This is a genomic window from Streptomyces fradiae ATCC 10745 = DSM 40063, assembly GCF_008704425.1.
Lineage (GTDB): Bacteria > Actinomycetota > Actinomycetes > Streptomycetales > Streptomycetaceae > Streptomyces > Streptomyces fradiae.
The window spans coordinates 5,834,228-5,949,570 of the sequence record NZ_CP023696.1; the positions used below are offsets into that span (position 1 = coordinate 5,834,228).

Below are 115,343 nucleotides of genomic sequence, written 5' to 3' on the forward strand. Positions count from 1 at the left end.
CCGTGCACGGGCCCCCAGCACGACAACCCGATCGGCGGCGCCTCCGCCCCCGGCGCCGAGGCGAAGCTGCCGCCCGGCGTCACCGTGCCCGCGTACGCGGAGGGCGCCCGCTGCAACACCCGCGGCCTCACCGACCTCGGCGCGTACGCGGTACGCGGCATGATGCGCCGCGGCATGATGCTGGAGATCGACCACATGAGCGTCAAGGCGGCCGGCCGCGCCCTCGACATCCTGGAGTCCGAGGCGTATCCGGGCGTGCTGTCCTCGCACAGCTGGATGGACGCCGAGTGGACCGAGCGCGTCTACCGCCTGGGCGGCTTCATCGCCCAGTACATGCACGGCTCCGCGCAGTTCACCGCCGAGGCCCGGCGCACGGACGCGCTGCGCGCCCGGTACGGCGTCGGGTACGGGTACGGCACCGACATGAACGGCGTCGGCGGCTGGCCCGCGCCGCGCGGCGCCGACGCCCCGGATCCGGTGCGGTACCCGTTCCGCACGGCCGACGGCGGCTCCCTCGTCGACCGGCAGACCACCGGTGAGCGCACCTGGGACGTCAACACGGACGGCGCCGCCCACCACGGGCTCGTCCCCGACTGGCTGGAGGACGTCCGGGTCACCGGCGGCCAGGACGTCGTCGACGACCTGCTCCTCGGCGCCGAGTCGTACCTGCGCACCTGGGCCGCCTCCCAGCGCCACGAACCGGCCGCGAACCTGGCGGCCGGCGCCCCGGCGGCGGCCAGCTCCAGCGAGTGGTGGGACCCGTTCGCCGGCCACGGCCCCGGCAAGGCCGTCGACGGCGACACCCGCACCCGCTGGGCCAGCGAGTGGAGCGACGACCAGTGGCTCCGCGTCGACCTGGGCGCCCCGCGCACCGTGGAGCGGGTCACCCTCGACTGGGAGGACGCGTACGCGAAGGCGTACCGGGTGGAGGTGTCCGCCGACGGGCGCACCTGGCGCACCACCTGGTCCACGGCGTCCGGCGACGGCGGCCTGGACACGGCCCGCTTCGCCGCGACGCAGGCGCGGTACGTCCGCGTCCACGGGGTGGAGCGCGCCACCCGCTGGGGGTACTCGCTGCGCGAGGTCGGCGTCCACGGCGGGGGCGGCTGAGCGGCGGGACGCGGCCGGAGCCGGGCCGGGCGGTCCGCGCCGGGCCCCCGTTCCGGGCGGCCCGCCCGGGGCGGTCCGCCCCGGCCGCCCCCGCGGCGCCGGCTCTCCGCGTCGGCCGCCCCGCGGCGGGCGGCCCGCCCGGCGTCAGCCGGACCGGCCGCCCGCCGGGACTCAGGCGCGGCTCGGCTCCTCCTCCCGGACCGGCCGCCGCGCCGGGCGCCCGGTCCCGTTGCGGGGACGCCGCCCGCCGCGCTCCTGGAGGACCACCGCCAGCGGCGCCGCCGTCAGCATCGACGAGTACGTGCCGACGACGATGCCGATCAGCAGGGCCAGGGCGAAGTCCGTCAGCGAACCCCCGCCCAGCACCGCCAGCGCGGCCAGGATGAACACCGCGCCCATGCCCGTGTTCAGGGTGCGCGGCACGGTCTGGAGCAGCGCCGTGTTGGTCAGCCGCGCGATCGACTTCCCGCGCGCCCCCGTGGCCCCGGTCAGTTCCCGCACCCGGTCGAAGACGACCACGGAGTCGTTCACCGAGTAGCCGATCACCGTCAGCAGCGCCGCCAGGAACACCCCGTCGACGGGCTTGCCCAGCCACGCGAACACGCCGACCAGGATCGCCGCGTCGTGGACCATCGCCACGACGGCCGCCGCGCCGAGCTGCCACCGGAACCGCACCGCCAGGTAGAGAAGCTGGGCGCCCACCGCCACCGCGAGCGCGATGAGGGCGCCCTTGCGCAGCTCGGCGCCGAGGCTCGGCCCGATCAGCTCGTCACGGACCTTCTCCGCCCCGCCGCCGACGAGCTCGGAGACCGTCTCGCCGATCCGCGCCGCCTCGTCGTTCGACATCCGGTCCGTGCGGACGGTCAGACCGCCCTCCCCGGACGTCTGCACCACGGCGCGCGGGAACCCGGCGTCGGCCAGCGCGTCGCGCGCCCGGTCCGCGTCCACCGGCGACGACGTGGAGTACTCCACGAGCCGCCCGCCGGTGAACTCCACCCCGAGGTCCAGCCCCCTGACGAAGATCCCGGAGACGGCCAGCAGCACGGCCACCGCCGAGACGGTGAGCCAGCGGCGGCTGCGCCCCATCAGGTCGGGGTCGCGGCGCAGCAGCCGGGCCCGCACGGCGCCGGTGCTCCCGATGCCCGACCAGAGCGGGCGCCGCCGCACCGCCTTGCGCGCCACCGCGAAGTCCGCCAGCGCGCGGGTGACGACCAGGGCGCTCACCATCGACGCGAGGACGCCGATGCCCAGCGTCACGCCGAAGCCCCGCACCGGGCCCGAGGCCAGCAGGAAGAGCAGCACCGCCGCGATGAGGGTGGTGATGTTGGAGTCGGCGATGGCGCTCAGGGCGTGCCGGAATCCTGCGGTCAGCGCCGACCGCAGGCTCTTGCGGGCCGTGCCGCGCTGCGCGTACTCCTCCCGCGCCCGTTCGAAGACCAGCACGTTCGCGTCGACGGCCATGCCGATGGCCAGCACGAACCCGGCCAGACCCGGCAGGGTCAGCGTCGCGCCGAGCGCCGCCAGCGCCGCGTACGAGATGACGCCGTAGGAGGCCAGCGCCAGCACGGCCAGGCCGCCCAGGAGCCGGTACACGGCGATGATGAACAGGCCCGTCAGGGCGGTGCCGATGACGGCGGCCAGGGCGCTGCTGCGGATCGCCTCCGCGCCGAGCGTCGGGCCGACCGTCCGCTGCTCGACCGTCTCCACCGGGACGGGGAGCGCGCCGCCGTTGATCAGCAGGGCCAGCTCGCGCGCCTCGTCGGCGGAGAAGCCGCCGGTGATGCGCGTCGAGCCGCCGACGATGCCGGTGTCGCAGCCGATCGACTCGTCCACCTGCGGCGACGAGATGACCTTGTCGTCCAGGACGATCGCGACGCGCCGGGCCGGGTCGCCGGGCGCGGAGCACGCCGCCTTGCCCGTGAGCCGCGCCCACCCGTCGGCGCCCTTGTCCTTGAACTCGACGTCCACGTACCAGCCCAGGGCGTTCTGCGTGTCGATCACGGCCTGTGCCTCGGAGACGTCGGCACCGGTCATCTTCGAGGGCCCGAGGCGCAGCCGGGTGCCGTCCTCGTCGGCGAGGACCGTCTCACCGGACGGGGACGGGGTCGGGCTGGGCTTGGGGCCCTGCTCCGGCGTGGCGGGCGGAGCGTCCTGCGCCATGCCCAGCACGGGGTGGAAGGTGAGCTGGGCGGTGCGGCCCAGCACGTCGGCCGCCGCGCGCGGGTCCTGGACCCCGGGCAGCTCGACGATGATCCGGCGGTCGCCGGAGCGGGTGAGGACGGGCTCGGTCACGCCGAGCGCGTCGATACGGCGGCGCAGCACCTCCACGGTGCGGTCGGTGGCCTTCGCGTCGGCGGTGGCGGTGGGCGAGTCGCGGGTCTCCAGCACGATCTGCGTGCCACCGCGCAGGTCGAGGCCCAGGCGGGCGGGGACGGTCACGGCGATGTACACGGACAGGGCGACGATGGCGAGTGCGAGCAGGGCTCGCACCCGCATGGCGCGGGTCAAGGGGCCTCCAGCAGGCGGACGCCGCGGCCGCGTGGGGCGGCGCGCGGGCGGATGACGGGACGGTCAGGGGGCTGGAGGCGGGGGAGGGGCGCGCCCGGTGCGGCGCGTGGGCCGGTGGACGTGCGCCGCGTCGCGGCTCGGCGCGGGCGCGGCCGGCCGGACGGCGGGCGGGTCGGGTGCGGGGGGCGGCGGGGGCAGGGCCGCGCCGGTGGGCGGCGGGACGAGACGGGTGCGCGAGACGTCGGCGTACGGGCGCGGGGCGGACGAGCAGGCCGTCGCACACGCGTCGGCGGCCTCCCCGGCGGGGGCGCCCCCGCGCGGGGCGTCCCGGTCGCCGGAGGCACCCCCGCGCGGGGCGTCCCCCTCGGCGGCACCGCCCCCGTGGTCCGGCCCGTCCGGGTGCCCCGCCCGGCCCGCGCCCCCGGGCCCGGTCCCGGTCGGGGACGCGACGGGCACGGGAGCGGCGTGGGCGGCGGGGGCGAGGACCCCGAGCACGGCCAGGAGGACGGCGGCCACCGCCGCGGCGACCGCCCCGGCGGTACCGGAGGCGGAGGCGAGCGCGCGGGCCGCCCCCGAGGCGGCCCGCGCCGTGCGGAGGCCGGCGGCGGGCGTACGCCGGGGACCGGCACCGGCACCGGAGCGACCGGCACCGGGGCCGGCGGCGGGCGGCACGGGCCGCCCGCCGCGCCGCGTACGCGCGGCCCGCGGACCGCCCGCCGTGCCGCGCACGGCGTGCCGCGTGCCGTCGTCGTGCGGCATGCCCTCCCCCTCCCTCTCCCGTCGTACCGTCATGTCCCGTCCCCGCCCGTGCCGCGGCCCGCCCCGCCCGTCAGGGCTCGATCAGCCCCGCCCGGATCGCGTACCGGGTGAGCTGGAGGCGGTCGCGCAGCCCCAGTTTCTGCAGCACGTTCGCCCGGTGCCGCTGCACCGTCTTCACGCTGATCACCAGCATGTCAGCGATGTCCTTGGAAGAGTGCCCCTCGGCGACGAGTTTCAGGATCTCCTCCTCGCGGGCGGTGAGCACCCGGTCGGGAGGCTCCTCGCCGTGCCGGGCCCGATCCAGGTAGTCGCGGACCAGGGCCGTCACGGCGCCCGGGTACAGGAACGGCTCGCCCCGCATCGCCGCCCGGCAGGCGGCCACCAGGTCCCGGTCGGCGACCGACTTGAGCACGTACCCGCAGGCCCCGGCCTTGAGGGACTGGAAGAAGTACTGCTCGTTGTCGTACATGCTCAGCATCAGGATCCGCGTCGACGGGTGGCGGGCGGACAGCTCCCGCGCCGCCTGGAGCCCGGTCATCCGGGGCATCGCCACGTCCAGGACGGCCAGGTCGACGGGGTGCTCGCGGGCCAGGGCGACGGCCTCGGCGCCGTCCCCGGCCTCGGCGACGACCTCCAGGTCGGGCTCGCCGTCCAGGATGAGCCGGACGCCCCGCCGGACCAGCGCGTGGTCGTCGGCGAGCAGGATGCGGACGGGGTGGTTCTGGGGCTGGTTCACTGGGCCTTCCCGGCGATCGGTACGGACAGGGTGACGAGGGCGCCGCCCAGGCGGCCGCGTGTGACCTCGAGCGTCGCACCGGCCAGCAGCGCGCGCTCCCGCATGCCCCGGATGCCGGCCCCCTCCGGCGCGACGCCCACGCCCCGGCCGTCGTCCTCCACGGACAGCACCACACCGTCCGGCGTCCGGCGCAGTCCCAGATCGACGCGGGCGGCGTCGGCGTGCCGGGCGGCGTTGGTGAGCCCCTCCTGCGCGACCCGGTACAGCACCAGCTCGGTCTGCCGGTCCAGCGGCGGCAGGTCCCCGTCCAGACGGCGCCGGACGGTCAGCCCCGTGTGGGTCGCGAAGTCGTCGGCGAGCGACATCAGCGCGCTGGCCAGGCCGAGGTCCTCCAGCACGCCGGGGCGCAGCCGGCGGGCGAGCCGCCGCACCTCGTCCAGGCTCGACCGGGTGATCTCCTGCGCCTGCTGGAGCTCCGCCCGCAGCGGCTCCGGCGCCCGGTCCGCGGCCCGCTTCAGCCCGAGCAGCACCGCCGTCATGCTCTGGCCCACCTCGTCGTGCAGTTCCTGCGCCACCCGGCGCCGCTCCGACTCCTGCGCGTCCAGGGCGCGGGCGCTGCTCGTCGCCCGCTCCGCCTCCAGCCGGTCCAGCATGTCGTTGAACGTGCGGATCAGCTCCGCCACCCCGCCGTGTCCCGGCACGGGCAGCCGCTGGCCGGGCCGCAGCAGGTCCACGGTCGCCATCTCGCGGGTCAGGCGCTCCAGCGGGGCGAGGCCCACCCGCAGCAGCGCGGCGTTGGCGACGAGCATCACACCGAGCCCGGCGACGAGGATCACCGCCTCCGTCAGCAGCACCGGTACCGACACGGTCACCGGGGCCCACAGCAGCAGCGCCGTGGCCGCACCCAGCACCACGGCGTTGAGCCCGAAAATCCGCCAGAACAAGGACACGGCGCACAGAACCTTCCGATCAACCCCACAGCTGCCACCACTATCCTCGGCGACCCGGACCCGTCACCGCCCACCGGGCGGCCCCGCTCCCGTCCCGGCCGCCCCGCCCGTCCCGCCGGGCCGCCGCGGGCATTCCGCCCAGCCTGCCCCTCCCGCGCCCCGCCGTCGATGGGGCCCGGCACCCAACCGCCCCCACGGAGGTGCCACGGACCCGCGCCTTCCTGCATCACGCGCCCCACCGGAAATGGGTGCGGCGACCCATGGCCCGGAGCGGGCCGAACGGCGATGGTGGGGGATCAGCCGCCCGGCGGCCCGGAGAGCCGGGCGACGCCGTGCGGCCCCTGTGTTCCCGACCCCCTTCCCACAGGAGGAGTACGCCATGACGCTCGGCAGCGCCGCTTCCGGGGCAGCCCCCGGCCGGCTGACGGACCACGAGGCCCGCCAGCGCCTCGAACACGAACGCGAGTCGCGGCTCACCCAGCTCAAGGCCATCGAGGCGGCCGGGGTCGGGCAGCAGGCGTCCGACGACCTCCTCGCGAGCCAGCGCGCCTCCACCCGGGGCGTGCTGAAGGAGATCGACGCGGCGTTCGAACGCCTCGCCGCCGGCACGTACGGCAGCTGCCAGGGCTGCGGCGGCGCCATCCCGGCCGAGCGCCTGGAGATCCTGCCGTACACCCGGCACTGCGTCGGCTGCCGCAGCAGCGCCACCTGACCACCGGGGCCGGCCGGCACGCCCGGCGGCTTGCCCCACCGGGCCCGTGGGCCCGCCCGGCCGGCGTGCCGGCCCCGGCCCGGCGCGCGCCGGGTCCTTCGTGTTCCGCCCGCACCGTGCACCCTGTGGAGTGGTGACCCGTGAGCAACCGGACCGCCCGCGCCGACGCGGGCCTGACCGCCCAGGACCTCGCCGCCCTCCGGCGCAGCCTCCAGGAGCAGCGCCGCTTCCGCCTGGAGCAGCTGGCCCGGATGACCGGCCGCGCCCCCGCGCCGGAGGCCGCCGTCCCGGACGTCGCCCCCGCCCCCGTACCGGAGGCCCCCGCCCCCGTACCGGAGGCCGCCGTCGACGGCGTCGCCCCCGTCCCCGTGCCGGAGGCCGCCGTCCACGGGGCCCCCGTTCCCGCCGCCGATCCGGGACCGGGGACCGCCGGTCCGGCGCTCACCCGCGAGGCCCCCGGGCCCGTCCCCGCGGGGCGGGCCGCGCACCCCGCCCCGGAGACGGCCGGGCCCGGGGGAGGGGCGCCCTGGGACGGGGCCGCCGCGCGGCGGGAGGTGCAGGCGGAGCTGACCGCTTCCGCGCGCATGGTGCTCCACGACGTGGAGGCCGCCCTGGAGCGCATGGACCGGGGCGGCTACGGCACCTGTGAGCTGTGCCGCCACCCCATCGAGCTGCGGCGGCTGACCATCGTGCCCCAGGCCCGCTACTGCGGCCGCTGCCACCGGGTCCGGGAGGCGCTCCGGTGAGCGGCTGCCGCCCGGCCGCGCGGTCCGGCCCCGCCCCGCGCCCCCGCCCCGCCGCGGCGGGCGCGCGCCGTCCCGGTCCGGGGCTCGCCGTGGAGCTGGGCAGCGCCCGCACCCGCGTGTGGGCGCCCGGCCGGGGCGCCGTCCTGGACGTGCCGACGGTCGCCTTCCCGGCCGGCGGCGGCGTGTCGTACCCGGTGCGGCGCGGCGCCGTCGTCGACCCGGAGGGCGCCGCCCGGATGCTGCACCGGCTGCTCGGCCACCGCATCCCGCCCGGCGCCCGGCCGCTCATCGTGCTCGCCGTACCGGTGCTGGGCGGCGTGGAGCACCGGGCCGCCGCGCTCACCGCCCTGCGGGTGCTGCGGCCCCGCCGCGTCCTGACCGTCCCGGCCGCGCGGGCCGCGGCGCTGGGGGCGGCCGCCGACCTCTCCGGGCCGCTCCTCGTCGTCGACGTGGGCGCCCACCTCACGGAGGTCGCCCTCCTCACCGGCGGCGCCGTCGTCAACGCGTACCGCGCCCTTCTCGGCACCGCGGACCTCGACGCCGGCACCACCCCGGACGACCTGGCCGACGCCGCCGCGGACATGGTCACGGACATGTTCCGCGCCGACCGCACACCGCGGAGCGCCGAGGCGCTGCGCCGCGGCATCCTCCTCACCGGCGGCGGGGCCCTGCGCCCCGAGACCGCCGCCGGCCTCGGGGCGCGGCTGCGCGCACCGGTGCGGGCGGCGCCCGCCCCGCACACCGCGGCCGTGCGCGGCGCCGCCACCACCCTCGTACCGGACGCCCGGAACACACCGGACACCCCGGACGCCCTGCACGCACCGGACGCACCGGACGCCCCGGACGCCCTGAACGCCCCGCACGTCCTGAACGCCTCGGACATCCCGGACGTCCCGGAGCCCTGAGGGCCACCGGGGCGCGCATCCGGCCGGGCCGGCGGGGCGGTTCCCGCGAACCGGCCGCTTCCGGCGCACACGTGGCGGTGCGGCTTCTTCCGTCCGACCGGGTGTTCGGCCATCATGAGCCCCCGTCAGCCGCGACGGAGAGGACGGTTCATGGCCAGGCTCCGGATGGGACAGGGTGGACAGGGCGCGGCACGGGGCGCCGGACAGGGCGTGCTGCGCAAGAAGCCGATCGAGGCGATCGAGGAGCCGGAGGGCGGCCCCGGCGAGCGGCTCGCCCGCACGCTCGGCCTGTGGCAGCTCACCGCGATCGGCGTCGGCGGCATCATCGGCGCGGGGATCTTCACCCTCGCGGGCACGGTCGCCAACGGTACGGCCGGGCCCGCCGTGCTGGTGTCGTTCCTCATCGCGGGGGTCGCCAGCGCCGCCGCCGCCTTCTCGTACGCCGAGTTCGCCGGGCTCATCCCGAAGGCCGGGTCGGCCTACACCTACGGGTACGCGGTCCTGGGCGAGTTGGTGGGCTGGTTCATCGGCTGGGACCTGCTGCTGGAGTACACGGCGATCGTCGCGGTCGTCGCCATCGGCATCTCCGGCTACTTCAACTTCCTCCTGACCGAGACCGGCCTGTCCCTGCCCGCGTGGATGCTGGGCGCCCCCGGCACGGGCGAGGGCCACCGCGTGGACCTCTTCGCGGCGCTGCTCTGCCTCTTCATCGCGTACCTGCTCACCCTCGGGATCCGCAACGCCGCCCGCTTCGAGACCGCGGTCGTGGTGTTCAAGGTCCTCGTGGTGCTGCTGGTGATCGTGGTCGGCTTCTTCCACGTCAAGAGCGAGAACTACACCCCGTTCTTCCCGTACGGCCTCGGCGGCGCCTTCACCGGCGCGGCGACGGTCTTCTTCGCCGTCTTCGGGTACGACGCGATGAGCACCGCCGCCGAGGAGTCCAAGGACGCGCAGCGGCACATGCCCAAGGCGATCGTCTACTCGCTCGCCATCGCCATGGTGCTGTACGTGCTGGCCTGCCTGGCGCTGACGGGCATGCAGAAGTACACCGAGATCGACCCGGAGAGCGGCTTCTCGACGGCCTTCAAGTCGGTGGGGCTCGGCGTGGTCGCGGACATCGTGGCCGTCGGCGCGATCGTCGGGATCCTCACGGTCATGTTCACGTTCATGCTGGGAGTCACCCGTGTGTGGTTCAGCATGAGCCGCGACGGGCTGCTGCCGCGCTGGTTCGCCAAGACCCACCCGACCCGGCACGTCCCGACCCGGGTCACGTGGATCGCCGGCGGCGTGTCGGCGGTCATCGCGGGGTTCATGCCGATCGGGGAGGCGGCGGAGCTGACCAACATCGGCATCCTGCTCGCCTTCGCGGTCGTCTGCTCGGCCGTCATCGTGCTGCGCTACCGCCGCCCCGACCTGCCGCGCTCCTTCCGCGCCCCGTTCATGCCGTTCACCCCGGCGATCGGCGTCGCGGCCTCGCTCTGGCTCATCACCTACCTGCGGGTGGAGACGTGGCTGCGGTTCGCGGTGTGGTTCCTGATCGGCCTCGTCGTCTACTTCGGCTACTCGTACCGCAGGTCGGCCCTCGCCTCGCACGACCGGCCCCCGGCCGGAAGCTGACCGGGCCCGCCCCGCCGCGGCGTGCCGCGCCGGGGCGGGCCCGGTGAGGCCCCTGCGGCCGCGGCTCGTCGGCGTCGAACCGGATGCCGGCGCCCAGGAAGCGGACCCGGCCGGGCGCGGCCGCGGGGCCGGAGATCAGCGCGTGCGGCGGTGGCGGCCCGCGGTGCCGCGGGAGCGGACCCGTACGGTGATGTACGCGGCGAGCGCGACGGCGGCGGCCACCACCACGGCCTTGGAGACGAACCCGACGTACGTCTGCACGGTGTCCCACTGGTCGCCCAGCCAGTAGCCGGCCAGCACCAGGACGGAGTTCCACGCCAGGCTGCCGACCGAGGTCAGCGCGACGAAGACGGTCGGCGACATGCGCTCCACCCCCGCGGGGACGGAGATGAGGCTGCGGAACACCGGCACCATGCGGCCGAGGAGCACCGCCTTGGTGCCGTGGCGCAGGAACCACGCCTCCGTCCGCTCCAGGTCGGACGCCTTCACCAGCGGCAGCCTCCCCCACAGGGCGTGCATCCGCTCCCGCCCGAAGACGCGGCCGAGCCAGTAGAGGGCCACCGCGCCGACGACGGAGCCCAGCGTCGTCCAGGACAGTGCCGAGGCCAGCGAGAGCGCCCCCTGCCCGGCGGCGACCCCGGTGAGGGGCAGGATCACCTCGCTCGGCAGCGGCGGGAAGAGGTTCTCCAGCGCGATGGCCAGCCCGGCGCCCGGGCCGCCGAAATCCTCCACGAGACCCACCGCCCACCCGGTGACCCCGTCCGCCGGGGTCTGCGGTGCCGGTGAGGACGCGATGTACATGTGTTCTCCCGCTGCGCGGTGCCGCCACGTGGCCGGCCCGGCGCCTCCACGGTGGGAAGGCACTGGTCGACGACGGCCTGGTCACGACCGCCCGGCCGGACGCCATCCCCGGTACCCGGCCCGTGCGGAATCGTAACCCGGAGGCCCCGCGGGCCGGAGCCGTGCCCACGTCCGCGGGGGACGGCCGGGCGCCCGGTCAGTCCGCGGGCGCGCCCCAGGCGGCCGTGAGCCCGTCCAGCCACGCGGGCGGCAGCTCGGCGGCGTCCCACTCCTCGCGCAGCGCCTCCGGTGCGGCGGCGAGCCGTTCCAGCACGGCGACGCTGGTGGGGGAGTGGACGAGGGAGTACCGGCCGTGGATCGCGATGCTGCTGCCCGGCCCGTACTCGGCGTACAGCCGCTCCAGCCGTACGTGCTGGGCCGTCGCGAACTCGGTCAGCCGCCCCGCGTACGCCGCCCGCCGCATGGCGCCCATGGTGCCGAGGACGGCGGTGAGGACCTGGTCCGTCACCTCCGGGTCGAGGTCGGAGGCCGGGGTGAAGGAGAGGTAGAGCGGCACGGCCGCGGCCTTGGCCCGCGCCACCTCCATCCTCCTGACGGGCGGTCGGGCGTCCGGGGCCGTCGCGGCCCGGCCGGCGACGGCCTGCCGCAGGGCCCGCTCGGCGAGGTCGCCCACGGCCTCGGCGACGGTCCGGGCGCCGTCGAGCCACCCGGCCCCGTAGGCCTCGCCCTTCCGCTCCGGAGCCTCTCCCACGAGCTGCTCGACCTCCTGGTGCGCGAGGGCGACGGCGCCCGCCTCGACGAGTTCGAGCAGTTCCTCCGTCTCGTCGGACGAGATGCCCGCCGCTTCGAGCAGGTGGTGGAGCGTCCTCTTCGCGTTGAGGACGCTGACCGCGTCCAGTTCGTGCCGTCCTTCTCCGGCGGCCTTCATGGGCCCTCCTCGTCGCGTGGAGCGTGTGCTGCGGCGCGCTGCGTCGGGGCTCCCCTCGGGGCGCCCCCTCCCATGGTCCCGGATGCCGCGGCCCTCCCCGCGCGAACACACCTCGTGCGAGCCGCCGTCGGCCCGGCGGGACCGGCCGGCGAGGCACGCGCATGACGGCGCCCTTCCCGGGATACACGTTCCCCGACCAGCCGGGGAGCACCCGGCCGGGCGCCGTGGCTCCGCCCGGACGGGACGCCGTCCGGCCGCGGGACGCGGGGCACGGGACCCGCGGACCCGGGCGTGCGGACCCTGGCGTGCGGACCCGGGCGTGCGGGCAGGGACCCGCGGGCCGGGACGTGCGGGCCGGGACCCGCGGACCCTGGTGTGCGGACCTCCGGCGCCGCGACCCGCGACGCACGGACCGGGACGGATGGGGTCGCGGTACGGCCGAACGGCCCTGGCGTCCGGACCGCGGGACCGCGATCTTTGACGCATCATCGCGACAGCGGCGACCGAGCCGCACGTCGAGGCAACGGGAGGCGACATGACGGGCACCATCACCGCGGGCGTGGACGGGACGGCCCCCGCACTCGCGGCAGTGGACTGGGCGGCGGACGAGGCGGAGCGCCGGGGAGCGCGTCTGAGGCTCGTGCACGCCTGGACCTGGCGCCCCGTGGACGTGACGCACGGCGTGGACCGCCGGGTCGAGGAGGACTGGGTACGGCGGACGCTGGCCGAGGCGGAGGCACGCGTCCGGGCGTCGCACCCCGGTCTGGACGTCACCGCGGAGGTGCTGGACGGCGACCCGGTGCCCTCGCTCGTCGCCGAGACCGGGCGCTCCGGCACGCTGGTACTGGGCTCGCGCGGGCACGGCACGCTCACCGGCTACCTGCTCGGCTCCGTCTCGCTGCACGTGCTCCGCCAGGCGGAGGGGCCCGTCGTCATGGTGCGGGCGGGCGACCGGCCCGAGGCGCTGCCGGCCCCCGCCGAGGTGGTGGCCGGTGTCCAGGAGCCCGGAGCGGGCAGCGACGCCGTGCTGGACTTCGCCTTCTCCGCCGCCGCCGCGCGCGGGGTGCCCCTGCGCGCCGTCCACGTCTGGAACCTCCCCGCCTCCGTGGGCTGGAGTCCCGCCTCCCTCTACGCGGCCGACCAGTCGAGTGCGCTGGAGGAGGTCAGCAAGGGCGTCCTGACCGACATCCTGAAGCCGTGGCGCGACGCCTATCCGCAGGTGGAGGTCGTCGAGCACTGCGAGTTCGGCTCCGCCTCCGAGATCCTGCTGTCCCTCGGCGGCAGTGCGCACCTCCTGGCCGTCGGACGCCGCGGCCGGGGCGAGGGCGTGCGGCGCCTCGGCTCGGTCACCCACGCCGTCCTGCACCACGCCACCGCCCCCGTGGCCGTGGTCCCCCACGACTGAACCCGCACGACCCGCGCGCCCTCCGTCGCGGCCATCGGCCGACGTTCGCGACCGGGGGCGCGCCGTCGTTCCCGGCGGCTCTCGGAACGGCGGCGGGTGGGGCTCAGGAGCGGACGGCGGTCGCGCAGCCTCCGTCCGCGGCGCTCGTCCCGTCGCCCGTGTCGAGGGGCTCGCCGCGGTCGTACGGGTCGATGCGGTCGGCCGGGTCGGCGGGCCCGTCGCCGGCCGTGCCGAAGGGCGGCACGAAGTAGCCGGTGGGGCCGGAGCAGCCGCCGTTGGTCACGTGCAGCGCGTACGAGACGAGGGAGGCCGTGCCCGGCTCCGTGACGACCTTGGCCGGATCGTCCCAGCTCAGCACCACCTGGCGCCGCACGATCGTGCGGACCACCTCGGCGTCCGCTCCCGCGTCGGCCGCCGCCGGGGTGACCGGGTAGACGAAGGTGACGTCCGCGGTCACCTCGACCGCCCCGCGCTTCCCCTCCCGGTAGGTGAGCTGTCCCCGGGTCCTGACCACGTCGCCGGCCAGCCGGGCCTGGTCCGGCCGGAAGCGGCTGAACAGCAGCAGCGGGTCGGTCTTCGGCGTGGGCGCCGCCGGCGAGAGGGCGGCGCGGAGGTACTCCCGCACGTCCTTCTGGTGCGGGTTCAGCAGGGCGACGGCCTTCTCGGGCCGCTCGCCGCGCAGCACGCGGGGGTCGAGTCCGGCGGCCGCCATGAAGTCCCGGCTGCGCAGCAGCGCCTGCCCGACCTGGCCGGCGTCCATCCAGCCGGTCGCCCTCGCCTCCGGGACCGTGATCCCGGCCGTTCCGCCGGCCCAGCCGGCGGCGGGCGAGCCCCGGAAGGGGTCGGCCACGGTGGGGCGCAGGTCCGGGCCGGTGCGGGGCGCGTCCCGCGGGGCCTCCTCGGCGGCCGGCCGCGTCCCGCCCTGCCAGGCCGCCCCCGCCCAGTCGAGGAGCTGCCGCGGGAAGAGCGCCGCCGCCAGGAGGGCGGCGGCCACCGCCAGCCCGGCGACGTACCGGCCCGTGCCGCGGCGGGCGCGGGCCGGCGGGCGGGGGCGCCGGCCTTGCGGCGGGCGGTGCCGCTCCCGCGCCGCCGCCTCGCGGGCGTTCGCCGACGGCTCCTCGGGGGCCCCGGCCGCACCCGCCACCGACTCCTGGAGGAAGCGCTCCCACTCCTCGTCGGACACGGACGGCGACCCGTCCCCGTCCCGTTCCCCTGCCCCGCTCACACCGCTCCCCTTCCCCCGCGACGGCCCGTACCCGGCACCGTGGCTCCCTGGTGAGGGTGATCGTATGACAGGACGTCAGGGAGTCGGCGCGGCGGCGAGGGGGGCGCGGGCCCGCGGTCCGCGGGGCGCTCACCGGCGCGGTGACGCGGGCGAGGTGCGGGTGGCGGGCGGGGCGGCGCGGCGGCGGTAGACCAGGTACGGCCGGACCAGGTAGCCGACGGGCGCGCTCCACACGTGCACGAGCCGGGTGAACGGCCACGCCGCGAAGAGCAGGAAGGCCGTCAGGGCGTGCAGCCGGAACAGCAGCGGGGCCCCGGCGATGGCCTCGGGGTGGGGCCGCAGGAGGAACAGGCCGCGGAACCAGACGGAGACGGTCGACCGGTAGTCGTACCCGGCGCCGAGGACGTTGTGGGCGAGGGTCGCGGCGATGCCCAGCAGGACGGTCGCCGACAGCAGCGGGAAGAGCAGCTTGTCGCTGCGGTCGGTCCCCAGGCGGACGCGGCGGGTCAGCAGCCGCCGGGCGCACAGCATGCCGAGCCCGGTGACCATCGCGACCCCCGCCACCGAGCCCGCCCACACCGCGGCGGTGTGGTACGCGTGCTCGCCGATGCCGACGGCCGCTGTCCACGAGTCCGGGACGGCGAGCCCCACGACGTGCCCCGCTATCACCAGGAAGGCGCCGAGGTGGAACAGCGGGCTGCCCCAGCGCAGCCAGCGGTGTTCGAGGAGCTGGGTCGTGCGGGAGGTCCAGCCGAACTGGTCCTGCCGGTACCGCCAGACGTGCCCGACCGCGAACACGGCCAGGCAGACGTACGGGACGGCGACCCACAGCAGCAGGTCGGCGCCGCTCGTCGCGGCGAGCGGGGAGGAGGCGGCGCTCATCGGGAGCCTTCCGGGCGCGAGGGGGCGGGGCGGGGAGGGGACAGCGGCGGCGCGGGCGCGGTCGGGGGCGTGGACGGGAGCGGGGGCGGGGCGAGGGTGGGGCGCGCCCGCTCGGGCGGGACGAGGGCCCCCGGCGGCGCGAAGGCGCCCGGCGGGACGAAGGCCCCCGGTGGCGCGCAGGCGCCGGGCGGAGCCCAGGCGTCCGGCGCTGCGGAACCGCCCGCGCCCGCCCCGCCGTACGGGTCGAGCCCGACGTCCTCGCCGGGCGGCCCCTGCGCCGCCAGCTCCGCGACGGCCCGCAGGTCCGCCTCCGTGGGCGGCGGCAGGAGCGTCAGCAGGGCGGCCGTCACATGCCGGTAGGGCGATCCGTCGTCGGTCAGGGCCCGGTGGATCAGCTCCAGTCCGCGCCGGTGCCGGCGCAGCGGCGCCTCGCCCGCCCGGGGCCCGCCGAGCGCGGCGAACTCCAGCACGACCGGCAGGTGGTCGGGGAGTTCGCCGCCGGTGGTGTCCCAGCCCGCCGCCCGGTAGCTGCGCGCCAGGGCGAGCAGGGCCATGCCCCGGCGGCGGGTGTCGCCGTGCAGGTAGTAGGTGAGGTACAGGCTGCTCCTGCGGCGCAGGTCGAACGTCTCGACGTAGTGCCGCTCCAGCGCCTGGGCCTCCCGACCGGTGAACCAGGCGGTGAAGTCGGCCAGGTGCGCGGCGGCGGGGGAGGGCGGCAGCCCGGCGACCGCGGCGCCGAGGGCCGGCCGGGCGGCGGCGAGCTCGGCGTCCGGGTACTGGAGCAGCAGCGAGCACAACCGCAGCAGGAGCGCCCGGTCCCGCAGCTCCTCCACGGTGAGCCGGGCGGGGCGGCGCACGGCGGCCCGCACGCGGGAGCGGACGAGGGCGGGAACGGTCGCGGGCAGCGGGCTCACGGACGGCCTCCGGCGGGGGTCTCGGGCGCACGGCGGCGCACGGTGGGCATGCCGAGCGCGACCCCGCGGGGCCCGGCGGGGGAGGGGGGCGACCCGACCGGGCAGCGGTTCTCCACCGCGTCCAGGGCGGCGGCGTCCTCCTTGTGCGCGGCGGGGACGACGTACCGGTCGGCGTACTTGGCGACGGCGAGGAGCCGGTGCAGGTCCCGCGCCTCGCCGGCGGTGAGGCCCACGGCCCGCAGCGCCGTCTCGTCGCCGTCCCCGCCCAGGGAGCGCTCGCGCATGTACGAGCGCAGCGCGGTCAGCTTCATCAGCACCCCGCCGACCACGTCGGTGTCGCCCGCGGCGAACAGCTCCGCCAGGTACTCCAGCGGGATGCGCAGCCGGGTGACGGCGGCGAAGACGTGGTCGGGGTCGTCCTGGTCGCCGCCCGCCGCGCCGACGGCGTCGAGGACGGGGGAGAGCGGCGGCACGTACCAGACCATGGGCAGCGTCCGGTACTCCGGGTGCAGCGGCAGCGCCACCCCGTACCGCACCGCCAGGTCGTAGACCGGGGAGCGGCGGGCCGCCTCCAGCCAGTCCTCCGGGACGCCCGACTCCCGCGCCGCCGCCCGCACCCCGGGGTCCTCCGGGTCGAGGAAGACGCCGCGCTGGGCGTCGAGGAGGTCCCGCTCGTCCGGGGTGGCGGCGGCCTCGCCGACCCGGTCGGCGTCGTAGAGGAGCAGCCCCAGGTAGCGCAGCCGCCCGACGCAGGTCTCGGAGCACACGGTGGGCTGCCCGGCCTCGACGCGCGGGAAGCAGAAGGTGCACTTCTCCGCCTTGCCGGTGGCGTGGTTGACGTACACCTTCTTGTACGGGCAGGCCGTCACGCACATCCGCCAGCCGCGGCACCGGTCCTGGTCGACCAGGACGATGCCGTCCTCGACCCGCTTGTACATCGCGCCGGACGGGCAGGCGGAGACGCAGGCCGGGTTGAGGCAGTGCTCGCACAGGCGGGGCAGGTGGAAGAGGAAGGTCTGCTCGAACTCGAACCTCACCTTCTCGGCCCACTCGCCGGAGAGGTTCGGGTCGGCGCCGGCGTGCTCGGGCGCGCCTCCCAGACCGTCCTCCCAGTTCGCGCCCCAGGTGATGGCGGTGGGCTCCCCGGTGAGGACCGAGCGGGGGCGGGCGACGGGCATGTCCTGTCCCGCCGGGGCGCTGAGCAGGTTGTCGTAGTCGTAGGTGACCGGCTCGTAGTAGTCCTCGAGGGACGGCAGGTCGGGGTTGGAGAAGAGCGACAGCAGCCGTGCGAACCGGCCGCCGGAGCGCAGGACGAGCCGTCCGCGCCGGTCGAGCGCCCAGCCGCCCTTCCACCGCTCCTGGTCCTCGTAGCGGCGGGGGTAGCCGACGCCGGGCTTCGTCTCGACGTTGTTGAACCAGGCGTACTCGACGCCGCCGCGGTTGGTCCACGTCTGCTTGCAGGTGACCGAGCAGGTGTGGCAGCCGATGCACTTGTCCAGGTTCATCACCATCGCGACCTGTGCCATGACGCGCATCTCAGTACTCCACCTTCTGCGCGCGGCGGCGGATGACGGTGACCTCGTCGCGCTGGTTGCCGGTCGGGCCGTAGTAGTTGAAGGCGTAGGTGAACTGGGCGTAGCCGCCCGCCAGGTGGGTGGGCTTGAGCAGCAGCCGGGTCAGGGAGTTGTGGATGCCGCCGCGCCTGCCGCCGACCTCCGTCCTCGGCACGTTCACGGTGCGGTCCTGCGCGTGGTGCATGTACACGGTGCCCTCGGGCATGCGGTGGCTGACCACGGCGCGGGCGGCGACGACGCCGTTGCGGTTGTACGCCTCGACCCAGTCGTTGTCCCGCGCGCCGATCCTCCCGGCGTCCTGGGGGGACATCCAGATGGTGGGTCCGCCGCGGGACAGGTCGAGCATGTACGCGTTGTCCTGGTAGTTGGAGTGGATGGACCACTTCGAGTGCGGGGTGAGGTAGCGGACGGTGACCTCCGCCCGGCCCTCGTCGCCCAGGTGTTCGTCGCCGTGGTGCCGGAGCGCGTTCAGCGGGGGGCGGTAGACGGGGAGCTGCTCGCCCAGCTCGGCGATCCAGTCGTGCTGGACGAAGAAGTGCTGGCGGCCGGTGAGGGTGTGCCAGGGCTTCTTGTGCTCGGTGTTGATGACGAACGGGGAGTAGCGGCGCCCGCCCGTCTCGGAGCCCGACCACTCGTAGGAGGTGATCACGGAGCGGGGCTGGGTGCGGGTGTCGGCGAACGTGATCCGCTCCGCCTCGCGTTCGGCGGCGAGACCGACCAGGCCCTCGCGGCCGGTGCGCCGCTCCAGCTCCCGGAACCCCTCCGCGGCCAGGCGCCCGTTGGTGGTGCCGGACAGCGCGAGGATCGCCTCGCACATGTCGCTCGCGGTGGCGAGGGAGGGTCGCCCGGCGGCCACGCCGTCCCGGACGGTGCCGTTGCGGCGCCGCAGGTCGTCGATCTCCCGGTCCGGGTGGACGGTGACGCCCTTGGTGGTGGTGCCCAGGGTGTCCAGCAGCGGGCCGACGGCGCGCATCTTCTGCGCGGTCGCCGCGTAGTCCCGCTCGACCACGACCAGCTTCGGCATGGTCCGGCCCGGGACCGGTTCGCAGTCGCCGGCCCTCCAGTCCCGTACGACCCCGCCCGGCTGGGCCAGCTCGTCGGGGGTGTCGTGCAGCAGCGGCACGGCGATCACGTCGGTGCGGGCGCCCAGGTGCCCGGCGGCCAGCTCGCTGAACCGGTCCGCGATCGTCAGGAAGGCGTCGTAGTCGGTGCGGGCCTGCCAGGGCGGGGCGATGGCGGGCGTGAAGGCGTGCACGAAGGGGTGCATGTCCGTGCTGGACAGGTCGTCCTTCTCGTACCAGGTCGCCGCCGGGAGGACCACGTCGGCGAGCAGACCGGTGGACGTCATCCGGAAGTCCATGGTGACGAGCAGGTCCAGCTTCCCCTCCGGCGCCTCCTCCCGCCACACCACGTCCCGCGGGCGGCGGCCGGGCGGGGTCTCCTCGGAGCGGACGGAGGCGTCCGTGCCCAGCAGGTGCCGCAGGAAGTACTCGTTGCCCTTGCCGGAGGAGCCGAGCAGGTTGGCCCGCCACACCGTCAGGACGCGCGGGAAGTTGGCCGGGTCGTCCGGGTCCTCCGCGGCGAACCGCAGCCGCCCCGACTTCAGCTCGTCGACGATGTGCTCGGCGACCGGCCTGCCCCGCTCCCGCGCCTCGTCCGCGAGGTCGAGCGGGTTGCGGTTGAAGCCGGGGTGGCCCGGTGTCCAGCCGAGGCGGACCGCCTGGGCCAGGCAGTCGGCGAACCCCTTGCCCTCGAACCGGCCGCTGCCGAGGGGGGAGGCCAGCTCGTCGGGTCCGAACGCCTCGTACCGCCACTGGCCGGAGTTGAGGTACCAGTACGAGGTGCCCGCCATGTGCCGGGTGGGCCGCTGCCAGTCGAACGCGAACGACAGGTGCTGCTGCCCCGTGACCGGGCGGACCTTCTCCTGGCCCACGTAGTGCGCCCAGCCGCCGCCGTTGACGCCCTGGCAGCCCGTCATGGTGGTCAGGGCGAGGAAGGCGCGGTAGATGGTGTCCGAGTGGAACCAGTGGTTGGTGCCCGCGCCGAGCGCGATCATCGAACGGCCGCGGGTGCGCTCGGCGTTGCGGGCGAACTCCCGGGCGATGCGGGCCGCCTGCACGGCCGGGACGGCGGTGACCGCCTCCTGCCAGGCGGGGGTGTACGGCTGCGAGGGGTCGTCGTACGACGCCGGCCAGGTGCCCGGCAGGCCGGGGCGGTGGACGCCGTACTGGGCGAGCATCAGGTCGAAGACGGTGGTCACGAGCCGCCCGCCGACGCGCCGCACGGGCACCCCGCGCACCAGGACCGAACCGCCCTCCGTGGCGCCCTCGTCGAAGCGGGGCAGCGCGACCTCGGCCGTCGTCTGCACGGCCTGCCCGCCCTGCCCGCCCTCGCCGCCCTGGCCTTCCCTCCCGCCTTCGTGGAGCAGGCTCAGCACGGGCACGGTGTCACCGAGGTCCAGGTTCCAGCGGCCCTTCCCGGCCTCGCCCCACCGGAAGCCGAGGGAGCCGTTCGGCACCACCGGCTCCCCGGTCGCCGCGTCGATCAGCACGGTCTTGGACTCGGCGTGCTCCGTGTCGTGCCCGAGGTCGGCGGCGGTGAGGAACCCGTCCGGCACCAGCCGGCCCGAGGTGTGCTCGCGCAGCGCCACCAGGAACGGGGCGTCGGTGAAGGTGCGCAGGTAGTCCCGGAAGTACGGGACCTCCCGGTCGACCAGGAACTCGCGCAGGATCACATGGCCCATGGCCATCGCCAGCGCCCCGTCCGTGCCGGGGTGCGGGGCCAGCCACTCGTCGGCGTGCTTGACGTTGTCCGCGTAGTCCGGGCTGACCGCGACGACCTTGGTGCCGTTGTAGCGGGCCTCGGTCAGGAAGTGCGCGTCCGGTGTGCGGGTGACGGGGATGTTGGAACCCCACATGATCAGGTACCCGGCGTTCCACCAGTCGGCGGCCTCCGGCACGTCCGTCTGGTCGCCGAAGACCTGCGGGGAGGCGATCGGCAGGTCCGCGTACCAGTCGTAGAACGACAGCAGGGTGCCGCCGATCAGCGACATGAAGCGGGCGCCCGCCGCGAAGGACGCCATCGACATCGCCGGGATCGGGGAGAAGCCGGCCACCCGGTCCGGACCGTACGCCTTGACGGTGTGCACATGGGCGGCGGCGACCAGCTCGCTCACCTCGTCCCAGTCGGCGCGCACCAGGCCGCCCCTGCCCCGCGCCCGCTTGTACGCGCGGGACTTCACCGGGTCACCGGTGATCTCCGCCCAGGCCGCCACCGGGTCGCCCAGCCGGCTCCGGGCCTCCCGCCACAGCTCCAGCAGCTCGCCCCGCACGTACGGGTGGCGCACCCGGCCCGGCGAGTAGGTGTACCAGGAGAACGACGCCCCGCGCGGGCAGCCGCGCGGCTCGTACTCGGGGCAGTCCGGGCCGATCGACGGGTAGTCCGTGGCCTGGTGCTCCCAGGTGATGATCCCGTCCTTGACGTACACCATCCAGGAGCAGGAACCCGTGCAGTTGACCCCGTGGGTGGAGCGCACCACCTTGTCGTGCGCCCAGCGGTCCCGGTAGAACCCCTCCCACCGCGCGTCGCCCTCGGTGAACACGGCCCGCCCGTCGGCGGACACCTCACGGCGGGTGAGCAGTCTGCGGGCGGCCAGCGGCCAGCCCTCGCCGGCGCCGGGCGCCTGACGCCGTGCCTTCCGATCGTTCTCCATGGCCCTGGACGCTAGGCCGCCCACCGCGCCGACCACGTGGGGCCGCGGGTCCCCGCCCGGCGGCCCACCGGCCCCCCGCGGCGGGGCGGGGAAGGGACCCATGGCCCCGGTGCCGGGTCCGGTCGGCCGTGCGGGCGGGCTCGCCGTGCGGCGCATGCTGTCGGTGCCCGGACCGCGGACGCCCGTCCGTACGACCGCACCCGGCGCCCGGCAGGCGGCCCGTCTCCCCCGTCCCCCGGCCGCCGCCGGCACGGCGCGTACGGCGCGCGGCGCCCGGTCCGGTACCGCGTCCGGCCGCCGGCCGCTCCGCACGGCCGGACGCGGGCCTTCCCGGCGGGCCCCGGGCCCCTCGGACCGGGCCCCTCGGACCGGGTCCCTCGGACCGGGCCCCGCGAACCGGGCCGTCGGCGCGGGTGGTCCCGGCCCGGCGTCGGCCCGTTCCCCTGACCGGCCCCGACGCGGCGCGGCCCGACGTGTCCGGGAGGCCGTGCCGCCCCTCAAGCAGAGAAGGAGAACGACATGGACGGATCGCACCGCCGGGCCGCCGCACTGCTCGGCGCGGTGGGGGCGGCCCTGGCCGTCGCCGGACCGGTCATGGTGTGGCGCGGACGCGGCGGGAGGAAGGAGATCCGCGCCGAGCTGGCCGCCCAGCGGATCGCCTTCCCCGAGCACGGGCTGCCCGAGGGCCTCGCCGCGCACGCCGGGCGCGAGGTGGCCACCGGTCCCGACGCCCGCGCCTACGCCGAGTACATCAAGAGCAACCTGGCCCGCGCCACGGGCGGCCGGACGTACGCCGAGATCAGCGCGGAACTGCACGCCGCGGGCGGCCGGGACGAGAAGCTCGCCGAGGCGCGCCGGACCGCGTTCACGGGCGAGTCCCTGCGCGCCTCGCTGATGTCCGCCTACCAGGCGTGGCACCTCACGACCCTGGTGATCGGCCTCGGCGCGGCGCTGACGGGCCTCGGCGCCGCCCTGCTGGCCACCGCGGACGCCCTGGCCCCCGGCCGGCCCGGGCGGCCCTGACCGCCGGGGTGACCGGGGCGGGGGCCGCGCTTCCGCCGTCCGGCGGGTCCGGCCGGCCCCTCGCCGGGCCGTACGGCCCGGCGGCGGCGGGGCGCGGACCGGGCGAGACTGGGAAACGGGGGATGGCCGGACGAGCGAACGGCGGGAGGACCGAACGCCTGGACGGTGGGACGCCCGCACAGCTGGACGGCTGGGCGGCTGGACGACGGTGTACGAGGAGGCATGGTGAGTGGTCTGGTGGTCGTGGGCGTGGACGGTTCGGACTCCGGTCTCGCCGCGGCGGAGGAGGCGGCGCGGGAGGCGCGGGCGCGCGGGGCGGCGCTGAAGGTGGTGCACGCGTTCGTATGGCCGGCGATGCACGTACCGCTGGGGCCCTCGCCGCTGGGGCCACCGGGCGGCGGCCTGCGGAACATGGCCCTGCGCGCGGTGGCCGAGGCGGTCGAGCGGGCGCGGACGGCGGCGCCGGGGATCGAGGTCACCCACGCCGTGGTGAGCGGCGAACCGCTGACCGTGCTGGAGGCGCAGTCACGCGACGCGGAGCTGGTGGTGGTCGGCTCCCGCGGCATGGGCGGATTCGTCGGGCTGATGGTGGGGTCGACCGCGGTGCACCTGGCGGCGCACGGCCGGTGCCCGGTGCTGGTGGTGCGCGGGGAGCGGCGGGCCGACGGGCCCGTCGTGGTGGGCGTCGACGGCTCGCCCGCGGGGGAGGACGCGGTGGACTTCGCCTTCGCCGAGGCCGACCTGCGGGGCGCGCCGCTCGTGGCGCTGCACGCCTGGACCACGTGGAACGCGCCGCTGCCGGCGCCGCAGGGGGCGGCGGTCCCCTACGCGAACCCGCGCGGCGCCCTCGCCGCCGAGGAGGAGCGGCTGCTGTCCGAGGCGCTCGCCGGACGCCGGGAGCGCCACCCCGAGGTGGCGGTGGAGCACCGGCTGGTGCACGGCGCGACGCGGGAGGCGCTGATCGAGGCGAGCCGGTCGGCCCGGCTCCTGGTGGTCGGGGCGCGCGGGCGCGGCGGCTTCACCGGGCTGCTGCTGGGGTCGGTCAGCCAGGCCCTGCTGCACCACGCGGAATGCCCGGTCGCGGTGGTACGGGGAGCCGCCGGGCGCCGCTGAAGGCGGCGCGGGGCCTGCCTCGAGGGCCGCGCCGGTCAGCCCTGGACGATGCGCCGGACCCCGGCGATGCCCTCGCGGGTGCCGATGACCACCAGGACGTCCCCGGCCCGCAGGACCTGCTCCGGGCCGGGCGAGGCGAGCACGTCCTCACCGCGCACCAGGGCCACGATCGAGGCCCCGGTGCGGGTCCGGGCACGGGTGTCGCCGAGGGCCCGGCCCGCGTACGGGCTGCCGGGCAGCACCTCGATCTGCTCCGCGCCCAGACCGGGCACCTCGCGGGTCAGGTCGGCGAACCGCTCCGCGATGCGCGGCGCGCCGAGGATCTCCGCCAGGGTGTCGGCCTCCGCGCCGGTGAGCCGCAGCAGCGGGCGGGCCTCGTCGGGGTCGTCGCGGGGGTACACCACCAGCTCGAAGTCGCCCGAGCGCTGCGCGATGACGCCGATCCGGTCGCCGTCGTGGTTGACGAAGTCGTACCGCAGCCCGACCCCGGGCAGCAGCACCTCGTTGACGTCCATGGGATCTCCCCGCCGGTCGTGGGTCCGATGGCCGGTGCGGCCCGTTCGCGCGCCCGCCGTGCACTGATAGTCGGCAGGCGCGGCCGGGTACCCGTGCAGCGACGCGCCGTCCGTCCCCGGCCGGGCCCGTACGGCCGACGGCCGGGACCGGCGGGCGGGCCGGACGGCGCGGGCAGGGCCGGGCGGCCCGGCGGACGGCCCGATGGCCCCCTGTCCGGGGCGCCGGGGCCGCACCGAGGGTGGAGTGGCGCGGCCCCGTGCGGCGGCGGCAGGACGAGAAGGGAGAGGCCAGTTGAGTGAACCGGTGATCGAAGGGGTGGACGGTTCCGCGTACGGACCCGTGGGCCTCCCCGCCGCGGGCGTCCGCGCCTCCGCGTCCGCGGGACTCCGCGCGGCGGCGGCCCGTGCCGCGCGTCCGCGCACGGCTCCGCCGGCGGGGGAGTGACCATGCCGCGTCCGACCCCCACCGCTTCCGGCCCCGGCGCCGCCCCCGGCCGTACGTCCCGGGAACCGGTGGCGCACGCCTACCGGCGCGGCGCCGCCGAGGTGGCGGACCTGCTGGGCGTGGACCCGGCGGCCGGCCTGTCCGCGGCGGAGGCCCGGCGGCGGGCGGCCGACTGGGGCGCCAACGAGCTGGCCGAACCGGCCCGCCGGCCGCAGTGGCTGCGCCTGCTGGACCAGTTCCGGAGCTGGCTGATCGGCATCCTGCTCGGTGCTGCCGTCCTGGCGGGGATCATCGGCGACCTCAGGGACGCCGTCGTCATCACCGTCGTCCTCCTCGTCAACGCCCTCATCGGCTTCCTCCAGGAGCGCCGCGCCGAGCGCAGCCTGGAGGCGCTGCGGCGGATGCTGGTCCCCACCGCGCGGGTACGCCGCGACGGCGAGGTCCGCACCGTCCCGGCGCGCGAGCTGGTGCCCGGTGACGTGGTCCTGCTGGAGGCGGGCGACCGCGTCCCCGCCGACGGGCGCCTGGTGGTCGCCGAGTCCGTCGAGGTCGCCGAGGCGGCGCTGACCGGCGAGTCCCAGCCCGTGGCCAAGACGACGGCGCCCGCCGGTGCCGGCGACGAGGCCCCCGTGCCCGTCGCCGAACGCACCGGCACGCTCTTCATGAACACCGCCCTCACGCGCGGCCGCGCCGAGATGGTCGTCACCGCCACCGGCATGGGCACCGAGGTCGGGGCGATCGCCGAGGCGCTGCGCACCGGCGGCGAACCGCCCAGCCCGCTGCGGGTCCAGATGGACAGCCTGGGCCGGCGCCTCGCCCTGGTCAGCGGCGTCGCCGTGGCCGCCTACGCGCTCGTCGCGCTGGCGCGCGGCGAGGACCTGGCGGATCTGGCGCTGCGGGCCGTGGCGCTGGCGGTCGCCGCCATCCCCGAGGGGCTGCCCGCCGTCCTCGCCCTCACCCTGGCCCTCGGTGTGCACCGGATGGCCCGCCGGGGCGCCATCGTCAAACGCCTGGCCTCCGTCGAGGCGCTCGGCTCCGCGACCGTGGTGTGCAGCGACAAGACCGGCACGCTGACCCTGAACGAGATGACCGCCCGCGCCCTGTGGGCCGCCGGGCGGCTGTACGAGGTGACCGGCGAGGGGTACGGCACCGACGGCGCCGTGCGCCCCGCCGGGCCGGGCGACCGCGGGGACGCGCCCCCGGAGCCGCCGCGCGAGGCGGTCCTGCCGTTCGCGCTCTGCAACGACGCCGCCCTGTCCCCCGGGGGCGGTGCCGTCGGGGACCCCACGGAGGCCGCCCTGCTCGTCCTCGCCGCCAAGGCGGGGCTCGACCCGGCGGCGCCGCGCGCCCGCACCCCGCGTACCGGCGAGATCCCCTTCGACCCGGCCGAGAAGTACATGGCCACCTTCCACACGGACGCCGACGGCGGTGTCCGCGTCCACGTCAAGGGAGCCGTGGACGTCCTGCTGGACCGCTGCACCCACGTCCTCACGGAGGACGGGCCCGTCCCCCTGACGGACGAGCGGCGGGCGGAGATCACCGCCGTCGCCCGCCGCATGGGCGGCGAGGGGCTGCGCGTCCTCGGCGCCGCCACCGCCACCACGGCCGCCCCCGACGCCACCGCGAGCGACGGACGGGACCGGCCGCACGCGCTTCCGGCGACGGGGCTGACCCTCACGGCGGTCGCCGGCATCGCCGACCCGCCCCGCCCCCAGGCCCACGACGCCGTGGCCCTCGCCCGCGCGGCCGGTGTCACCGTCAAGATGATCACCGGGGACCACGCCGACACCGCCACCGCCATCGCCCGCGAGCTCGGCATCGACGGCGACGTCGTCACCGGCGCCGAACTCGACCGGATGAGCGAACGGGACCTCGCGGACCGCATCGAGGACATCGGCGTCTTCGCCCGCGTCGCCCCCGAGCACAAGGTGACCATCGTGCGGGCCCTCTCCGCGGGCGGCCACATCGTGGCCATGACGGGTGACGGGGTCAACGACGCCGCCGCGCTGCGCGCCGCGCACATCGGCGTCGCCATGGGCATCACCGGGACCGACGTCGCCAAGGAGGCCGCCGACGTGGTCCTCACCGACGACGACTTCTCCACCATCGTCCGGGCCGTCCGCGAGGGCCGCTCCCTCTACGACAACATCGTCACCTTCGTCCGCTTCCAGCTCTCCACCAACATCGGAGCCATCCTCACCCTGCTCGCCGCCGTGCTGACCGGGCTGCCCACCCCGATGACCGCGATCCAGCTCCTGTGGGTCAACATCATCATGGACGGGCCTCCCGCGATGGCCCTGGGCATCGACCCACCGCGGGGCGACGTGATGAGCCGCCCGCCCCGCCCGCCGAGCGAACGCATCCTCAACTACCGCCGGCTGACCGTCATCGTCCGCGCCGGCCTGGTCATGACCGTCGGCACCCTCGCCGTCTTCGCCCTGGCCCGCCGGTACACCGACGAGGCGACCGCCGCGACCATGGCCTTCACCACCTTCGTGCTCTTCCAGCTCTGCAACGCCCTGGCGGCGCGCAGCGAGGACGGCCCGGTGCTCGGCCGCTTCCAGCTCCGCAACCGCACCCTGTGGATCTGCCTGGGGGCCGTCCTCGTCCTCCAGGTGGTCGCCGTCCAGGTGCCCTTCGCCCAGGGCGTCTTCGACACCGTGGCCCTCAGCGCGGCCCAGTGGGCCGTGTGCCTGGCCGCCGCATCCACGGTGCTGCTGGCCGAGCAGGCCTGGCGCACCGGACGCGCCCGGTCGGCCCACCGCCGCGCGGGCGGCCGAGCCGGGAGCTGAACCGCCGGCGCCCGCCCGCGGCACCGCCCGGCCGGAGCGGGCCCCGGGCGGGTGACGAACTCGCCGGGGCGCCGTTCCAGGCGGGCATGGCAGTGCCTCCGGGAGGTGACCGAGGGGAGAGCCGCCATGCGATGCGGTACGCGGAGATCCTGACCCGGATCCGCCCGCGCGGTGTGCGGGAGTGCCCCGGGGCGCGGCAGCGGCACCGCACACCCGCGTACCGGCGCCGCGTACCGGCACACCGGGGTGCCGGGGCGGCGCACGGCACGGCGTGTCCGCGTACCGCGTTCACCGCCCCGGCGGACCCGAGCCCCGCGCACGGCCGGGTACACCCGCGCACCGGCCCCGGTGCACGGGCGGGTGCCCCAGGGCCGTCCGGCCGGGCACATGGTCAGGCGTGCGGTACGACCGCCACCGGCGCCGCGCAGTGGCGCAGCACCGCGTGCGCGACGGGGCCGATGTGCGCCCCCAGCGCCGCGTGGCGCACCCGCCGCCCCACGACCAGCAGTGAGGCGCCCCGCGCCGCCTCCGCCAGGTGCTCGCCGGGAGACCCGACCACGCACTGCTCGGCCACGGGCACCTCGGCGTACATGTCCCGCCAGGGGCGGAGCACGCCGGTGAGCGGGGGCGTACCGGGGCGCGACGGCCCGCCGCCGGGGCCGGGCGCGGCGGACGCGGACCCGGACCCGCCGTGTCCCGCCCCGGCGCTCCAGCCGTGCACGACCCGGAGGGCGGCCCCGCGGGAGGCCGCGGCGTCGAAGGCGTACCCGACCAGCGCGTCGCTCGGCCGGGCGAGGTCGAGACCGAGCACCACCTCCCCGCCCCCAGGCACCGCGTCCCCGGCCGCACCGGGCACGTCCCCGGCCGCACCGGGCACGTCCCCGGCCGCACCGGGCACGTCCCCGGCCGGACCGGGCGGGGGCCAGGCAGCCGCCCGCGCCCGTACGACGACGACCGGGCACGGCGCGTGCGCGATGACGGGCAGCGACACCGAGCCCGCGAGCAGTCCGCCCACCGCGCCGAGCCCCCGCGAGCCGAGGACCAGCACCTCCGCGTCCCGCGCCGACCGGAGCAGGGCCCGCGCGGGGCGCCCGGGGCCCTGCTCGACGGCGACGTCCAGGCCGGGCGCGGCCCGCCGCAGCCGCTCGGCGACCTCACGGGGGACGCGCCCGGGCCGGCGCCGGATGAGCACCGCCCCGGCGGACGCGGGCGCCGCGCCCGTCATGGGCGGCCGGACGAGGGACGCCGCCCGGTCCTGCCCGATGTGCACGATCCGCAGGGGCAGGGCCCGCCGCCGGGCCTCCGCGGCGGCCCACTCCGCCGCGGCCAGCGACTCGGCCGAGCCGTCCACACCGGCGACGACGCTGCGGCTCGACGGGCTCGACGGGCTCGACGGGCTCGACGGGCTCGACGGGCTCCACGGGCTTGAGGGGCTTGGCACGGGGTTCCTCCGGGAGGTGCGGTCGACGGTGCCGGTTCGCGGTCGGTGAGGCCGGGGTGCTCGGGCCGGTCCGGTCGGGAGCCGGGCACGGCGGCGGCACCGGCGCGGGCGGCCGGCACAGGACGTGCCCGCCGTGCGCCGGCCGGTCACGGGGCGGGGGTGATCAGGCCGTAGTGGCCGTCGTAGCGGTGGTAGAGCACACTGCCCCGGCCGGTGGCCGTGTCCCTGAAGAAGACGAACGGCAGGCCGGTGAGCCGCAGCCGCTGGACGGCTCCGGCCACCGTGCTCGCGGGCACGGGGGCGGCGCTGACCGTGAACTCCCCGGCCCGTTCGGGGCGCGGGGTGCCCAGCGACGCCATGCGGGGGCGGCCGGTGCGGGGGTCGCGGTAGACGACGCTGTCGTGACCGGTCGCCAGGTCCGTGAAAAGCCAGAAGCCGTGGTCCATGGCCTCCAGGTCGATCACCGCGTCCTCGGGGGTCTGGCGGGCCAGGAAGAACGTCTTGCGGCGGACCACGCCGCGCTCCTCCGCCGGTACGTGACGCCGGCGCGGCCGGTGCGCGTCACCGGCGGGGGCCGGTCGCGGCTCGTCCGGGCCGTGGCGGTCCGACCCGCGCGAGGCGTGCCGCCGTACGCGGGCGAGCCGTGCCCGCAGCCGGTCCTGCAGCAGGTCGACGGCCTCGAACAGGGTGGTCGCGGCCACATGGGCGCGTACCGGCCGGCCGTTGACGTCCACCATCGCCTGGGCCGTCGCCTCCGGCGTGCCGGCCACCTGGGTGAGCTTCACCCGCGCGGCCAGCACCGGTTCGCTCAGGTGGACCAGTACGGCGGCCACCTTCTCCTGGGCGTACTCCGCCGCGCTGTGCGGGACGCGCCCCCGGGTCCGCACCTGGACGTCGACTTCCTGACGGGTCTTCAGACCGCTCATGGCAACCCCTCCTTGTCCGCTCCCAGCCTGTCGGCCGCCCGTACGCCGGGGGAGAGCCGAGCGGACCCGCGGCGGGGAGCCACCGGGCCCTCGCCGCACGGGCGCCGGGCCCCTGCGCGCGGGCTCTTCCGAGGGGACCTTCGGCCCTCACGGCCGCGCGGCGCCCGGCCTCACCGGCACCCCGCCCCGTCAGGCCACACCCGAGGGGCGCTCCCGGTCGTACCGCGGCGGACACGGGCCGGGGGCCTCGGCCTCCGTGCCCCCGGCGAGCCGCCCGGCCGGCATGGCGCCCCCGGCCGGCATCGCGTCCCCGGCCGGCGCGCCCCGGCCCGCGTGCCCGGCCGTCAGCCGGCTCGTCACCCCGATCACCCCGTCCACCTGCCAGGCGGCCAGGACCCAGGCGGCCGTGTCGGCACCGGGCGGCGGGGAGCCCGCGAGGGTGACCACCCCGTCGCCGACCTCCACGCTGACCGCGGGCGCGGCCGGGGAACCGGCCCGCAGGGCGCGGGCGACGTCCGCGAGGATCTCCTCGTCGCTCCGGAGGAAGACGCGCAGGAGGTCCCGGCGCGTCGTGATCCCGATGAGGCGGTCCTCCTCGTCGACCACGGGCAGCCGGTCGATCCGGCGGCGCTCCATGAGGCGCGCCGCGTCGACGACCCGCTGCTCGGGGTGGACGGTGACCGCGGGGCTGGTCATCAGCCCGCCCGCGGTACGGGGCGCGGCGGCGGGGCCGCGCCCGGCGATCCGCCGCAGGGCGCGCAGCACCCGGCGCGGCCCGAGCACGGCCCCGCGGGGCGCGGCCGCCTGCCGCCGGGTGAGGTCGGTCTGCGAGACGACGCCGACGACCTTGTCGTCCTCGTCCACTACGGGCAGGCCGCTGATCCGGTGGACGGTCAGCAGCCGGGCCAGCTCACCGACGGAGGTGTCCGGTCGCGCCTGCACCACCTCGCCGGTCATCACGTCGCCCACGGTCCGGTTCCCGACCATCTTCCTCATCTCCTCCCGTACGACCCGTACGACGCTGGTGCGCATCGCGGACGCGACACATCACGGACACGGCACATCGCCGACACGACACATCGCGGACGCGGACGGCGCGGCCCCCGGCCCTCGCCCGGCCCACCGGGGGCGGCACGCGCCCCGGCGCCCGGCCCCGCGGCACCGAGCCGCCCCCGGCCGCGTACCGCCGAGCACATCGGCCCGCGCCCTACTCCACGGTGCCGCGAGCGGCCGCCACCGCACAGAACCGGTCAGGTCCCCACCACTGGGCCGATGGGCCCGGCCGGCCGGGAGGGCGGGTGCGGGGGCGTCGTAACCGACCAGGGCGACGGGACGGCACCACCAGCCCCCGTCCCCCCGCTTCGGACCCCGGACCCCGTGGGGCCGGACCCCCACCGTCCGGTCCGCGCCCCCGCTCCGGGGCCCTCGGCGGGCGCTCCGGGGCCCTCGGCGGGTCGGGTCGGGACCTGTGGCCCCTGCGGGGCGCGGCGGGGCGGGGCATCGTGGGAGTGCCGTCCCGCCACGCCCCCGAGGAGCCCCGGATGTCCCGCACCGTCACCGTCGGAGTCGACGGATCAAGAGAGAGCCTCGCCGCGGTCGACTGGGCCGCCGGGGAGGCCGTCCGCCGGGCCGTCGCGCTGCGGCTGCTCCACGTCTGGGGCGGGGAGGACCCCCGCACCCACCTGGTGGACCAGGAGACGGCGCGTGGCTGGGGCGAGCGGACGCTGGACGCGGCGCGGCGGCGGCTGGTCCGGCGCCACCCGGACCTCCGGGTCGAGACGCGGTGGGTCGCCGGCGACCCCGTGGAGACGCTGGACGCCGCCGCCCAGGAGTCCGAGGTGCTGGTCCTGGGCTCCCGCGGCCTGACGGGTCTGCGGGGCTTCCTGGCCGGTTCGGTGTCGCTGGCCGTACTGGCCCGCGTCCGGCGCCCGGTCGTCCTCGTCCGCCCGCACAACAGCCCGGCGCCCGGGGCGGACGGCCCGGCGGAGCCGCTCCACGGCGGACCCGATGAGCGGGACGGGGGCGTCCTCCCGGCCGGGGAGGTCGTCGTGGGCCTGGACGTGTTCGGTCCCTGCGACGAGGTGCTCGGCTTCGCCTTCGCCGCGGCCGAGCGGTTCGGCTGCCCGCTCCGGGCGATGCACGCCTGGACCGTCCCCGCCGCGGTGTACGGGCCCGACATGGGCGGGGCCCTGCCCATGCTCCTGACCGAGCTGGAGGAGGACGCCCGCCGCGCGCTCGACGAGGTACTGGTGCCGTGGACGGACAAGTACCCCCGCGTGCCGGTCCTGCGCGACTGCCACCAGGGGCGGCCCGCCCAGGACCTCGCGGACGCGGCGCACGACGCCCGGCTCGTCGTGGTGGGCCGCAAGAACCGGCGCGCGCGGTTCGGCACCCACATCGGGGCCGTCACCCACGCCGTGGTGCACCACTCGCCGGCGCCCGTGGCCGTCGTCCCGCACGACTGACGGCCCGGCGCACCGGCCCCGGCCCCACCCGTACGGCCCATCGCCGGGCGGGTGGGGCCGGGCCGTTCCGGCAACCGCGCTCGGCTCCCGGTCCCGGGGCCCCGGGCCGTGCGTCCGAACCGCCCGGACGGCGCCCCGAGGGGACCCGGGGCGGGGCCTGAACCACCCGGACGGACGCCCCGCCGCGCGCCCCGACGGACACCGCCCCCGGGCCCTGTCCGGGCGCCCCCGCGCGTGCCGGCGGTGAGGGACGGCCGGGCCCCCGGGCCGGGGCCGTCCGCCCAATGGCAGGGACTCGTGGCCCATGCCGCCGGGAACCCATGACGCGGAAAGTGATCCCCGTGGCGCCGCGGGCGGCCCCGGTGGCGTCGTACCACCGTGAACGAGGAGAGGGCGGACGACATGGACCAGCCGGTGAAGTCGGGGAGCGGCGGCCCGCCGGGGGCGCGGGTGCCCGGCCGGGCGTGGCTGATGCTCGCCCTCGCCACGGTCGGCTTCGCGGTGAACTTCTGGGCGTGGGCGCTGCTCAGCCCGCTCGCCCCCCGGTTCAAGGACGATCTCGGCCTGTCCTCGTTCGAGCAGTCGCTGCTGGTCGCGGTACCGGTCGTGGTCGGCTCGCTGGGCCGCATCCCGGTCGGCGCGCTCACCGACAGGTACGGCGGCCGGCTGATGTTCCCGCTCGTCTCCGGTGCCACCGTCGTGCCGGTGCTCTACCTGGGACTCGCCGGGCACGCCTCGTTCGCCGCCCTGCTCGTCGGCGGCTTCTTCCTCGGCATCGGCGGCACCGCCTTCGCCGTGGGCGTGCCCTTCGTGAACGCCTGGTTCCCGCCCGAGCGGCGCGGTCTCGCCATCGGCGTCTTCGGCGCCGGCATGGGCGGCACCGCGATCAGCGCCCTGACGACGGTGCGGCTCGTCGACGCGACCACCATGCCGGCCCCCTTCCTGATCACGGCCGGGGTCCTCGTCGCCTACGCCGTGGTGGCGGCCCTCCTGCTGCGCGACGCGCCCGGCCGCACCGTGCCGGCCGAGCCGCTGGTCCGGCGCCTGGCCGCCACCGTCCGGCTTCCCGTCACCTGGCAGGCGTCCGCGCTGTACGCCGTGGCGTTCGGCGGGTACGTGGCCTTCTCCGTCTACCTGCCCACCTACCTCCGGACGGGCTACGGCCTGACCCAGGCCGACGCGGCGAACCGCATGGCGGGCTTCGTGCTGCTCGCGGTGGCGATGCGCCCGGTGGGCGGCTGGCTCTCCGACCGGCTGGGCCCGGTGCGGGTCCTGGCCGGTTCGCTGGCGGTGGTGGTCGCCGGAGCGGTCGTACAGGCGTTCACCCCGCCCCTGGCGCCGCTGGGCACCGTCGCCTTCCTCTCCATGGCCGCCGCGCTCGGCGCGGGCAGCGGGGCGACCTTCGCCCTGGTGGCCCTGCTGACCCCGGCGGGCAGGGTCGGCTCGGTGACCGGTGTGGTCGGCGCGGCGGGCGGGCTGGGCGGCTTCCTGCCGCCGCTGGTCATGGGCACCCTGTACGGACGGTACGAGACGTACGCGGCCGGGCTCGCCCTGCTCGCGGTCGTGGCCGCGGCGGCGCTGGTCTACACCCTGACGGGGGTGCGCGCCGCCGTGGAGGGCGCCGGCCGCCCGCCCGCCGGCCCCCAGCGCGACCACCGCGCCGCGGGCACCACGGCGTGAGCCACGGCCGGCCGACGGCTGAGGGCCGGCGGCCCGGCCCCGCCCCGCCCGGCGGCTGACGGCCCGGCGACGGGGACGGGCCCCCGGCGGGTGGTCCCCGGCACGCCCCCGACGGCCCACCCGTCAGCCCAGGAGGGCCGGGCCGCCGGGCCGGGCCGCGCCGCCCGGCCGCCGGGCCGTCAGCCGCCGTGCGGACGCGTGAACGCCCTACCCGTACGGCCCCCACAGGGTGGACCGGGGGTGTCGATCCCCGCCGAGCGTGGCACAGGTGACCGTGGCAGAGGCGGAGCGGCGGGCCGCCGGACGGGCCCGGACCGCGAACGGGACGTGTGCCCGGGGAGGAGCGCGGCGGTGGCCACGGGAACCGGACCGGGGGCGGCGCGGGCACGCCGCACGCGGCGGGCACGGCAGGCACGGCTGGACGGCGCGCTGACGGAGGCGCTGGTCCGCTCCCGCCGCTTCCTCACGCGCGCCGAGGTCTCCGACGACCTGCGCACCCTCCACCGCGAGGGCGGCCGGCAGGCCGACGACTTCTACCGGGACCGCTGGTCACACGACCGGGTCGTCCGCTCCACGCACGGCGTGAACTGCACCGGCTCGTGCTCGTGGAAGGTGTACGTCAAGGACGGCGTCATCACCTGGGAGGCCCAGCAGACCGACTACCCGTCGGTCGGCCCGGACCGCCCCGAGTACGAGCCGCGCGGCTGCCCGCGCGGCGCCGCCTTCTCCTGGTACACCTACTCGCCGACCCGCGTGCGCCACCCCTATGTGCGCGGGGTGCTGCTGGAGATGTACCGCGAGGCCAGGGCCCGGCTCGGCGACCCGGTCGCCGCCTGGGCGGACGTCGTGTCCGACCCGGAGCGCGCCCGCCGCTACAAGAGCGCGCGCGGCAGGGGCGGTCTGGTCCGGGCGAGCTGGGACGAGGCGGTCGAGATGGTCGCCGCCGCCCACGTGCACACCGTCAAGGCGTACGGTCCGGACCGGCTGGCCGGGTTCTCGCCGATCCCGGCGATGTCGATGGTCTCGCACGCCGCCGGGGCCCGCTTCTACTCGCTGCTCGGCGGGGCGATGCTCTCCTTCTACGACTGGTACGCCGATCTGCCGGTCGCCTCGCCGCAGGTCTTCGGCGACCAGACCGACGTGCCGGAGTCGGGCGACTGGTGGGACGCCGGCTACCTGGTCATGTGGGGGTCGAACCTGCCGGTGACCCGCACCCCGGACGCCCACTGGATGGCCGAGGCCCGCTACCGGGGCCAGAAGGTCGTCGCGGTGTCGCCGGACTACGCGGACAACGTCAAGTTCGCCGACGAGTGGCTCGCGCCCCGGCCCGGCACCGACGGGGCCCTCGCGATGGCCATGGGACACGTCACCTTGCGGGAGTTCTTCGTCGACCGGCCCGTTCCCTACTTCACCGGCTACGTCAAGCGCTACACGGACCTGCCCTTCCTGGTCGTACTGGAGCAGGCAGAGCAGGCAGAGCAGCCGGAGCAGGCGGAGCAGCCGGAGGACCCGCGCGGGCGGCGGCCCCGGGCGCCGTACGAGGGGGCCGCCGGGGAGCCGGCCGCCGGGGAGCCGGCCGTGTACCGGCCGGGGAAGTTCCTGACCGCGGCCGACCTCGGCGGCGAGCACGCCGCGGCCGAGCACGCCGCCTTCCGCACCGTGCTGCTGGACGCCGTCACCGGGCGGCCGGTGGTGCCGAACGGCACGCTCGGCGACCGCTACGGCGACGCGGGCGCCGGCCGGTGGAACCTCGACCTGGGCGGCACCGACCCGCTGCTGTCCGCCGAGGGCGGCGGCGAACCCCCGGTGCGCGTCGAGCTGCCCCGCTTCGACGCCCCCGACGGGGCCGCCGGGCGGCTGCTGCGAGGCGTACCGGTGCGCCGGATCGCCGGGCACCTGGTCACCACGGTGTACGACCTGCTGCTCGCCCAGTACGGGGTGGCCCGAGAGGGCCTGCCCGGCCGGTGGCCCGCCGGGTACGACGACGCCACCGAGCCGTACACCCCCGCCTGGCAGGAGGCGGTCACCGGCGTGGCGGCCGGGCAGGCGGCGCGCGTCGCCAGGGAGTTCGCCGCCAACGCGGAGGAGTCCGGCGGCCGATCCATGATCATCATGGGGGCGGGGACCAACCACTGGTTCCACTCCGACACCATCTACCGGGCGTTCCTGACCCTGACCGCGCTCACCGGCTGCCAGGGCGTCAACGGCGGCGGCTGGGCGCACTACGTCGGGCAGGAGAAGGTCCGCCCGCTCACCGGCTACTCGGCGATCGCCACGGCCGCGGACTGGAACCGGCCCGCCCGGCTCATGATCCAGACCGCGTACTGGTACCTGAACGGCGACCAGTTCCGCTACGACCCGTTCTCCGCCGCCACCCTCGCCGCGGCCGGCGCGGACGGGCCGTTCGCCGGGAGGTCCACGGCGGACGTGATCGCGCAGTCGGCGCGACTGGGCTGGATGCCGTCCTACCCCACCTTCGACCGCAACCCGCTCGACCTCGCCGACGAGGCGGAGAGCGCCGGCCGCCCGGTCGCCGAGCACGTCGTCGGGGAACTGAAGGCCGGGCGGCTGCGGTTCGCGTGCGAGGACCCGGACGCCCCGGAGAACTTCCCGCGGGTCCTGACGGTGTGGCGGGCGAACCTGCTCGGCTCGTCGGCGAAGGGCGACGAGTACTTCCTGAGGCACCTGCTGGGCACCGACTCCGCCGTCCGCGCCGCCGAGGCACCGCCTCGGGCACGGCCCCGCGACGTGGTGTGGCGCGAGGAGGCGCCCACCGGCAAGCTCGACCTGCTGCTCACCCTGGACTTCCGCATGACCAGCACCACCCTGTACTCGGACGTGGTGCTGCCCGCCGCCACCTGGTACGAGAAGCACGACCTGTCCAGCACGGACATGCACCCCTTCGTGCACGCCTTCAACCCGGCCATCGCCCCGCCCTGGCAGACCCGCACCGACTGGGACGCCTTCCACACCCTCGCCGCGGAGTTCAGCCGCCAGGCCGCCCGGCACCTGGGCGTGCGCAGGGACGTGGTGGCCGCCCCGCTGCTGCACGACACCCCCGACGAACTGGCCACCCCGCACGGCCGGGTCCGCGACTGGAAGGCGGGCGAGTGCGACCCCGTACCCGGCCGCACCCTGCCCAGGCTCGTCACCGTCGAACGCGACTACGGCGCCGTCGCGGACCGGATGGCCGCCCTCGGCCCGCTCCTGGACACCCTCGGGGCCACGACCAAGGGCGTCACCTTCGACGTCGGCCGGGAGCTGGAGTACCTGCGGCACAAGAACGGCACCGTACGCGGCGGGACCGCCGCCGGACGGCCGTCGATCGCCCGCGACACCGACGCCTGCGAGGCGATCCTCGCCCTGTCCGGCACCACCAACGGCCACCTCGCCGTCCAGGGCTTCCGCACCCTGGAGGCGCGCACCGGCACCCGCCTGGCCGACCTCGCCGCCGAGCACCAGGGGCGGCGGATCACCTTCGCCGACACCCAGGCCGCCCCCGTCCCCGTGATCACCTCCCCCGAGTGGTCCGGCTCGGAGACCGGCGGGCGCCGCTACTCGCCCTTCACCGTCAACGTCGAGCGCCTCAAGCCCTGGCACACCCTCACCGGGCGCCAGCACTTCTACCTCGACCACGACTGGATCGCCGCGCTCGGCGAGCAACTGCCCGTCTACCGGCCGCCGCTCGACATGCACGTCCTCTTCGGCGAGCCCCGCGTCGGCGACACCGGGGAGCTCGGCCTCACCGTGCGCTACCTGACCCCGCACAACAAGTGGTCCATCCACTCCGAGTACCAGGACAACCTGCTCATGCTGTCGCTGTCGAGGGGCGGCCCGACGATCTGGATGAGCGACCGCGACGCGGCGAGGATCGGCGTGGCGGACAACGACTGGATCGAGGCGGTCAACCGCAACGGTGCCGTCGCCGCCCGCGCGGTCGTCTCGCACCGCATGCCCGAGGGCACCGTCTACATGCACCACGCCCAGGACCGGCTCATCGACGTGCCCCGCACCGAGACCACCGGCCGGCGCGGCGGCATCCACAACTCCCTCACCCGCCTGCTGATCAAGCCCACCCACCTCGTCGGCGGCTACGCCCAGCTCTCCTACGCCTTCAACTACCTCGGCCCGACCGGCAACCAGCGCGACGAGGTCACCGTCGTGCGGCGCCGCGCGAACCAGGAGGTGACGTACTGACATGCCACGCGGCGAAGCGTCCATCGGACGGGTCATGGCCCAGATGGCGATGGTGATGAACCTCGACAAGTGCATCGGCTGCCACACCTGCTCCGTCACCTGCAAGCAGGCGTGGACCAACCGCACCGGCGTCGAGTACGTGTGGTTCAACAACGTCGAGACCCGCCCCGGCCAGGGGTACCCGCGCCGCTACGAGGACCAGGAGACCTGGCGGGGCGGCTGGGAGGTCGACAAGCGCGGGAACCTGGCGCTCAAGGCCGGCGGCCGCTTCAGGAAGCTCGTCCAGATCTTCTCCAACCCCAGGCTGCCCGCCCTCGACGACTACTACGAGCCGTGGACGTACGACTACGAGACCCTGACCGACGCCCCGCTGGGGGAGCACACCCCCGTCGCCCGCCCCAGATCCCTCATCACCGGCAAGGACATGAAGATCTCCTGGTCGGCCAACTGGGACGACGACCTCGGCGGCTCGGCCGCCACCCGTGACAACGACGTCCTGCTGAACGAGGTCTCCGAGAAGATCAGGTTCGAGTTCGAGCAGACCTTCATGTTCTACCTGCCCAGGATCTGCGAGCACTGCCTCAACCCGTCCTGCGCGGCCTCCTGCCCCTCCGGCGCGATCTACAAGCGGGAGGAGGACGGCATCGTCCTGGTCGACCAGGACCGCTGCCGCGGCTGGCGGATGTGCGTCACCGGCTGCCCGTACAAGAAGGTCTACTTCAACCACCGCACCGGCAAGGCGGAGAAGTGCACCTTCTGCTTCCCGCGCGTCGAGGTGGGCCTGCCCACCGTCTGCTCCGAGACCTGCGTCGGCCGCCTGCGCTACATCGGCCTCGTCCTCTACGACGCCGACCGCGTCCTCCAGGCCGCCGCCACCCCCGACGACACCGGCCTCTACGAGGCGCAGCGGGAGGTCTTCCTCGACCCGCGCGACCCCGCGGTCGTACGGGCGGCGGAGCGGGCCGGCATCCCCCGCGACTGGATCGACGCCGCGCAGCGCTCCCCGGTCCACGCCCTGATCGACACCTACCGGGTGGCCCTGCCGCTGCACCCGGAGTACCGCACCCTCCCCATGGTCTGGTACATCCCACCGCTCTCCCCGGTCGTCGACGCGGTCCGCGGCACCGGTCACGACGCCGAGGACCACCGCACCCTCTTCGCCGCCGTCGACGCCCTGCGCATCCCCGTCGACTACCTCGCCGGGCTCTTCACCGCCGGCGACCCGGCCCCCGTCGAGGCGGTGCTGCAGCGCCTGGCCGCCATGCGCTCCTACATGCGCGACATCAACCTGGGCCGCGCACCGGACGCCGCCATCCCGGCGTCCGTCGGCATGGACGAGGAGCGGATGTACGACATGTACCGGCTGCTCGCCCTCGCCAAGTACGACGAGCGGTACGTCATCCCGCCCGCCCACGCCGAACAGGCCCACCGCCTGGAGGAGCTGGCCACCGAGTGCAGCCTCGACTACGAGGGCGGCCCGGGCATGGGCGGCTCCGGGCCGTTCGGCGAGAGCTCCGGCGGCGCCGCGCCCGTCGCGGTGGAGAACTACCGGGCGCTGCGCGACCGGCAGCGCGCCGACACCCACGCCGTCCCGGCGGACGGGCGCACCCGCGTCAACCTCCTGAACTGGGACGGCAGGAGCACACCGCCCGGACTCTTCCCACCCCGCGAGACCCCCGGCCCCGACGCCCCCGGCGGCGCCGGCCCCACCGACCCCGACGCTCCCCCCGGCCCCGGCCCCGGCCCCGGCCCCGGCGGCGACGGAGAAAGGCGGCCCCGGCCGTGAAGAGCACGCTCAAGCCCGCCGCCCGCACATCCGGCGCCCGCACACCCCGCCTGCGCGCCCTCCGAGACCTCCGGGCCCGCCCGGAGCCGTGGCGCGCCGCGGCGTGGCAGGTCCAGTCCCTGCTGCTCGCCTACCCGGACGACGCGTTCACGCCGCATCTGGCCCTGGCCCGCCGGGTCGCCGAGGTCCTCCCCGACCGGGTCCGGGACCCGCTGCTCGGCTTCACCGCGCACGCCGAGCGGTCCGCCCCGGCCGAACTGGCGGCGGCGTACGTCGCCGCCTTCGACCACCAGAGGCGCTGCTGCCCCTACCTCACCTACTACGCCCACGGCGACACCCGGAGGCGCGGCATCGCGCTGCTCCGCGTGAAACGGGCCTACGCCGCCGCCGGATGGCGGCTGGACGACGGCGAACTCCCCGACCACCTCGCCGTCGTCCTGGAGTTCGCCGCCGCGGAACCCCTCGCGGGGCACCGGCTGCTCACCGAGCACCGCGCGGGCGTGGAGCTGCTGCGCCTGGCCCTGCGCGAGGAGCGTTCGCCGTGGGCGGCGCTGCTGGACTCCGTCTCGGCCACCCTGCCCGGCCTGGCGGGCGACGAGCGCGCGGCCGTCGCCCGGCTCGCCGCCGAGGGCCCGCCCGAGGAGCACGTGGGCCTCGACCCGTACGCGCCCCCGTCCTTCCCGCCCGGCGCCGCCGCGGGGGGACCCCGATGACCGTACCCGCGCGCCCCCTCGCCCTGGCGGCGGAGACCGGCACCGGCGGCGTCCTGCTGTGGGCCGTCCTGCCGTACGTCGCCCTGGCCGTCTTCGTCCTCGGACACGTCTGGCGCTACCGCTACGACAAGTTCGGCTGGACGACCCGCTCCTCGCAGCTCTACGAGAGCCGGCTGCTGCGCATCGGCAGCCCCCTGTTCCACTTCGGCATCCTGGTGGTCCTCCTGGGGCACGTCGGCGGCCTGCTCGTCCCCAAGAGCTGGACCGAGGCCGCCGGTGTCGGCGAGCACACGTACCACGTCACCGCCGTGGTCCTGGGCACGGTCGCGGGGGTCTGCACCCTGGGCGGCCTGGCCGTCCTCGTCTACCGCCGCCGCACGGTCGGCCCGGTCTTCTCGGCCACCACCCGCAACGACAAGGCCATGTACGCCCTGCTCACGGTGACCATCGTGCTCGGCCTGGCCGCGACGGCCGCCGCCAACGCCGTCGGCGGCGGCCACGACTACCGCGAGACCGTCTCACCCTGGTTCCGCTCGATCTTCCTCCTCCGGCCCGACCCGGCCCTGATGGCCGGCGCGCCGGTCCTGTTCCAGCTGCACGCGCTGAGCGCGCTGCTGCTCTTCACCGCCTGGCCCTTCACCCGCCTGGTCCACATGCTCACCGCGCCGCTGGGCTACCTGACCCGCCCCTACATCGTCTACCGCAGCCGCGACACGGCCCTCGGCACGCGCGCCCCGCGCCGCGGCTGGGAACGCACCGGATAGCCGCCGGCCGCCCCTGCCCCCTTCTCCGGTGTACGTGATCCCTTCTGTGGCCGCCGCCCCCTTCCGCGGTCGGCCCCGTGCCCGGTACGCGATGCCCGGTGTCCGGATTCCGGCGGGCGGTCTTGCCCGGGCCGGGACGCGGGCCCTACCGTGCCCGCGACCGTGCTCGCACAGACATCCGAATACAGAGGGGGCTCCCTTGGCGACCAGGCGGCACCACCGGATCGTGATCATCGGGGCGGGGTCCGCGGGCGTCTCCGTGGCGGCCCGGCTGCGCCGCGCGGGCGAGCGGGACGTCGCGGTCCTCGACCCCAGCCTCCGCCACCACTACCAGCCGCTGTGGACGCTGGTCGGCGGCGGCCGGGCGCCGCTGGAGGAGAGCGTCCGCCCGCAGGACTCCGTCATGCCGCGCGGCGTCCGCTGGATCCGCCGCGCGGCGCGGGCCGTCGACCCCGGGGCGCGGGAGGTGGCGCTGGACGACGGCGGGACCGTCTCGTACGACCAGCTCGTCGTCTGCCCCGGCATCCAGCTCGACTGGGACAGGGTGCCGGGCCTCGAAGCCGGGCTCGGCGAGGACGGCCTGTCCAGCAACTACCTGGCCCGTACCGCCCCCGCGACCTGGCGCTTCATCCGCCGGACCCGCTCGGGGACCGCCGTGTTCGGCATGCCGTCGGGCGCCATCAAGTGCGGCGGGGCCCCGCAGAAGATCGCCTACCTCGCCGCCGACTACTGGCGCGAGCAGGGCCTCCTCGGCCGGATCGACGTCCACCTCGTCCTGCCGGGCGCCGCCGTCTTCGGGGTACCGGAGTTCGCGCGGGTGCTCGAAGGGGTCATCCGCCGGTACGGCATCCACGTCCACTACGGCAGCGAGGTCACCGAGGTGCGCCCGGAGGCCCGCGAGGTGACCGTCACCGACCTCGGCACCGGGAGCACGTCGACCCTGCCGTACGACATGGCCCACCTCGTGCCGCCGCAGAGCGCCCCCGACTGGATCAAGCGCGGCCCGCTCGCCGCCTCCGGCGACCCGGCCGGCTACGTCGAGGTGGACCGGCACACGCTGCGGCACGTCCGGTACCCCGACGTCTGGGCCCTCGGCGACGCCGCGTCGAGCCCGAACGCCAAGACGGGTGCCGCCGTGCGCAAGCAGGCGCCGGTCGTGGTCGAGAACCTGCTGGCCGCGCTGGACGGCCGGGAGCCGACCGCCTCGTACGGCGGCTACTCCTCGTGCCCGCTGACCACGGCCCGCACCAAGATGCTGCTCGCCGAGTTCGACTACAGCGGGCGGCCCGCCCCGTCCATCCCCGTGATCGACACCGTCCGCGAGCGCACCGACATGTGGTACCTGAAGCGGCGCGGGCTCCCCTTCCTCTACTGGAACCTCATGCTCCGCGGCCTGGCCTGACCCCCCTTCGGAGGCCGGGCCGGGCCGGGCGGTCCCGGCACCGCGGCTACCTCGCCGGGCCCCTCCGGTCCCGGCGGAGCCCGGAGGCGAGGAAGGCCAGGGTGGCCAGGCAGACCGCGAGCAGCAGCCACATGGCCGCCCGGCCGCCGTCGGTGAACGCGCCACCGAAGAGGTCGGCGGCCCGGTCCGCGGAGAGCCCGGCGCGGTCCGTCAGGAGGGCGGGCCCCTCCTGCGGGTTCTCCACCACGTCGGCCGTCCAGGCGCCGGGCCTCACGCCCTGCCCGGTCAGGCGGTCCTCCAGCGAGGCCCGCGCCGCGAGCCGGTGGACCTCCATGCCGACGGCCAGACCCAGCGCGCCCCCGAGGTTGTGGCAGGTCCACGAGGCGCCGACCGCCGTACCGGCCAGATGGCCGGGCGCGGCGGACAGCGCGGCGACGGTGGCCGGCCCCAGGATCAGGGCCCAGCCCACCCCCATCGCCACGAGCGCCGACACGACCGCGGGCAGGGCGCTGCCGGGCGTCAACCGGGTCTGGGCCAGCGCGGACAGGGCGAGGGCCAGGAAGCCGAGGCACAGCATCCGGCGCGGCCCGTGGCGGTCGACGAGACGGCCCACGAAGGGGGAGAGCACCGCCACGGCGGCGGTGCAGGGAAGCAGCAGCAGGCCGGTGGTGTGCCCGTCGAAGCCGCGGACGGTGTGCAGGTACAGCGGTGTCAGGAAGAGGACGACGCAGTAGAAGAAGGCCAGCGCGAAGTCGGCCGAGACGGCGGCCAGGAAGGCCCGCTCCCGGAACAGCCCGAACCGGATCAGCGGGTCGCGGGCACGGGCCTCCACCGCGCGCAGCCCGCCGAGGGCGGCGCCACCGCACAGGAGGAGGGCGAGGGTGCCCGGCGACGACCATCCCCACAGGTGCCCCAGGGACAGCGCCAGGACGAGGCAGGGCACGGACAGGCAGAGCAGCGCCAGACCGGGCCAGTCCATCCCGCCGGCCATCCGCTCCCCGTAGGACTCCGGCACGGTGGGGACGCACACCGCGAGCGCCGCCGCGACGAGCGGCACGTTCAGCCAGAAGACCCAGGGCCACCCCGCCGACCCGACGAGGAGGCCGCCCAGGACCGGGCCCAGGGCCAGGCCGAGCCCGTTGACCCCGTAGAGGCAGCCGATCGCCCTGCCCCGCCGCTCCGGCGGGAAGATCGCCGCGACGAGGGCACCGGTCGCGGTGTACAGCACCGCGCAGGCGGCTCCCTGGAGGAAGCGGGCGGCGATCAGCCATCCCGGTGTGGGTGCGCACCCGGCGCCCAGGGAGGCCGCGGCGAAGACGACGGCCCCGGCGTACAGGACCTTCCGGCGGCCGTGCCCGTCGGCGAGCCGGCCCGCCGCCACCATGCCGGTGGACAGCGCGACGACGAAGGCGTTCACGATCAACTGCAGTTCGGTGACCGTCGCCCCGAGGTCCTGCTGCACGACCGGCGCGACCGTGCTCACGATGGTCAGGTCGACGCAGCCGAGAAAGCTCAGCGTGCCCAGACCCGCGAAAGCCCACCAGGTGCGTACCGCCGAGGAGCCGTTGCCGGTCATGCCGCCCCTTTTCTCGTCCGTCCGACTTTCCGGGAAGTCAACCGCCGCCGCCGGAGGCGTGTCGACGGGTATACCGAAAAGGCATGACGTCGCCCGTGAAAGGCATGAGGGCAATTCCAGCCGAATGTCATGCCGTCCTCCCGGGAAAGGCGCGGCAAGGGTTCCCGCCGGCGGGCGGGGGCTGCTACGGTTCCGGTGCCGGAGCGAAAGGCCCGGCGCCTGGTGAATTCCGTCGGCGGGTGCGTCGCGCGGTTCGCGGGAATACCCCCGGACCCGGATGCGCCCCAATGCGCCGGATTTCCCTGCCCGGTGGAGTGGCCGAGAGGCGAGGCGACGGCCCGCAGAGCCGTTCACACAGGTTCGAATCCTGTCTCCACCTCCGCTCCGCCCGCCGCTCCCGCAGCGGCGGGCGGAGCTCCTGGCGTGCCGGGAAGCTCCTGCCGTGCCGGGCGCCCGGCCGCCCGGCACGGGGGCTCAGCGCTCAGGCCCCGCCCCGGTACGCCTCGCGGACCCGGTCCGCGAGGCCGGGCGCCCGTCCGGCGGCCCGGCCCCGCGGCGGCCAGACCAGCAGCAGGCGGTGGCGGGTCCCCGCGTCGACCAGCGGGACGTACACCATGCCGGGCACCGGAGCGGGGTGCGGGTAGGCGGGCAGCGCTCCCCGCTCGGCGCAGGCCAGTGCGGCCGCCTCGGTCTCGTCGCCGGCCCACCGCACCTCGACGTGCCCGCCGGCGCCCCGCACGGCCGCCGTGAAGTGGCGGCGCAGGTCGGCGTGGCGGCGGTCCCCGACCAGGACGCACACCTCGCCGTCGAGGTCCCGCAGCGCCAGCGAGGAGCGGGCGGCCAGCCGATGGCCGGCCGCCACACCGATCAGCAGGTCCTCCTCGGCGAGCACGGCGTGCGCGAGCGCGTCCGGGAGCGGCCCGTCCGGTGCGCAGTGCCGCACCACGGCCAGGTCCAGGCGGTGGAGGCGGAAGAGGCCGGGCAGGGCGGCGCCGGGGTCCGCCGCCGGCTCCCCGGCCGCCGGCTCCCCGCACAGGACGGACAGGGGGCACAGCTCCACGTTGTCGCCCGCCTCCACCGCGTGGGCGGCCACCAGGGGGAGCACGGGCGTCGGCGCGGCGCCGACGCGCAGGCGCTCCGACGGCCCGGCCGGGCCGCGCCCGCCGACGGCGAGGAGGCGGTCGACCCTCGGGATGAGGTCGTCGGCGCAGCGCAGGAGCAGCCGCCCGGCGGACGTGAGGCGGGCGCCCCTGTGGTCGCGGCGCAGTACGGCGCAGCCGGCCGCCCGCTCCAGCTGCTGGACGCGGCGGGTGACCGCGGCCTGGCTGACGCCGAGCGCCCGCGCGGCCCCGGCCAGGCTCCCGGTGTCGGCGACGGCCCGCAGCACCCTCAGGTCCTGGATCTCCACGTTCATGGCGCCCCGGCCGTGCCCGTCATGCCTCGGCACGGCGCGACAGGTCGCGGTGGGCGGCGGCGAGCAGGGCGGCGAGGTGGGGGACGCGGGCGGCGATCCAGCTTTCCCTGCGGTACGCCACCAGATGGCGGACGCGCATGTCGAGGTCGGCGACGCGGCGGCGCACCACCCCCGGTTGCAGGGGCCGGTACGCCTGGGTCAGGGCCACGCAGCCCTGATGGCGGATCACCTGGCAGCGGGGGCCGGAGACGACGATGTCGTGGGTGATGCGCGGGGCGAAGCCGTAGCGGGCGCAGAGCCGGCGCAGCCCCTCGTCGCAGGCGTCCGGCCCGGTGCACGAGATCCACTCCGCGCCCGCCAGGTCCGCCATGGTGAGCCGGTCCGCGGTGGCCGGCGGCCGGTCGGCGGCCACGGCCAGCAGCACCGGGCTCTCGGCCCACTGGAGGTGGGCGATGGAGCCGTCGCCCGGCGGCGGCGCCCCGTCCGCCGACTGGTGGTCGCGCAGGGCGATGTCGATCTCGCCCTCCCGCAGCAGGTCGATCAGCTCGCGGGTGGTGTGGGGGCTGACGACCTGGACGCGCTCGCCCGAGGGCAGCTTCCGCAGGGCGCCGAGGAGGGGCTCGTAGAACACGCCGCACGCCGTCCCCCCGACCCGCAGGACCCGGCGGCACGGCGAGCGGTGGTCGCGCACGCGCTCCCCGTGGTCGTCGAGGGAGCGGATGATCGTCTGGGCGTGCTCCAGGACGGTGGTGCCCAGCGGCGTGGGGCGGGCCCCGTGCTGGTCGCGCTCGAACAGGGGCCCGCCGAACAGCTGCTCCAGCCGGCGTATCTGACGGCTCAGGGCGGGCTGCGGAAGGCCCAGGGCGGCCGCGGCCTTGTTCAGGCTGCCCGTCTCCGAGACGACGCAGAGCTGCCGTAAGTGGCGAAATTGCAGGTCCATGACGGTATTTAAACCCGTCCGCGTTACCTGGCACCAGAGATCGGGTGCCACGCGTTCCGCACCGCGCATTCCGGGACTCGGGAAATGTCACCGGCAGTCGGCCCGCGAGTACCCACCGCTGTTATCCGCCCGGCCCGGCCGGGGTTTCTGCGGGGATTCGGCCGGGGTTCTGCCGGGGTTTTCCGGATGGCATAACACCGTGGCAGTACACAACCGGAGGGCAGGTCGCCACCATTCCACTCATCGCCGCACGGGCCTGCTTCGGGGCGGCGTCGGGGGAACCATTCGCATCACTGCGTGAAGGTGACACATGTTTGAGATTGAACCATTGACCGGGCGATGCGGCGCCCTCCTGCCCGAAGCCGTGCACGTGTGCGTCGGCGTAAGCCCTTTCAACGGATACTTCAGCGCGCCCCGGCTTCTCCGGCTCGCCGAGTGGTCCCTGCGGCGCTTCCCGTACGTCCACTTCTTCGTGCCCGACACCGTCGCCGCGTACACGCTGGAGGCGCTGGGGTACCCGCCGGGCCGCGCGCGCCACAAGGCGCGGCGGCAGGGGCAGTACGTCCACAACAAGATCTGCTCCGCACTGCGGGAGCTGGGCGTCCCCGACCCCGACGGGCTGGTCCTCGGCATGGACCGGCTGGAGCGCTCGCCCCGCTACACGACGCTGCTGAACGAGGCCCGCCTGCGCTTCCGCCGCGACCAGGGCTTCCGGAGCGCCTGCCTCGAAGCGTCCCACTGGGTGCTGGAGCAGCGACTGCCGCCGGGCACCTCCCCGACCGTCGAGCAACTGCACGGCGCCGTCCGCTACTTCCTCGCGGAGCTGCCGCTCTTCGCCGACGCGGGAGGGATCGCCGGCCGGCGCCCGTCGTTCTTCGCCTACCACCAGCGGGTCCCCTTCCTGGAGCGCTTCTTCGGCCGCGAGCTGGGCTGGGAGCCGGCGGACACGCAGGGCTTCCTCGTCGTCCGCGACCCGGCGCCGGAGGACGCCGCCGCGGGCCTGCACGAGGGGAGGCCGGCCGACGGGGCCCTCGCGGGGGAGGCGGCCACGGGGGGCGTCTTCACCGGGGGTCCCCCCGCCGGGAGCCTGGCCACCGGGGGCCTGACCGCCGGGGGCCTGACCGCGGGGGGCCTGACCGCCGGGGGCCTGGCCACCGGGGGTCTCCCCGCCGGGGAGGCGCTCCGTGCCCGGCGCTGAGAGAGGACGGAGGGGCGGCCGGCCCGGCGGGGGAGCGATGGGACCGGGCGGCCGGCGCGGCGGGGGAGCGGCCGGGTCGGGCCGAACGGCCGGCCGGCCCGGTCATGACGAGGCGTCGGACGACTACTCGCTGACCCGGGTGCCCGAGGAGGCGCGCCGCTCCTGGTTCTCCGTGGCCGTGCAGCGCTTCGGACAGGTCTCCTCCTTCCAGCAGTTCATGGTCGGCGCGGTGCTGGGCTACGGGATGACCTTCACCGACGCGCTGATCGCCATCACCGTCGGCTCCGTGATGCTGGAGGTCGTCACCATCCTCCTCGGCGTCGCCGGAGTGCGGGAGGGCGTGTCGACCTCGGTGCTGGCCCGCTGGTCGGGCTTCGGCCGCAAGGGGTCGGCCGCCGTGGGCCTGCTGGTGGCCTTCAGCCTGGCCGGCTGGTTCGGGGTCCAGAACGGCGTCTTCGCCCAGGGCATGCACGACCTGGCCGGATGGGCTCCCGAGTGGGCCTGGGCCCTGCTGGGCGGCGCGCTCGTCACGGCCATCTCGGTGCACGGCTTCACCGTCATGGCGTGGACGGCCTACCTGACCGTGCCGGCGTTCCTCCTGCTGGCCGGCTGGTCGGTGGCGGACACGCTGGCCGGCCACTCGCTGCACGACCTGCTGACCGGGCCCCCGCCGGGGCCGGTGCTGTCCCTGGCCGAGGGCACGACGCTGGTGGCGGGCGCCTTCATCCTGGGCGCGCTGATGACCCCGGACATGACGCGCTTCAACCGCCGCCCCTCCGACGTGGTGAAGCAGACGCTGCTCGGTGTCACCCTGGGCGAGTACGCCATCGGGCTCACCGCCGTGATGCTGGGCCACGCGGCCCGCACCGCCGACGTCGTCGGCATCATCACCACCTCGTCGGGGCTGTGGGGCACCCTGATCCTCACGACGGCGATCCTGAAGATCAACGACTGGAACCTCTACTCGTCCGCGCTCGCCGCCGTCAACAGCGCCGACGTGCTCCTGGGCCGCCGGATCAGCCGACGGGGGGTCACCCTCGTCATCGGCGCGGCCGGCACCGCCCTGTCCGCCACGGGCGCCGTGGAGGACTTCGCGGGGTTCCTGGAGACCGTCGGGGTGCTCGTCCCGCCCGTGGCCGGGGTCGTCATCGCCGAGTACTACGTGGTGCGCCGGTACCGCGCCGACCTCGAACAGGCCCGCCGCACCGGCCGCCTGCCGGACACGGCCCCCGACTGGCTCCCGCTGTCCCTGGTCTGCTGGGCGGCCGGGACCCTGGCCGGCGAGTACCTGGACGCCGGCATCCCCGCCGTCAACGCCGTCCTGACGGCCTTCGCCCTCTACGCGGTGGCGGGCCGGGCGCTGGAGGCGCGGCGACGCGTCCGCGCCCGGCACGCCCCCGTGCCCGACCGCACGGCCTGACGGAGCGCCGGGGCAGCCCGACCGGGGCCCCGGCGGGACCCGGTCCGGACCCAACCGGACCGGCTCGGAACGGCCCTGGACCGGCCCCCGGACCCACCCGGACCGGCCCCCGGACCCACCCGGACCGGCCTCGGACCCTCCCCGAACCCGACCCGCACCCACCGATACCGAGAACGGAGCCGCACATGCTGCCCCTGGTGACGAGGGACGAACTGAAAGCCATGCTGGACGCCGGAGAGGTCGTCGTGGTCGACACGATGCCGCCGGCCTACTACGCACGCGAGCACCTGCCCGGCGCGGTCAACATCCCGGGCTTCCCCTACGAGGAGGCGGCGCGCCTCACCGACGAGCTCGCGCCCGCCGTACTGCCCCACCGCGCCGCACCCATAGTCGTGTACTGCGCGAACACCCCGTGCCGCAACAGCGAACTCGTCGGCGCGCGGCTCGTCTCGCTCGGCTACACGGACGTACGCAAGTACCGCGAGGGGATCGAGGACTGGGTCGCCCACGGCCTGCCGACGCGTACCGCCGCCGACTGACCGGCCGCGCGCCCCGCCCCGTCCCCACCTACACCCGCGTACGCCACCCGTCCGCACCACCACCGAAGGGAAACCCGATGAGGCAGTACCGACTCGCCTTCGCCGCCCTCGCGGCCACCATGCTCCTGGGCGGCGCCGCCGCCCCGGCGCTCGCGTCGCCCCCGGCGGCGTCCCAGGCCACCGCCACCACCGCCACCACCGCCGCCGACATCCCGAACGTCGTCGACGTGACCGCCGCCAACTACCAGCAGGTCATGCAGTGGTCGCACACCAAGCCGGTGGTGCTCGACTTCACCGCGTCCTGGTGTTACTGGTGCAAGAAGCAGGACCCGTACCTCCGGCAGTACAACACCGCCGACAACGGCGCCTGGGTGCTGGCGAAGGTCGACGTCGACCGCAACCCCGACCTGGCCAGGCGGTACGGGGTGCGCGGCATCCCCGCCCTGCTGAACATCCAGAACGGCACGGAGGCCGGCAGCCGCCACGTCGGCTTCGACGGTCCCGCCTCGCTGCGCACCTGGCTGAACAACCTGTGACACCCCCGTGCCGCCGCCGCACCCGCGGCGGCGGCACGCCCGCACCCCCACCCCACCCCCCACACCGTCCCGAAAGGCCCTTCCCATGAACAACGCCCTGGTGCGGACCGTGACGGCGACGGCCGTCGCCGCCCTCGCGGCCCTCTCCCCATGGGCCGCCGGACCCGCCTTCCCCGCGGCCCCCGCCGAGCCCGCGCCGTCCGCCGCCACCGTCCACATCATCGAGGTCAACGGCACCGAGGCCACCGAGGAGGCGGTCACGCGGCGGGCGCGCGAGATGACCGCCGCCCACGGCGGCACGCTGCGCCGGGTCTACTTCGCCGCCTCCCAGGCGTTCTCCGTGTCGCTGACCGAGGAGCAGAAGGCCGCCTACTACCGGGACCCCCGCGTCGACTCGATCTCCGCCGACCGCCTCTACCGGGTCGCCGGGGAGCACCGCCCCGCCCCGGCGCGGGCCGGCGCGCCCGCGGTGCCCGGCACGCCCGCGGGTTCCAGCGGGCCCGCGGCGTCCGGCGGGATCCAGATCGCCCCGCCCTCCTGGGGCCTGGACCGCGTCGACCAGCGCGACCTGCCGCTCGACCACCTCCACCGCATGCCGCACGGCTACGGCACCGGTGTGGACGTCTACGTCGTCGACACCGGCGTGCGCGTCACGCACCGGGAGTTCGCGGGCGGCCGGGCGCGCGGCGCCTACGACGCCGTCGAGCGGCGCGCGGGCGGCGACCGCGACTGCAACGGCCACGGCACCGCCTCGGCGGCCACCGCCGCCGGGCTGTGGACCGGCGTCGCCAAGGGCGCCACCGTGCGGTCGGTGCGGGCCTTCGGCTGCGACGGCACCGGCACGCTGGAGCACATCATGTCCGCGGTCGACTGGATCACCGCCCACGCCGACCGGCCCTCCGTGGTCAACCTCGGCTTCTCCGGCGAACCCGGCTCGGTCCTCGACCTCCAGCTCTACGAGATGACCACCCGGGGCATCGCCTACACCGCCGCGGCCGGCAACGGCGACGCGTCGGGCCGCGGCGTCGAGTCCTGCGAGACGACACCCGCCCGGCAGACCACCGCCATCACCGTCGCCGCCACCGACCGCGGCGACACCCGCCCGGCCTGGTCCAACTACGGCTACTGCGTCCACCTCTTCGCGCCCGGGACCGACATCACCACGGCCGACGCGCGCGGCGACGCCGCGTACACCAGTCTGACCGGCACGTCCGCCGCCACCGCCGAGGTGACCGGGGCCGCCGCCGTGTACCTGGCCCGGCACCCCTCCACGACGCCGGTCGAACTCGACCGGGCGCTCCGGTCCGCCGCCACCGAGGGCCGGATACGGGACGCGGGCCCGGACTCCCCGGACCTCCTGCTGTACACCGGCCCGTCCGGCGGCACGCGGCAGGGGGCCGACGGTGAGCGCTGACGTCCGTAACGTCCTCGTCATCGGCTCGGGCCCCGCCGGCTACACCGCCGCCCTCTACACCGCCCGTGCCGACCTGCGCCCGTTGGTGCTGCTCGGCGCCGCGGGCGGCGGCGCACTGGCCACCACCACCGAGGTGGAGAACTACCCCGGCTTCCCCGCGGGTGTGCGCGGGCCGGATCTGGTGGACGGCATGGCGGCGCAGGCGCAGCGGTTCGGGGCCGAGCTGCTCGGAGCGGAGGCGGTCGCCGTCGAGCTGACCGGCGACGTCAAGAGGGTCGTCGACGGCACGGGGCGCGAGCACCTCGCCCGGACCGTCGTCATCGCCACCGGGACGCGCGCCCGCACACTCGGCCTGCCCGGGGAGGCCGAACTGACCGGGCACGGCGTCTCCTCGTGCGCCACCTGCGACGGGTTCTTCTTCCGCGGCCACGACATCGCCGTGGTCGGCGGCGGCGACACCGCCCTGGAGGAGGCGACGTTCCTCAGCCGGTACGCCCGCACGGTGACGGTCGTCCACCGCCGGGACGAGCTGCGGGCCTCCAAGGTGATGCGGCGGCGCGCCTTCGCCGACCCGAAGGTCTCCTTCGCCTTCGAGCGGGAGGTGTCGGCCCTCCACGGGGACGCCCGCACGGGCCTGACCGGCCTGACCCTGCGGCACACGGCCACCGGGGCGACGGAGGAGCTGCCGGTCACGGGGCTCTTCGTCGCCATCGGCCACGATCCGCGCACCGAGCTGTTCACGGGCCGGCTCGCCCTGGACGCCGCCGGGTACGTGCGGGTGGAGGCCCCGTCGAGCCGCACCGGTGTGCCGGGGGTGTTCGCGGCGGGCGACGTGGCCGACCCCGTCTACCGCCAGGCCGTGACGGCGGCGGGCACGGGATGCGTGGCCGCGCTGGACGCCGAGCGGTACCTGAGCGGACTCGGCGACCGGGAGCTGTCCGCCCGGTACGGGGAGGCCGCCCTCCCGGGCACGGGGGCGTAGCCGCCCGCGCGCGGCCGGATGCGAACCCCCCGGGGAGGCCCCGCCCGGGATCCCCGCGGGCCGCCGCCCGCCCGGGATCTGCCGGAAGGGGAGCCCCGTACGGGCGGCGGCCCGTACGGGGCTCGCGCCGGAAACGTCCCGTCCAGGGGCTCGCCCCCACCAGGGGCAGCCCCCTAGGCACTGTCTGATAATTGATCTTGTGGTGGGTCGGGGTGAGTTGACGGATGCGGCATGGGAGCGGATAGCGCCCCTGCTGCCTGGTGTTGACGGTCGTGGTCGTCCTTGGCGGGATCACCGGCAGGTGATCAACGGGGTGTTGTGGCGGTTGCGGACCGGTGCTCCGTGGCGTGACCTGCCGGAACGCTACGGGCCGTGGCAGACGGTCTATGAACGGTTCGTCCGCTGGGAGGCGGACGGAACCTGGGCTCGCCTGCTCGAGCAGGCCCAGGTTCGCGACGACTCCGTCGGAGCCGTGGAGTGGACCGTGTCGGTCGACTCCACGATCAGCCGGGCCCATCAGCACGCCGCCGGTGCCCGCAAAAAGGGGCGGCGGCGGGGGACGAACTGGAAGATCCGGCACGTCCGTCGGCTGGCCAGGCGCTGGGCCGGTCCCGTGGCGGGCTGACCACCAAGCTCCACCTCGCCTGCGACGGCCGGGGCCTGCCCCTGGCTGTCGTCGTCACGCCAGGCAACGTCAACGACTCCACCGTCTTCGACACGGTCATGGACGAGCTGAGGGTGCCCCGGACCGGCGCCGGGCGCCCCCGCCTCAGGCCCGATGCGGTCGTCGCGGACAAGGCGTACTCGTCCCGGGCGATCCGCCAGTCCCTGCGACGCAGAGGCATCCGGGCAGTGATCCCTGAACGGGCGGACCAGAAGGCCAACCGTCTGCGGCGAGGGAAGGCCGGCGGCAGACCCCCGGCCTTCGACCGCGAGCTTTACAGGGCCCGCAACGTGGTCGAACGCTGCTTCAACCGCCTCAAGCAGTTTCGCGCGATCGCCACCCGCTTCGACAAACTCGCCACCCGCTACAAGGCCGGAGTCCACCTCGCCGCACTCATCCTCTGGCTCCGCGAACCCAACCAAGATCCTTTGTCAGACAGGACCTAGGGGAGCAGGCCCGCGCGGCGGGCGGCCACCACCGCCTCCAGCCGGGTGTGCGCGCCCAGCCGGCGCATCGCCGACCGCAGGTAGCCCTTCACCGTCTCCGGCCGCAGCCCCAGGCGCCGCGCCGCCTCCGCGTTGGTCGCGCCCGTCGCCACCGCCGCCAGCACGTCCACCTCCCGGGGCGCCAGCACCACCGGCGCCCCGCCGGGCGCCGCACCGGGCATCCCGCCCGGCGCCCCACCGGGGACCGCCCCGCCCGCCGCGGAGGCCAGCCGGCCGCACGCCGCCAGCAGCCGGTCCCGCACCTCCGGGTCGGCGATGTGCGGGGCCAGCGCGCGCAGCTCCCCGTGCGCCTCCCGCACGGCCTCCCACGCCCCGGGCCCGCCCCCCATCCCGCCCGCGCCGCCCGGGCCGCGCACTCCGCCCGTACCGGACACCGGGTCCGCGCCGCGGCGCGCCTCGTCCCGTACGACCAGCGCCTGCTCCATGTCGCGCGCCGCCGCCACCGCCGCGTCCAGCACCCGGTCGCCCAGCGGCTGCGGCGTGCGCAGCGCCCCGTACAGCACGGCCCGCACGTGGCGCCGCACCACCACCGGCACGGCCAGCACCGACCGCAGGCCCTCCGCGGCGACCGGCTCGTCGTACTCGTGGCTGATGTGGCGCGCCTCCGGGTAGTCCGTCACCGCGCACGGCCGGGCCAGCGCCATCGCCCGGCCGCCCAGACCGCCGCCGGGGCGGATCGCCAGCCCGCGCAGCACCTCCGAGGAGGTGCCGGACAGCTCCCCGATCCGCAGCGGCGCCCGCGGCCGCTCGTCGAGCAGCCCGCCGAACGCCACCGGCAGCCCCGTGGCCCGGCGCATCCGCAGCAGCGCCGTCCGCAGCTCCGCCGTGTCACTCCGCCGTTCACCCACGTGCACCGCTCCCGCCCCGCCGCTTCACCCCCGTACGGGGGTAGTGAGACCTGCGTCACCGATTACACGATGGCGCGAACCAGTCCCGCAATGAGGAGGACGCAGATGTCGGGTAGCGGCGCGACCGAGGAGTTCCGGGCCGCCCGGGACTTCCTGCTACGGCACCGGGAGGACTACGCGGCGGCGTACGCCGGGTTCACCTGGCCCCGGCCCGCCCGGTTCAACTGGGCGCTGGACTGGTTCGACGCCGTCGCGGAGGGCAACGACAGGACCGCGCTGCACATCGTGGAGGAGGACGGCACCGAGACGCGGCTCTCCTTCGCCGAGATGGCCGCCCGCTCCGCCCGCGTCGCCAACTGGCTGCGCGACACGCACGGCGTACGGGCCGGTGACCGGATCATCGTCATGCTCGGCAACCAGGCCGAGCTGTGGGAGACCGCCCTCGCGGCGATGAAGCTGCGGGCCGTCGTCATCCCGGCCACGCCGCTGCTGGGCCCCGCGGACCTGCGGGACCGGGTCGAGCGCGGCCGGGCCCGGCACGTGATCGTCCGCGCCGCCGACACGGCCAAGTTCGACGAGGTGCCGGGGGAGTACACCCGGATCGTCGTCGGCGGACCCCAGGCCCCGGGCACCCCGGACGCCCCGAGTACCCCGGGCGCCCCGGGGACGGACGTCCCGGGCGGGGGCGGCGCCGCGGGCGGCACCGGAGGCCGCGCCTCCCGATGGGCGCCCTACGAGGAGGCGTACGCCGCCTCGCCGGACTTCACCCCGGACGGCCCCACCGACCCCTCCGACCCCCTGATGCTCTACTTCACCTCCGGCACCACCGCCCGCCCCAAACTGGTGGAGCACACCCACACCTCGTATCCCGTCGGCCACCTCGCGACGATGTACTGGATCGGGCTCCGCCCCGGCGACGTGCACCTCAACATCTCCTCGCCGGGCTGGGCCAAGCACGCCTGGTCGAACCTCTTCGCGCCCTGGAACGCCGAGGCCACCGTCTTCATCCACAACTACACCCGCTTCGACGCCGCCCGCCTCATGGCCGAGATGGACCGGCACGGCGTCACGAGCTTCTGCGCGCCGCCGACCGTGTGGCGCATGCTCATCCAGGCCGACCTGAGCGCGCTGCGCACCCCGCCCCGCGAGGTCGTCGCCGCCGGCGAACCGCTGAACCCGGAGGTCATCGCGGCCGTGCGGCGCGCCTGGGGGGTCACCGTCCGCGACGGCTTCGGGCAGACCGAGACGGCCGTGCAGATCTCCAACAGCCCCGGCCAGCCCCTCAAGCCGGGTTCCATGGGACGGCCCAGCCCCGGCTTCCGCGTCGAACTGCTCGACCCCGCCACGGGCCGGCCCGGCGCCGACGAGGGGGAGATCGCCCTCGACCTGTCGGCCGCCCCCGTCGGGGTGATGGCCGGCTACCACGGCGACCCCGGCCGCACCGCGGAGGCGATGGCGGGCGGGTACTACCGGACCGGCGACATCGGCTCCCGCGACGCCGACGGCTACCTGACGTACGTGGGGCGCAGCGACGACGTCTTCAAGAGCTCCGACTACAAGATCTCGCCCTTCGAGCTGGAGAGCGCCCTCCTCGAGCACGAGGCCGTCGCCGAGGCCGCCGTCGTCCCGGCCCCCGACCCCCTCCGGCTCACCGTGCCCAAGGCGTACGTCGTCCTCGCCGACGGCTGGGAGCCCGGCCCCGACACGGCGAAGGCGCTGTTCGCCCACGCCCGGACGGTCCTCGCCCCGTACAAGCGGGTCCGGCGCATCGAGTTCGCCGAGCTGCCCAAGACCGTCTCCGGCAAGATCCGCCGCGTCGAGCTGCGCCGCCTCACCGAGCAGGGATCGACCGCCGAGTACCGCGAGGAGGACTTCCGATGACCGTCCCGTCCGCGCCCGTTCCCTCCGCCCGCCTCTCCTACGCGCACGGCACCGGCGGCACGCCGCTGCTCGGCCACACGATCGGCGCCGACCTGGCCCGCGCCGTGGAGCGCTTCCCCGACCGGGAGGCGCTGGTCGACGTGGCGTCCGGGCGCCGCTGGACGTACGCCGCGTTCGGCGCCGCCGTGGACGAGGTGGCCCGCGCCCTCGTCGCGTCCGGCGTGGAGCGCGGCGACCGGGTGGGCATCTGGGCCGTCAACTGCCCGGAGTGGGTGCTCGTCCAGTACGCCACCGCCCGCGTCGGCGCCGTCATGGTCAACATCAATCCCGCCTACCGCGCCCACGAGCTGGCCTACGTCCTCAACCAGGCCGGGGTCCGCCTCCTCGTCGCGTCCCTGGCCCACAAGGCGAGCGACTACCGGGCGATGGCCGAGCAGGTCCGGGGCGACTGCCCGGCGCTGCGCGAGACCGTCCACATCGGCGACGCCTCCTGGGACGCGTTCCTCGCCCGCGCCGCCCCCCACCACGCGGCGGAGGTCGCCGCCCGCGAGGCGCTGCTCTCCTGCGACGACCCGGTCGACATCCAGTACACCTCCGGCACCACCGGCTTCCCGAAGGGTGCCACCCTCTCCCACCACAACATCCTCAACAACGGCTTCTTCGTGGGGGAGACGCTCGGCTACACCGAGCACGACCGGATCTGCCTGCCGGTGCCGTTCTACCACTGCTTCGGCATGGTCATGGGGAACCTCGCGGCCACCTCCCACGGGGCGTGCGTCGTCATCCCCGCGCCCTCCTTCGACCCGGCCGCCACCCTGCGCGCCGTCGAACAGGAGCGCTGCACCTCCCTCTACGGGGTGCCCACCATGTTCATCGCCGAGCTGGACCTGCCCGACTTCGCCGCGTACGACCTCTCCTCCCTCCGCACCGGGATCATGGCCGGGTCTCCCTGCCCGGTGGAGGTGATGAAGCGGGTCGTCGCCGAGATGAACATGGCGGAGGTGTCCATCTGCTACGGCATGACGGAGACCTCGCCGGTGTCCACGCAGACCCGCCGCGACGACGACCTGGAGCGCCGCACCTCCACGGTCGGCCGCGTCCTGCCGCACGTCGAGGTGAAGATCGTCGACCCGGTCGGCGGCGCCACCCTGCCGCGCGGCGAGGCGGGCGAGCTGTGCACCCGCGGGTACGGGGTGATGCTCGGCTACTGGGACGACCCGGAGCGCACCGCCGAGGCCGTCGACGCCGGCCGCTGGATGCACACCGGCGACCTGGCAGTGATGCGCGAGGACGGCTACGTCCAGATCGTCGGCCGCATCAAGGACATGATCATCCGGGGCGGCGAGAACATCTACCCGAGGGAGATCGAGGAGTTCCTGTACGGCCATCCGAAGGTGGCGGACGTGCAGGTCGTCGGCGTCCCCGACGAGCGCTACGGCGAGGAGGTCCTGGCCTGCGTCATCCCGCGCGACCCGGCCGACCCGCCGACGTACGAGGAGCTGGCCGCCCACTGCCGCGACCGGCTCGCCCACTACAAGGTCCCGCGCCGGGTGGAGATCCTGGACGCCTTCCCGATGACGGTGAGCGGCAAGGTGCGCAAGGTGGAGCTGCGCGAGCGGTACGGCAGGCGCCCCGACTGACCGGCCGCCCCTCAGCGCAGGTCGCGGCGCATGCAGACACGCGGCCAGCGGTCCAGGCCGTGGTCCGCCTCCGCGCGCCGGATCGCGCGCAGCCCGTCGGTCAGCTCCGTGTCGGCGAGCACCCGGAAGCCGAGCCGCGCGTAGTACGGGGCGTTCCACGGCACGTCCGTGAAGGTCGTCAGGGTCAGCGCCGGCACGCCGCGGGCCGTCGCGTCCGCCGCCAGCTCCTCGATCAGGGCGCGGCCCAGGCCCCGGCGGGCGGCGTCCGGGTGGACGGTGACCTGCTCGACGTGGGCGGCGCCGTCCACCTCGTCCCAGACCAGGTAGGCGACGGGGCGCCCGGCCCGCTCCGCGACGCGGGCGCGGCCGGCCGCCCGGTACGCCTCCAGGGTCTCCAGCGGCGGGGGGTCGTCGTCGGCGACGGCGGCCATGCCGAGCGCCCGGAACGGCTCGCCCGCCGCGCGCTCGATCTCCTGGAGGAGCGGCAGGTCCTCGGGGCGGGCGGATCGCAGGAGCATCGCTCACGCCCCCCGTGCGAGGAGGTCGTCGGCAGGGCTGTTCACGGGCTGCGGGGTGCCGGTGAGGTCCATGACGAACAGCGGCAGGCCGACGCCGTCCGCACGGGCACGGGACCGGTCCTCGTACCCGGCGAGGGAGAAGTAGACGGCGACGGAGGAGGAGGCCAGCCCCTCCAGCCACAGGCACTCGACGGCGCGCAGCGGCACGGGGCGGGTGGTCGGGTCGACCTGCGCCACCAGCCCCGGCCCGCGCAGCTCGACGGCGGGCGACATGGACGAGCGCCGCTCCTCTGGCTGGACGACGTCCCGGAAGCCCAGCCACCGCAGGTACAGCGCGGCGGCCGTCACGACGTCGCGGGCGGTGCGGATGGTGACGGGGTTGAAGGAGGGGCGGACGGCGGCGTGCGGGCCCGGCTGCGGGGCGGCGGCCCGCACGCCGGACAGGCCCGTGGCCGAGGCCGTGGCGCCGCCCGGCCCCGCGGGCGGCTCGGCGGCCGGGTCGGCGGGGGCACCGGGACCGGAGCCGGGCGCGGCCGGTACGGGGCCCGAGGGGCTGCCGGACGCGGGCCCGCTCCGCGCACCCGTCGCGGGCGTGCCGGAGCGGGGCGCAGCGGGTGCGGACGTGCCGGACGCCTCGCCGCTCGGGACGGCGGGGCCGGAGGCACCGGCGCGGGAGGCGCCGTGGCCGGGCGCGCCGCCCACCGCGCCGCCCACCGCGCCGTTTACCGGGCAGCCCGGTGCGGCGGGCGCGGGCGTGGGCGCGCCGGGTGCCTGGCCCGGCCTGCGGCCCGCCCCGCCGGTGGTCGCGCCCGGTACCGGTCCGCCGCCCGGCGCCTGGCCCGGCACCGTACCGGCCGTGCCCCCGCGAGCGGCCCCGCCGCCACCGGTGCCCGGCACCGGCCGGTGCGGCGAGGCGGCCGTGGTCACCGGCCGGACGGGCACGCGCAGCACCGTGCCGCACGGGCAGCCCAACTCCGGCTGCGGCCACTGGTCCTGCCGCCCGCACGATCCGCACCGCACGGTCACCCACTCGTCGGTCCAGGTGCGGTGCGTGATCGGCTCGGGCGGCGCGCCGCGCATCAGCGGAGGTGTGACCGGCGCCCCGCAGGCGCACGGGTACACGGGTGGCGTGTACGCGTGCGCGCGGCGGCAGACCGGGCAGCGCACCGGCACGTTCTCTCCCACGGCGATCGCCCCCTTCGTTTCGCCGCCCATCGTCCACCACCGGCCGGGGGTTGGCGAGGGCATTCAGCCACGCCTTGACGGGTTCCGGCACCCGATCCGCCCTCGCTTTCCCATGACGGATCTCTTCTTCCGCAGAACGGAAGGGCGTGTGGGTCAAGGCTTCCGGACCATGTGCCGGAGCCCGACCCGGCCGAGCGGGGGAACGCGCTCACGTTCCGAAGGGCCGCCCCAGCGACGGAAGTTGAGCGTCCAGTCGCCAGGGCGGCTGCCGGGGCGCCGGACGAGGCGGGGGCATGGGCTCCACACTCCCGCCCGCCACGTCGACCGCGCTCCCCGCGCGGACGCCGGGGCCACCGCCGCCCGCCCCGTCGGCGCCGCCGTGCGCGGCGGTACGTCCTGCCTGGTGGGCGCCGGCAGGCCACCGGCCTTCCCCGGGCCATCGCTGACGAGATTCCGCCCCTCCGTGCCCCCTCCGCCCGCCCGGCCGGGCGGGCGGACGCCCCCGCCCGAACCCACCGGGAACGGGGCCGTTCCCTGCCATGGCGGCGCGATGGCGGGGTAGGCGTATCCACATGACCGACATCGTGGACGCGGACGAACTGCTCCGCCGGCTCCGGGCCGCCCGTGACTGGGCCAGAGGCGAGGAGCGGCGGGCCCCCGACGAGGTGACGGCGACGGCCTACCGGGCGGTCCGCAGGGTCCTCGAACGCCTCGTGGACCCCAGCCACCCGAGCCCCTCCTGACCCGCGCCGCCTCGCCGCGCGCCGCCCGCGCCGCCACGCCCGGCGCGCGGCGCGGTGCCTGCGCACACCCTTCTCCGGGGCATCCCGAACCCGGCGCGGCCCCCGGCGCCCGGCGCAGCGCAGCCCTCCGGCCGGAAGCGCTCGGCCTGCGGCAGCACCCCGTCAGGCCCCGGACCAGCCCATCAGGTTGCTGAACAGCTCGGCCTGCTCGATCGCGTCGTCCAGGGCGTGGTGCGTGTGCCGCCGCCGCGAGAGCAGCCCCGCGGGCATCGTCCGCTTGGCGACCGACCGCAGCGGCACCCGCGCCTTCGCGGCGTACAGGGTCTTCATGTCCAGGCAGCCCGAGTGCCCGAACGGGCTCTCGCCGGTGAACCGCATCAGGTACCAGTACAGGAACATCCAGTCGTACGCCGCCGGATAGCCGCACATCACCGGCTGGGCGCCCCGGCTCACCTCCCGCACCCACGCGGTGAACTCCCGCATGGCCGCCTCCGGTTCGTCCCCCTCCACGAGCAGCCGCTCCCGGTCCAGGCCGCTCACGGCCAGCGCCTCGGGCACGAACTCCCCGCCGGAGGGCCGAAGCTCCCGGTAGAAGGTCGCGGCCTCCGGATTCGCCGCCACGTATCCGCCCGCGTCCTGCCGCCCGGCGACGGCGGCACCGAGGCTCAGCATCGAGTACGGGCCCGGGATCGGCCCGTCGGCCTCGATGTCCACGGAGATGTACAGACTGGGGCGCACACGCTGGACCATGCCGCGGAGCATCCCACGCCCCGGCCTCCCGCCCCACCCGATTTCCCGCGTCACCGCCCGCCGCCGCCACCGCCCCCGCCCCCGCCCATCCGCCGCCCGCACTCCTCGGCCAGCCAGGGATACGCCGACGCGATCGCCGCGTACACCCGGTACCGCAGCAGCCGCTCCGCCTCCGCCCGCCCGGACGCGGCGAACAGCCCGTCCAGCAGAGCGTCGTACGACCGCAGCGCGTTCCGCAGGTAGCCGACCTGCCACCGCGCCAGGGAGGCGCCCGCCCCGTCGCCCGTCCCCGCCCCGTCGTCGGCCCCGGCCCCGCCCACCTCCCGCCGATACCGCACCGCGCGCCGCTCCAGCTCGGCGGGCGGCAGGACCGGCACCCGGATCGGCTCGGCCCGCAGCGTCGCCAGCACGGCCCGCCGCCTGCCCTCGGCCGCCACCCGTGGCCCCGCCAGTCCGGCCACCCCGCCGGCCCGCGCGCACACCGCGAACTCCCGCGCCCGCTCGACGGCCTCCACCCGCGCCAGCAGGTACAGCCGCACCGGCGCGCCCACCGCCTGCCGCGGACTGCGCCCCTGCACGTCAGGCAGCCCCAGCAGGTCGCGCACCATCCCGTCGGTCCACCCCCGCGACCGCAGGCCCTCCAGCGACACGAACGTCGCACGGTCCGTCATGACACCCCCCGGATTCGGTCACTCTCCGTGACGAATCCAGTGAAGCGCACCCCACTGACAACGGCCCCGGAACCGCGCCCGCGGAGTGTGGCGCGGGACCGCCCGCCTCCGGTCCCGTACAAGAAGGCGCCCCGCCGCCGGATCGCGACCGGCGGCGGGGCACCAACGTGACCGAAGCGGTCAGGCTTCCTTGGTGTACGCCACGAAGGACGCCCAACGGTCGCTGCCGAACGACAAGGACGGTCCCGCCGCGTGCTTGGAGTCCCGAACGTTCACGCTGCCCCGGTGGGAGGCCACCTCCACGCAGTCCCCACCCTCGCCGCTGCTGTAGCTGCTCTTGAACCAGCGCAGTTCTATGTCAAGTGCCGTGTCCCTGCTCACAGTTCTCCTAGCAACTTCTCGATGAAGGCCATCGACTCTCGCGGGGTGAGAGCCTGGGCCCGGATGATTCCATACTGCGCCTCGATCTCTCGGACTGGCTTGCGGTCGATGTGGAGGCGGCTCACATTCTGCACCTCGACGTAGGCCACTCTGCGGCCGTCCATCGTCTCCATCAGTGTGAACGGACCACTGAGCCCGGCGTGGTCCTCGCGGTCCAGAGGCATCACCTGGAGCTCCACGCTCCGCTTCTCGCCCATGAGCATGAGGTGTTCCAACTGACCCCGCAGGACGGATCTGCCGCCGATGGGGCGCCGCAGCACCGCTTCCTCCATCACGAAGCTCATCAGAGGCACAGGCCAGCGCGAGAAGATCTCCTGGCGTGCCATTCGCGCAGCTACGCGCTGCTCGATCGTCTCCTCGTCAAGTAGCGGACGGCGCCTGGTGAACACGGCCCGCGCATAGTCCTGTGTCTGTAGCAGTCCCTTGACCACATGTGTGTCATACGCGTGCAGCTCGACCGCCTGCGCCTCCACCCGCGCGGCGTCCCGGAAGAAGCTCGGGTAGCGGACGCGCGCCACCTCCTCCTTCCGCGCCGCCAGGACGCCCCTCGCCTCCAGCACCTCGTCGGCCTTCTCGACCAAGTGCTCCTTGGGGATGCGGCGGCCCTGTTCGACCGACGCGACCAGGGCCTCGCTGTACCCGAGCCGTCCTCCGAGCTCCGCCTGCGACAGTCCGGCCAGCGTCCTGAAGATCTTCAGCTGCCTCCCGAAGGACCTCAGGACCTCGGTCCCCGCGTCGTCCCCGTCGTGCTCGCCGCTGTCCGTCGGTCCCTCGGGCCGACGTTCCTCCGTCATGCTCCCCACCTCCGTTTGACCGTCGCAGGAGTAACGGATCGACGCCCCGACAGGCCACGCCCCGTACCCGTACAGCGACCTTCCGTACCTGCGGTCCTGCTGGTGGGGACACGCACCAGCCAAGATCCTCATAGGCATGACGACCGAGACCCGCCCTCCCACCGCCGGTACCGTCCGCGACTTCGCGATGCGGTTCACCTCGACTCCGCGCGGCGCCCGCCTCGCCCGCCGGCTGACCTCGCACCGGCTGCACGAGTGGGGCCACCCCTACGACGGCTCCGTCAACGAGTCCATGACGCTGATCACCGCGGAACTGGCCGCGAACGCCGTGCGCCACGGCCACGTACCGGGACGGGACTTCGCGCTGCGGCTCCTGGCGGCCGCGACGTTCGTCCGTGTCGAGGTCACCGACACCCGCACGGAGCGCCGGCCGTCGCCGGACCGGCCCCGCCGACCGGAACGGGACGAGGAGTCCGGCCGCGGCCTGTACCTCGTCGCCGAACTCGCCGACCGGTGGGGCGTCGTGCCGCGCACCGGAGCACCCGGCAAGTCGGTGTGGGCGGAACTCGACGTCACCATCGTCTGACGGGTGGGGCGGCCCCGTGCCCCCTCACCGCAGACGCCCCAGGTCCGCCTCCGTGTCGACGTCGTACGGTTCCGCCACGTCGTCGCACGGCACCAGGGCGACCTCCGCCGCGTGCGCCCGCAGGTAGGTCCGCGCGCCCCGGTCGCCCTCCGCGCCGTCCGCCACGTCCGCCCAGCGGGCCGCCCCCAGCAGCACCGGGTGCCCGCGACGCCCCCCGTACGACGCCGCGGCCAGCGAGCCCGGCCCGCGGTACGCGCCCACCAGCCGTGCCACCGCGCCGGCGCCGATCCCCGGCTGGTCCACCAGTGTCACCAGGGCGGCGCCCGCCCCGCTCCCCGCCAGCGACGCCAGCCCGGCCCGCAGCGACGAGCCCATGCCCCGCTCCCAGTCCCGGTTCTCCACCACCACGCACCCCGACAGGTCGGCCCGCTCCCGGACCGCTCCGGCCGCCGCGCCCAGCACCACGTGGACCGCCCCGCACCCCCCGGCCCGCAGCGCGCCCACCGCGTGCTCGACGAGCAGCCGCCCCCGGTGCTCCAGCAGCGCCTTGGGCCGCCCCCCGAGCCGCCGCCCCCCGCCCGCCGCGAGCAGCAGGCCGGCGACCGGCGCCGAAGCGGTCGCGGCCCCCCGGTTGTCGTACGCGTGTGTGCCGTCCACGGTCCGTGCATACCGCACCGCGCCCGCGCGTGGAGCCGGGACGCACCGCTTGGATAGGGTTCGGGGTCCGGCACGGCCCGTGCCGGAGACACAAGTACCGCACACCGCAGGCGCGGTGAGTTCTTCTCAGGAGACATGGATTGATGAGTGGTGGTCAGCACCATCGGGGGACCGTCTTCCAGCCGCTGGAGGAGGACGACCCGCGCTCCGTCGCGGGGTACCGGCTCGCGGCGCGCCTCGGCGCGGGCGGCATGGGCAAGGTCTACCTGTCGTACACGCCCGGCGGCCGTCCCGTCGCCATCAAGGTGATCCGCCCCGACTTCGCACAGGACGCCGAGTTCCGGCGGCGCTTCGCCCAGGAGGTGCAGGCCGCCCAGCGCGTCCAGGGCCTCTACACGGCGCCGGTCATCGACGCCGACACCGACGCCCGCGAACCGTGGCTCGCCACCGCCTACGTCCCCGGCCCCTCCCTCGCCGACGCCGTGCAGAGGCACGGCCCCATGCCCGTCGACACGGTGCTGCTGCTCGTCGCGGGCATCGCGGAGGCCCTCCAGGTCATCCACGGCGCCGGCATCGTCCACCGCGACCTGAAGCCCGGCAACGTCCTCCTCGCCTCCGACGGCCCGCGCGTCATCGACTTCGGCATCGCCCGCGCCGCCGACGCCACCTCGCTCACCAGCAGCGGCGTCACCATCGGCACCCCGTCGTTCATGGCGCCCGAGCAGGCCGCGGGCAGCACGGTGACGCCCGCGACGGACGTGTTCGCCCTCGGGCAGGTCGCCGCGTACGCCGCGCTGGGCAGCCCCGCCTTCGGCGAGGGCACCTCGCACGGGGTGCTCTACCGCATCGTGCACGAGGAGCCGTCGCTGGACGGCCTGCCCGAGCAGCTCCGGGAGCTGGTCGGCCGCTGCCTGGAGAAGGACCCAGCCGCCCGGCCGGCCGTCGCCGAGGTCCTGACGCTGTGCCACCGGGCGAGCGACCAGACCGCGCTGCGCCGCCCCGAGGAGTGGCTGCCCGGCGCCGTCGCCGCCGACATCACCACGCGGGCCGCCGCGCCCGCCCCGGCCGCCGCCACGACCCCGCCCCCGCCGGCCGCCCCGCCCGCCGGGTCCGCGCCCGGCCCCGCCGGGCAGGTCCCGGGCGCGGCGCAGGCGCCCGCCGCGGGCCACGCCACGCCGCCGCCCACCCACCCGGCCACCGCGCACGCCGCGCCGCCCGCCCCGCCGCAGGGCTTCGGCCCGCCGCCCGCCATGGGCCCCGGCCACGCCCCCACGCCCCCGCCGCAGCCGCACCCCTACACCCACCCGGTGGTCGGCGCCGCGCCGTACGGTCCGGGGGCACCCGGCGCGCCGGTCCCGCAGGCGCCCGCGCCCGCGCCGAAGCGGAAGTCGCGCGCCGCGCTGGTCGCCGTCGCCGCGATCGTCGCCTTCGCCGTCGCGGGCGGCGCCACCGCCTACGCCCTCCTCAAGGACAGCGGCAAGGAGGACCGCGCCGGCCGGACGCAGGACGCCTCCTCCGGCACGCCGAAGCCCGCCACGGAGACGGACACCGCCGGTCAGGGCGACGGCGCCCCGGCCGGCGACAGCACCGGCGCGGACGCGGGCGCGGACGGCGGCGAGGCGTCGCCCAGCGCCCCCGCCGACCCTCCCGCCGCCCCGCCCGAGCCCGTCGAGTACAAGGGCATCGACCTGACCGAGGGGTACGAACTCACCCTCGCCGACGACCCGTTGAAGCCCAAGCGGGAAGGCGGCGACATCGACTACGGCACGTCCGGCCTCTCCACCTCCGACGGCGGACGCCTCGTGATGCTGCGCAACGGACAGGCGGGCACGCTGGAGACCTGCCTCAACGAGACGCGGTACACCCGCTACATCCGCGACTCGCAGATGACCAAGGGCTCCCGCGTCTGCCTCCAGAACGGCGCCGGGGACGTCGCGCTGCTGACGGTCCTCGGCTTCTCGCCCGAGTCCGACCCGAGCGACTACATCACCCTCGACGTGACGGTGTGGCGGGGCGCGATGGACGTGGAGCAGCCCAGCTGACGGCCGGCCCTCGCGTATGCCGGGCGGGGGCGGCGCGGACCCCGCACCGCCCCCGTACCGGCACCGGTCCGGCCCCCGTACCGCACCCGCAGGGGTACCGCACCGGCAGGCGTACCGCCCGGCCGTTTGAGCCGGAGCACGGCAGTCGTCACACGGGCAGGATCCTCGTCGCCGTCACGCCGCCGGCCGGAGGCGGCCGGTTGAGCAGCGAGTCCGCGACCGCGACGGCGGACGGGGCGAGCCGGGTCCCACCGTCGTCGACGTCCCAGAGCGCGTTCTGCAGCAGCCGTCCCAGAGTCCAGCCGGTCGCGCGTGCGCGGTCCAGCCCGAGGACCTCGGTGAGCAGGTCGAAGCGCCGCCGCACGATGCGGGGGGTGTCGCCCTTCGCCACGACGTCGTCCCACCTGCTGTCCAGGGCGGGCCACAGATCGAATCCCGGGTCGCCGGCGAGTGGCTCGGGGTCGACGGCGATCCACGGTTCGCGCTGTGCGGCGAGGACGTTGCCGTAGTGCAGATCCCAGTGCAGCATCCGCTCCCCGGGCTCACCGGCCAGTTCGGCCACCGCCGAGGCCCAGCTCCGCACGCGCCGCCGGTCGGCCGAATCCGCCAGCGCCATCACCGCCCGGGGGACTTGGTCCAGCATCTCGGAGGCGACGTCGCCGAGACCGCGCAGACTCCGGGGCGCGGGCACTGCGACCAGCCGCGCGAGAAGCTCGGCGAGGGTGCTCATCGCCACGTCGTCATCGCTGACCGAGGCCAGGGTTCTGGCGCCGTCCAGGCGTTCCAGCAGCATGCTGCTGCTCGTGGGATCGTGGTCGAGCAGTCGCACCATCCCCTTGCCGTTCCAGGTGCGAAGGCCGATCAGTGCGGCGGTGGTCTCCTCTCTGGGCATCTGGAGTCTGAGCACCGCGGGCGCGCCGTCGGGGCGCAGCACGGGCAGCACCAACGAGGACTCTCCGGCTCGCGCGGGGCCGTCCCGTTCCAGATCCCAGCGTTCCAGCATGCTCGCCGCCAGAGCCGGCAGTCCGGCGATCCAGGCTCTCCCGTCCTCACCGAAGCCCGAGGCGTACGACGCCGCGAGGTGATGCGGGACCTCGGATGCCTCCAGCCTGCTCACGTCGAGCCTCCTTCCGCGCGGGGAACCGGGGTCGCGCCGCAACCTACCGGAGGCCGACGGGCGGGCCGCCGCCGCGGCGCACCGGCCGTCGTCCGGCTCTGCCCGTGGCAACCGCCGTGCTCCCGTGACAGCCGATGCACCGCGGCCCACTACCTCGGCAGGCGTACGGCCGCCCCCCGCCGGGCCCGCGTACGGCCGCCCCCCGCCGGGCCCGCGTACGGCCGCCCCGCCCGGCAGGCGTACGACCGCCCCGCCCGCGGGCCGGGCGGGCTACCGCAGCAGGCCCCTCGCGCGGGCCTCCGCCACCGCCGCCGTCCGCGACTCCACCGACAGCTTCGCGAAGACGTGCACCAGGTGCGACTTGACCGTCGCCTGGCTGAGGAAGAGCCGCTTGCTGATCTGCTGGTTCGACAGCCCCTCCGCGACCAGTCCCAGCACCTCCAGCTCGCGCCGCGTCAGCGCCTGCGCGGGAGCCCGCAGCCGGTGCATCAGCCGGTGCGCGACCGCCGGGGCCAGCGCGGAGCGCCCCGCCGCCGCCGTGCGCACCGCCGCCGCCAGCTCCTCCGGCGGGGCGTCCTTGAGCAGGTAGCCGCTCGCCCCCGCCTCCACCGCCGCCAGGATGTCGGCGTCCGTGTCGTACGTCGTGAGCACCAGCACCCGAGGCGCCCCGCCGCCCCGCCCGGTGATCGCGGCCGTCGCCTCCGAGCCGTGCATGCCGTCCGGCCCGAAACGCAGGTCCATCAGCACCACGTCCACCCCGCCCGCCGCCGCCCGTTCCACGGCGGCCTCCGCGGTGGCGGCCTCGGCGACCACCTCGAACCCGGGCTCGGATTCCAGGACGGCGCGCAGACCCGCCCGTACGACGGGGTGGTCGTCCGCCAGCAGCAGCCGTACCGTCATGCCGCGGCCCCCGGCGGCAGGAGCGGCAGCGTCACGGCCAGGGCCGTGCCCTGGCCGGGCGCCGACTCCACCGTGAAGGTGCCCCCCAGCGACTCGGCGCGCGCCCGCATGGCCGGCAGCCCGAAACCGCCGTCCGCCGACGGCACCCGCGCCGCCGGGTCGAAGCCGCTCCCGTCGTCCACCACGTCGAGCGTCACGGACTCGTCCATGAAGGTCAGGGTGACCTCGGCCCGCCCGGCCGCCGCGTGCCGCACCGTGTTGGCCAGCGCCGACTGGGCGATCCTCAGCAGGGCCACCTCGTACGGGGTGGGCAGCGGCACGGGCGTCCCGCTCAGCGAGAACCGCACCCGGGGCCCGCCCCCGGCGGCTCCGACCGCCGGCACCGCACCCACCGGAGCCCCACGGTCCGGAGCCCTGCCGTCCGGTACGCCGCCGTCCGGCGCTTCCCGTCCGGGCGCCCCGCCGTGCGGTGCCGAGCCCTCCGGACGTACGCCCTCCGCAGCCGCACCGGGGCCCGCGACCGCAGCCGTGTCAGGGCCCGCGACCGGAGCCCTGCCCGGGGCCCCGGTCGGCGCCGCGCCGGACGCGGCGCCCGGCGCGCAGAGCCGTTCCAGCGCCGCGACCAGGGAGCCCTGCTGGAGGTCCGGCGGGGTCAGGGCCCGGACGAAGCGGCGCGCCTCGGCGAGATTGCCCTGCGCCTCCTCGCGGGCCCGCTCGATGTGGGCGGCGGCGGGGGAGCCGGGCGGCAGGGCGCGCTCGGCGGCGCGCAGCAGCAGCTGGATGGACGACAGGCCCTGGGCGAGCGTGTCGTGGATCTCGCGGGCGAGGCGCTCCCGTTCGGCGAGGGTGCCCGCGTGGCGCTCGGCGGCGGCCAGCTCGGCGCGGGTGGACACCAGCTCGTCGATCAGCCGCCGCCGCCGCTCGTTCTCCCGGTACAGCGCCTGGTACCCGAGGACGGTCGCCACGGCGAAGGCCGCCCCCAGCGGCGGCCCGACGAAGACGCCGGGGTTCACCGACGCCCCGTGGCCCACGTACGCGAGGACCGCTGCCGCCGCCGTCGCCGCGACCGCCGGGAGCGCCCGCCGCACCGGGAGCAGGTGCAGCTGGAGGAAGTACAGCGGGAAGGCCACCCACAGGGCGTCCGGCGTCAGCACCAGCAGCCCGATCCACGCCGCGCACAGCCCGCCCAGCCACACCGAGGCCGCCCGGCGCGAGGTGCGCACGGAGCGGAGCGCGGGCCCCGCCGCGTACACGGCGCCCACCAGGGCCGACGCGCCGGCGACCGCCGCCGCGCGCGCCGCGTCCCCGGCTGCCGCCGCCCGTACCGCCGCGAGCGCCAGCAGGCCCGCCATCAGCAGGTGCAGCCCGAGCCGCAGGACGCGCGGCGCGGGCGTACGGCCGGGGGCCTCGGGGGAGCGCGCCCCGCCGGGGCCGGGGCCGACGGCAGGGGTGGCGCCGGGGTCCGGGGCGGGGCCGACGGCCTCGCGACCGGCGGCGTCGGTGCCGGGCCGGGCCGCGGGCGGGGCGGCGGCGCCCCGGTCCGCGCGGCGCGGCACGGAGGCGCGCGGCTCCGCGGAGTGAGGCTCCGCGGACTGGGGCGAAAGGAGGTGCGGCGAAGGGGGGTGCGGCGAAGGGGGGCGGGGCGCGGCGGCACGGGGACCGGCGGGGTGGGGCGCGGAGTCGTGCGCGGTGGTGCGGGGATCCATGGCCCGTCCAGGGTAGGCGGCGCGCGCGGGTGACGCCTCAACCGAAAGTTTGACGCGGTGGCCGCCCGTGGCGCGATGCCGGGGGGCCGGGGCGGCGGCCAGGCTGGGGGCATGTTCGTGGCATGGAGAGATCTGCGGTTCGCCAAGGGGCGGTTCGCACTGATGGGCACGGTGATCGTTCTGATCACCCTGCTGGTGGGGTTGTTGTCCGGGCTGACGGCCGGGCTCGCGCGGGAGAACATCTCGGCGGTGACCGGGCTGCCGGCCGACCGGCTGGCCTTCGCGGCGCCGCCGGCCGGCCGGGAGGTGTCGTTCACCGCGTCCGCGGTGCCCGAGCGCGCCTGGCGGACCTGGGCGGAGCGGCCGGGGGTGACGGCCGCCGAGCCGGTGGGGATCAGCACCCTCAACGCGGTCGCCGGCGAGGGGGAGCGCGCCGCCGCGGTCTCCGTGTTCGGTACGCGCCCGGCCGCTGGGATCGCCCCCGAGAGCGGCCTGCTGTCCGCCGGGCGCGCGGTCCTGTCCCGCTCGGCCGCCGAGGAGCTGGGCGTCCGGGAGGGCGACGAGGTGCGGCTGGGCGCGCAGCTGCGGGTGACCGTCGCGGGGGTCGCGGGCGACGCCTCGTACAGCCACACGCCGGTCGTCTGGACGCACCTCGACGACTGGCAGGGCCTCGCGGGGCCCGCCGCCGAGGGCACCTCGGCGACGGTCGTCGCGCTGCGCGGCGGCGACGGCGTCGACTACGCGGCCGGGGACCGGGCCGCCGGCACCGCGAGCCGGACCGTCGAGGAGGCCCTGGGCGCCATAGCGTCGTACCAGGCCGAGAACGGCTCGCTCCAGCTCATGCGCGGCTTCCTCTTCGTGATCTCGGCGCTGGTGACGGGCGCGTTCTTCACGGTGTGGACCATCCAGCGCAGCGGCGACATCGCCGTGCTGAAGGCGCTCGGGGCCTCCACGCCCTACCTGCTGCGCGACGCGCTGGGGCAGGCCGTGGTGATGCTCGGCGCCGGCACGCTGCTGGGCACGGGCCTCGCGGCGGCGCTGGGGGCGCTGGTCAGCGGCGGCGACGTGCCCTTCGTCCTGGAGCCGCTGACCGTACTGGGGCCGGCCGCCGTGATGATCGCGCTGGGCGTGCTGGGCGCGGCCCTCTCCATCCGGCGGATCACCGCCGTCGACCCTCTCACCGCGCTGGGGAGCGCCCGATGAGCCTGCTTCTGGACGATGTGACCCTCACCTACCCGGACGGCGACGGCCGGCTGACCGCGCTGGACGGGGTGGGGCTGAAGGTGGCCGGGGGAGACCTGGTCGCGGTGGTGGGCCCGTCCGGGTCCGGCAAGTCGAGCCTGCTGGCCGTGGCGGCGACGCTGGTGACGCCGGACCGGGGGCGGGTGGTCGTGGACGGTGTCGACACCGGCACGCTGGACCGGGCGGGCAAGGCGACGCTGCGGCGGGAGCGGATCGGCATCGTCTTCCAGCAGCCGAACCTGCTGCCCGCGCTGACGGCGGTCGAGCAGGTGCAGGTCATGGCGCACCTGGCGGGCCGGGGGCGCGGCGGTGGCCGGGGCCGGGCCCGGGCGGCCGGGGACGCGGCGCGACGGCGGGCCATGGAACTGCTGGACGCGGTCGGGCTGGCCGCCGAGGCGGGGCGGCGGCCCCACCAGCTGTCCGGCGGCCAGCGGCAGCGCGTCAACATCGCGCGGGCGCTGGTGAACGAGCCGGGGGTGCTGCTGGTGGACGAGCCGACCAGCGCGCTGGACCGGGAGCGCGGCGAGGCGGTGGTGGGCCTGCTGGCCCGGCTGGCGCGGGAGCGCGGCGCGGCGACGCTGCTGGTCACCCACGACCCGACCCATCTGGGTCACGCCACCCGCACGGTCACGGTCCGCGACGGGCGCCTGACGGCGGCCTGAGGCCGGCCCGAGGGCGCGGGGAGGGGGCCGGGAGGGCCGGGGCCGCCGGGGCCGGGGCGCGCGGGGGGCTGGATCCCGCCGACCAACGACGCAAGGGAGGGGGCCGGGTCCGGTCGGCCGGGGGGCGCCGAACGGCCGGGCGTCCCTCCTCCCCCCGCCGCCGGTCCGCCACCGAGGGACGGCCGGGCGGCGGGACGGGAGGCGCGGCCCGGCGGCGCCACGGAGGGGAGCGGAGGGGAGGCGTCCGGTCGGGCGGTCAGCCGCGGGCCGACGCCGTGGTGAGAGCCGCCGACAGGTCGCGGGCGACCTCCAGGAGCACGGGGACGATCTTCTCCGTCGCCGCCTCCGTCACCCGCCCGGCCGGGCCCGAGATGGAGATCGCCGCCGGCGTGGGCGCGTCGGGCACCGGTACCGCGAGGCAGCGCACCCCCATCTCCTGCTCGTTGTCGTCCACCGCGTACCCCGCCGCGCGCACCTGCTCCAGCGCCGCGAGGAAGCCGTCCGGCGTGGTGATGGTCCGCTCCGTGGCCGCGGGCATGCCCGTACGGGCGAGGAGCGCGCGCACCTCCTCCGGCGGGGTGTGCGCGAGCAGCGCCTTGCCCACGCCCGTCGAGTGCGGCAGCGCCCGCCGCCCGACCTCGGTGAACATCCGCATCGAGTGCTTCGACGGCACCTGGGCGACGTAGACGATCTCGTCGCCGTCGAGCAGGGCCATGTTCGCGGTCTCGCCGGTCTCCTCGACCAGCCGCGCCAGGTACGGGCGGGCCCAGGTGCCGAGCAGGCGGGAGGCGGACTCGCCGAGGCGGATCAGGCGCGGGCCGAGGGCGTACCGCCGGTTGGGCTGCTGGCGGACGTAGCCGCAGGCGACGAGGGTGCGCACCAGCCGGTGGATGGTGGGCAGCGGCAGCCCGCTGGCGGCGGACAGCTCGCTCAGCCCGACCTCGCCCCCGGCGTCGGCCATCCGCTCCAGGAGGTCGAAGGCGCGCTCGAGGGACTGCACGCCGCCCGTGCCGCCCGCGGGCTTGGGGGCGGCGTCGGTGGTGCTGGCGCTGGACGGCGGCACGTCAACGGTCCTTTCGAGGCGGACGGACAAGGCAGCAGCCTACCGGGCCCCTTGGCCGGTCGGGGCGCCGACGGCGGGGCATCCCCGCCGGTCAGAGCCGCCGCGACGGCAGGCCGGCCGCCCGGCGATGAGTTCCGGGCGACCGCGGGGTCTGCCCTGGTGACGGAACGGAGAACCGACGAAGGGCACCGCCATGGCACGCCTCACCCTCACCGCCTTCCTCACCCTCGACGGCGTCATGCAGGCCCCCGGCGGCCGCGACGAGGACCGCAGCGGCGGTTTCGACCACGGCGGCTGGCTCGTCCCCTTCGCGGACGAGGACATGGGCCGGTTCGTCACCGAGGTCTTCGACCGCGCCGGCGCCTTCCTCCTCGGACGCCGCACGTACGAGATCTTCGCCTCGTACTGGCCGCGGGTCACCGACCCCGGGGACCCGATCGCGAGCCGCCTCAACACCCTGCCGAAGTACGTCGTGTCCCGCACCCTCGCGAAGGCCGACTGGCACAACACCCACCTGGTCGGCGACGACCTCGCCGAGACCGCCGCCCGGCTCGGGGAGCGCTCCGGCCCCGAGGTGCAGGTCCACGGCAGCGCCCGGCTCGCACAGGGCCTCATCGCCCGGAACCTGCTGGACGAGCTGAACCTGCTGGTCTTCCCGGTCTTCCTCGGCAAGGGCCGCAGACTCTTCCCGGAGGGCGGCGCCCCGACGGCGTACGAGCTGACCGGGCACCGCACCACGTCCACCGGGGCGACCATCCAGACGTACCGGCCGACCGGCCCCGCGGAGTTCGGCACCTTCGCCCTGCCGGAGTGACCCCGGCGGGGCCGGACGCCCTGCCGGAGTGACCCCGGCGGGGCCGGACGCCCTCCCGGAGTGACCCCGGCGGGGCCCGACGCGATGCGGGAGCGACCCCGGCGGGGCCGGACGCGATGCGGGAGCGACCCGGGAGGTACGTCCCCCGCCCCGCGTGCCGCCGCCGCGCCGCCACTCGCCGCACGGCGCCCCTCACCCCCGCCCGCCCTCCCGGTCGGCCGTCATCAGCAGCCCGAAACCGGTCACGGCCAGCAGCACGTGCGCGAACAGCGGGGAGTCCCGCAGCAGCGGCAGGTGCTCCACCACCACCCGCGTGACGCCCATGAAGGCGAACCACCCGTCGGTCAGCTCCCGGACCACGCCCACGCCGCCCACCACGAGCAGCGCCGTGCCCAGCACTTCGAGAATCCTCTTCACGGGGCCGATCCTCCGGCAGCACCCTCCACCGGCGCTTCCGACCTCCGGATGTCCCACCGGTCCGGAGGTCGACACCCGTCCGACCGGCGCGGGTCCGCTCCCCGCCACCGGAGTCGAACCCCGGTGTCCCGAAGTCCCCATCCCGCTACCGAAGTCCACCCCGGCCCTACCGAAGTCCACACCTCGCCCACTTCGGTAGCCGGACCGCCGCGCGGAGGCGTCCGCGCGGGCGGGGCCGTCTAGCGTGGAGCGCGTGACACACGCGGAGTACCCCTGGCTGCTTCCCTCCGACCTGGCGCGGGCGGCCGACCCCGACCCCCGCGGCGGGCGCCGCCGCCGTACCGTGCGGGACTGGGCCGTCGACACGCTGGCGTTCGCCTTCGCGTGCCTCGTCGGGATCGCCGTCGTCCACAACAGCCGCCAGATCAACGAGTCGGACGCCGTCGTCCTCGCCGACGAGATCCTGGGCGCCGTCGCGTGCCTGCTGCTGTGGGCGCGCCGAGGGCGCCCCGCCGCGACCGCCGTCGCCGCGTCCGTCATCGGCATCGTCACCCCGGCCACCGGCGGCGCCGTGGTGGTCGCCGTGTTCGGCGCGGCCGTACGGCTGCCGCCCCGGCGCCTCGCCGCCGTCGCGGGCGCGGCCTTCGTGTGCAGCACCCTCCAGGGGTTCCTCCGCCCCGACCCCGAGATCGACGGGGTCGTCAACCTGGTCGTCAATCTCGTCATGCTGCTCCTGGCCACCGGCTGGGGCATGCTCGTCCGCTCCCGCCGCCAGCTCGTCGCCGCCCTGCGGGAGCGGGCCCGCCGCGCCGAGACGGAGGCCGGGCTGCGCGCCGAGCAGGCGCAGCGGGCCGCCCGCGAGGCCATCGCCCGCGAGATGCACGACGTGCTCGCCCACCGGCTGACCCTGCTCAGCGTCCACGCGGGCGCCCTGGAGTTCCGCCCGGACGCGCCGTCCGCCGAGGTGTCCCGCGCGGCGGGGGTGATCCGCGACAGCGCCCACGAGGCGCTCCAGGACCTGCGCCAGATCATCGGCGTCCTCCGGGCGCCCGGCGATGCCGACGGCGCGGGAGGGAACCGGCCGCAGCCCACCCTCGCCACGCTCGACGCGCTGATAGCGGAGTCCCGAGAGGCCGGGACCGCCGTGACCCTCGACACGGACGTCCCGGACCCCGCCGCCGTCCCCGCCGCGACCGGCCGCACCGTGTACCGCATCGTGCAGGAGGGCCTCACCAACGCCCGCAAGCACGCCCCCGGCGCCCGTGTCGACGTCCTCGTGCGGGGCCGCCCCGGAGACGGGCTCACCGTCGACGTGCGCAACACCGCGCCCCCGGGGCCGGTTCCGCACGTGCCCGGGTCCGGACAGGGGCTCATCGGGCTGTCCGAGCGCGCCACCCTCGCCGGGGGCCGGCTCAGGCACGGTCCGGGTGCGGGCCCCGGCGGCGGCTTCGCCGTCCACGCCTGGCTACCGTGGCCCGCATGACCATCCGGCTGCTCGTCGTCGACGACGACCCCCTCGTCCGCGCGGGACTCTCCCTGATGCTCGGCGGCGCCGACGACATCGAGATCGTCGGCGAGGCCGCCGACGGCGCCGAGGTGCCCCGGCTCGTGGACCGCCTCGCCCCGCACGTCGTGCTCATGGACGTCCGCATGCCGGGCGTCGACGGGCTCACCGCGACGGAGCGGCTGCGGGCCCGGCCCGGCGCCCCCGACGTGGTCGTCCTCACCACCTTCCACGCCGACGAGCAGGTCCTGCGCGCCCTGCGGGCCGGAGCCGCCGGATTCGTCCTGAAGGACACCCCGCCCGCCCAGATCGTCGACGCCGTGCGGAAGGTGGCCGCCGGCGACCCGGTGCTCTCCCCGGCCGTCACCCGCCAGCTCATGACCCACGTCGCCGGGGCGGCGCCCGGCCCGGCGGTACGGGAGGACGACCGGCGCACGGCCGCCGCGCGCCGTCTGGCGGAGCTCGCGGAGCGGGAGCGGGAGGTCGCCCTCGCGGTCGGCCGGGGCGCCTCCAACGCGGAGATCGCCGCCACGCTGTACGTGTCGGTGCCCACCGTGAAGGCCCACGTCTCGCGGGTCCTCGCGAAGCTGGGCCTCAACAACCGGGTGCAGATCGCGCTGCTCGTCCACGACGCGGGCCTTCTCGACGGCGACGGCGCGCCCTAGGCTGCGCCCATGACCGGTGACCCCGCGCTCGACCTCGCCCGGAAGGTCCTCGACAGCCAGCCGTTCAGCCGCCTCGTCGGCGCCCGCGTCACCGCGTTCGGCGACGGCGAGGCGGTCCTGGAGCTCGACGTACGGCCCGAACTGCTCCAGCAGAACGGCTTCCTGCACGGCGGCGTCCTGTCGTACGCGGCGGACAACGCCATCACCTTCGCCGCGGGGACCGCGCTGGGCCCGGCCGTCCTCACCGCCGGGTTCTCCATCCAGTACGTGCGCCCCGCCGTCGGCCGCTCCCTGATCGCACGGGCGGCGGTCGTCCACGCGGGCCGCCGCCAGGCCGTGGTCCGGTGCGACCTGCTGACGACGGGCGGGGACCGCGAAACGGACGTCGAAGGTGTGGCAGGCGTGGGGGACGGGATGGGCGTGGGAGATGAGCCGGGCGGGGCGGACGAGCCGGGCCGCACGGGCCGGCGGGAGACGCTGTGCGCGGTCGCGCAGGGCACCGTCCTGGCCGCCGAGCCGCCCCGCGACCCGGCGCCCTGAACGGCAGCCCCGGCCCCGTACCGCCTCCGGTCCGGTGCCCGCCTCCGCGCCCGTACCGCCTCCGCCCCCCCGCACCCGGCCTCCGGCCCCGCACCGCCTCCGGTCCCGGCCGTTCACCCCGTCCGGCCCCGGCAGGCCGCCTCGGCCCTACGGCCCGTCCAGCCCCGGCACCTCCGCGAGCCGCACCGGGCGGCGCTCGCGGCGGGAGCGCTCGCAGGCCTCGGCGACCCGCAGCGCCTCCAGGGCCTGCCGCCCGTCGCACGGGTTGTCCCGCTCGCCGCGCGCGAACCGGACGAAGGCGTCCAGCTCCGCCTCGTACGCCGGGGCGAACCGCTCCAGGAAGCCCGTCCACGGCCGGGGCGCGGCCGGCGGGCCCTGCGGCTCGGCCGAGGTGACCGGCGTGCGGTCGTCCAGGCCCACGACGAGCTGGTCCAGCTCCCCGGCCAGCTCCATCCGCACGTCGTACCCGGCGCCGTTGCGGCGCGTGGCCGTCGAGGTGACCAGGGTGCCGTCGTCCAGGGTCAGCAGGGCCGCCGCCGTCTCCACGTCGTCCGCCTCCCGGAAGGCGGCGTCCCCCCGGTCGGAGCCCGCCGCGTACACGTCGACGACCTCCCGGCCGGTCACCCAGCGCACCATGTCCACGTCGTGCACGAGGCAGTCCCGGAACAGTCCGCCCGACAGCGGCAGGTACGCGGCGGGCGGCGGCTCCCGGTCCGAGGTGACCGTCCGCACGGTGTGCAGCCGGCCCAGCCGCCCGGCTCGGACGGTCGCGCGCGCCGTGGTGTACCCGGCGTCGAACCGCCGCATGAAGCCGATCTGGAGCGGAGTCCCGGCCGCCCCCACCGCCCGCAGCGCCCGCAGTGTGCCGGGCAGGTCCACGGCGATCGGCTTCTCGCAGAACACGGGCAGCCCCGCGCGGGCGGCCCGGACCAGCAGGTCGGCGTGGGAGGCGGTGGCCGAGGCGATCACCACGGCGTCCACGCCCCACGCGAAGACCTCGTCGGAGCTGGGCGCGGCCGTCGCGCCGATCGCCCGCGCCAGGCGCTCCGCCCGCTCGGCGTCCACGTCCGTGACGACGAGCCCGCCGACGTACGCGTGACGGCTGAGCACCTTCGCATGGAAGGTTCCGATACGCCCGGTTCCGATCATTCCGATACGCATGTCCCACAGTGGGGCATGGCCGGGGCGCCGTGTCAAAGACACCGCCCGCACGTGGCGGCGCGGCGCCCCCGGCCCGTCCCCCCGTCCGCACCCCCCGCTGGGCCCCGCCCCGCCGCCCGCGCCCCACCACCCGGAGCGCCCCGCGCCGCGACGGCGAGCCCCCGGCGCCGACCCGGCACCCGCCGGGGGACATCCGGCATCCGCCTCGCACCGCCCGGCACCCACCCCGCACCCGCCCGGTGGGCGTCCGGACGCGCGCCCCGCACCCACCCCGCACCCCTCCCGCACCCACCCGGTGGGCGTCCGGACGCGCCACATGACCGATACTGGACGGTCGGGAAGGGACGAAACGCCCACCCCGGCAGCGGCAGGACCCCAGTGGACAGCAGGAGGAAGCGGGCTCGTGGCAACGGTTCGGACAGGAGTACGCGCGGTCGCCGCCGTGCTGGCGGTGGCACTCGGAGTGACCCTGACCGCCTGCAGCGCCACCGGCGGCAAGCGCGCCGAGGACGCCAGGAAGGCCGCCGCGGCGGCCGAGGGCCGGGCCAACGTCACCACGCCCCGCTGGACCTTCGCCATGGTGACCCACTCGGGTGACGGCGACACCTTCTGGGACATCGTCCAGAAGGGCGCCCGCCAGGCCGCCGCCAAGGACAACATCAACTTCCTGTACGCCCACAGCGACGAGGGCCAGCAGCAGGCGCAGCTCGTCGACTCGTACGTCGACAAGAAGGTCGACGGCCTGATCGTCACCCTCGCCAAGCCCGACGCGCTCAAGGCGTCCGTCGCCCGCGCCGTCGCCGCCGGCATCCCGGTGATCACCGTGAACTCGGGCTCCGCCCAGTCCAAGGCGTACGGCGCCCTCACCCACATCGGCCAGGACGAGGCCATCGCGGGCCAGGCCGTCGGCGACGAGCTCGACCGGCGCGGCCGGACGAAGGCCCTGTGCGTCCTGCACGAGCAGGGCAACGTCGGCCACGAGCAGCGCTGCTCCGGCGTGCGCGAGACCTTCGACGGCACCCTGCAGAACCTCTACGTCGACGGCACCAACATGCCCGACGTCCAGGCGTCCATCGAGGCCAAGCTGCAGAGCGACCCGGCCATCGACGCCGTCGTCACCCTCGGCGCGCCGTTCGCCGACGCCGCCGCCCAGGCCCGGCGCACCGCGGGCTCCCAGGCCCAGATCGCCACCTTCGACCTCAACGCCAAGGTCGCCGCCGGCCTCGGCGCGGGCACCCTCGCCTTCGCCGTCGACCAGCAGCCGTACCTCCAGGGGTACGAGGCCGTCGACCTGCTGTGGCTCCACCGCTACAACGCCGACGTGCTGGGCGGCGGGCGCCCGGTCCTCACCGGCCCGCAGATCATCACGGAGAAGGACGCGAAGGCCCTCACCGCCTACACCGAGCGGGGGACGCGATGACCGCCGTGACCGCCCCGCCCGCCGAGCGCGACCCGGCCGGCGGCGAGCGGCCGGCGCAGGCCGCCCCGCTGAGGAGGCTCCTCACCCGGCCCGAGCTGGGCTCGGTCGTCGGCGCCGTCGCCGTCTTCCTCTTCTTCGCGCTCACCGCCGACGGCTTCCTGCGCGCCGCGAGCCTGGGCACCGTGCTCTACGCGGCGTCCACCATCGGCATCATGGCCGTGCCGGTCGCCCTCCTGATGATCGGCGGCGAGTTCGACCTGTCCGCCGGGGTGCTCGTCACCACGTCGGCGCTGGTCTCCTCGATGTTCAGCTACCAGATGACCGCCAACGCCTGGGTCGGCGTCGCCGTGTCCCTCCTGGTCACCCTCGCCGTCGGCCTCTTCAACGGGTTCATGCTCACCCGCACCCGGCTGCCCAGCTTCATCATCACGCTCGGCACCTTCCTGATGCTGACCGGCCTGAACCTCGGCCTGACCAAGCTCATCAGCGGCACGGTCTCCACCAAGACCATCGCGGACATGGAGGGCTTCGCCTCCGCCCGCGCCGTGTTCGCCTCCGAGGCCACCATCGGCGGTGCCACGCTCAAGGTCACCGTCCTGTGGTGGCTCGCCCTCGTCGCCGCCGCCACCTGGATCCTCCTGCGCACCCGCTTCGGCAACAGGGTCTTCGCCGTCGGCGGCAACGCCGAGGCCGCCCGCGCGGTCGGCGTCCCCGTACGCCGCACGAAGACCCTCCTCTACATGGGCGTCGGCTTCTGCGCCTGGGTCTCGGGGCAGCACCTGCTCTTCTCGTACGAGGTCGTCCAGTCCGGCGAGGGCGTCGGGAACGAGCTGATCTACATCATCGCGGCCGTCATCGGCGGCTGCCTGATCACCGGCGGCTACGGCTCCGCGGTCGGCGCGGCCGTCGGCGCGTGCATCTTCGGCATGACCAGCAAGGGCATCGTCTACGCCGAGTGGAACCCGGACTGGTTCAAGTTCTTCCTCGGGGCGATGCTCCTCCTCGCGACCCTCCTCAACGCCTGGGTCCGCAAGCGGGCGGAGGCCACCGCATGACGACCCCCCTCCCGACGTCCCCCCGCACGACCGCCCCACTGGTCGAACTCGACGCGGTGAGCAAGCGCTACGGATCCGTCCGCGCCCTGCGGGACGTCTCCCTGCGGGTCCACGCCGGCGAGATCACCTGCGTCCTCGGCGACAACGGCGCCGGGAAGTCCACCCTGATCAAGATCATCGCCGGGCTGCACACCCACGACGCCGGAACGCTCCGCGTCGACGGCGAGGAGACCGTGCTCGCCTCCCCGCGCGACGCCCTCGACCGGGGCATCGCCACCGTCTACCAGGACCTGGCCGTCGTCCCGCTCATGCCGGTCTGGCGGAACTTCTTCCTCGGCTCCGAGCCCACCGTCGGCAAGGGCCCCTTCAAGCGCCTCGACACCGCCCGCATGCGCGCCACCACCCGCGCCGAACTGCTCCGCATGGGCATCGACCTGCGCGACGTGGACCAGCCCATCGGCACCCTGTCCGGCGGCGAGCGGCAGTGCGTCGCCATCGCCCGCGCCGTCCACTTCGGCGCCCGGGTCCTCGTCCTCGACGAGCCGACCGCCGCCCTCGGCGTCAAGCAGTCCGGCGTCGTCCTCAAGTACGTGGCCGCCGCACGCGACGCGGGCCTCGGCGTCGTGCTGATCACCCACAACCCGCACCACGCCTACCTCGTCGGCGACCGCTTCGTCCTGCTCAAGCGCGGCGCCATGGCCGGCAGCCACACCAAGGACTCCGTCACGCTGGACGAGCTGACCCGGCAGATGGCCGGCGGCAGCGAACTCGACGCCCTGCGTCACGAACTGGAACGAACCGCCCCGCCTGGCACAATCGACGGCGGCGGGCACCGCCCGCCGCCGGACCCCGAGCGCGCCCGGCCCACCGACCGGCAGGGACGACAGGACCCGTGAGCACGCACCGCGACCTCCTCCGCGTCACGGAACGCGGCCCCGCCCTGCGCACCATGGGCAGCCGTGAGCGCCGCTCCCACCTGAGCGCCCCGCGCGTGCCCACCGTCGGCATCGACATCGGCGGCACGAAGGTGATGGCCGGGGTCGTGGACGCCGACGGCGCCATCCTCGAGAAGATCCGCGCCGAGACCCCCGACAAGTCCAAGAGCCCCAAGGTGGTCGAGGACACCATCGTGGAGCTGGTCCTCGACCTGTCCGACCGGCACGACGTGCACGCGGTCGGCATCGGCGCCGCCGGCTGGGTCGACGCCGACCGCAGCCGCGTCCTGTTCGCCCCGCACCTCGCCTGGCGCAACGAACCGCTGCGCGACGCGCTCCAGGCCCGGCTCGCCGTCCCCGTCATGGTCGACAACGACGCCAACACCGCCGCCTGGGCCGAGTGGCGCTTCGGCGCCGGACGCGGCGAGGACCACCTGGTGATGATCACGCTGGGCACCGGCATCGGCGGCGCCATCCTGGAGGACGGCCGGGTCAAGCGCGGCAAGTACGGCGTCGCCGGCGAGTTCGGCCACATGCAGGTCGTCCCCGGCGGCCACCGCTGCCCGTGCGGCAACCGCGGCTGCTGGGAGCAGTACAGCTCCGGCAACGCCCTCGTCCGCGAGGCCCGCGAGCTCGCCGCCGCGGACTCCCCGGTCGCGTACGAGATCATCGAGCGCGTCAAGGGGCACGTCCCCGACATCACCGGCCCCCTCATCACGGAGCTGGCCCGCGAGGGCGACGCCATGTGCGTCGAGCTCCTCCAGGACATCGGGCAGTGGCTCGGCGTCGGCCTCGCCAACCTCGCCGCCGCCCTCGACCCGTCCTGCTTCGTCATCGGCGGGGGCGTCAGCGCCGCCGACGACCTGCTCATCGGCCCCGCCCGCGACGCGTTCCGGCGCAATCTCACCGGCCGCGGCTACCGTCCCGAGGCCCGCGTCGCCAAGGCGGAGCTGGGCCCCGAGGCCGGTATGGTCGGGGCCGCCGACCTGGCCCGGCTGGTCGCCCGCCGCTTCCGCCGTGCCAACCGGCGGCGCCTTGAGCGCTACGAGCGGTACGAGCGCTACGCGCAGGCGTTCCGCGCCGGAGCCGTCCGGACCACCCGCACCCCCGAGGACCCTGGAGCATGACGCCGACCCCCGCCAGCCCCCCGTCCGCCCCCGGCCCGGCGGGGGAGACCCGCGCCCAGACGATCCGCCGCCGCTGGTTCACCGCCCTGGTGATCGTGCTGCTCATCGGCATCCCCGCCGGGTACCTGGCGGTCTCCGCCGAGCAGAGCCGCTCCAGCGGCCGGGACAAGGAGGCGGAGTCGTCCGCCAGCGGCCTCAGGGACAGCTGGCCGTCGAAGATGAAGCGCCGGGTCTTCGAGGTGCCGATCCCCGCCCGCTCCCGCGACGTGGCGTACTTCGAGACGAGCAACTGGAAGTCGAGCCGCCTGTACGTGCGGTTCACCACCACGGGCGCCGGGCTGGACACGTTCCTCGGCGACAGCGGCACGAGCCGCTCCGCGCTGGAGCCGGGCGCGGTCACGGTCGGCGACCACGAGGCGGGCGTCGTCGGCTGGACGTTCCCGCCCGACCGCCACTGGTCCGGGACCACCCACCGGCAGGACCGGCCCCGCCCCACCCGCGACATCACCGTGGACCTCACCGACCCGGCGGCCCCCCGCGTCTACGTGGTCTCCACCGCCACCCCGTGACCTCCGCCCGGCCCCCCGCCGGACGCCCGGCCGCCCACCCGTGAGCGCGGCCCCGTGACCGCCGCCCCGTGACCGCCGCCCCGTGACCGCCGCCCCGTGACCACCGCCGCGGGGCGGCGCGCCGTATGACCGTCGCGGTCCGGAGCCGTGGCGCGGAGGCGGCCGCGCGCGGGTCCGCCGCGAGAACGCCGGGTGCTCCCTGTCGTCGAAGGGCGGCGCACGGCATGGGGAACGCGGCGCAGCGGGTCCGCGTGGTGCGTGACGGGGGTGGTGTGAGCGGTGTGTCAGATGCCGCCGGGTCCGGCTCCCGCCCCGCCGCCCGTCCGCGCGGCCCGGCGGTCCGCCGTCGGCGTGCCGAGCCGGTGGCCCGCCGCCCGGCGTCCCGGACGGCCGCCGGGGCGACGGCCGCGGCGGCCCCGGCGGTGGCGGCCCGCCGTCGCTCCGAGCAGCCGGTCGCCGCTGATCAGCGGGCCGGCGAGGGGGGTGGGCGAGGCCGTGCGGACCCGCTCCCGGACGCTCGCCGCGCGGGGGCGCGGGCGGCGCCGCCGTACGGGGACGCGCCCGCCGGCGGCCGCCGAGCGGCCGGGGGCCGGACGGCTCCCCGGCGCCGAGCCCGGTGCGCGGCGGGGCGACCGACGCATGTTCCCCGTGCATACCCCCCAAGAGATCGGCATTACCCGGATCTTCGGGCCGCCCCTACAGTTGAAACGCAACTCACCGTGTGTGGTGTGTGCAGTGCGTTCAGCGAACCTCCTCCCCGGTCTTTCGGCCGACGCTCGCGGGAGGCTCGCACGAGATCCCACGAGAGGAGCAAGGCAGCGATGCCCGTTTCCAGCCCCGAGGGCCTGCACGAGATGCAGAAGCTGCTCGTCGACTGGGTGAGTGAATTCCTCGAGGTCCCGGCGTCCCCGGAGGACAACTTCCTGGACCTGGGCGGCCACTCGCTCTTCGCCATGAACCTCAACGCGCGCGTCCAGCAGCATTTCGGCCAGGAACTGCACGTGAAGACCCTGCTCGAGAAGTCGCTCGGCGAAGCCGTCGAGGAACTGCACGCGCGCCTGACCGCGCAGCAGGTCGCGTGACCCGTTCACCAAGCCCCCTTTTCCGACCAGAAGCTGGAGTAGTCGTGAGTGACAGGACTTCGGATTTTCGGCTGACCCCCGAAGAGCTGGCCAAGTTCGAGGAGCAGGGCTTCATCGGGCCGATCAAGGTCTACGAACCGGAGGAGATGGAGAGGCGCTGGAACGAGATACGCCGGGCCATTCCGGACCGGTCGCGCGCCATCTACCCGGAGGACGCGCTGGGCGCGGTCACCAACCTCTCCAACTACGACCGGCACCTCGACATCGACCTGCTCAGCGAGCACATCATGCAGCGGGCCATCGTCGAGCGGGTGGCGTCCATCCTCGGCCCGGACCTGCTCTGCTGGCGCACCGAGTTCTTCCCGAAGTACCAGGGCGACGAGGGGACGGACTGGCACCAGGCGGCGACGTTCGCGCACTCCAGCGGCCGCCCCCAGATCCAGTGGCCGGCGCGGAACGACGCCCCCGCCTTCGGCGGCACGATCACGGCCTGGACCGCGTTCACCCACTCCACCAAGGAGAACGGCTGCCTCCAGCTCATGCCGGGCACGCACCGGGTGATGAACTACGACGAGTCCCTCGGCATGTCCTACAACCCCGACACGATCAACAAGCGGGAGAAGGACAACGTCCGCCGCGGATTCTTCGGGTACGACTACCGCGAACTCCAGAAGGACCCCGACTGGCGGCCCGACGAGTCGAAGGCGTTCTCGCTCGTCATGGAGCCGGGCGAATGCGTCATCTTCTGGTCGACCCTCATGCACGGATCGCTGCCGCACACCGGCAGCAAGAGGGACTACCGCATGGGATTCGCCACGCGGTACGTGCCGACCCAGGTGAAGATCTACCCGGACCTCGACGACGTGTCCGAGTACGGCGGCACGATTCCGCTGGAGAACTACGCCGCCGTCCTCGTCGCCGGAAAGGACGAGTACGGCATCAACAAGCTCACCGACCGGAACCGCCGCGGCCACCTGTTCACCCCGTGGGACTTCCGGTAGACCGACGGCAGCTGACACCCCGCTAGACCGCACCGCACCGCACCGCGCGACCGCACCGACGCCCGTCCGGCCGGAAGGTCCGGACGGGCGCGGGGCGGAGCGCGCCGGAAAGCGTCTCGAAAGCGGCCCGGGAAGGACCCCGGGGCGATGCGAACGAGAAACCGGGAACGACCCGGTCGCGGCTCCGCGAAGCGGCCGGGCAACAGCCCGGGCACGGCGCCGGAGAACGGCTGGAAAAGCGACTGGCAAGCGACTGCGAAACGGCTGCGAGGCGGCACGGCGGGCCCTCTCGCCGGCCGGGCCGCCGCCGGACCCCTCCCCCCTCCCCGGAAGGCGCACCGATGGCCGTACTCGCCCTCATCCACCACGCCGGCGGTTCGGCGGCCGTGTTCCGCCGGCTGACCCGGCTCCTGCCCGACCACATCAGGCCCGTGGCGCTCGAACTCCCCGGTCGCGGGCGCCGCTGGCGCGAGCCCACCCTCCACACCGCCGAGGACGCGGTGCGCGACCTGACCGACCTGCTCGTCCGCGAGGCCGGCGACGACGCCGACCTCTCCATCCTCGGCCACAGCCTGGGCGCCTACCTCGGCCTCGGCGTGGCCGCGGCGCTCGAACGCCGCGGCAAACCGCACTGCCAGGTCCTCTTCGCCTCCGCCAACCTCGCCCCCCAGCTCGCCACGCCGCTGTTCGCGGCAGGCGCCGCCCCCGCCTCCGACGAGGAGGTGCTGCAACGCGCCGCGGGGTACGGGGCGCTCGACACCGGACTGCTCCGGGACCCGCACATCGCCGCCCGCGCCGCGTCCCTGCTCCGGGCCGACTTCGACATCGCCGACTCGTTCGTGCGCACCATGGCGCGGACCGTGACCGAGAGCCGCATCGTCGTCTGCCGGGGGCGGCAGGACGCGTTCGGCGACGAGCACACCGACCGGTGGCGGTGGAGCAGCGTCCAGCCCCTCAGCACCCTGACGTTCCCCGGCGGCCACCTCTACCTGGAGTCGGCCGGGGCCGAACCGCTCGCCGCGGCGATCGCATCCGTCCTGACCGAACCGGCGCAGTCCCGCACCTGAACCGGCCTGGGAGCAACCTTGACCGACGTACGGAATTCCACCGGAAGGCCCCCGCTCGCGCACGAGCTGTTCGAGGCCCGGCGCGCCGCCCATCCCGACCTGCCCGCCATGATCTGGGGCGATCGGACCCTCACCTACGAGGAGCTGGGGCGCGACTCGGACCGGCTGGCCCTCACACTCCGCTCGGCGGGCGTCACGGGGCGACCGGTCGGGGTGTTCTTCGAGCGCGGGTTCGCCATCGCCGTGGCGGTGCTGGGCGTGCTCAAGGCGGGCTGCGCCTACGTACCGCTCGACCCGGCCTACCCCGACGAGCGGCTCGCCGCCATGGTCCGCGACAGCGGCGCCGAGATCCTGCTGACCGACAAGGCGGTCCTCGACCGCGCCCCGCTGCCGGACGGCACCCGCGCCCTCGTCCTGGAGGACGCCCTGTCCGCCGTCGGGGACGCGCCGCCGGCGGCGGCGCCGGAGACCGGCCCGGACTCGCTCGCCTACGTCATCTACACCTCCGGGTCCACCGGTGTGCCCAAGGGCGTGGCCATGCCCCACGGCCCGCTGGCCAACCTCATCGACTGGCAGTGCGCGCACTCCTCGTGCGGCACCGGCGACCGCACCCTCCAGTTCTCCGCGCTGAGCTTCGACGTCTCCTTCCAGGAGCTGTTCAGCACCTGGGGGTCCGGCGGGACGCTGGTGGTCGTCGACGACGCGACGCGCCACAGCTGCCAGGCCCTGATCGACCTGATGGACCGCGCCGCGGTGCGGCGCATGTTCCTCCCCTTCGTCGCGCTGCAGGCCATAGCCGAGCACGCCGCCACGGTCGGCGCGTGGCCGTCCTCCCTCCGCGAGGTCGTCACGGCGGGCGAGCAGCTCCAGGTCAGCCCCGCCGTGCGGGCCCTGTTCCAGCACCTCGACGGCGCCGTGCTGGTGAACCAGTACGGGCCGTCGGAGACCCACGTGGTGACCTCGCTCGAACTGGCCGGCGACCCGACGGCCTGGCCGGACCAGCCCAGCATCGGCCGGCCCATCGCCAACGCCGAGGCGTACGTCCTGGACGAGCACCTGCGTCCGCGGGGGCCCGGCGTGCCGGGGGAGCTGTGGATCGGCGGGCCGGTGCTCGCGCGGGGCTACCTGGGCATGCCGGACGTGACCGCCACACGGTTCCGCACGGTGCCCGGCGTGGCCGGCGGCGGCCGGATCTACCGGACGGGCGACCTGGTCGAGCGACTGCCGGACGGCACGATCCGGTTCCTCGGACGGCTGGACGACCAGGTGAAGATCCGGGGCCACCGCGTGGAGATCGGCGAGGTCGAGGCGCGGCTCCGGGCGCTGCCGGAGGTGGCCGACGCGGCCGTGGTGGTGGCGGGGGGCGCCGCGGGCACCAAGCGGCTCGTGGCGTTCTGCGTGCCCGCGCGCGGCGCCGAGGTGAAGGCGCCTGCGGTCCGCCGGAGCCTGGCGGTGCACCTGCCCGACCACATGATCCCGTCGGCCGTACGGAGCCTGCCGTCGTTCCCGCTCACCCCGAGCGGCAAGGTCGACCGCAAGGCGCTGGCCCGGCGGCTCTGACCGTCCGGCCATCCGGCCATCCGGCCGTCCGGCCATCCGGCTGTCCGGCCATCCGGCTGTCCGGCCATCCGGCTGTCCGGCCGTCCGGCCGTCCGCGACGGGGGCGGCGGGTGCCCGGCCCGCCCCCTCGCGCGACGGGAGCGGCGTGCGGCCCGGCCCGGCCGCTCCTCCCGGGCGGCCCCGGCCGTGCCCCCGCCTGCCCCGGGCGCCCCCACCCTGCGGCTCCGGCCGTTCCCGACGAACGGCCCCCGGTCGCCCGGTCCTCGGACGGCTCCGGTCGTTCCTTCCCCGGGACGGCTCTGAACGTCCTTTCCCCGGGACGGCTCTGAACGTCCTTCTTTCCCCGGGACGGCTCCGGTCGTCCTTTCCCCGGGACGGCTCCGGTCGTCCCCGTACCCGATCCGGCCGCTTCCGGTCCCCGAGAAGGCAGGAGTGAACAGTGTCGACGCACGGCCCGGCCATGAGCGCGGGGGAGAGCGGCAGCGTAGCCGGACTCGTCCTGGTGGACCTCGCCCTGGTGCTGCTCACCGCCTTCCTGTTCGCCGCCCTCGCCAAGCGGGTGCGCCAGCCCGCCGTGATGGGCGAGATCGTCGCCGGGATAGCGCTGGGACCGAGTCTGCTCGGGCTGCTGCCCGGCGACCTGCCCCGGCTGCTCTTCCCCCCGGAGGTCCGCCCGCACCTGGAGACCCTCGCCCAACTGGGCCTGGTCCTCTTCATGTTCGGGGTCGGCTACCAGCTGAGCCTCTCGCACGTGCGGGGTGTCGGGAGGCACATCGCGCTGGTGTCCTTCAGCTCGGTGGCGCTCCCCTTCGCCATGGGCGCGGCACTCGCGCCGCTGCTCTACCCGTGGCTCGACCAGGAGGAGCTGACGACGCGCGGGGTGCTCGCCCCGGCGCTCTTCCTCGGCGCGGCGATGTCCATCACGGCCTTCCCGGTGCTCGCCCGGATCATCACCGAGCGCGGCCTGCAGAAGCAGCGGGTCGGCACGGTGGCCCTGGTCAGCGCCGCGATCCAGGACGTGATCGCCTGGAGCGTGCTCGCCGCGGTCGTCGCCATGGTGACCGTCAGCGGCCTGTGGTCGTTCGGGCGCACCGTCGGCGGCGCGGTCCTCTTCGTCCTCGTCCTGGTCCTCGTCGTACGGCCGGCCCTCGCCTGGCTGCTCGCCCCCGGCCGGCGCTGGGCGGGGGCGAGCACGACCGTCCACGTCGTCCTCTGCGCCGGCCTGCTGACGAGCGCGTGGATCACCCACGAGCTGGGGCTGCACGCGGTGTTCGGCGCGTTCCTGTTCGGCGCCGTCGCGCCCCGCGGCCACATCGACGCGACCGCGCCCGAGGTGCCGGAGCGCATCGAGCAGACCAGCCTGCTGCTCCTCCCGGTCTTCTTCACCGTGACCGGGCTCTCGGTGGACCTCGCCGGTCTCGGTGCGCAGGGCCTCGTCATGGTCCTCGCGGTCGTCGCGGTGGCCTGCGTCGGCAAGTTCGTCGGCGCGGCGGGCGCCGCGCGGCTCACCGGGGCCACCGGGCGCGAGTCCACGGTCCTGGGCGTCCTGCTCAACGCCCGCGGGCTCACCGAGCTGGTCGTCCTCAACGTGGGTCTGAGCCTGGGCGCCCTCGACACCCGGCTGTTCACCGCCATGGTCGTGATGGCGCTGGTCACCACCCTGATGACCGGTCCGCTGCTGACCCGCTTCCACACGGGAGCCGAGCCGGCGCCCCCGGCCGCGCGGCGGCCCGTGAAGCACGCGGGGGAGGGCGCGGTCCGATGACGGCGACCACCGCGAGACACCTCCCGCCCACGCCCGCCGCCCCACCCCCGATCCCGTCGGCGCGCCCGCTTCCGTCCACGCTCCGGCCGCCGCTGCGCGGCCGGGAGGACGAGGCGGCGCGCGCCCTGCGGGCGCTGCGCTTCGGCGCGGACGGCGGCTGCGCGCTGGTCGCGGTCGAGGGGCCGCCCGGCTCCGGGAAGACCAGGTTCCTGGACGAGTGCGTCACCATGGCGGAGCGGCTCGGCTTCGTGACCGGCCACCGCCTCCCGCTCCCCGGTCCCGCCGGCCCGGCGGGGACCGGCGCCGCAGACCCGCCCCGGCTGATCGTCCTCGACGACGCCCACTTCCTGGGGGAGGAGGCGAGCGACGCGCTGCTGGCCCAGCGGCACGCCCAGTACGGCAGCCGGGCGGTGGTCTGGCTGGTCGCGCGCCGCTGCGGGGCCGGGTCGAGGAGCCTCGACGCCCTGGTCGCCAGCTCCATCGGGCACACCGAGCGGATCGCCCTCGACCCGCTCCCCGCCCCCGCCGTGCTCCAGGTGGCCGCCGACATCCTGGGCGTCCCGCCGGACGCCCCGCTCGCCCGGGTGCTGCACGGCGCCGGCGGGCACCCGAGGCTGCTCGTGGAGCTGGTGGAGGGGATGCGCGAGGAGCACATGATCAGGGTCGGGGAGCGCGAGGCGCGGCTCGTGGAGGCCCGCATCCCGGAGCGGCTGCGCACCCTGCTGCGGAGCATGCTCCTGGAGTACCCGGACGAATGCCGGCAGCTGCTGCGGGTGGCGGCCGTCCTGGGCCGGGAGAGCACGGTCGACGACCTGCTGCCGCTCCTGCACATGTCGCCGTCCGCGCTGCTGCTCGTCCTGGACAGGACGGTCACCACCGGGGTGCTCGCCGTGGGCAGCACCCGCGTGCGCTTCCCCAACGAGCTGCTGTGGCGGCTCATCGTGGACTCGGTACCGGCCACGCTGCGGCACGCGCTGCGGCGGCAGGTCGCCGCCGCCCGGCCGCCGGGCGGGCACCGGGACCGGCCCCCCGCCGGGGCTCCGGCCCGGCCCCGGGCGGGGTACCCGACCGGGCCCGCGCCGGCCGGGCCCGCGGCCGACGCGGCGCTGCGGCCCGGCATCCAGGTCCCCGCCCAGGCCGATTCCCCTGTCCGGGCCCACCTCCGGGCCCGTGCCGACGACCCCTGGGCCCGTGCCGACGACCCCTGGGCCCGTGCCGAGGGCCCCCAGGCCCATGCTCACGTCCCGGCCCGGCCGGCCGTGCCGGCCGGGCTCGCGGTCCTCAACGGGCAGGAGCACCGGATCGTCCAGATGGTGGCCGAGGGGCTGACCAACAAGCAGATCGCCCGGCGCCTGGAGATCTCCCCCCACACCGTCAACTACCACCTGAAGAAACTGTTCCGGAAGGTCGGCGTCAACTCCCGCATCGCCCTGCTCCGCGAGACCGGCTGGAACGACCGCCCCGGCGGCTCACCCGAGGCGGGGCCGCTCGTCCGCCCACGGGTGGGCGCGTTCGAAGGCGGCGGCCAGCCCTAGCAGCTCCGCCTCCGCCCCCGGTGCGCCGACCAGCTGGACGCCGACCGGCAGGCCGTCCGCGGCCCGCCCCGCGGGCAGCGAGAGCGCGGGCTGCCCGGTGATGTTGAACGGGTACGTGAAGGCCAGCCAGTCGGCGTACTCGCGCCACCGCTCCTGGAACCCCGCGCCCGCCGGCGCCGCCCCGAGCGGGGGCGGCAGCACGGTGAGCGTGGGCGTGAGCAGCACGTCGTACCGGGTCCAGAAGCGCAGCACCTCGGCCGCCCGGTTCTGGGCGGCCGCGATCGCCGCGCAGTAGTCGACGGCGCCGAGCCGCTCGCCGTGCAGCGCGATGTCGAGGGTGGCCGGCTCCAGCTCGGCCAGGTGCTCCGGCGGCACGCCGCGGACCATCGCGGCGACGTTCGCCGCGATGACCGTCAGCAGGGGGTCGAGCAGGCCGCCGAGGTCGGGCGCGGCCTCCACCACCTCGACGCCCAGCGCCTCGAAGGCCGGCACCGCCCGCTCGAACACCTCCCGCACCTCCGGCACGACCGCGCCGTGCGGCGGGGTGCAGGTGTACGCCACGCGCAGGCGCCCCGGCGGCCGGTCGCAGGCGGCCGGGAACGTACCGGACGGCGTCGCGGGCAGCCCGTAGGGCTCTCCGACGACCGGCCCCGCGAGTACGTCGAGCATCAGGGCGGTGTCGCGGACCGTGCGGGCCACGGGGCCGTTGACGACGTACCCCGCCCACTGCTCCTGGGACGCCGGCGCCCACGAGGTGCGCCCGCGGGTCGGCTTGAGGCCCACGACGCCGCAGGCGGAGGCGGGCGCCCGCACGGAGCCCGCGCCGTCGGCCGCCAGGGCGAGCGGGGCGATCCCGGCCGCCACGGCCGCCGCGGCGCCGCCGCTGGAGCCGGCCGGGCTGTAGTCGGTGTTCCACGGGTTGCGGGTGGCCGGGAACGCCCGGTTGTCGGTGGTGATCCGCAGCCCGAACTCCGGCATGTTGGTGCTGCCGACGAGGATGCCGCCCGCCCGCCGCAGCCGGGCCACGGACTCGCTCTCGAAGCCCGGCTTGTAGCCGGTGAAGGGCCGTGACCCGTAGGCGACGGGCAGGTCGGCCGACTCGTTGGCGTCCTTGACGGTGAACGGGACCCCGTGCAGCGGGCCGCGCTCCTCCGGCGGCAGCGCGTCGGCGGCGCGCGCGTCCGCCAGCGCGCCCTCCGCGCGCACGGCGACCACCGCGTGCAGTCGCGGGTTCACCGCCTCCAGACGGGCGAGGACCGCTTCGGTGACCTCGACGGCGGACAGTTCCTTGTTCCTGATGCGCGCGCTCAGTTCGTACGCGGAGGTGTAGATCGGCGGGTCGGCGGGCTCGGCGGCGTCCGCGGGCGTGCGCGGCGGTGCGTTCATCGGCGGTGCTCCCATGCGGGTCGGGGCCGGGCTTCAGTCGGCCGCTCGTACGAGGGCGAGAACGGTCTCCACGCACCGGTCGGCGAGCCGTGCGGCGCGCTCGTCCGCGACCGTTCCCTCGGCGTAGGTGAAGTTCCACACGAGCTGGTGGTGGCTGGAGTTGACGGTGGCGACGAACGTCCCCACCACCGACAGCGAGGCGACGAACTGCGCGCCCGTCGCACGCCACGGGCCGACCTCGTCCGGGAACGGGAACCGGCCGATGTTGGAGACGCAGAAGTTGATCGGCCCCTTCTCGTCCAGGTGCCGTACGAAGGGCATGGCCTCGGCCAGGTTCCGCGGCCCGGAGAGGCCGATCAGGCGGATCATGGAGAACTGCTCGCCGCGGGCCTTGCGCGCCCTGAGGTCCGTGCTGATCTCCCGGGCCGTCTCCCACAGCGGGCGGGCCGCCGCGTGCTCGACGAGCGACGGGATCGTCGCCACGTAGCTGCCCACGTCGTCCGGGTCCACCGCCGGTTCGAGGTCGCCGCGGAAGTCGACCGGCGAGCCGATCGAGTACCACGTCCCGTCGGCGGCCCCGGCGTCCGTCGCGACGGCGTGCACCATCGCGGCGGTGAGCACCCCGTGGACCGTGACCCCGCGGGCGCGGCACGTGCGGGCGAGGCTCTCCAGCGCCGCCCCGTCCAGCGCCCGGTGCAGGAAGCGGGTGCGGCGCCGCTCGAACGGCACGGCCTCGTCGGCGTCGACGCGGCGGGGCGCCAGGCGCAGCAGGTCGGCCTCGTCCCGGTCGGCCTTCGCCCTCGCCGGTGCCTCGCCCGCCGTGCCGCGGTGCCCGGCCGGGAAGAGGTCCTCGGCCGGGGGCAGGACGGCACGCGCCCCGACCGGCAGGCCGGCCGCGAGCTCGGCCCACTGGCGCAGCAGGGAGATGACCGTCGTGCCGTCGGCGATGACGTGCAGCAGGCTCAGGATCAGGTCGTGCGTGCCGCCGTCGGGTCCGGGCGAGGTGAGCACGGTGGCCGTGGCGAGCGGCCCGGCGCGCCAGTCGACGCGGCCGTTGACGAGCTCCCGGTCGATCACCCGCTGCCACGCGTCACCGGCCGCCGGGTCGTCCAGGACGCGGTGGTCGAGCGGGATGGGGCGGTCGACCACCGGTGTGAACCGGGGCTCCTCCCCGGGCCCGCCGGGCTCGATCGCCACGCGCAGCAGCGGGTGGCGGGCCTGGAGCGCGGTCAGTGCCGAGCGGAGCGCCGCCCCGGTGACCGGGCCGTGCAGGCGGACCCGCCCGACCACGTTCAGCGGTGCGATCCGGTCGGCTATCCAGTACCAGCGCTCCAGCGGGCTGAGCTCCCGCCGCACCTCGGGGGCGCTCGCCGGGGGCGCCGGGGGCGCGGAGTCCGGGGACGTGGTGGGTGTCGTGGACATGTGTGCCTCCACCGGGTGGTCAGTCGACGGGCGACGCGTCGAGCGGCCGGAACATGGCCGCGCTGGCCCGCGTCTCCGGGGTGGTCTGCCAGGGCGGGTTGGTGCCGAAGGCGAGCAGCACCTTCTCCCCGTCGGCGCGGAAGGTGACCGGGTCGCCCTTCTCCACCCACACCATCTCGTGCGGGCCGGCGGACACGGACCCGCCCTCGAAGTCGACGGCGAACCGGCCCGACAGGACGACGATGAACTCGTCGTAGCTGGGCACCCACTCCATGACGTCGCCGGGGTACAGGCAGGCGTACCCGGCGCCCATCGACTTCGGCACCCCGTCGTCGGCCAGGTCGCCGATGTAGATGCGGGTGTCGGCGAACCGCTGCCAGTTCGCCCGCTCGGTGTCGTACTTGTGCGCGGCCATGGTGCTCTCCCCTCGGTGGTCTCCGCGTCACACGAGCGGAGAGATCTGCTCCTCGACGCCCAGCAGGGCCTTCCCGTACATCTCCTTGATCATTTCGGGCTGCAGGATGGCGTGCCGGGCGCCCACCCCGGAGTCCCGCCAGATCCGCTGCAGCGGACTGGCGTCGGCGAAGCTGCCGGCGCCGTGCGCGGTCAGCAGGATGCCGATCGCCTCGGTGATGTGCCCGACCGCGCCGCTGAGGTCCGACCGCGCCCGGAGCCGGCCCAGGGCGTCCAGGGACTCGCCGCGCGCCGCCGCCGCGTCGATGTCGGCGGCGGCGCGGTGGACGTGCAGGTGCGCGGTGTCGATCTTCTGCGCCGCCTCCGCGACCCGCAGCTGGAAGGCCGCCGAGTCGCGCTGCTTCTCGAAGAAGGTGAAGGTGATGGCCTTGTCGGCGGCCTTGGCCGTGACCAGGTCCAGCGCCGCGCGGCCGAGGCCGAGCTGCGGGGCGACCAGCGGGGCGCCGGTGAGGAACTGCACGAAGGCCGAGCGGGGCAGGGCGCCGCCGGTGCGCTGGGGCGGGTACTCGCCCGCCATCGCCTTCGGCACCGACAGGACGCGGTGCTCCGGTACGAAGACGTCGGTGGCCACCACGCAGTTGCTGCCGGTGGCGCGCATCCCGGCGACGAACCAGCTCTCCTCCACCGTGTAGTCGGTGGCGGGCAGCAGCGCCATGCCCTGGTCGACGATCCGGCCGGTGGAGTCCGGGACCGGGAAGCCGATCAGGGCCCACTCGGCGTGCCAGGCGCCGGAGGCGTAGTGCCAGCGGCCCGAGACCCGGAAGCCGCCCTCGACCCGCTCGGCGGTCGCGCTCGGCGTGAGCACACCGGACACCTTCGCCTCCGGGTCCGCGCCGAACACCTCGTCCTGCGCCCGCTCCGGGAACAGGCTGACGACCCAGGCCACCGAGTTGCACACCGAGACCACCCAGGAACTGCTGCCGTCCCCCTCGGCGAGGGTCGCGGACACGTCGATCAGCGTGCGCAGGGAGGCCTCGTGGCCGCCGTACCGCTTCGGCACGGCCAGCTTGAACATCCCGCCGTCCACGAGGGCCTTCACGGACTCCTCGGGAAGCCGGCGGTCGCGCTCCCCCTGCTCGGAGTTGCGCGCGAGGGTCGGGACCAGTTCCCGTGCGGTGCGGAGCAGGTCGGACGACTCGGGGGAGACGGAGCCTTGACGGGTCGGGGTGACGGTCATGGGATTCTCCATGTCAGCGGGCGAAGGCCGCGATCTGGTCGGTGATGGAAAAGTCCTGCCGGGGTGCGAGTGCGCAGTGCGTGCCGAAGGTCCGGCGGCCGTACACGAGCGGCGCCCCGCCCCGCGTGCCGCCGACGCGGGACACCAGGCCGAGCAGCAGCACGTGGTCCCCGCCGGCGACGAACCGCTGCGGGAGGCACACGAGCCAGCCCGGCGCGTCCCGCAGCCGCGGCAGCCCCTCGTCCGGGTACCACGCGACGCCGGCGAACCGGTCGGCGGCCGGGGTGGCGAACGCGAGGGCCGTGGCGGCCTGTTCGGCGCCGAGCAGGTTGACCCCGAACCGCCCGGCCCGCCGGATCTTCGGCAGCAGGCCGGAGCGGTGGTCCAGCGCGATCGTCACCATGGGCGGGCGCAGGGACAGCGAGGTGAGCGAGCCGACCGTCGTGCCGTGGGGCAGGCCGTCCGCCATCGCCGTGACCACCGCCACGGGGGTGCAGACGTCGGCCATGAAGTCCTTGAACTCGTCCTCCGTAACCATTCCTTCTTCCCAGGGTGTGAAGGGGTCGGGCGCTTCTCGCGTGGTGTCCGTACAGGAGGGGGCCGGGGAAAGCGGACGAGCGGAGAGGGGACGCGCGGAAGCGGGGGAATCCCCCGGCGGGCTCCCCGGCCGCCACGAGGGCCGGACGTGCCGCGGGAACGGGGGCGCGTGCGACGAGGCCGGCGTTTCCCCCGGACTCGGCCCCGCTCACGCTATCCAGGGGGCCGGGGCACGTCCATCGCGTCGAATCGGCACTACTCGAACGCGCAGTCGGCCCCGGCCCGGCGGCTACCCCGGCTGCCGCTCCAGCGGCCCGGGCGCCCCCACGGAGGCGGTGATCGCGCTGAACCGGCGGTCCATCAGGGCGTCGGGCAGCAGTCGCGCCAGGCGGCCCATCCGGCGTGCGTCCGCGCCGACCCAGTACCGGGTGCGGGGACGCGCGTCGGTCAGGGCGCGGAAGACCGCGCGGGCGAAGTCCTCGGGCGTGGTCCGGCTCGCCAGGGCCTGCTGCGCGTTGCCGGCCATGAACGCCTGGAAGGCGGACCGGTACAGCTCGGCCACGGCCGGGGGAGCGCCGTCCAGCACCCGGTCGCCCGCCTCGGACACCTTGTTCCAGATCGGTGTGAGGATGGCGCCCGGTGCCACGGTCGACACGCGCACCCCGCTGGGCGTCAGCTCGCGCCGCAGGGCGTCGCTCAGCGCCTCCTTGGCGAACTGCGCCGTGGAGTACGCCCCGAGGAACGGGACGGCGGCCTTGCCGAGGCCGGAGGTGACGTTGACGATCCGCCCGCGCGAGCGGCGCAGCAGCGGCAGGTGCGCGCGGATCACCCCGAGGTGCCCGACCACGTTGACGTCGAGCTGCCGGCGGAACTGGTCGCCGTCGACGCACTCCAGCGGCCCCGGTACGCAGATGCCCGCGTTGTTCACCAGGCCCCGCAGCCCGCCGTACTCGCGCTCGGCGAGCTCCGCGGAGGCCCGCACGGACGCGTCGTCGGTGATGTCGACGAGGGCGTAGCGGAGCCGGCCGTGCAGCGACTCGGCGAGCAGCTTCTCCCCGTCCTCGGCCCGCCGCACCCCCGCCAGCACCCGGAAGCCGCGGTGCTCCAGCTCCAGGGCGCACTCCCGGCCCAGCCCGGACGAGGCGCCGGTGACCAGCACCGCCCCGCTCGCCGGGAGTTGCCCGCGCCCCGCGATCCCGCTCATGGCCCGCCCCCTCATCGGCCCGCCCCCGCGCCCGCGCCGGGCAGGCCCGCGCCCGGGAAGGTCAGGGCGGGCTCCAGCTTGCCCACCAGGTTCCGGTGCGACATCCACCGGAAGTACGCGTCGCGCACCCGGCGGCGCACCGGTCCCTGCGACTGCTCGAAGTCGCTGATCGACCGGGTGGCCTCCACGATCATCCGCGTACGGTCGTACCGCGCGGCCTCGTAGCCGCGCAGCCCGCTCGGCACGTCCGGGGCGGCCCGCAGGTGCTGCGCCAGGACGGCGGCGTCCTCCATCGCCATGGCCGAGCCCTGCCCGAGGCTGGTGAGCATCGGGTGGGCGGCGTCCCCGAGCAGGGTCACCGGCCCGGTGCCCCAGGGCCGCAGGAACGGCCGGTCGCGGGTGTTCAGCGTCAGCAGGTCCTCCTGCGGCGTCACCCGGATCGCCTCGCGGACCTCGTCCGGCCAGCCGGAGTAGGCGTCGAGCACCCCGGCCTTGCCGCCGTCCCAGGTGCTGGACTCGGCGAACGGCATGTTCTTCGTGCCCCACCAGTAGAGCCGGCCCCGGCCGATGTCGACCAGGCCGAACCGCATCCCGTCGCCCCACAGGTGCACCACGGAGCCGGGCGCGAACCGGGGGTGGCTGTACTCGGTGATGCCCAGCCAGGCGATGTACCCGCTGTCGCGGACCGGCTCGTCGGGTCCGGCGATCTGCCGCCGGATCGCCGAGTTGAACCCGTCGGCGCCGACCAGGAGGTCGGCCTCGGCCCACCGGCCGCCGGCGAAGCGCACCCGCGCCCGGTCGCCGGCCACCTCGAAGCGCTCGGCGGCCGAGTCGAGGGTGACGGGGATGTCCGCCGCCGCGTCGAGGAGCGCGGCCAGCAGGTCGGCCCGGCTGATGCACACGCACGGGACCCCGATCCGCCGGGTGATCTCGGGGAAGGGGAACTCCCGTATCAGCCTGCCCTTCCAGTCCTTGACGTGGTACGTCTCCATCACCCGGCCGCGCTTCTCCAGGCCGAGGTCGATGTCGAGGGTGGCGAGCGCCGCCGTGGCGTTGCTCATCACGGAGAGGCCGAAGCCGGCGGCCCGCAGCTCCGGGGCCCGCTCGAACACCTCCACGTCGAAGCCCACGCGGCGCAGCGCGATGGCCGTGGTGAGCCCGCCGATGCCCGCACCGATGACGATGGCCGTCCTTGTCCCATTCATGTCAGCGCTGCCCGCTTTCGCTCGTCCGCAGTCCGATGGCGTTCAGTACCGTGCCGACGATGTCCGACACGCGCGGTTCCTCCATGATCGTCAGGTGGTCGCCCTCGACCTCGACCACGGTGAGGCGGCCGGAGGTGCGGTCCCGCCACCCGTTGGCCGGGTCGGCGTGCATGCTGTCGATCGCCGTGTGCATCTCCAGCAGCACCCCGGGCAGCGGGTCCCTGGCCTTGACGAGCACCAGGTCGAAGTCGACGGTGCCGGGCCGGTAGTCGAAGGCCGCGCGCCAGTTCGCCTCGTACACCTTGAACAGCCGGCGTACGACGGCGTCGCCGCTGCCCGCGGGCAGGACGCCCTCGTCGACCGCGAGCCTGGTCATGAACGCGAACTTCTCGTCCAGCGTGGCCAGTCCGGGCGGCAGGAGGTCCCCGGCCGTGGCACTGCCGTGCTGGAGCCACAGCAGCTCCCAGAAGAACCAGCCGAGCAGCGCCTCGTCGTCGGTCCAGGGCTGCCGGTCCGGGTTGAGCGCCGTCGTGTCCAGGACGACCAGGGAGCCGACGCTCTCCCCCGCGGCGTGCAGCTGGCGGGCCATCTCGAAGGCGACGAACCCGCCGAAGGACCAGCCGCCCAGGTGGTACGGGCCGGTCGGCTGGACCCGGCGCATCGCCTCGACGTAGCCGGCCGCCAGCTTCTCGATGCCGCGCACCGGCTCCGTGCCGACGTCCGCGCCGGCCGCCTGGAAGGCGTAGAAGGGCTGGTCCTCCGGCAGGTGCTTGGCGAACGGCACGTAGCAGAGCACGTTGCCGCCCATGGGGTGCGCGAAGAACAGCGGAGGCCGCTTCCCCTGCGGCCGGATCGCCACCAGCGGGTCGAAGCCGGTCGCCCCGGTGCCCGCCGCGCGGAGCCGCCCGGCCAGTTCGGCCACGGTCGGCGCCACGATGAAGTCCGACAGCGGGACCACGGCGCCGAACCGTTCCTCCATGAGGACGACCAGGCGCATCGCCGTGATGGAGGTGGCACCGAGGTCGAACAGGTTGTCGTGCACCCCCACCTCGGGCACCTGGAGCAGATCGGCCAGCATCTCCGCCAGGGCCCGCTCGTGGGCGTCCCGCGGCGCGGTGCGCCCGGTCCGCTCCTCGGCGGTCAGCGGCATCTCGCGCAGGGCGGCCTCGTCGCGCTTGCCGTTCGGCGTGAGCGGGATGGCGGGCAGCCAGGCGAAGTGCGCGGGCACCATGTAGTCCGGCAGCTTCGCGCGCAGGTGCCGCCGCAGCCCGTCCAGGTCCGCGCGCTCCGCGTCGCCGACCAGGAAGGCGGCCAGGAAGGCGTCGCCCGCCGCGTTCCGCCGGGCGACCACGGCGATGTCGGTGACCGCGCCGGGCTCCCCGGCCGCGGCCTCCGCGGCCACCAGCTCCACCTCCGCCGGCTCGACCCGGTAACCGCGGATCTTGACCTGCCGGTCGGCGCGGCCGAGGCAGACCACGTTCCCGTCGGGCATCACCATGCCGACGTCACCCGTCCGGTACAGCAGCCCGCCCCCGGCGGGGTCGGGCACGAACCGCTCCTGCGTCAGGTCCGGCCGGCCGGCGTAGCCGCTGGCCAGGCCCGCCCCACCGACGAAGATCTCGCCCCGGCAGCCGACCGGGACGGGGCGCATCCGCTCGTCCAGGACCAGCAGCCGGGCCCCGTGGATCGGCTGGCCGACAGGCGGCAGCGCGGGGAAGGACTCCGGGTCGCCGGTCATCTCGTGGAACGCCGCGGCGTGGGTCTCGGTGGGCCCGTAGTGGTTGTCCAGCACGAGGCCGTCGAGGCGGGCGCAGAAGCGGCGGATGTCCTCCGTCATCCGGAACTGCTCGCCCGAGGAGCACAGGACGCGCAGGTGACGCGGCACCAGGCCGAGCGCGTTGGACGCCTCCGCCATCTGCTGGAGGGCCACGTAGGGCAGGTGCATCCGCTCCACCCGCTCCCGGTCGAGCAGCCGCAGCAGCCCCGGCATGTCCCGCCGCAGCTCCTCCGGGATGACGACCAGCGTCCCGCCCCCGCACAGCGTGGAGTACAGCTCCTGGAACGAGACGTCGAAGCTGAGCGCGGCGTACTGCAGCGTCCGGGCCCCCTCGGCGGTGCTGGCGATCCCGTTCTGCCAGGCCACCAGGTTGGACATCGAGCGGTACGGCGCCGACACGCCCTTCGGCCGTCCCGTCGAGCCCGAGGTGAACAGCAGGTACACCTCGGCGTCCTCGGAGACCTCCGGCAGCTCCGCCGCCTCCTCGGCCCCGGCGCCGGCCTCGTCCAGGGAGTCGTACGGGACCGTCCGCACCGAGGCGTCCAGCAGGTCCCCGTGCTCCCCGTCGACCACGACGACGGCCGGCCGGCCCTGCTCGATCATGGCCCGCAGCCGGTCCACCGGATAGGCGGTGTCCAGCGGCACGGCCGAGCACCCGGCCTTCGCCGTGGCCAGCGTCGCGGCGACGGTCCGCGGCGAGCGCCCCATGGCGATGCCGACCCGGTCGCCGGGAGCGACCCCCGCCTCCAGCAGGCCCACCGCGATCCGGGTGGCGATCCGGTCCAGCTCCGCGTAGGTCCACGTCAGGCCCTCGGCCACCACCGCCTCGGCCTCCGGCGAGCGGCGCACCACGTCCTCGAAGGCGCGCACCACGTTCGTCCGGGGCCGCTCGGTCCGCGGGGCCCGCGGCGGCGGCGCGAGGAAGCCGAAGTCCACCGCGTCGTCCGGGCGCTCGGCGAGCTCGCGCAGGATCCGCACGTACGTGTCGGTGTACAGCCGGCCCTGCGCCGGGGTGAACGTCCGGCCGGAGAAGTCCAGCCGCAGCCGGATCCCCTCGTCCACCGGGTCGACCATGGCGTTGACGACCAGGGAGAAGTTGGTCTCCTCCCGCACGGCGAAGCCGCGGCTGGTGATCCCCGGCGTCCGGAAGACGTCCCCGAGCTGGCGGAAGTGGATGTAGTTGAACAGCGTGTCGACCAGTGACGCGCGGCCCAGGTCCTCCTGGACGACCGCGAGCGGCACCCGCCGGTGCGGGTAGCTCTCCCGCTCCCGCTCCACCACGTGCCGTACGACGTCGAACCAGGCGCCCCCCTCCGCGGCGACCCGCAGCGGCAGGGTGTTGAGGAACAGGCCGCAGGTGCGCTCGGCGCCGTCGACCTCCGGCCTGCCGTGCGCCACCAGTCCGGTGGTGAGGTCGGTCTGGCCGGAGAAGGCGCGCAGCAGCAGCACGTGCGCGGCGAACAGCAGGGACTTCACCGGTACCCGCCGGTCGCGGGCGGTGGCCCGCACGGCGTCGACGAGGTCGGCGGGCAGCCGCACATCGCACTCGGTGCGCTCGTCCGCCCGCGGTGCCTCGTGGGGGCGGAAGCTCTCCAGGTGCGGCTGGACCGCTCCGGCCAGCGCCTCCCGCCAGTAGGCCCGGCTCGCCTCGCTGCCGACGGCCGCGCGCTCCTCGGCGACGTGCAGCGCGGCCGAGGGCGGCTCGGCGTCCGGTACCGGCTCCAGGCCCAGTCCCAGCAGGTGGCCGTAGTCCCGCAGCAGCTCGGACACGAGGTTGGCGACGCTGCCGCCGTCGAGGATGGCGTGGTGGAAGCTGAAGACCAGCTCGACCGTGTCGGGCAGGACGAACGCCCGGAAGTGGTACAGCGGCGCGCTGTCGAACCGGTAGTCGTGCCGGCGGCGCTGCGCGATGTGCTCCTCGATGGCGGCCTCGGCCGCCTCGGCGGACGACAGGCGCCGGTCGTCCACGCTCAACCCGCCCTCGACGGCCGTGTGGACGAGCTGGAGCGGCTCGGAGTACCCGGCGAGCGCGAAGGACGACCGCAGCACCTGGTGGCGCCGTACGAGCCGGTCGAAGGCCGCCCGGAACGCCGGTTCCTGCCACGGCATCTGAAGGCTGTACCGGAAGACGTCCTTGTACGTCGCGGAGTCCTGCCGCTCCTGGCTGTGGAAGAGCAGCCCGAGCTGGAGCCGGGTGACCGGGTAGGCGTCCTCGTACGTCTCCAGGCGGGCCCGGTCCAGGTGGGAGACGAGGCCGAAGGGGCGCGAGCCCGCCGACGCGGCCCGCTCGCCGTCCTGCGCGGGCGCCGCGACCTCGGCGCACTCCGCGAGGCCCGCCACGGTGGGGTTGCGGACGAAGTCGTCCATCGTGAAGCGGATGCCGGCCTTCTCCGCCAGCGCCCGCACCCGCAGCATGCTGATCGAGTCGCCGCCGATGACGAAGTAGTCCGCGTGCACGCCGACCCGCTCGGCTCCCAGGACCTGCGCCCAGATGTCGGCGAGCACGGCCTCGCGGCTGTTGCGCGGCGCGTCGCCCCCGTCGCCGGGCGCGGCGAGGGACGGGGCCGGCAGCGCCTTGCGGTCGGCCTTGCCGTTGGGCGTCAGGGGGATGCGGTCGAGCCGTTCGAAGTGCGCCGGGATCATGTAGCCGGGGAGCACTCCGGACAGCGCCGACCGCAGCCGGCCGGGGTCGAGTTCGCCGTCGGACGCGCAGTACGCGACGAGGACGGGGCCCCGCCCGCCGCCGGGCCGGTGGTCGACCACCACGGCGTCGCGGATGCCGTCCAGGGCGACCAGCGCGTTCTGCACCTCGCCCAGCTCGACCCGGTTGCCGCGGATCTTCACCTGGTCGTCGCTCCGGCCCAGGTACTCGATGTCGCCGTCGGCGAGCAGCCGGGCCAGGTCCCCGGTGCGGTAGAGGCGGCCGCCCGGACTGAAGGGGTCCTCCACGAAGCGCTCGGCCGTGAGCTCCGGGCGGTTGAGGTAGCCGCGGGCGACCTGGACGCCGCCGATGTGCAGCTCGCCGGGCACGCCCACGGGCTGGGGGCGGCCCTGCCGGTCGAGCACGTACAGCGTGGTGTTCTCCACCGGGCGGCCGATGGGCACCCGCGCGACCGGCCCCTCGGACGCGGGCGGGCAGTCGAAGTACGAAACGTCGACCGCGGCCTCGGTCGGGCCGTACAGGTTGACCAGGAGCGGCGCGTCACCGCCGCCGAGGACCCGGTTGAACTGGGCGACCCGCTCCGCCGGCAGCGCCTCGCCGCTGCAGAACACGAAGCGCAGCGAGCGGACGTCCGCCGCGCGGTCCGGGCCGTCCTCCAGCAGGTCGAGGAAGGGGCCGAGCATCGACGGCACGAAGTGGATCACGCTCACGCCGTGCTCGCGTATCACCCGGGCGATGACGCCCGGGTCCTTCTCGCCACCGGGCGGCAGCAGCACGACCCGCGCGCCCTGGACCGCCCACCACAGCAGCTCCCACACCGAGACGTCGAAGGAGATGGGGGTCTTCTGGAGCAGCGTGTCGCCCGGACCGACCGGGTAGCGGCGCTGCATCCACATCAGCCGGTTCCCCACCGCGTGGTGCTCGACCATGACGCCCTTGGGGCGCCCGGTGGACCCGGAGGTGTAGATCACGTACGCGAGGTCGTCGGAGCGCGAGGTGGTGCCGAGCGGCTCGGCGGAGCCGCGGTACAGGTCGGAGATCCGCAGCACCGGCGCGTCGGTGGGCGCCTCCCCGAGGTCCCGTCCGCCGCGCAGCACCAGCTTCGCCTGGCAGTCCTCCAGGAGCAGCCGGATCCGCGCGGCCGGGTAGCCGGGGTCGACGGGCACGTAGGCGCCGCCCGCCTTGAGGATGCCGAGCAGGCCGGGCAGCAGCTCCGGGCCGCGCTCCGCGAGGATGGCGACGCGGTCGCCGGGGCCCACGCCCCGCTCGCGCAGTTCCCGCGCCACCTGGTTGGACAGCCGGTCCAGCTCGGCGAAGGTGAGTGTGGCGCCGGAGGCGTCGTCGACGACGGCGGTCAGGCCGGGGGTGCGGGCCGCCTGCTCGGTGAACAGCTGGTGCAGCGTCTTCTCCCGCGGGTAGGGCACGAGCGGGCCCTGGCGGCGGCGCACGATGTCCTCGTACTCGTCGTCGGTCAGCATGGGGAGCGCCGACGACGGCTGGTCGCGCAGGTCCAGCCCGTGGCGCAGCAGCTGCGTCACGTGCCCGGCCAGCGCCTGCGCGGTGAGGTGCCCGTCGAACACGTCGTCGGCGTAGTCCAGGTCGACGCGCAGACCGGGCTCGTCCTCGAACGCCTGCACCATGACGGACAGCGCGTTGGCGGCGTGCACCGGGGCCATGACGGTGGTCGTACGGGCCACCCCCGGGATCTCCTCGGGCCGGGGGAAGCGCAGGTAGGAGACGGTGACGTCGAACAGCCGGCGGCTGTCGGCGCCCTGCGCGGGCGCCTGCCGGAGGATGTCGCCGAACGGCAGCCGCTCGTGCTCCCTCAGCTCGCCGACCAGCTCGCGGACGCGCTCGGCGAGCCCGACGAGGGACGGGTCGTCCGCCACCGGTATCCGCACCGGCAGGTTGTTGGCGAACTGGCCGATCGTCGCCCGCTCCTCGTCGGTGCGGCGGTTCAGGAAGGGCACGCCGAGGACGACCTCGTCCTCCTGGTGGAGCCGTGCCAGGCACACCGCGAACGCCGAGAGCAGGTAGGGGAAGGGGGAGGCCCCCGCGTCGAGGATGCGCCCGACGAGCTTCTCGTCGAGGGTGAAGGAGTGCCGGCCGCGGCCGGGCCGCGCCGCGCCGGAACGGGGGAAGAGGGCGGGCGCGACCCCTTCCAGATACTTCCGGAAGAACGCGCGGTCCTTCTCCGTTCCCTTTTCCGGTTCCTTTTCGTGTTCCCTTTCCCTGCTGCTCTCCCGGCCCTTCTCCGCCCCACCTTCCGCGTTCTCGCGGTCCGCGCCGGCGGACGGGGAGGCGAACGCCCGGATGGAATCCCAGTAAGAAGGCGCATCGGCCTGCGGGGCCGGGGCGGCAGCCCCGCCCGCGCCGGACGGGAGGCCGGTCGCAGCCCGGTAGTCGGACAGGATCCGCAAGGTCATCGCGTTCAGCGCCCAGGCGTCGGTCACGATGTGGTGCGAGGTCAGGACGAGGTGGACGACGTCCGGCCCCTCGCTGAGCAGCGCGGCCCGGAACACCGGCCCGTTCCGCACGTCCAGCGGCCGGCCCAGCTCCTCCTCGCACCAGACCCGCGCGGCGTCGCCGGGGTCCGGCTCGCCGGAGAGGTCCACCCACTCGAACGACGGTGCCCAGGACTCCGGCGTGTCGGGGAGGCGCCGGACCCGCGGGACCCCGTCGCCGTCCTCGCCGAACCGCAGCCGGAAGGCGTCGTGCCCGCGCACCGCACGCACCAGGCACGCGCCGAGGAGCTCCCGGTCCACGGCGCCCTCAAGGCGCTCGTGCACCAGTACGTTGAATTGGCAGTTCCCCGGTGTCCGTGCTTCGGCCGCCCAGATGTCCCGCTGGTAGCCGGTCAATTCGAGGGCACTGGATTCAGCTTCGGTCCCCACTGAATTCCACTCCTTCGCCTGTCATTCGTACGCGAATAAACAACGGCTCCGGACAGGCTAGGTGCGGGGACTTTCACACGGCTACTGCGTGATCGAGTAGGGGCGCGGGACGAACGCGTAGTGGGCCGCAGGTCACCCCGTCGCGGGAGCTGTCATGAGCGCCGTTCAGGCCGCGGGGCGCGAGGCGGCGTCGGACGACCGGCACAGGGCCGACGCGTGGCACCGGGGCCGGGGCGACGACAAGGCGGCGACGGGGCGACGGACCGCGCCCGAGGCCGGGGCCGCATCACACCGGGCGGCGGGGGCAGGGAGCGCCGGCGCGGCGGAGGGGATCGGGGGCGGGCGAGACGTGCGGGGGCCGGCCGACAGCCCGAGGACGTGCTGCCACACCCCGGCAAGGGCTGCTCGCGTGCGGCCGGGCCCGTGGCACGCCCCGGTACGGACGCGTCCGTGGGGGCCGGGCCACGACCCCGGCCCGGAGCTTGGGTCCGGGGGCGGTCACGCCCCGGCGACGAGGTCCAGTTCCGCCAGCGCGGCCTCGGCGTCGGCGGCCTGGGCCGGCGCGTGGCTCTTGGCGAGGGCGCGGTTCAGATGGCGTCTGGCCGCCTCCCGGTCGCCGCGCAGCCGGGCGGCGAGCCCCAGGCCGATCTCGGCGCGGACCTCGCCCCGGCTGTAGGCCCGCTCGGTGGACACCGACAGCGCGCGCTCGTACAGTTCCGTCGCCCGCCGCGCGTGACCGCCCGTCAGGGCGGTCTTGCCGAGCCAGGTCAGCGCCTCGACGACCTCCGTCCACAGCCCCAGCTCCTCGGCCGCCGCCAGCCCCTCCCGGTGCAGCCGCTCCGTGCGCGCGCGGTCGCCGTGGCGTTCGGCCGCGAGCGCCAGGGACCGGGTCGCCCGGAGCTGGCCCCAGCGGTCGCCGACCTCGTGGAACAGGGCGGCGCCCAGCTCCGCGTGGGACTCGCCGCGCACCGGCGGGACATGGCCCGCGAGCTCCACCAGCGCCGCGGCCTCCCCCCAGCGGTCGCCCGCGGCGCGGGCACCGGCCAGGCTCGCCTCCACCAGCCGCCGCCCCTCCCGGTGGCGGCCCTGCCCGATCAGGCCGGTGCCGACGAACCACCGCAACCGGGCCCGCAGCACCGGGTCGTCGACCCCCGCCGCCGGGTCCTCGCCCGCCGGGACCGGCGCCGCGCCGGCCGACGACGTGCGCAGCTCGATGCCGGTCAGCCACGCGCGCGCCGCCAGGCGCGCGGACGGCTCGGCCCCGTCGCCGGCCGCCAGCGCCGCCTGCAGCGACCGGCGGGCCTCGGTGAGCCGCCCGCGCAGGAACCAGTACCAGGTCAGCGCGTTCACCAGCCGCACCGCGTACCCGTCGGCGCTCCCGGCGCCACCGTCCGCCGCCAGGTCCAGGGCGCGGCGCAGGTTGACGGTCTCCGCGTCCAGGCGCTCCAGGCAGCGCCGCTGGTCCGGGCCGCGCAGCCGCTCGTTCTCCCGCTCGGCCAGCTCGGTGTGGCGGCGTACGAACCGCGTACGGACGGCGGCCTCCTCACCGGCCTCCGCCAGCCGCTCCGCGCAGTAGGCGGCCACCGACTCGAGCAGCCGGAAGCGGTTCGCCTCACGGACCACCAGCGAGCGGTCCACCAGCCGGGCCAGCAGGTCCGGCACCCGCTCGGCGGCCAGGTCCGGGCCGGAGCAGACCGCCTCGGCGGACGGCAGGGTGCAGCCGTCCGCGTGCACGGCGAGGCGCCGCAGCACGGTCCGCTCGTCCGCGCCCAGCAGCTGCCAGCTCCAGTCGAGCATGCCGCGCAGCGTCTGCTGACGGGCCGGAAGCCCGCGCACCCGCACCTCGGGTGGGGAGAAGCGGTCGTGGAGGAAGCGGGCCAGCTCCTCCGGGCCCAGCGTCCGCAGCCGGGGCGCCACCAGCTCCAGGGCGAGCGGAATGCCGTCGAGGCGGCGGCAGATGGCGGACACGGCCGCCGCGTTGTTCGCGTCCAGGGCGAAGCCGGGCGCGGCGGCCGCCGCCCGCTCCACGAACAGCTCGACGGCGCTGGACCGGGCGACCGCCTCGGGGTCGGTGTGCTCCGGCAGCTCCAGCGGGGGCACCGGGTGCACCACCTCGCCGGGCACGTCCAGCGCTTCCTGACTGGTGACCAGCAGGTGCCCGGCCGGCACCGCCGAGAGCACGGCGCCGGCGAGCACGGCGACCTGCTCGACGAGGTGCTCGCAGTTGTCCAGCAGGATCAGCAGGTGCTTGTCGGCCACCGCCTGGCACAGCCAGCCCACCAGGTCGTCCAGGTCCGGCTCCGTCGCCGCGGTGTCGCACAGGCCCAGCGTCGTGATGACCCGCTCCGCGATGTCGTCCGGGGTCGACGCGGCGCCCAGGCCGGCCAGTTCGACCAGCCACACCCCGTCGGTGAAGCGGTCGGCCATGTCGTGGGCGGCGGCGATGGCCAGCCGGGTCTTGCCCACGCCACCGAGGCCGGTGAGCGTGACCAGGCGGGTGCGCGCCCCCGGGCCCAGCCGCGCCCGCACCTGTTCGACCGCCTCCCGCCGCCCGATCAGCGGGGTCAGCGGCGTCGGAAGGTTGGTGCGGCACGGCGGGGGCGCGGCGACGGGCGCGGCCAGCCGGGGCTCCTGGCGCAGGATCGCCTCGTGCAGCGCGGAGATCGCCGGTCCGGGCGAGGCCCCCAGCTCATCCGCGAGCCGGCGCCGCAGCTCCTGGAAGCTCCACAGCGCGTCGCCCTGCCGCCCGGCCCGGTACAGCGCGCGCATGTGGGCCATCCGCAGCCGCTCGCGCAGCGGATGCCGCGCCACCAGCTCGCCCAGCTCGGCCGCGAGCGCCGTGTGCTCGCCCAGCGTCAGCCGCACCTCGGCCTGGTCCTCGACGACGGAGAGGCGCAGCTCCTCCAGCCGGGCGATCTCCTCGCGGGCGAACAGGGACTCCGCCACGTCCGCGTAGGCCGGGCCCCGCCACAGCGCGAGCGCGTCGGCGAAGAGGTCGCCCTTCACCGCCGGCTCCCGGTGGGCGCGGGCGCGCTCGGCCAGCTCCTGGAACCGCAGCGCGTCGACGGAGTCGCCGGAGAGCAGCAGCCGGTATCCGGCGGGCTCGCGGACCACCCGGTCCCGGCCCAGTACACGGCGTAACTGCGAGACCTTGGTCTGCAGCGTGTTGACGGAGCCGCCCGGCGGATTGCCCGCCCACAGGTCGTCGATCAGCCGGTCCGCGGGGACCGGCCCGCCCGCGTGGACCAGCAGGTCCGCCAGGAGAGCGCGGACCTTCGCTTCGGGGACCTTGATCGGCCGCCCCTCGGCGTCCCAGACGGCCAGCGGGCCAAGCACCCCGTAACGCATGGTCGCAGTGTATCGCCGAGTGACCCTCAGGAAATCGTGCGTGACGGTCGGCACAGTGGCCCCGTACGTTCTCTGACTCGAATTGCATGGGAGTGCCATGAGCACAACGACCGAACGGAGGGCCGGTGCGCGGGAGTGGGGGGGCCTGGCCGTCCTCTCCCTGCCCACCGTGCTGCTGGGCCTCGACGTCACCGTGCTGTATCTCGCCCTCCCCTCGCTGGCGGAGGACCTGCGCCCGAGCGGTACCGAGGAACTGTGGATCATGGACGCCTACGGCTTCCTGATCGCCGGCTTCCTCATCACCATGGGCACGCTGGGCGACCGGATCGGCCGCCGCAAGCTGCTGATGCTGGGAGCCGCCGCGTTCGGTGCCGTCTCCGTGATGGCCGCCTACGCGGGCAGCGCCGAGATGCTCATCGCCGCGCGCGCCGCCCTGGGTATCGCCGGCGCCACCCTGATGCCGTCCACCCTGGCACTGATCAGCAACATGTTCGCCGACCAGCGCCAGCGCTCCCTGGCCATCGGGGTCTGGGCGACGAGCTTCGCGCTCGGCATGGCGCTCGGGCCGGTGGTCGGCGGTGTGATGCTGAACCACTTCTGGTGGGGCTCGGCGTTCCTCCTGGCGGTGCCGGTCGCGGTCGTGCTGCTGGTGGCCGCGCCGATCCTGATCCCCGAGTACAAGGCGCCCCAGAGCGGCCGCTTCGACCTGCTGAGCGTCGCCCTGTCGCTCGTCGCGATCCTGCCGGTGATCTACGCGGTCAAGCGGTTCGCCAAGGACGGCTTCGACGTCCCCACGATCACCGCCACGGTGATCGGCCTGGTCTTCGCGGTGCTGTTCGTCCGGCGCCAGGGCACGCTGGAGAGCCCGCTGCTCGACGTGCGCCTCTTCACCAACCGCACCTTCAGCGCCGCGCTGAGCGTCCTGCTCGTCGGCCTGGTCGGCGTCGGCGGCTCGATGCTGCTGATCACCCAGCAGCTCCAGCTCGTGGAGGGCCTGCCGCCCGTCGAGGCGGGTCTGTGGATGGGGCCGCCCGCGCTGCTGATGTTCCTGGCCGCGATCGGCTCCCCGCTGGTCGCGCGCCGCGTGCCCCCGGGGATCGTGGTGGCCGCCACCCTGACCCTGTCGATGGTCGGGTACGTGCTGCTCACCCTGGTGGACTCCTCGGGCGGGATCGCCCTGATGGTGATCGGCTTCGGTCTCGTCTACCTCGGACTGGGGGCGATCGCGGCCCTGGGCACGGACCTGGTGGTCGGGGCGGCGCCGCCGGAGAAGGCCGGTTCGGCCTCGGCGATGTCGGAGACCGTCCAGGAGCTGGGCCTCGCCCTGGGCGTGGCGATCCTGGGCAGCCTGGCCACCGCCGTCTACCGCGCCCGCATCGACGACCAGATCCCCGCCGGCACGCCCGCCGACGTGGCGGACGTGGCGGGCGACAGCCTCGCCGGCGCCGCCTCGACGGCCGACCGGATGCCCGAGGGCTGGATCGACCTGGCCAAGGAGGCGGCCACCTCCGGACTGAACACCGCGATGCTCGTCGCCGCGGTGTGCACGCTGATCCTCGCGTTCCTGTCCGCCGTCGTCCTGCGGCACGTCGGCATCATCGGCGGCGACGAGCCGGAGGCCGGCGAGGCCGCGGCGCCTGCGGAGCCCGCCAAGTCGCAGGTCTGACCGGAGGAACCGGGCGCGCGCCCGCCGCCCGTCGGCGGGGCGCGGCGCCGGGGCCGGCGCGGACCGCGGGCCCCGGCTACTCGGCGACCTCCGCCACCACGTCCCGCGCCAGGTGGATGAAGGAGCGCAGTGCCGGATGCTGGTTGTTGGACGCCCAGACCAGATAGACCGGCACCGGAGGGGCATCGCGAACGGGAAGGTATCTGATCTCCGCATGCGGATGCATCCAGGCGGTGGAGGCCGGTGTCAGGCCGACACCGACACCGGCGGCGATGTAGGTCTGCCAGTCGTCGATGGTGTCCACCTCCACCGCCACCGCGGGCTGCCGGCCCTCCTGCCACAGCTCCAGGTTGGTGGTGCCCGAGAACGAGTTGATCACGAGCGGGTAGTCGGCGAGGTCGGGCAGCCGGACCTCGCCCATCGCGGCGAGCGGGTTGTCCACCGACACGGCAGCGACCCTCGGCTCCATCACGAGGAGTTCCTCGTGCAGGCTCCGGCGCCGGGCGTGGGTGCGCATGATGGCCACGTCCGACAGGCCGCTGGTCAGTCCGCCCGCGGGGTCGTCGACCCGCCTCATCCGGACCAGTACGTCCGGGTTCTTCTCCTGCCAGCGCCGCAGGATCCGGCTCGTGTACACGCCGGCGGCCGACCAGGCGTATCCGACCCGCAGCGGGCGCACCCGGTGCAGGTCGGAGCGCATGGCGTCGTCGAAGGCGGTGACGGCGGCGTCCGCCTTGGCGCAGAACATCTTCCCGGCCACCGTGGGCTGCACCCCTTCCGCCGAGCGCTCCAGCAGGGGCTGCTTCACATGGCGCTCCAGCTCCGCGAGCCGGCGGGACACCGCGGACTGCGCCATGTGCAACCGCGCCGCGGCCTTCGAGATGCTGCCCTCGTCGATCGCCATGAGGAACGTCCTCAAATGGTGAATGCCAACAGACATGACGCTGGTTCCCTTTCGCCGAGGGAGTATGAGGGGTGGGGGGTGCGCGGAAGCCGGCCTCGTGGGAATCGGGTGTGACGCCGGAGTGCTCCGGAAGGGAGCGGTGGCGCGCAATACGAGGACCGCTCGCCGAATTGGGGGGAGGGACCCGGCAGGGCCGGGGCGGGGCACGTCCCGTCACAGCGCGTCGAGGCCGCCGGACGGCGGTGCGCGCCAGGAGGCGGCGCGACCGTGCGGGGCGACACCGGACTCCGTGGCGGGAAAGGGGGGCGATGACGGACCCCGGCGGGAGTTCGGCGTGCCGGGCTGCCCCGGTGTGCGCATCACGAGTTCCTTCCGGGTCTCGGGAGAGGGCCGACCCGCCGATGCCGGTCGGTGGATACGGGGATGCCCGGCGCGTACTCGCCGGGACATTCCGGTCAATGACTTCGGGGCGCCTATCGGAAAGCCGCTCGGATACCCGCGGCGCGTCCGGGGTGCGGGGCGCCGCGGGCCGGGGCCGGACGCTGGCCGCACGGCCCGCCGGGCTGCCCCGGCGCGCCGCGCGCCCCCACCCCGGTCACGGGGTGCCGGTCGCTGCGGGGGCGCAGCCCCGCCCCTCCGAAGCCGCCCCCCGAGGGCGGGGGGCCGCCTCCGTACGCCGCGACATGGGCTCTGGCCTGCGGTTCTCCAGGTACGGCCGCCCGTGCGCCGTCCGTCAGCACGTCCTCACCCCCGCCGGTCTTCGCCGGCGCGCCGCCGCTGCGGCCGCTTCCCCGCGGGCCGCGACGGGGGCACGCAGGCGCGTCCACGGGCGCGTCCGGGTACCCGCCGGCGGCGGCATGGGGAACGGCGCCGGGCCTCGGCGCGACAGGTGGGGAAAAGGGCCGCACCCGCGCTGAGGGGAGGACACGGAAAACCGGGTGGCGCCGTACCGTGATCGTCGGGAACCTCTCGCGGTTCCGATACGACGCCGAGAATGCGCGGGCATGCGCCGCATGGCCGGAGAGCCTTCTCGCACGGCCCGGTACGGGGGGATTTCCGCAGGGATCCGCGGGGCTTCCGGGCACCGGTTTCGGCGCGGATCCGGCCGCGCGTTTCCGGCCGAATCGGCGATCTCCAGGCATGCCTGAGGCGAGCGACGTCCCGCAATGGTCGCGGAGCGGGCAACGAAATCGCGGAAATGACAGGCGGCGGAGTCACCTTGCCGTTGCCAAATGCCAATGGCGGCCACAGTCCTCAGTGTGACCGGTGATTTTTCCGCGTTCAACAGCACGTCTTCGAAGGGCTGATACGTATCTGGCCGCAGGGGTGGAGGAGGGGGTGCGAGGAATGCGATGACGATGGTATTCCGCGCAGGTGGGAGTGGCCGCGCCGGCGCGAAGCGGAATCGGCGCCCCGGTGAAACGGGCCGTGCGCGGTGGCGGGAAGCGGACGGCGGTCAAGGGATTTCACCGGCGTGTCGCCTCTCCGTGCCCAACCCCACGGCACCATCGCCCCCCGCCGGGTCCCGGACCGCCGTGTCCGGAGTCCCGGCCGGGTCCTCCTCGGCCGGGGACCCGTCGACCGCACGGAACGGGAGCCGTTAGGTTGTTGGCCGCACGAGTGAGATCCAGTGAGAGAAAGACGGTCCGAAGGGTGAGCGAGACACCACCGAACACCCTGCAGCACCGCTTCGACGGGCCGGAGGACGCGCCGGTCCTCATCCTGGGGCCCTCACTGGGCGCCACCTGGCACATGTGGGACCGGCAGACGGCCGAGCTGAGCGCGCGCCACCGGGTGCTGCGCTTCGACCTGCCCGGCCACGGCGGGGCCCCCGCCCACGCCGTGTCGTCGGTGGCCGGGCTCACCGGGCGGCTGCTCGCCACCCTCGACGCGCTCGGCGTCCAGCGGTTCGGGTACGCCGGGGCGGGGATCGGCGCGGCCGTCGGCGCCGACCTCGCCCTGCGCGCCCCGCAGCGGCTCGCGGCGCTCGCCCTGGTCGGCGCGTCCCCGCGGTTCGGCACCGCCGACGAGTACCGGCAGCGCGGCGTCGTCGTCCGCGCCCACGGCATGGACCCCATGGCCCGCACGGCGCCCGAGCAGTGGTTCACCCCGGCCTTCGCCGCCGCCCAGCCCGCCATCGCCGACTGGGCCGTGCAGATGGTCCGCACCACGGACCCCGGCTGCTACATCGCCGCGTGCGAGGCGCTCGCCGCGTTCGACGTCCGCGCCGACCTGCCCCGCGTCGGGGTGCCCACCCTGGTCCTCGTCGGCTCCGACGACCGCGTGGCCGGCCCCGCGGCCGCCCGTACCCTCGTCGCCGGCATACCCGACGCCCGGCTCGCCGTCGTGCCCGGCGCCGCGCACCTGGCGCCCGTCGAGCAGCCGGCGGCCGTCACCGACCTGCTGGCGGGGCACTTCGCCGCCTCCTGGCAGGACACCCTCACGGCGCTCGCCGCACCCGCGCCGCCCCCCGCCGCCCAGCCGCCCGCCGGGCCCGCCCCCGCCGCCGTACCGCCCGCGCACGTGCCGACGCCGGCGGCCCCGCCCGCCGCGCACCGCGCCGATCCGTACGGGCCCGGCCTGCGGCTGCGCAGGGAGGTGCTCGGCGACGCCCACGTGGACGCCGCCCTCGACGGCGCCGACGACCTCACCCGCGACTTCCAGGAGCTGGTCACCCGGTACGCCTGGGGCGAGGTGTGGTCCCGCGACGGCTTGGACCGGCGCACCCGCAGCAGCGTCGCCCTCACCGCGCTCACCGCCGGCGGGCACCTGGACGAGCTGGCCGTGCACACCCGCGCCGCCCTGCGCAACGGGCTGACGCCCACGGAGATCCGCGAGATCCTCCTCCAGGCCGCCGTGTACTGCGGCGTCCCCGCCGCGAACGCCGCCTTCCGCGTCGCGGCCCGCGTCATCCGCCAGGAGACCACCCTCGGGGACTGAGCCCGGCGCGGGGCCGGCGGGCGCGCCTCCGACGGCCCCGCCCGCCGGCGCCTCGGGCCCCCCACCGGGCGAGCCCCGCGCCCCTCCGGAGCCCCGGTCCCCGCCAGGCCCGCGCTCCGCCGATGCCCCGTCACCCACCCGCCGGCCCC

88 protein-coding genes, 1 tRNA gene and 1 pseudogene (1 of these 90 cut by a window edge) are annotated in these 115,343 nt (G+C 75.7%); 48 read left to right on the forward strand and 42 right to left on the reverse strand.

Features of this window, described 5'->3' with window-relative positions; genetic code table 11:
• On the forward strand, positions 1-1,110 hold the 3' portion of the coding sequence (locus CP974_RS25520; RefSeq protein WP_174887756.1) for a discoidin domain-containing protein. It extends 993 nt beyond the left edge of the window; only the last 1,110 of its 2,103 coding nucleotides appear in the window; its start codon lies beyond the left edge, outside the window; the stop codon is at positions 1,108-1,110.
• 171 nt (positions 1,111-1,281) lie between these two features.
• Here CP974_RS25520 and secD read toward each other — a convergent pair whose 3' ends face one another.
• From secD to CP974_RS25540, 4 genes are all read right to left on the reverse strand, one after another.
• Complete coding sequence (gene secD, locus CP974_RS25525) at positions 1,282-3,606, reverse strand: protein translocase subunit SecD (protein ID WP_078915928.1); 2,325 nt, start codon at positions 3,604-3,606, stop codon at positions 1,282-1,284.
• A gap of 75 nt (positions 3,607-3,681) precedes the next feature.
• Entirely contained in the window at positions 3,682-4,410 is a 729-nt protein-coding gene (locus CP974_RS25530; protein ID WP_140160847.1) for a hypothetical protein, read from the reverse strand.
• A gap of 37 nt (positions 4,411-4,447) precedes the next feature.
• Positions 4,448-5,113 (reverse strand): response regulator, encoded by a 666-nt coding sequence (locus tag CP974_RS25535; protein ID WP_031136817.1) that lies wholly within the window; start codon positions 5,111-5,113, stop codon positions 4,448-4,450.
• Positions 5,110-6,063: a HAMP domain-containing sensor histidine kinase gene (locus CP974_RS25540; RefSeq protein WP_031136815.1), complete on the reverse strand. Its 954-nt coding sequence runs from the start codon at positions 6,061-6,063 to the stop codon at positions 5,110-5,112. Before CP974_RS25540 ends, CP974_RS25535 begins: the two co-directional genes overlap by 4 nt.
• A gap of 379 nt (positions 6,064-6,442) precedes the next feature.
• Between CP974_RS25540 and CP974_RS25545 the strand changes: the two genes are divergently transcribed.
• From CP974_RS25545 to CP974_RS25560, 4 genes are all read left to right on the forward strand, one after another.
• Positions 6,443-6,775 (forward strand): TraR/DksA family transcriptional regulator, encoded by a 333-nt coding sequence (locus CP974_RS25545; protein ID WP_031136813.1) that lies wholly within the window; start codon positions 6,443-6,445, stop codon positions 6,773-6,775.
• 368 nt (positions 6,776-7,143) lie between these two features.
• The gene (locus CP974_RS31030) at positions 7,144-7,521 is read left to right on the forward strand and encodes a TraR/DksA family transcriptional regulator (RefSeq protein ID WP_373276741.1); all 378 of its coding nucleotides are present in this window, start codon (positions 7,144-7,146) and stop codon (positions 7,519-7,521) included.
• A complete protein-coding gene (locus tag CP974_RS25555; protein WP_085921425.1) occupies positions 7,518-8,426 on the forward strand; it encodes a rod shape-determining protein in 909 nt (302 codons plus the stop codon). Before CP974_RS31030 ends, CP974_RS25555 begins: the two co-directional genes overlap by 4 nt.
• A gap of 150 nt (positions 8,427-8,576) precedes the next feature.
• Positions 8,577-10,043 carry an amino acid permease gene (locus CP974_RS25560; RefSeq protein ID WP_078915856.1) on the forward strand — a complete coding sequence of 489 codons (1,467 nt, stop codon included), beginning with the start codon at positions 8,577-8,579 and terminating at the stop codon, positions 10,041-10,043.
• A gap of 135 nt (positions 10,044-10,178) precedes the next feature.
• Here the strand turns inward: CP974_RS25560 and CP974_RS25565 are convergent, their stop codons facing one another.
• Together CP974_RS25565 and CP974_RS25570 are read right to left on the reverse strand one after the other, a co-directional pair.
• Positions 10,179-10,844: a DedA family protein gene (locus CP974_RS25565; protein WP_031135759.1), complete on the reverse strand. Its 666-nt coding sequence runs from the start codon at positions 10,842-10,844 to the stop codon at positions 10,179-10,181.
• A gap of 196 nt (positions 10,845-11,040) precedes the next feature.
• Positions 11,041-11,772: a hypothetical protein gene (locus tag CP974_RS25570; RefSeq protein ID WP_031135761.1), complete on the reverse strand. Its 732-nt coding sequence runs from the start codon at positions 11,770-11,772 to the stop codon at positions 11,041-11,043.
• A gap of 535 nt (positions 11,773-12,307) precedes the next feature.
• On the opposite strand from CP974_RS25570, the gene CP974_RS25575 reads away from it, so the two are divergent.
• Positions 12,308-13,177 (forward strand): universal stress protein, encoded by an 870-nt coding sequence (locus tag CP974_RS25575; protein WP_031135763.1) that lies wholly within the window; start codon positions 12,308-12,310, stop codon positions 13,175-13,177.
• Between the two features lie 103 nt (positions 13,178-13,280).
• Here CP974_RS25575 and CP974_RS25580 read toward each other — a convergent pair whose 3' ends face one another.
• From CP974_RS25580 to CP974_RS25600, 5 genes are all read right to left on the reverse strand, one after another.
• A complete protein-coding gene (locus CP974_RS25580) occupies positions 13,281-14,402 on the reverse strand; it encodes a hypothetical protein (protein WP_223844442.1) in 1,122 nt (373 codons plus the stop codon).
• 129 nt (positions 14,403-14,531) lie between these two features.
• Complete coding sequence (gene narI / locus CP974_RS25585; protein WP_031137357.1) at positions 14,532-15,284, reverse strand: respiratory nitrate reductase subunit gamma; 753 nt, start codon at positions 15,282-15,284, stop codon at positions 14,532-14,534.
• On the reverse strand, positions 15,281-16,198 hold the full coding sequence (gene narJ, locus CP974_RS25590) for a nitrate reductase molybdenum cofactor assembly chaperone (RefSeq protein WP_150485863.1): 918 nt from the start codon (positions 16,196-16,198) through the stop codon (positions 15,281-15,283). The genes narI (CP974_RS25585) and narJ (CP974_RS25590) overlap by 4 nt, the downstream gene beginning before the upstream one ends.
• Positions 16,195-17,733, reverse strand: coding sequence for a nitrate reductase subunit beta (gene narH, locus CP974_RS25595; protein ID WP_031129228.1), 1,539 nt, complete (start codon positions 17,731-17,733; stop codon positions 16,195-16,197). The genes narJ (CP974_RS25590) and narH (CP974_RS25595) overlap by 4 nt, the downstream gene beginning before the upstream one ends.
• A gap of 1 nt (position 17,734) precedes the next feature.
• Positions 17,735-21,484, reverse strand: a complete 3,750-nt coding sequence (locus CP974_RS25600; protein ID WP_031129227.1) for a nitrate reductase subunit alpha — start codon at positions 21,482-21,484, stop codon at positions 17,735-17,737.
• A 519-nt stretch (positions 21,485-22,003) separates the two neighbouring features.
• Here CP974_RS25600 and CP974_RS25605 point away from each other — a divergent pair.
• Both CP974_RS25605 and CP974_RS25610 read left to right on the forward strand, forming a co-directional pair.
• Positions 22,004-22,507 carry a hypothetical protein gene (locus CP974_RS25605; protein WP_031129225.1) on the forward strand — a complete coding sequence of 168 codons (504 nt, stop codon included), beginning with the start codon at positions 22,004-22,006 and terminating at the stop codon, positions 22,505-22,507.
• A 225-nt stretch (positions 22,508-22,732) separates the two neighbouring features.
• Positions 22,733-23,620, forward strand: a complete 888-nt coding sequence (locus CP974_RS25610) for a universal stress protein (protein WP_031129223.1) — start codon at positions 22,733-22,735, stop codon at positions 23,618-23,620.
• A gap of 35 nt (positions 23,621-23,655) precedes the next feature.
• Here CP974_RS25610 and CP974_RS25615 read toward each other — a convergent pair whose 3' ends face one another.
• Positions 23,656-24,135: a cation:proton antiporter regulatory subunit gene (locus CP974_RS25615; RefSeq protein ID WP_031129222.1), complete on the reverse strand. Its 480-nt coding sequence runs from the start codon at positions 24,133-24,135 to the stop codon at positions 23,656-23,658.
• 447 nt (positions 24,136-24,582) lie between these two features.
• Here CP974_RS25615 and CP974_RS25620 point away from each other — a divergent pair, with 447 nt between their 5' ends.
• A complete protein-coding gene (locus CP974_RS25620; RefSeq protein WP_086731629.1) occupies positions 24,583-27,372 on the forward strand; it encodes a cation-translocating P-type ATPase in 2,790 nt (929 codons plus the stop codon).
• A 391-nt stretch (positions 27,373-27,763) separates the two neighbouring features.
• Here CP974_RS25620 and CP974_RS25625 read toward each other — a convergent pair whose 3' ends face one another.
• The 3 genes from CP974_RS25625 to CP974_RS25635 form a co-directional block, all read right to left on the reverse strand.
• Positions 27,764-28,813, reverse strand: a complete 1,050-nt coding sequence (locus CP974_RS25625; RefSeq protein WP_078915375.1) for a universal stress protein — start codon at positions 28,811-28,813, stop codon at positions 27,764-27,766.
• 146 nt (positions 28,814-28,959) lie between these two features.
• Positions 28,960-29,739, reverse strand: a complete 780-nt coding sequence (locus CP974_RS25630; RefSeq protein WP_031129219.1) for a sigma 54 modulation/S30EA ribosomal C-terminal domain-containing protein — start codon at positions 29,737-29,739, stop codon at positions 28,960-28,962.
• Between the two features lie 189 nt (positions 29,740-29,928).
• Positions 29,929-30,771 (reverse strand): CBS domain-containing protein, encoded by an 843-nt coding sequence (locus tag CP974_RS25635; RefSeq protein WP_223844441.1) that lies wholly within the window; start codon positions 30,769-30,771, stop codon positions 29,929-29,931.
• A gap of 509 nt (positions 30,772-31,280) precedes the next feature.
• Between CP974_RS25635 and CP974_RS25640 the strand changes: the two genes are divergently transcribed.
• The 7 genes from CP974_RS25640 to CP974_RS25670 all read left to right on the forward strand — a co-directional run bounded on the left by CP974_RS25640 (position 31,281) and on the right by CP974_RS25670 (position 42,746).
• Positions 31,281-32,204 (forward strand): universal stress protein, encoded by a 924-nt coding sequence (locus CP974_RS25640; RefSeq protein WP_031129217.1) that lies wholly within the window; start codon positions 31,281-31,283, stop codon positions 32,202-32,204.
• A gap of 471 nt (positions 32,205-32,675) precedes the next feature.
• Positions 32,676-33,884 (forward strand): MFS transporter, encoded by a 1,209-nt coding sequence (locus tag CP974_RS25645; protein WP_037936803.1) that lies wholly within the window; start codon positions 32,676-32,678, stop codon positions 33,882-33,884.
• Positions 33,885-34,301: 417 nt separating this feature from the next.
• On the forward strand, positions 34,302-38,081 hold the full coding sequence (locus CP974_RS25650) for a nitrate reductase subunit alpha (RefSeq protein ID WP_085921500.1): 3,780 nt from the start codon (positions 34,302-34,304) through the stop codon (positions 38,079-38,081).
• 1 nt (position 38,082) lies between these two features.
• Positions 38,083-39,867 carry a nitrate reductase subunit beta gene (narH, locus tag CP974_RS25655; RefSeq protein WP_031129213.1) on the forward strand — a complete coding sequence of 595 codons (1,785 nt, stop codon included), beginning with the start codon at positions 38,083-38,085 and terminating at the stop codon, positions 39,865-39,867.
• A complete protein-coding gene (gene narJ, locus CP974_RS25660) occupies positions 39,864-40,580 on the forward strand; it encodes a nitrate reductase molybdenum cofactor assembly chaperone (protein WP_223844440.1) in 717 nt (238 codons plus the stop codon). The genes narH (CP974_RS25655) and narJ (CP974_RS25660) overlap by 4 nt, the downstream gene beginning before the upstream one ends.
• Positions 40,577-41,344 carry a respiratory nitrate reductase subunit gamma gene (narI, locus tag CP974_RS25665; protein WP_051839026.1) on the forward strand — a complete coding sequence of 256 codons (768 nt, stop codon included), beginning with the start codon at positions 40,577-40,579 and terminating at the stop codon, positions 41,342-41,344. The genes narJ (CP974_RS25660) and narI (CP974_RS25665) overlap by 4 nt, the downstream gene beginning before the upstream one ends.
• A 199-nt stretch (positions 41,345-41,543) precedes the next feature.
• Positions 41,544-42,746, forward strand: a complete 1,203-nt coding sequence (locus tag CP974_RS25670; protein WP_031129210.1) for an NAD(P)/FAD-dependent oxidoreductase — start codon at positions 41,544-41,546, stop codon at positions 42,744-42,746.
• Positions 42,747-42,792: 46 nt separating this feature from the next.
• Here CP974_RS25670 and CP974_RS25675 read toward each other — a convergent pair whose 3' ends face one another.
• Entirely contained in the window at positions 42,793-44,322 is a 1,530-nt protein-coding gene (locus tag CP974_RS25675) for an MFS transporter (protein WP_037936789.1), read from the reverse strand.
• Positions 44,323-44,630: 308 nt separating this feature from the next.
• On the opposite strand from CP974_RS25675, the gene CP974_RS25680 reads away from it, so the two are divergent.
• Positions 44,631-44,701: transfer RNA gene (locus CP974_RS25680), tRNA-Cys, on the forward strand.
• A gap of 102 nt (positions 44,702-44,803) precedes the next feature.
• Here CP974_RS25680 and CP974_RS25685 read toward each other — a convergent pair.
• Together CP974_RS25685 and CP974_RS25690 are read right to left on the reverse strand one after the other, a co-directional pair.
• A complete protein-coding gene (locus tag CP974_RS25685; RefSeq protein WP_140160878.1) occupies positions 44,804-45,769 on the reverse strand; it encodes a LysR family transcriptional regulator in 966 nt (321 codons plus the stop codon).
• On the reverse strand, positions 45,756-46,676 hold the full coding sequence (locus CP974_RS25690; protein ID WP_051839021.1) for a LysR family transcriptional regulator: 921 nt from the start codon (positions 46,674-46,676) through the stop codon (positions 45,756-45,758). Before CP974_RS25690 ends, CP974_RS25685 begins: the two co-directional genes overlap by 14 nt.
• Before the next feature lie 310 nt (positions 46,677-46,986).
• Here CP974_RS25690 and CP974_RS25695 point away from each other — a divergent pair, with 310 nt between their 5' ends.
• The 7 genes from CP974_RS25695 to CP974_RS25725 all read left to right on the forward strand — a co-directional run bounded on the left by CP974_RS25695 (position 46,987) and on the right by CP974_RS25725 (position 53,875).
• Positions 46,987-47,874, forward strand: coding sequence for a tRNA-dependent cyclodipeptide synthase (locus tag CP974_RS25695; RefSeq protein ID WP_085921575.1), 888 nt, complete (start codon positions 46,987-46,989; stop codon positions 47,872-47,874).
• A gap of 37 nt (positions 47,875-47,911) precedes the next feature.
• Entirely contained in the window at positions 47,912-49,294 is a 1,383-nt protein-coding gene (locus tag CP974_RS25700; protein WP_078915372.1) for a purine-cytosine permease family protein, read from the forward strand.
• A 197-nt stretch (positions 49,295-49,491) separates the two neighbouring features.
• Positions 49,492-49,833: a rhodanese-like domain-containing protein gene (locus CP974_RS25705; protein WP_223844439.1), complete on the forward strand. Its 342-nt coding sequence runs from the start codon at positions 49,492-49,494 to the stop codon at positions 49,831-49,833.
• A gap of 77 nt (positions 49,834-49,910) precedes the next feature.
• On the forward strand, positions 49,911-50,369 hold the full coding sequence (locus tag CP974_RS25710) for a thioredoxin family protein (protein WP_051839018.1): 459 nt from the start codon (positions 49,911-49,913) through the stop codon (positions 50,367-50,369).
• Between the two features lie 85 nt (positions 50,370-50,454).
• Positions 50,455-51,783, forward strand: coding sequence for a S8 family peptidase (locus CP974_RS25715; RefSeq protein WP_051839016.1), 1,329 nt, complete (start codon positions 50,455-50,457; stop codon positions 51,781-51,783).
• Complete coding sequence (gene trxB / locus CP974_RS25720) at positions 51,773-52,765, forward strand: thioredoxin-disulfide reductase (RefSeq protein WP_031129202.1); 993 nt, start codon at positions 51,773-51,775, stop codon at positions 52,763-52,765. Before CP974_RS25715 ends, trxB begins: the two co-directional genes overlap by 11 nt.
• A 202-nt stretch (positions 52,766-52,967) precedes the next feature.
• Positions 52,968-53,875 (forward strand): IS5 family transposase gene (locus CP974_RS25725; RefSeq protein WP_107066988.1). Its coding sequence is split into 2 segments (ribosomal slippage): positions 52,968-53,313 and positions 53,313-53,875, totalling 909 coding nucleotides; the frame shifts between segments, so codons are not numbered across the junction.
• On the opposite strand, the gene CP974_RS25730 is transcribed toward CP974_RS25725, so the two are convergent.
• Positions 53,872-54,732 (reverse strand): helix-turn-helix transcriptional regulator, encoded by an 861-nt coding sequence (locus tag CP974_RS25730; RefSeq protein WP_051839027.1) that lies wholly within the window; start codon positions 54,730-54,732, stop codon positions 53,872-53,874. The genes CP974_RS25725 and CP974_RS25730 overlap by 4 nt on opposite strands.
• 156 nt (positions 54,733-54,888) lie before the next feature.
• Here CP974_RS25730 and CP974_RS25735 point away from each other — a divergent pair, with 156 nt between their 5' ends.
• Positions 54,889-56,664: an AMP-binding protein gene (locus tag CP974_RS25735; protein ID WP_031129197.1), complete on the forward strand. Its 1,776-nt coding sequence runs from the start codon at positions 54,889-54,891 to the stop codon at positions 56,662-56,664.
• Complete coding sequence (locus tag CP974_RS25740) at positions 56,661-58,304, forward strand: AMP-binding protein (RefSeq protein WP_031129196.1); 1,644 nt, start codon at positions 56,661-56,663, stop codon at positions 58,302-58,304. Before CP974_RS25735 ends, CP974_RS25740 begins: the two co-directional genes overlap by 4 nt.
• 11 nt (positions 58,305-58,315) lie before the next feature.
• Here the strand turns inward: CP974_RS25740 and CP974_RS25745 are convergent, their stop codons facing one another.
• Positions 58,316-58,822, reverse strand: a complete 507-nt coding sequence (locus tag CP974_RS25745; protein ID WP_037936788.1) for a GNAT family N-acetyltransferase — start codon at positions 58,820-58,822, stop codon at positions 58,316-58,318.
• Positions 58,823-59,716: 894 nt separating this feature from the next.
• A pseudogene (locus CP974_RS31070) lies at positions 59,717-60,037 on the reverse strand (hypothetical protein); the annotation flags it as partial.
• Positions 60,038-60,579: 542 nt separating this feature from the next.
• Between CP974_RS31070 and CP974_RS29795 the strand changes: the two are divergent.
• Positions 60,580-60,750: a hypothetical protein gene (locus CP974_RS29795; protein WP_162887743.1), complete on the forward strand. Its 171-nt coding sequence runs from the start codon at positions 60,580-60,582 to the stop codon at positions 60,748-60,750.
• Positions 60,751-60,912: 162 nt separating this feature from the next.
• Here the strand turns inward: CP974_RS29795 and CP974_RS25760 are convergent, their stop codons facing one another.
• The 4 genes from CP974_RS25760 to CP974_RS25775 form a co-directional block, all read right to left on the reverse strand.
• Positions 60,913-61,500, reverse strand: coding sequence for a 3'-5' exonuclease (locus tag CP974_RS25760; protein WP_031135998.1), 588 nt, complete (start codon positions 61,498-61,500; stop codon positions 60,913-60,915).
• A gap of 50 nt (positions 61,501-61,550) precedes the next feature.
• On the reverse strand, positions 61,551-62,171 hold the full coding sequence (locus CP974_RS25765; RefSeq protein ID WP_051839990.1) for a hypothetical protein: 621 nt from the start codon (positions 62,169-62,171) through the stop codon (positions 61,551-61,553).
• Between the two features lie 180 nt (positions 62,172-62,351).
• Positions 62,352-62,552: a DUF397 domain-containing protein gene (locus CP974_RS25770; protein WP_031136002.1), complete on the reverse strand. Its 201-nt coding sequence runs from the start codon at positions 62,550-62,552 to the stop codon at positions 62,352-62,354.
• Entirely contained in the window at positions 62,549-63,406 is an 858-nt protein-coding gene (locus tag CP974_RS25775) for a helix-turn-helix domain-containing protein (RefSeq protein ID WP_031136004.1), read from the reverse strand. Before CP974_RS25775 ends, CP974_RS25770 begins: the two co-directional genes overlap by 4 nt.
• Before the next feature lie 136 nt (positions 63,407-63,542).
• Between CP974_RS25775 and CP974_RS25780 the strand changes: the two genes are divergently transcribed.
• Positions 63,543-63,992: an ATP-binding protein gene (locus tag CP974_RS25780; RefSeq protein WP_031136006.1), complete on the forward strand. Its 450-nt coding sequence runs from the start codon at positions 63,543-63,545 to the stop codon at positions 63,990-63,992.
• A gap of 24 nt (positions 63,993-64,016) precedes the next feature.
• Here the strand turns inward: CP974_RS25780 and CP974_RS25785 are convergent, their stop codons facing one another.
• A complete protein-coding gene (locus tag CP974_RS25785) occupies positions 64,017-64,586 on the reverse strand; it encodes a nucleotidyltransferase family protein (protein WP_031136008.1) in 570 nt (189 codons plus the stop codon).
• A gap of 206 nt (positions 64,587-64,792) precedes the next feature.
• Between CP974_RS25785 and CP974_RS25790 the strand changes: the two genes are divergently transcribed.
• Positions 64,793-66,691: a serine/threonine-protein kinase gene (locus tag CP974_RS25790; RefSeq protein ID WP_150485864.1), complete on the forward strand. Its 1,899-nt coding sequence runs from the start codon at positions 64,793-64,795 to the stop codon at positions 66,689-66,691.
• 148 nt (positions 66,692-66,839) lie between these two features.
• Here the strand turns inward: CP974_RS25790 and CP974_RS25795 are convergent, their stop codons facing one another.
• The 3 genes from CP974_RS25795 to CP974_RS30510 form a co-directional block, all read right to left on the reverse strand.
• Positions 66,840-67,808: an aminoglycoside phosphotransferase family protein gene (locus tag CP974_RS25795; RefSeq protein WP_051839959.1), complete on the reverse strand. Its 969-nt coding sequence runs from the start codon at positions 67,806-67,808 to the stop codon at positions 66,840-66,842.
• A gap of 270 nt (positions 67,809-68,078) precedes the next feature.
• Entirely contained in the window at positions 68,079-68,708 is a 630-nt protein-coding gene (locus tag CP974_RS25800) for a response regulator (protein ID WP_031135792.1), read from the reverse strand.
• Entirely contained in the window at positions 68,705-70,060 is a 1,356-nt protein-coding gene (locus tag CP974_RS30510) for a sensor histidine kinase (protein ID WP_051839965.1), read from the reverse strand. The genes CP974_RS25800 and CP974_RS30510 overlap by 4 nt, the downstream gene beginning before the upstream one ends.
• A 465-nt stretch (positions 70,061-70,525) precedes the next feature.
• On the opposite strand from CP974_RS30510, the gene CP974_RS25815 reads away from it, so the two are divergent.
• Together CP974_RS25815 and CP974_RS25820 are read left to right on the forward strand one after the other, a co-directional pair.
• Positions 70,526-71,617, forward strand: a complete 1,092-nt coding sequence (locus tag CP974_RS25815) for an ABC transporter permease (protein WP_031135184.1) — start codon at positions 70,526-70,528, stop codon at positions 71,615-71,617.
• Positions 71,614-72,318 carry an ABC transporter ATP-binding protein gene (locus CP974_RS25820; protein ID WP_031135183.1) on the forward strand — a complete coding sequence of 235 codons (705 nt, stop codon included), beginning with the start codon at positions 71,614-71,616 and terminating at the stop codon, positions 72,316-72,318. The genes CP974_RS25815 and CP974_RS25820 overlap by 4 nt, the downstream gene beginning before the upstream one ends.
• Positions 72,319-72,574: 256 nt before the next feature.
• Here CP974_RS25820 and CP974_RS25825 read toward each other — a convergent pair whose 3' ends face one another.
• Positions 72,575-73,381: an IclR family transcriptional regulator gene (locus CP974_RS25825; protein ID WP_031135181.1), complete on the reverse strand. Its 807-nt coding sequence runs from the start codon at positions 73,379-73,381 to the stop codon at positions 72,575-72,577.
• A gap of 193 nt (positions 73,382-73,574) precedes the next feature.
• Between CP974_RS25825 and CP974_RS25830 the strand changes: the two genes are divergently transcribed.
• On the forward strand, positions 73,575-74,195 hold the full coding sequence (locus CP974_RS25830; protein WP_031135179.1) for a dihydrofolate reductase family protein: 621 nt from the start codon (positions 73,575-73,577) through the stop codon (positions 74,193-74,195).
• A gap of 192 nt (positions 74,196-74,387) precedes the next feature.
• On the opposite strand, the gene CP974_RS25835 is transcribed toward CP974_RS25830, so the two are convergent.
• Positions 74,388-74,612, reverse strand: a complete 225-nt coding sequence (locus CP974_RS25835; protein ID WP_031135177.1) for a hypothetical protein — start codon at positions 74,610-74,612, stop codon at positions 74,388-74,390.
• Positions 74,613-74,865: 253 nt separating this feature from the next.
• On the opposite strand from CP974_RS25835, the gene CP974_RS25840 reads away from it, so the two are divergent.
• The 3 genes from CP974_RS25840 to CP974_RS25850 are packed head-to-tail and all read left to right on the forward strand — an operon-like array spanning position 74,866 to position 77,321.
• Positions 74,866-76,095 (forward strand): sensor histidine kinase, encoded by a 1,230-nt coding sequence (locus CP974_RS25840; protein ID WP_031135175.1) that lies wholly within the window; start codon positions 74,866-74,868, stop codon positions 76,093-76,095.
• Positions 76,092-76,781, forward strand: a complete 690-nt coding sequence (locus CP974_RS25845) for a response regulator transcription factor (protein WP_051839877.1) — start codon at positions 76,092-76,094, stop codon at positions 76,779-76,781. Before CP974_RS25840 ends, CP974_RS25845 begins: the two co-directional genes overlap by 4 nt.
• A 9-nt stretch (positions 76,782-76,790) precedes the next feature.
• Positions 76,791-77,321: a PaaI family thioesterase gene (locus CP974_RS25850; RefSeq protein WP_078915824.1), complete on the forward strand. Its 531-nt coding sequence runs from the start codon at positions 76,791-76,793 to the stop codon at positions 77,319-77,321.
• Positions 77,322-77,468: 147 nt separating this feature from the next.
• On the opposite strand, the gene CP974_RS25855 is transcribed toward CP974_RS25850, so the two are convergent.
• Positions 77,469-78,482, reverse strand: coding sequence for a Gfo/Idh/MocA family protein (locus CP974_RS25855; protein ID WP_031135169.1), 1,014 nt, complete (start codon positions 78,480-78,482; stop codon positions 77,469-77,471).
• A 403-nt stretch (positions 78,483-78,885) separates the two neighbouring features.
• On the opposite strand from CP974_RS25855, the gene CP974_RS25860 reads away from it, so the two are divergent.
• The 11 genes from CP974_RS25860 to CP974_RS30770 all read left to right on the forward strand — a co-directional run bounded on the left by CP974_RS25860 (position 78,886) and on the right by CP974_RS30770 (position 91,598).
• Positions 78,886-79,902 (forward strand): sugar ABC transporter substrate-binding protein, encoded by a 1,017-nt coding sequence (locus CP974_RS25860; RefSeq protein WP_031128515.1) that lies wholly within the window; start codon positions 78,886-78,888, stop codon positions 79,900-79,902.
• On the forward strand, positions 79,899-80,957 hold the full coding sequence (locus CP974_RS25865; protein WP_085921414.1) for an ABC transporter permease: 1,059 nt from the start codon (positions 79,899-79,901) through the stop codon (positions 80,955-80,957). Before CP974_RS25860 ends, CP974_RS25865 begins: the two co-directional genes overlap by 4 nt.
• Positions 80,954-81,853, forward strand: coding sequence for an ATP-binding cassette domain-containing protein (locus tag CP974_RS25870; RefSeq protein WP_051838895.1), 900 nt, complete (start codon positions 80,954-80,956; stop codon positions 81,851-81,853). The genes CP974_RS25865 and CP974_RS25870 overlap by 4 nt, the downstream gene beginning before the upstream one ends.
• On the forward strand, positions 81,850-83,019 hold the full coding sequence (locus tag CP974_RS25875) for an ROK family glucokinase (RefSeq protein WP_031128511.1): 1,170 nt from the start codon (positions 81,850-81,852) through the stop codon (positions 83,017-83,019). The genes CP974_RS25870 and CP974_RS25875 overlap by 4 nt, the downstream gene beginning before the upstream one ends.
• Positions 83,016-83,588, forward strand: a complete 573-nt coding sequence (locus CP974_RS25880) for a hypothetical protein (protein WP_031128509.1) — start codon at positions 83,016-83,018, stop codon at positions 83,586-83,588. The genes CP974_RS25875 and CP974_RS25880 overlap by 4 nt, the downstream gene beginning before the upstream one ends.
• 821 nt (positions 83,589-84,409) lie before the next feature.
• Positions 84,410-84,670 (forward strand): acyl carrier protein, encoded by a 261-nt coding sequence (locus CP974_RS25885; protein WP_031128506.1) that lies wholly within the window; start codon positions 84,410-84,412, stop codon positions 84,668-84,670.
• 44 nt (positions 84,671-84,714) lie between these two features.
• Positions 84,715-85,671, forward strand: a complete 957-nt coding sequence (locus CP974_RS25890; protein ID WP_031128504.1) for a chlorinating enzyme — start codon at positions 84,715-84,717, stop codon at positions 85,669-85,671.
• 341 nt (positions 85,672-86,012) lie between these two features.
• Positions 86,013-86,738, forward strand: coding sequence for a thioesterase II family protein (locus CP974_RS25895; protein WP_051838892.1), 726 nt, complete (start codon positions 86,013-86,015; stop codon positions 86,736-86,738).
• Positions 86,739-86,756: 18 nt separating this feature from the next.
• The gene (locus CP974_RS25900; RefSeq protein WP_051838890.1) at positions 86,757-88,298 is read left to right on the forward strand and encodes an amino acid adenylation domain-containing protein; all 1,542 of its coding nucleotides are present in this window, start codon (positions 86,757-86,759) and stop codon (positions 88,296-88,298) included.
• 439 nt (positions 88,299-88,737) lie between these two features.
• Positions 88,738-90,063 carry a cation:proton antiporter gene (locus tag CP974_RS25905; RefSeq protein WP_031128500.1) on the forward strand — a complete coding sequence of 442 codons (1,326 nt, stop codon included), beginning with the start codon at positions 88,738-88,740 and terminating at the stop codon, positions 90,061-90,063.
• Positions 90,060-91,598: a helix-turn-helix transcriptional regulator gene (locus CP974_RS30770; RefSeq protein WP_031128499.1), complete on the forward strand. Its 1,539-nt coding sequence runs from the start codon at positions 90,060-90,062 to the stop codon at positions 91,596-91,598. The genes CP974_RS25905 and CP974_RS30770 overlap by 4 nt, the downstream gene beginning before the upstream one ends.
• Here the strand turns inward: CP974_RS30770 and CP974_RS25915 are convergent.
• The 9 genes from CP974_RS25915 to CP974_RS25955 form a co-directional block, all read right to left on the reverse strand.
• Positions 91,533-92,984, reverse strand: coding sequence for an amidase (locus tag CP974_RS25915; RefSeq protein ID WP_069978796.1), 1,452 nt, complete (start codon positions 92,982-92,984; stop codon positions 91,533-91,535). The two genes, CP974_RS30770 and CP974_RS25915, sit on opposite strands and share 66 nt — an antisense overlap.
• Positions 92,985-93,017: 33 nt before the next feature.
• Positions 93,018-94,406, reverse strand: a complete 1,389-nt coding sequence (locus CP974_RS25920; RefSeq protein ID WP_051838888.1) for a phthiocerol/phthiodiolone dimycocerosyl transferase family protein — start codon at positions 94,404-94,406, stop codon at positions 93,018-93,020.
• 19 nt (positions 94,407-94,425) lie between these two features.
• Positions 94,426-94,821 (reverse strand): EutQ-related cupin domain-containing protein, encoded by a 396-nt coding sequence (locus tag CP974_RS25925; protein WP_037936425.1) that lies wholly within the window; start codon positions 94,819-94,821, stop codon positions 94,426-94,428.
• Between the two features lie 27 nt (positions 94,822-94,848).
• Positions 94,849-96,057, reverse strand: a complete 1,209-nt coding sequence (locus tag CP974_RS25930) for an acyl-CoA dehydrogenase family protein (protein WP_031128492.1) — start codon at positions 96,055-96,057, stop codon at positions 94,849-94,851.
• A gap of 13 nt (positions 96,058-96,070) precedes the next feature.
• Positions 96,071-96,595, reverse strand: coding sequence for a flavin reductase family protein (locus tag CP974_RS25935; RefSeq protein WP_037936420.1), 525 nt, complete (start codon positions 96,593-96,595; stop codon positions 96,071-96,073).
• 288 nt (positions 96,596-96,883) lie between these two features.
• A complete protein-coding gene (locus CP974_RS25940) occupies positions 96,884-97,798 on the reverse strand; it encodes an SDR family oxidoreductase (RefSeq protein WP_051838885.1) in 915 nt (304 codons plus the stop codon).
• An 11-nt stretch (positions 97,799-97,809) separates the two neighbouring features.
• The gene (locus CP974_RS25945; RefSeq protein WP_031128486.1) at positions 97,810-99,003 is read right to left on the reverse strand and encodes an FAD-dependent monooxygenase; all 1,194 of its coding nucleotides are present in this window, start codon (positions 99,001-99,003) and stop codon (positions 97,810-97,812) included.
• Position 99,004: 1 nt separating this feature from the next.
• On the reverse strand, positions 99,005-106,336 hold the full coding sequence (locus CP974_RS25950; protein ID WP_223844437.1) for a non-ribosomal peptide synthetase: 7,332 nt from the start codon (positions 106,334-106,336) through the stop codon (positions 99,005-99,007).
• A gap of 498 nt (positions 106,337-106,834) precedes the next feature.
• Positions 106,835-109,684 (reverse strand): AfsR/SARP family transcriptional regulator, encoded by a 2,850-nt coding sequence (locus CP974_RS25955; protein WP_031128482.1) that lies wholly within the window; start codon positions 109,682-109,684, stop codon positions 106,835-106,837.
• A gap of 97 nt (positions 109,685-109,781) precedes the next feature.
• On the opposite strand from CP974_RS25955, the gene CP974_RS25960 reads away from it, so the two are divergent.
• Positions 109,782-111,350, forward strand: a complete 1,569-nt coding sequence (locus CP974_RS25960) for an MFS transporter (protein ID WP_031128480.1) — start codon at positions 109,782-109,784, stop codon at positions 111,348-111,350.
• Between the two features lie 76 nt (positions 111,351-111,426).
• Here the strand turns inward: CP974_RS25960 and CP974_RS25965 are convergent, their stop codons facing one another.
• Complete coding sequence (locus tag CP974_RS25965; RefSeq protein ID WP_031128478.1) at positions 111,427-112,290, reverse strand: LysR family transcriptional regulator; 864 nt, start codon at positions 112,288-112,290, stop codon at positions 111,427-111,429.
• 1,617 nt (positions 112,291-113,907) lie between these two features.
• Here CP974_RS25965 and pcaDC point away from each other — a divergent pair.
• Entirely contained in the window at positions 113,908-115,194 is a 1,287-nt protein-coding gene (gene pcaDC, locus CP974_RS25970) for a bifunctional 3-oxoadipate enol-lactonase/4-carboxymuconolactone decarboxylase PcaDC (protein ID WP_031128477.1), read from the forward strand.
• The last annotated feature ends 149 nt before the right edge of the window (positions 115,195-115,343 follow it).

Excerpts from the sequence above, each read along its gene's own strand:
- narH (WP_031129213.1), top strand. The coding sequence starts at position 38,083 with ATGCCACGCGGCGAAGCGTCCATCGGACGGGTCATGGCCCAGATGGCG.
- CP974_RS25560 (WP_078915856.1), top strand. The coding sequence starts at position 8,577 with ATGGCCAGGCTCCGGATGGGACAGGGTGGACAGGGCGCGGCACGGGGC.
- CP974_RS30510 (WP_051839965.1), bottom strand. The coding sequence starts at position 70,060 with ATGGCGGGCCTGCTGGCGCTCGCGGCGGTACGGGCGGCGGCAGCCGGG.
- CP974_RS25570 (WP_031135761.1), bottom strand. The coding sequence starts at position 11,772 with ATGAAGGCCGCCGGAGAAGGACGGCACGAACTGGACGCGGTCAGCGTC.
- CP974_RS25920 (WP_051838888.1), bottom strand. The coding sequence starts at position 94,406 with ATGTCCACGACACCCACCACGTCCCCGGACTCCGCGCCCCCGGCGCCC.
- CP974_RS25870 (WP_051838895.1), top strand. The coding sequence starts at position 80,954 with ATGACGACCCCCCTCCCGACGTCCCCCCGCACGACCGCCCCACTGGTC.
- CP974_RS25940 (WP_051838885.1), bottom strand. The coding sequence starts at position 97,798 with ATGAGCGGGATCGCGGGGCGCGGGCAACTCCCGGCGAGCGGGGCGGTG.
- CP974_RS25930 (WP_031128492.1), bottom strand. The coding sequence starts at position 96,057 with ATGACCGTCACCCCGACCCGTCAAGGCTCCGTCTCCCCCGAGTCGTCC.
- narH (WP_031129228.1), bottom strand. The coding sequence starts at position 17,733 with ATGCGCGTCATGGCACAGGTCGCGATGGTGATGAACCTGGACAAGTGC.
- CP974_RS25745 (WP_037936788.1), bottom strand. The coding sequence starts at position 58,822 with ATGCTCCTGCGATCCGCCCGCCCCGAGGACCTGCCGCTCCTCCAGGAG.
- CP974_RS25700 (WP_078915372.1), top strand. The coding sequence starts at position 47,912 with ATGGGACCGGGCGGCCGGCGCGGCGGGGGAGCGGCCGGGTCGGGCCGA.
- narI (WP_031137357.1), bottom strand. The coding sequence starts at position 15,284 with ATGAGCGCCGCCTCCTCCCCGCTCGCCGCGACGAGCGGCGCCGACCTG.
- CP974_RS25760 (WP_031135998.1), bottom strand. The coding sequence starts at position 61,500 with ATGGTCCAGCGTGTGCGCCCCAGTCTGTACATCTCCGTGGACATCGAG.
- CP974_RS25775 (WP_031136004.1), bottom strand. The coding sequence starts at position 63,406 with ATGACGGAGGAACGTCGGCCCGAGGGACCGACGGACAGCGGCGAGCAC.
- CP974_RS25925 (WP_037936425.1), bottom strand. The coding sequence starts at position 94,821 with ATGGCCGCGCACAAGTACGACACCGAGCGGGCGAACTGGCAGCGGTTC.
- CP974_RS25855 (WP_031135169.1), bottom strand. The coding sequence starts at position 78,482 with ATGCGTATCGGAATGATCGGAACCGGGCGTATCGGAACCTTCCATGCG.
- CP974_RS25935 (WP_037936420.1), bottom strand. The coding sequence starts at position 96,595 with ATGGTTACGGAGGACGAGTTCAAGGACTTCATGGCCGACGTCTGCACC.
- CP974_RS25620 (WP_086731629.1), top strand. The coding sequence starts at position 24,583 with ATGCCGCGTCCGACCCCCACCGCTTCCGGCCCCGGCGCCGCCCCCGGC.
- CP974_RS25845 (WP_051839877.1), top strand. The coding sequence starts at position 76,092 with ATGACCATCCGGCTGCTCGTCGTCGACGACGACCCCCTCGTCCGCGCG.
- CP974_RS25640 (WP_031129217.1), top strand. The coding sequence starts at position 31,281 with ATGTCCCGCACCGTCACCGTCGGAGTCGACGGATCAAGAGAGAGCCTC.
- CP974_RS25600 (WP_031129227.1), bottom strand. The coding sequence starts at position 21,484 with ATGGAGAACGATCGGAAGGCACGGCGTCAGGCGCCCGGCGCCGGCGAG.
- CP974_RS25800 (WP_031135792.1), bottom strand. The coding sequence starts at position 68,708 with ATGACGGTACGGCTGCTGCTGGCGGACGACCACCCCGTCGTACGGGCG.
- CP974_RS25565 (WP_031135759.1), bottom strand. The coding sequence starts at position 10,844 with ATGTACATCGCGTCCTCACCGGCACCGCAGACCCCGGCGGACGGGGTC.
- CP974_RS25880 (WP_031128509.1), top strand. The coding sequence starts at position 83,016 with ATGACGCCGACCCCCGCCAGCCCCCCGTCCGCCCCCGGCCCGGCGGGG.
- CP974_RS25735 (WP_031129197.1), top strand. The coding sequence starts at position 54,889 with ATGTCGGGTAGCGGCGCGACCGAGGAGTTCCGGGCCGCCCGGGACTTC.
- CP974_RS25790 (WP_150485864.1), top strand. The coding sequence starts at position 64,793 with ATGAGTGGTGGTCAGCACCATCGGGGGACCGTCTTCCAGCCGCTGGAG.
- CP974_RS25780 (WP_031136006.1), top strand. The coding sequence starts at position 63,543 with ATGACGACCGAGACCCGCCCTCCCACCGCCGGTACCGTCCGCGACTTC.
- CP974_RS25615 (WP_031129222.1), bottom strand. The coding sequence starts at position 24,135 with ATGGACGTCAACGAGGTGCTGCTGCCCGGGGTCGGGCTGCGGTACGAC.
- CP974_RS25830 (WP_031135179.1), top strand. The coding sequence starts at position 73,575 with ATGGCACGCCTCACCCTCACCGCCTTCCTCACCCTCGACGGCGTCATG.
- CP974_RS25675 (WP_037936789.1), bottom strand. The coding sequence starts at position 44,322 with ATGACCGGCAACGGCTCCTCGGCGGTACGCACCTGGTGGGCTTTCGCG.
- CP974_RS25820 (WP_031135183.1), top strand. The coding sequence starts at position 71,614 with ATGAGCCTGCTTCTGGACGATGTGACCCTCACCTACCCGGACGGCGAC.
- CP974_RS25730 (WP_051839027.1), bottom strand. The coding sequence starts at position 54,732 with ATGCGCCGGGCCACGGGGCTGCCGGTGGCGTTCGGCGGGCTGCTCGAC.
- CP974_RS25895 (WP_051838892.1), top strand. The coding sequence starts at position 86,013 with ATGGCCGTACTCGCCCTCATCCACCACGCCGGCGGTTCGGCGGCCGTG.
- secD (WP_078915928.1), bottom strand. The coding sequence starts at position 3,606 with ATGCGGGTGCGAGCCCTGCTCGCACTCGCCATCGTCGCCCTGTCCGTG.
- CP974_RS25960 (WP_031128480.1), top strand. The coding sequence starts at position 109,782 with ATGAGCACAACGACCGAACGGAGGGCCGGTGCGCGGGAGTGGGGGGGC.
- CP974_RS25545 (WP_031136813.1), top strand. The coding sequence starts at position 6,443 with ATGACGCTCGGCAGCGCCGCTTCCGGGGCAGCCCCCGGCCGGCTGACG.
- CP974_RS25645 (WP_037936803.1), top strand. The coding sequence starts at position 32,676 with ATGCTCGCCCTCGCCACGGTCGGCTTCGCGGTGAACTTCTGGGCGTGG.
- CP974_RS25740 (WP_031129196.1), top strand. The coding sequence starts at position 56,661 with ATGACCGTCCCGTCCGCGCCCGTTCCCTCCGCCCGCCTCTCCTACGCG.
- CP974_RS25885 (WP_031128506.1), top strand. The coding sequence starts at position 84,410 with ATGCCCGTTTCCAGCCCCGAGGGCCTGCACGAGATGCAGAAGCTGCTC.
- CP974_RS25945 (WP_031128486.1), bottom strand. The coding sequence starts at position 99,003 with ATGAATGGGACAAGGACGGCCATCGTCATCGGTGCGGGCATCGGCGGG.
- CP974_RS25710 (WP_051839018.1), top strand. The coding sequence starts at position 49,911 with ATGAGGCAGTACCGACTCGCCTTCGCCGCCCTCGCGGCCACCATGCTC.
- CP974_RS25965 (WP_031128478.1), bottom strand. The coding sequence starts at position 112,290 with ATGTCTGTTGGCATTCACCATTTGAGGACGTTCCTCATGGCGATCGAC.
- CP974_RS25850 (WP_078915824.1), top strand. The coding sequence starts at position 76,791 with ATGACCGGTGACCCCGCGCTCGACCTCGCCCGGAAGGTCCTCGACAGC.
- CP974_RS25865 (WP_085921414.1), top strand. The coding sequence starts at position 79,899 with ATGACCGCCGTGACCGCCCCGCCCGCCGAGCGCGACCCGGCCGGCGGC.
- CP974_RS25765 (WP_051839990.1), bottom strand. The coding sequence starts at position 62,171 with ATGACGGACCGTGCGACGTTCGTGTCGCTGGAGGGCCTGCGGTCGCGG.
- CP974_RS25530 (WP_140160847.1), bottom strand. The coding sequence starts at position 4,410 with ATGACGGTACGACGGGAGAGGGAGGGGGAGGGCATGCCGCACGACGAC.
- CP974_RS25955 (WP_031128482.1), bottom strand. The coding sequence starts at position 109,684 with ATGCGTTACGGGGTGCTTGGCCCGCTGGCCGTCTGGGACGCCGAGGGG.
- CP974_RS25715 (WP_051839016.1), top strand. The coding sequence starts at position 50,455 with ATGAACAACGCCCTGGTGCGGACCGTGACGGCGACGGCCGTCGCCGCC.
- CP974_RS25695 (WP_085921575.1), top strand. The coding sequence starts at position 46,987 with ATGTTTGAGATTGAACCATTGACCGGGCGATGCGGCGCCCTCCTGCCC.
- CP974_RS25575 (WP_031135763.1), top strand. The coding sequence starts at position 12,308 with ATGACGGGCACCATCACCGCGGGCGTGGACGGGACGGCCCCCGCACTC.
- CP974_RS29795 (WP_162887743.1), top strand. The coding sequence starts at position 60,580 with ATGACCGACATCGTGGACGCGGACGAACTGCTCCGCCGGCTCCGGGCC.
- CP974_RS25605 (WP_031129225.1), top strand. The coding sequence starts at position 22,004 with ATGGACGGATCGCACCGCCGGGCCGCCGCACTGCTCGGCGCGGTGGGG.
- CP974_RS25630 (WP_031129219.1), bottom strand. The coding sequence starts at position 29,739 with ATGAGCGGTCTGAAGACCCGTCAGGAAGTCGACGTCCAGGTGCGGACC.
- CP974_RS30770 (WP_031128499.1), top strand. The coding sequence starts at position 90,060 with ATGACGGCGACCACCGCGAGACACCTCCCGCCCACGCCCGCCGCCCCA.
- CP974_RS25815 (WP_031135184.1), top strand. The coding sequence starts at position 70,526 with ATGTTCGTGGCATGGAGAGATCTGCGGTTCGCCAAGGGGCGGTTCGCA.
- narI (WP_051839026.1), top strand. The coding sequence starts at position 40,577 with ATGACCGTACCCGCGCGCCCCCTCGCCCTGGCGGCGGAGACCGGCACC.
- CP974_RS25915 (WP_069978796.1), bottom strand. The coding sequence starts at position 92,984 with ATGAACGCACCGCCGCGCACGCCCGCGGACGCCGCCGAGCCCGCCGAC.
- CP974_RS25635 (WP_223844441.1), bottom strand. The coding sequence starts at position 30,771 with ATGCGCACCAGCGTCGTACGGGTCGTACGGGAGGAGATGAGGAAGATG.
- CP974_RS25690 (WP_051839021.1), bottom strand. The coding sequence starts at position 46,676 with ATGGACCTGCAATTTCGCCACTTACGGCAGCTCTGCGTCGTCTCGGAG.